General features: G+C 70.6%; 103 protein-coding genes and 4 pseudogenes (1 of these 107 only partly in view). 61 read left to right on the plus strand and 46 right to left on the minus strand.

All coding sequences use genetic code 11. From position 1 onward, the window contains the following. Positions 1–175 precede the first annotated feature (175 nt). On the plus strand, positions 176–1030 hold the full coding sequence (locus ACIBL4_RS32495; protein ID WP_399415340.1) for a hypothetical protein: 855 nt from the start codon (positions 176–178) through the stop codon (positions 1028–1030). A 46-nt stretch (positions 1031–1076) separates the two neighbouring features. Here the strand turns inward: ACIBL4_RS32495 and ACIBL4_RS32500 are convergent, their stop codons facing one another. The 3 genes from ACIBL4_RS32500 to ACIBL4_RS32510 form a co-directional block, all read right to left on the minus strand. Next, positions 1077–3470: an HAD-IC family P-type ATPase gene (locus ACIBL4_RS32500; RefSeq protein WP_399415341.1), complete on the minus strand. Its 2394-nt coding sequence runs from the start codon at positions 3468–3470 to the stop codon at positions 1077–1079. 143 nt (positions 3471–3613) lie between these two features. After that, positions 3614–4426, minus strand: coding sequence for a class I SAM-dependent methyltransferase (locus ACIBL4_RS32505; protein WP_399415342.1), 813 nt, complete (start codon positions 4424–4426; stop codon positions 3614–3616). 118 nt (positions 4427–4544) lie between these two features. Further along, on the minus strand, positions 4545–4871 hold the full coding sequence (locus ACIBL4_RS32510; RefSeq protein ID WP_399415343.1) for a DUF2530 domain-containing protein: 327 nt from the start codon (positions 4869–4871) through the stop codon (positions 4545–4547). Between the two features lie 117 nt (positions 4872–4988). On the opposite strand from ACIBL4_RS32510, the gene ACIBL4_RS32515 reads away from it, so the two are divergent. Continuing rightward, entirely contained in the window at positions 4989–6440 is a 1452-nt protein-coding gene (locus tag ACIBL4_RS32515; protein WP_399415344.1) for an NCS2 family permease, read from the plus strand. Here the strand turns inward: ACIBL4_RS32515 and ACIBL4_RS32520 are convergent. Continuing rightward, on the minus strand, positions 6410–6643 hold the full coding sequence (locus ACIBL4_RS32520; RefSeq protein ID WP_399415345.1) for a ribbon-helix-helix protein, CopG family: 234 nt from the start codon (positions 6641–6643) through the stop codon (positions 6410–6412). The two genes, ACIBL4_RS32515 and ACIBL4_RS32520, sit on opposite strands and share 31 nt — an antisense overlap. Positions 6644–6798: 155 nt before the next feature. Here ACIBL4_RS32520 and ACIBL4_RS32525 point away from each other — a divergent pair, with 155 nt between their 5' ends. Beyond that, positions 6799–7236: a MarR family winged helix-turn-helix transcriptional regulator gene (locus ACIBL4_RS32525; RefSeq protein ID WP_399415346.1), complete on the plus strand. Its 438-nt coding sequence runs from the start codon at positions 6799–6801 to the stop codon at positions 7234–7236. A 27-nt stretch (positions 7237–7263) separates the two neighbouring features. Then, positions 7264–8649, plus strand: coding sequence for an MFS transporter (locus tag ACIBL4_RS32530; protein ID WP_399415347.1), 1386 nt, complete (start codon positions 7264–7266; stop codon positions 8647–8649). Positions 8650–8679: 30 nt separating this feature from the next. On the opposite strand, the gene ACIBL4_RS32535 is transcribed toward ACIBL4_RS32530, so the two are convergent. Then, positions 8680–9201 carry a GNAT family N-acetyltransferase gene (locus ACIBL4_RS32535; protein WP_399415348.1) on the minus strand — a complete coding sequence of 174 codons (522 nt, stop codon included), beginning with the start codon at positions 9199–9201 and terminating at the stop codon, positions 8680–8682. A gap of 25 nt (positions 9202–9226) precedes the next feature. Between ACIBL4_RS32535 and thpR the strand changes: the two genes are divergently transcribed. After that, the gene (thpR, locus tag ACIBL4_RS32540) at positions 9227–9799 is read left to right on the plus strand and encodes an RNA 2',3'-cyclic phosphodiesterase (RefSeq protein WP_399415349.1); all 573 of its coding nucleotides are present in this window, start codon (positions 9227–9229) and stop codon (positions 9797–9799) included. Between the two features lie 190 nt (positions 9800–9989). Here the strand turns inward: thpR and ACIBL4_RS32545 are convergent, their stop codons facing one another. The 3 genes and pseudogenes from ACIBL4_RS32545 to ACIBL4_RS32555 form a co-directional block, all read right to left on the minus strand. Then, a complete protein-coding gene (locus ACIBL4_RS32545; protein ID WP_399415350.1) occupies positions 9990–10982 on the minus strand; it encodes an aldo/keto reductase in 993 nt (330 codons plus the stop codon). 68 nt (positions 10983–11050) lie between these two features. After that, positions 11051–11281: pseudogene (locus ACIBL4_RS32550) on the minus strand (Uma2 family endonuclease); the annotation flags it as partial. A 75-nt stretch (positions 11282–11356) separates the two neighbouring features. Then, complete coding sequence (locus ACIBL4_RS32555; protein ID WP_399415351.1) at positions 11357–12031, minus strand: GDSL-type esterase/lipase family protein; 675 nt, start codon at positions 12029–12031, stop codon at positions 11357–11359. A 122-nt stretch (positions 12032–12153) separates the two neighbouring features. Here ACIBL4_RS32555 and ACIBL4_RS32560 point away from each other — a divergent pair, with 122 nt between their 5' ends. After that, positions 12154–12525 carry a VOC family protein gene (locus tag ACIBL4_RS32560; RefSeq protein WP_399415352.1) on the plus strand — a complete coding sequence of 124 codons (372 nt, stop codon included), beginning with the start codon at positions 12154–12156 and terminating at the stop codon, positions 12523–12525. 107 nt (positions 12526–12632) lie between these two features. Then, complete coding sequence (locus ACIBL4_RS32565; RefSeq protein ID WP_399415353.1) at positions 12633–13607, plus strand: WD40 repeat domain-containing protein; 975 nt, start codon at positions 12633–12635, stop codon at positions 13605–13607. Positions 13608–13625: 18 nt separating this feature from the next. Here the strand turns inward: ACIBL4_RS32565 and ACIBL4_RS32570 are convergent, their stop codons facing one another. After that, positions 13626–14438, minus strand: coding sequence for a TetR/AcrR family transcriptional regulator (locus tag ACIBL4_RS32570; protein ID WP_399415354.1), 813 nt, complete (start codon positions 14436–14438; stop codon positions 13626–13628). 111 nt (positions 14439–14549) lie between these two features. Here ACIBL4_RS32570 and ACIBL4_RS32575 point away from each other — a divergent pair, with 111 nt between their 5' ends. Beyond that, positions 14550–15509, plus strand: coding sequence for an ATP-binding cassette domain-containing protein (locus ACIBL4_RS32575; protein ID WP_399415355.1), 960 nt, complete (start codon positions 14550–14552; stop codon positions 15507–15509). Further along, a complete protein-coding gene (locus ACIBL4_RS32580; RefSeq protein ID WP_399415356.1) occupies positions 15506–16324 on the plus strand; it encodes an ABC transporter permease in 819 nt (272 codons plus the stop codon). Before ACIBL4_RS32575 ends, ACIBL4_RS32580 begins: the two co-directional genes overlap by 4 nt. A 261-nt stretch (positions 16325–16585) precedes the next feature. Here ACIBL4_RS32580 and ACIBL4_RS32585 read toward each other — a convergent pair whose 3' ends face one another. From ACIBL4_RS32585 to ACIBL4_RS32600, 4 genes are all read right to left on the minus strand, one after another. Further along, entirely contained in the window at positions 16586–17479 is an 894-nt protein-coding gene (locus ACIBL4_RS32585) for a glutaminyl-peptide cyclotransferase (RefSeq protein ID WP_399415357.1), read from the minus strand. A gap of 82 nt (positions 17480–17561) precedes the next feature. Then, the gene (locus ACIBL4_RS32590) at positions 17562–19094 is read right to left on the minus strand and encodes a polysaccharide biosynthesis tyrosine autokinase (RefSeq protein ID WP_399415358.1); all 1533 of its coding nucleotides are present in this window, start codon (positions 19092–19094) and stop codon (positions 17562–17564) included. Positions 19095–19215: 121 nt separating this feature from the next. Then, on the minus strand, positions 19216–21132 hold the full coding sequence (locus tag ACIBL4_RS32595) for a DUF4012 domain-containing protein (protein ID WP_399415360.1): 1917 nt from the start codon (positions 21130–21132) through the stop codon (positions 19216–19218). Positions 21133–21243: 111 nt separating this feature from the next. Continuing rightward, on the minus strand, positions 21244–21903 hold the full coding sequence (locus tag ACIBL4_RS32600; protein ID WP_399415361.1) for a sugar transferase: 660 nt from the start codon (positions 21901–21903) through the stop codon (positions 21244–21246). Positions 21904–22095: 192 nt separating this feature from the next. Here ACIBL4_RS32600 and ACIBL4_RS32605 point away from each other — a divergent pair, with 192 nt between their 5' ends. The 8 genes from ACIBL4_RS32605 (at position 22096) to ACIBL4_RS32640 (ending at position 30656) form a co-directional block, all read left to right on the plus strand. Next, positions 22096–23094, plus strand: coding sequence for a UDP-glucuronic acid decarboxylase family protein (locus ACIBL4_RS32605; RefSeq protein WP_399415362.1), 999 nt, complete (start codon positions 22096–22098; stop codon positions 23092–23094). 23 nt (positions 23095–23117) lie between these two features. Continuing rightward, positions 23118–24038, plus strand: coding sequence for a WecB/TagA/CpsF family glycosyltransferase (locus tag ACIBL4_RS32610; protein WP_399415363.1), 921 nt, complete (start codon positions 23118–23120; stop codon positions 24036–24038). Continuing rightward, positions 24035–25237, plus strand: a complete 1203-nt coding sequence (locus tag ACIBL4_RS32615) for a glycosyltransferase family 4 protein (RefSeq protein ID WP_399415364.1) — start codon at positions 24035–24037, stop codon at positions 25235–25237. The genes ACIBL4_RS32610 and ACIBL4_RS32615 overlap by 4 nt, the downstream gene beginning before the upstream one ends. Beyond that, positions 25234–26049, plus strand: a complete 816-nt coding sequence (locus tag ACIBL4_RS32620) for a hypothetical protein (protein ID WP_399415365.1) — start codon at positions 25234–25236, stop codon at positions 26047–26049. Before ACIBL4_RS32615 ends, ACIBL4_RS32620 begins: the two co-directional genes overlap by 4 nt. A gap of 23 nt (positions 26050–26072) precedes the next feature. Beyond that, positions 26073–26966 carry a glycosyltransferase family 2 protein gene (locus ACIBL4_RS32625; RefSeq protein ID WP_399415366.1) on the plus strand — a complete coding sequence of 298 codons (894 nt, stop codon included), beginning with the start codon at positions 26073–26075 and terminating at the stop codon, positions 26964–26966. Between the two features lie 150 nt (positions 26967–27116). Further along, positions 27117–27908: a class I SAM-dependent methyltransferase gene (locus ACIBL4_RS32630; protein ID WP_399415368.1), complete on the plus strand. Its 792-nt coding sequence runs from the start codon at positions 27117–27119 to the stop codon at positions 27906–27908. 70 nt (positions 27909–27978) lie between these two features. Further along, the gene (locus ACIBL4_RS32635) at positions 27979–29493 is read left to right on the plus strand and encodes a lipopolysaccharide biosynthesis protein (protein WP_399415369.1); all 1515 of its coding nucleotides are present in this window, start codon (positions 27979–27981) and stop codon (positions 29491–29493) included. After that, entirely contained in the window at positions 29484–30656 is a 1173-nt protein-coding gene (locus ACIBL4_RS32640; RefSeq protein ID WP_399415370.1) for a glycosyltransferase family 4 protein, read from the plus strand. Before ACIBL4_RS32635 ends, ACIBL4_RS32640 begins: the two co-directional genes overlap by 10 nt. A gap of 86 nt (positions 30657–30742) precedes the next feature. Here ACIBL4_RS32640 and ACIBL4_RS32645 read toward each other — a convergent pair whose 3' ends face one another. The 5 genes from ACIBL4_RS32645 to ACIBL4_RS32665 form a co-directional block, all read right to left on the minus strand. After that, positions 30743–31546 carry a TylF/MycF/NovP-related O-methyltransferase gene (locus ACIBL4_RS32645; RefSeq protein WP_399415371.1) on the minus strand — a complete coding sequence of 268 codons (804 nt, stop codon included), beginning with the start codon at positions 31544–31546 and terminating at the stop codon, positions 30743–30745. Between the two features lie 9 nt (positions 31547–31555). Beyond that, positions 31556–32389, minus strand: coding sequence for an FkbM family methyltransferase (locus ACIBL4_RS32650; RefSeq protein WP_399415372.1), 834 nt, complete (start codon positions 32387–32389; stop codon positions 31556–31558). Beyond that, positions 32386–33792: an O-antigen ligase family protein gene (locus tag ACIBL4_RS32655; RefSeq protein WP_399415373.1), complete on the minus strand. Its 1407-nt coding sequence runs from the start codon at positions 33790–33792 to the stop codon at positions 32386–32388. The genes ACIBL4_RS32650 and ACIBL4_RS32655 overlap by 4 nt, the downstream gene beginning before the upstream one ends. 109 nt (positions 33793–33901) lie before the next feature. Beyond that, positions 33902–34933 carry a GDP-mannose 4,6-dehydratase gene (gene gmd, locus ACIBL4_RS32660; RefSeq protein ID WP_399415374.1) on the minus strand — a complete coding sequence of 344 codons (1032 nt, stop codon included), beginning with the start codon at positions 34931–34933 and terminating at the stop codon, positions 33902–33904. 71 nt (positions 34934–35004) lie between these two features. Continuing rightward, complete coding sequence (locus ACIBL4_RS32665) at positions 35005–35658, minus strand: SAM-dependent methyltransferase (RefSeq protein ID WP_399415375.1); 654 nt, start codon at positions 35656–35658, stop codon at positions 35005–35007. Positions 35659–35859: 201 nt separating this feature from the next. Here ACIBL4_RS32665 and ACIBL4_RS32670 point away from each other — a divergent pair, with 201 nt between their 5' ends. After that, the gene (locus ACIBL4_RS32670) at positions 35860–36900 is read left to right on the plus strand and encodes a GDP-L-fucose synthase family protein (protein ID WP_399415376.1); all 1041 of its coding nucleotides are present in this window, start codon (positions 35860–35862) and stop codon (positions 36898–36900) included. A gap of 315 nt (positions 36901–37215) precedes the next feature. Here ACIBL4_RS32670 and ACIBL4_RS32675 read toward each other — a convergent pair whose 3' ends face one another. Continuing rightward, positions 37216–37719, minus strand: coding sequence for a hypothetical protein (locus ACIBL4_RS32675; RefSeq protein ID WP_399415377.1), 504 nt, complete (start codon positions 37717–37719; stop codon positions 37216–37218). A 345-nt stretch (positions 37720–38064) separates the two neighbouring features. Between ACIBL4_RS32675 and ACIBL4_RS32680 the strand changes: the two genes are divergently transcribed. The 3 genes and pseudogenes from ACIBL4_RS32680 to ACIBL4_RS32690 all read left to right on the plus strand — a co-directional run bounded on the left by ACIBL4_RS32680 (position 38065) and on the right by ACIBL4_RS32690 (position 42125). After that, a complete protein-coding gene (locus ACIBL4_RS32680; RefSeq protein ID WP_399415378.1) occupies positions 38065–38673 on the plus strand; it encodes a low molecular weight phosphatase family protein in 609 nt (202 codons plus the stop codon). A gap of 114 nt (positions 38674–38787) precedes the next feature. After that, a pseudogene (locus tag ACIBL4_RS32685) lies at positions 38788–40316 on the plus strand (cellulase family glycosylhydrolase). 210 nt (positions 40317–40526) lie between these two features. Beyond that, a complete protein-coding gene (locus ACIBL4_RS32690; RefSeq protein WP_399415379.1) occupies positions 40527–42125 on the plus strand; it encodes an alpha/beta hydrolase in 1599 nt (532 codons plus the stop codon). Between the two features lie 124 nt (positions 42126–42249). Here ACIBL4_RS32690 and ACIBL4_RS32695 read toward each other — a convergent pair whose 3' ends face one another. From ACIBL4_RS32695 to serC, 4 genes are all read right to left on the minus strand, one after another. Then, positions 42250–44310 carry a hypothetical protein gene (locus tag ACIBL4_RS32695; RefSeq protein WP_399415380.1) on the minus strand — a complete coding sequence of 687 codons (2061 nt, stop codon included), beginning with the start codon at positions 44308–44310 and terminating at the stop codon, positions 42250–42252. Positions 44311–44438: 128 nt separating this feature from the next. Beyond that, positions 44439–45122, minus strand: a complete 684-nt coding sequence (locus ACIBL4_RS32700; protein WP_399415382.1) for an ABC transporter ATP-binding protein — start codon at positions 45120–45122, stop codon at positions 44439–44441. 83 nt (positions 45123–45205) lie between these two features. Continuing rightward, positions 45206–45580: a hypothetical protein gene (locus ACIBL4_RS32705; RefSeq protein WP_399415383.1), complete on the minus strand. Its 375-nt coding sequence runs from the start codon at positions 45578–45580 to the stop codon at positions 45206–45208. Between the two features lie 264 nt (positions 45581–45844). After that, a complete protein-coding gene (serC, locus tag ACIBL4_RS32710) occupies positions 45845–46963 on the minus strand; it encodes a phosphoserine transaminase (RefSeq protein ID WP_399415384.1) in 1119 nt (372 codons plus the stop codon). A gap of 94 nt (positions 46964–47057) precedes the next feature. Here serC and ACIBL4_RS32715 point away from each other — a divergent pair, with 94 nt between their 5' ends. From ACIBL4_RS32715 to ACIBL4_RS32725, 3 genes are all read left to right on the plus strand, one after another. Continuing rightward, on the plus strand, positions 47058–49946 hold the full coding sequence (locus tag ACIBL4_RS32715; protein WP_399415385.1) for an FAD-binding and (Fe-S)-binding domain-containing protein: 2889 nt from the start codon (positions 47058–47060) through the stop codon (positions 49944–49946). A gap of 136 nt (positions 49947–50082) precedes the next feature. After that, on the plus strand, positions 50083–51219 hold the full coding sequence (locus ACIBL4_RS32720; protein ID WP_399415386.1) for a lipid II:glycine glycyltransferase FemX: 1137 nt from the start codon (positions 50083–50085) through the stop codon (positions 51217–51219). Positions 51220–51360: 141 nt separating this feature from the next. Beyond that, a complete protein-coding gene (locus ACIBL4_RS32725; RefSeq protein ID WP_399415387.1) occupies positions 51361–52341 on the plus strand; it encodes an EamA family transporter in 981 nt (326 codons plus the stop codon). A 15-nt stretch (positions 52342–52356) separates the two neighbouring features. Here ACIBL4_RS32725 and ACIBL4_RS32730 read toward each other — a convergent pair whose 3' ends face one another. Then, complete coding sequence (locus tag ACIBL4_RS32730) at positions 52357–53040, minus strand: formylglycine-generating enzyme family protein (protein ID WP_399415388.1); 684 nt, start codon at positions 53038–53040, stop codon at positions 52357–52359. A 70-nt stretch (positions 53041–53110) separates the two neighbouring features. Between ACIBL4_RS32730 and ACIBL4_RS32735 the strand changes: the two genes are divergently transcribed. The 3 genes and pseudogenes from ACIBL4_RS32735 to ACIBL4_RS32745 form a co-directional block, all read left to right on the plus strand. Next, a complete protein-coding gene (locus ACIBL4_RS32735; protein WP_399415390.1) occupies positions 53111–53569 on the plus strand; it encodes a pyridoxamine 5'-phosphate oxidase family protein in 459 nt (152 codons plus the stop codon). Between the two features lie 57 nt (positions 53570–53626). Then, entirely contained in the window at positions 53627–54580 is a 954-nt protein-coding gene (locus ACIBL4_RS32740) for a MerR family transcriptional regulator (RefSeq protein ID WP_399415391.1), read from the plus strand. Between the two features lie 4 nt (positions 54581–54584). After that, positions 54585–54746 (plus strand): annotated as a pseudogene (locus tag ACIBL4_RS32745) (SDR family oxidoreductase); the annotation flags it as partial. 24 nt (positions 54747–54770) lie between these two features. On the opposite strand, the gene ACIBL4_RS32750 reads toward ACIBL4_RS32745, so the two are convergent. Then, entirely contained in the window at positions 54771–55385 is a 615-nt protein-coding gene (locus ACIBL4_RS32750) for a hypothetical protein (protein WP_399415392.1), read from the minus strand. A 383-nt stretch (positions 55386–55768) separates the two neighbouring features. On the opposite strand from ACIBL4_RS32750, the gene ACIBL4_RS32755 reads away from it, so the two are divergent. From ACIBL4_RS32755 to ACIBL4_RS32790, 8 genes are read left to right on the plus strand one after another with little or no spacing between them, the layout of a single operon-like run. After that, positions 55769–56566, plus strand: a complete 798-nt coding sequence (locus ACIBL4_RS32755; RefSeq protein ID WP_399415393.1) for a TIGR03084 family metal-binding protein — start codon at positions 55769–55771, stop codon at positions 56564–56566. Then, the gene (locus ACIBL4_RS32760; protein WP_399415394.1) at positions 56563–58230 is read left to right on the plus strand and encodes an acyclic terpene utilization AtuA family protein; all 1668 of its coding nucleotides are present in this window, start codon (positions 56563–56565) and stop codon (positions 58228–58230) included. Before ACIBL4_RS32755 ends, ACIBL4_RS32760 begins: the two co-directional genes overlap by 4 nt. Beyond that, positions 58227–59825, plus strand: coding sequence for an acyl-CoA carboxylase subunit beta (locus ACIBL4_RS32765; protein WP_399415396.1), 1599 nt, complete (start codon positions 58227–58229; stop codon positions 59823–59825). The genes ACIBL4_RS32760 and ACIBL4_RS32765 overlap by 4 nt, the downstream gene beginning before the upstream one ends. Positions 59826–59836: 11 nt before the next feature. Next, positions 59837–61681, plus strand: a complete 1845-nt coding sequence (locus ACIBL4_RS32770; protein ID WP_399415397.1) for a biotin carboxylase N-terminal domain-containing protein — start codon at positions 59837–59839, stop codon at positions 61679–61681. Positions 61682–61737: 56 nt separating this feature from the next. After that, positions 61738–62865, plus strand: coding sequence for an acyl-CoA dehydrogenase family protein (locus ACIBL4_RS32775; RefSeq protein WP_399415398.1), 1128 nt, complete (start codon positions 61738–61740; stop codon positions 62863–62865). 25 nt (positions 62866–62890) lie between these two features. After that, entirely contained in the window at positions 62891–64462 is a 1572-nt protein-coding gene (locus ACIBL4_RS32780) for a 4-coumarate--CoA ligase family protein (protein ID WP_399415399.1), read from the plus strand. After that, positions 64459–65193, plus strand: coding sequence for an enoyl-CoA hydratase family protein (locus tag ACIBL4_RS32785; RefSeq protein WP_399415400.1), 735 nt, complete (start codon positions 64459–64461; stop codon positions 65191–65193). The genes ACIBL4_RS32780 and ACIBL4_RS32785 overlap by 4 nt, the downstream gene beginning before the upstream one ends. Positions 65194–65197: 4 nt before the next feature. Then, on the plus strand, positions 65198–65830 hold the full coding sequence (locus ACIBL4_RS32790; protein ID WP_399415401.1) for a TetR/AcrR family transcriptional regulator: 633 nt from the start codon (positions 65198–65200) through the stop codon (positions 65828–65830). Positions 65831–65855: 25 nt separating this feature from the next. Here ACIBL4_RS32790 and pdxH read toward each other — a convergent pair whose 3' ends face one another. Beyond that, positions 65856–66524, minus strand: coding sequence for a pyridoxamine 5'-phosphate oxidase (gene pdxH / locus ACIBL4_RS32795; protein ID WP_399415402.1), 669 nt, complete (start codon positions 66522–66524; stop codon positions 65856–65858). A gap of 285 nt (positions 66525–66809) precedes the next feature. Between pdxH and ACIBL4_RS32800 the strand changes: the two genes are divergently transcribed. After that, positions 66810–67910 carry a citrate synthase 2 gene (locus ACIBL4_RS32800; RefSeq protein WP_399415403.1) on the plus strand — a complete coding sequence of 367 codons (1101 nt, stop codon included), beginning with the start codon at positions 66810–66812 and terminating at the stop codon, positions 67908–67910. Positions 67911–67962: 52 nt separating this feature from the next. On the opposite strand, the gene ACIBL4_RS32805 is transcribed toward ACIBL4_RS32800, so the two are convergent. Then, the gene (locus tag ACIBL4_RS32805; protein ID WP_399415404.1) at positions 67963–68436 is read right to left on the minus strand and encodes a diadenosine tetraphosphate hydrolase; all 474 of its coding nucleotides are present in this window, start codon (positions 68434–68436) and stop codon (positions 67963–67965) included. Between the two features lie 291 nt (positions 68437–68727). On the opposite strand from ACIBL4_RS32805, the gene ACIBL4_RS32810 reads away from it, so the two are divergent. Both ACIBL4_RS32810 and ACIBL4_RS32815 read left to right on the plus strand, forming a co-directional pair. Further along, positions 68728–69141 (plus strand): RidA family protein, encoded by a 414-nt coding sequence (locus ACIBL4_RS32810; protein ID WP_399415405.1) that lies wholly within the window; start codon positions 68728–68730, stop codon positions 69139–69141. Positions 69142–69308: 167 nt separating this feature from the next. Continuing rightward, positions 69309–70706 carry a PAS domain-containing protein gene (locus tag ACIBL4_RS32815; RefSeq protein WP_399415406.1) on the plus strand — a complete coding sequence of 466 codons (1398 nt, stop codon included), beginning with the start codon at positions 69309–69311 and terminating at the stop codon, positions 70704–70706. 7 nt (positions 70707–70713) lie between these two features. Here the strand turns inward: ACIBL4_RS32815 and ACIBL4_RS32820 are convergent, their stop codons facing one another. After that, positions 70714–71469: an SIS domain-containing protein gene (locus ACIBL4_RS32820; protein WP_399415407.1), complete on the minus strand. Its 756-nt coding sequence runs from the start codon at positions 71467–71469 to the stop codon at positions 70714–70716. A 238-nt stretch (positions 71470–71707) separates the two neighbouring features. Between ACIBL4_RS32820 and ACIBL4_RS32825 the strand changes: the two genes are divergently transcribed. Together ACIBL4_RS32825 and ACIBL4_RS32830 are read left to right on the plus strand one after the other, a co-directional pair. Continuing rightward, positions 71708–72400, plus strand: a complete 693-nt coding sequence (locus ACIBL4_RS32825; RefSeq protein ID WP_053671441.1) for a metal-dependent transcriptional regulator — start codon at positions 71708–71710, stop codon at positions 72398–72400. Positions 72401–73076: 676 nt separating this feature from the next. Then, entirely contained in the window at positions 73077–73964 is an 888-nt protein-coding gene (locus ACIBL4_RS32830) for an alpha/beta fold hydrolase (RefSeq protein WP_399415408.1), read from the plus strand. A 20-nt stretch (positions 73965–73984) separates the two neighbouring features. Here the strand turns inward: ACIBL4_RS32830 and ACIBL4_RS32835 are convergent, their stop codons facing one another. From ACIBL4_RS32835 to ACIBL4_RS32845, 3 genes are all read right to left on the minus strand, one after another. Beyond that, a complete protein-coding gene (locus ACIBL4_RS32835; RefSeq protein WP_399415409.1) occupies positions 73985–75577 on the minus strand; it encodes a transporter in 1593 nt (530 codons plus the stop codon). Next, positions 75574–76365: an ABC transporter ATP-binding protein gene (locus ACIBL4_RS32840; RefSeq protein WP_399415410.1), complete on the minus strand. Its 792-nt coding sequence runs from the start codon at positions 76363–76365 to the stop codon at positions 75574–75576. Before ACIBL4_RS32840 ends, ACIBL4_RS32835 begins: the two co-directional genes overlap by 4 nt. Positions 76366–76496: 131 nt before the next feature. Then, a complete protein-coding gene (locus ACIBL4_RS32845; protein ID WP_399415411.1) occupies positions 76497–77159 on the minus strand; it encodes a bifunctional DNA primase/polymerase in 663 nt (220 codons plus the stop codon). Positions 77160–77465: 306 nt separating this feature from the next. On the opposite strand from ACIBL4_RS32845, the gene ACIBL4_RS32850 reads away from it, so the two are divergent. Continuing rightward, the gene (locus ACIBL4_RS32850; RefSeq protein ID WP_399415412.1) at positions 77466–78851 is read left to right on the plus strand and encodes a transcriptional regulator; all 1386 of its coding nucleotides are present in this window, start codon (positions 77466–77468) and stop codon (positions 78849–78851) included. Positions 78852–79747: 896 nt separating this feature from the next. Beyond that, positions 79748–81265: pseudogene (locus ACIBL4_RS32855) on the plus strand (hypothetical protein); the annotation flags it as partial. A gap of 47 nt (positions 81266–81312) precedes the next feature. On the opposite strand, the gene ACIBL4_RS32860 reads toward ACIBL4_RS32855, so the two are convergent. After that, the gene (locus tag ACIBL4_RS32860; protein ID WP_399415413.1) at positions 81313–82626 is read right to left on the minus strand and encodes an ABC transporter substrate-binding protein; all 1314 of its coding nucleotides are present in this window, start codon (positions 82624–82626) and stop codon (positions 81313–81315) included. 117 nt (positions 82627–82743) lie between these two features. On the opposite strand from ACIBL4_RS32860, the gene ACIBL4_RS32865 reads away from it, so the two are divergent. Then, positions 82744–83244: a hypothetical protein gene (locus ACIBL4_RS32865; RefSeq protein WP_391077532.1), complete on the plus strand. Its 501-nt coding sequence runs from the start codon at positions 82744–82746 to the stop codon at positions 83242–83244. 46 nt (positions 83245–83290) lie between these two features. Then, positions 83291–84172: a formyltetrahydrofolate deformylase gene (purU, locus tag ACIBL4_RS32870; protein ID WP_399415414.1), complete on the plus strand. Its 882-nt coding sequence runs from the start codon at positions 83291–83293 to the stop codon at positions 84170–84172. 78 nt (positions 84173–84250) lie between these two features. On the opposite strand, the gene ACIBL4_RS32875 is transcribed toward purU, so the two are convergent. After that, the gene (locus ACIBL4_RS32875; protein WP_399415415.1) at positions 84251–85522 is read right to left on the minus strand and encodes a zf-HC2 domain-containing protein; all 1272 of its coding nucleotides are present in this window, start codon (positions 85520–85522) and stop codon (positions 84251–84253) included. After that, positions 85519–86100, minus strand: coding sequence for a sigma-70 family RNA polymerase sigma factor (locus ACIBL4_RS32880; protein ID WP_399415416.1), 582 nt, complete (start codon positions 86098–86100; stop codon positions 85519–85521). The genes ACIBL4_RS32875 and ACIBL4_RS32880 overlap by 4 nt, the downstream gene beginning before the upstream one ends. 360 nt (positions 86101–86460) lie before the next feature. On the opposite strand from ACIBL4_RS32880, the gene ACIBL4_RS32885 reads away from it, so the two are divergent. Both ACIBL4_RS32885 and ACIBL4_RS32890 read left to right on the plus strand, forming a co-directional pair. Continuing rightward, entirely contained in the window at positions 86461–86841 is a 381-nt protein-coding gene (locus tag ACIBL4_RS32885; protein ID WP_020272191.1) for an STAS domain-containing protein, read from the plus strand. A 168-nt stretch (positions 86842–87009) separates the two neighbouring features. Then, a complete protein-coding gene (locus ACIBL4_RS32890) occupies positions 87010–87522 on the plus strand; it encodes an EF-hand domain-containing protein (protein WP_356926029.1) in 513 nt (170 codons plus the stop codon). Between the two features lie 19 nt (positions 87523–87541). On the opposite strand, the gene ACIBL4_RS32895 is transcribed toward ACIBL4_RS32890, so the two are convergent. Beyond that, the gene (locus ACIBL4_RS32895; protein ID WP_399415417.1) at positions 87542–89044 is read right to left on the minus strand and encodes a class I adenylate-forming enzyme family protein; all 1503 of its coding nucleotides are present in this window, start codon (positions 89042–89044) and stop codon (positions 87542–87544) included. A gap of 89 nt (positions 89045–89133) precedes the next feature. Here ACIBL4_RS32895 and ACIBL4_RS32900 point away from each other — a divergent pair, with 89 nt between their 5' ends. From ACIBL4_RS32900 to ACIBL4_RS32915, 4 genes are all read left to right on the plus strand, one after another. Next, positions 89134–90330 (plus strand): amidohydrolase family protein, encoded by a 1197-nt coding sequence (locus ACIBL4_RS32900; RefSeq protein ID WP_399415418.1) that lies wholly within the window; start codon positions 89134–89136, stop codon positions 90328–90330. After that, positions 90330–91463, plus strand: coding sequence for an acyl-CoA dehydrogenase family protein (locus tag ACIBL4_RS32905; protein ID WP_399415419.1), 1134 nt, complete (start codon positions 90330–90332; stop codon positions 91461–91463). Before ACIBL4_RS32900 ends, ACIBL4_RS32905 begins: the two co-directional genes overlap by 1 nt. A gap of 2 nt (positions 91464–91465) precedes the next feature. Beyond that, positions 91466–92347 carry an acyl-CoA dehydrogenase family protein gene (locus ACIBL4_RS32910; RefSeq protein WP_399415460.1) on the plus strand — a complete coding sequence of 294 codons (882 nt, stop codon included), beginning with the start codon at positions 91466–91468 and terminating at the stop codon, positions 92345–92347. A gap of 443 nt (positions 92348–92790) precedes the next feature. Beyond that, positions 92791–93270 carry an ATP-binding protein gene (locus ACIBL4_RS32915; RefSeq protein ID WP_399415461.1) on the plus strand — a complete coding sequence of 160 codons (480 nt, stop codon included), beginning with the start codon at positions 92791–92793 and terminating at the stop codon, positions 93268–93270. A gap of 464 nt (positions 93271–93734) precedes the next feature. Here ACIBL4_RS32915 and ACIBL4_RS32920 read toward each other — a convergent pair whose 3' ends face one another. Beyond that, a complete protein-coding gene (locus ACIBL4_RS32920; RefSeq protein WP_399415420.1) occupies positions 93735–94661 on the minus strand; it encodes a cyclase family protein in 927 nt (308 codons plus the stop codon). Positions 94662–94766: 105 nt separating this feature from the next. Between ACIBL4_RS32920 and ACIBL4_RS32925 the strand changes: the two genes are divergently transcribed. The 3 genes from ACIBL4_RS32925 to ACIBL4_RS32935 all read left to right on the plus strand — a co-directional run bounded on the left by ACIBL4_RS32925 (position 94767) and on the right by ACIBL4_RS32935 (position 98122). Further along, positions 94767–95684, plus strand: a complete 918-nt coding sequence (locus ACIBL4_RS32925; RefSeq protein ID WP_399415421.1) for an SDR family NAD(P)-dependent oxidoreductase — start codon at positions 94767–94769, stop codon at positions 95682–95684. A gap of 240 nt (positions 95685–95924) precedes the next feature. Next, positions 95925–97073, plus strand: coding sequence for an acyl-CoA dehydrogenase family protein (locus tag ACIBL4_RS32930; protein ID WP_399415422.1), 1149 nt, complete (start codon positions 95925–95927; stop codon positions 97071–97073). Next, positions 97073–98122 carry a Zn-dependent alcohol dehydrogenase gene (locus tag ACIBL4_RS32935; RefSeq protein WP_399415423.1) on the plus strand — a complete coding sequence of 350 codons (1050 nt, stop codon included), beginning with the start codon at positions 97073–97075 and terminating at the stop codon, positions 98120–98122. Before ACIBL4_RS32930 ends, ACIBL4_RS32935 begins: the two co-directional genes overlap by 1 nt. Here ACIBL4_RS32935 and ACIBL4_RS32940 read toward each other — a convergent pair. Further along, entirely contained in the window at positions 98112–99152 is a 1041-nt protein-coding gene (locus ACIBL4_RS32940) for a GlxA family transcriptional regulator (RefSeq protein ID WP_399415424.1), read from the minus strand. The genes ACIBL4_RS32935 and ACIBL4_RS32940 overlap by 11 nt on opposite strands. Positions 99153–99223: 71 nt before the next feature. Between ACIBL4_RS32940 and ACIBL4_RS32945 the strand changes: the two genes are divergently transcribed. Then, positions 99224–100546, plus strand: a complete 1323-nt coding sequence (locus ACIBL4_RS32945; RefSeq protein WP_399415425.1) for an MFS transporter — start codon at positions 99224–99226, stop codon at positions 100544–100546. 18 nt (positions 100547–100564) lie between these two features. Here the strand turns inward: ACIBL4_RS32945 and ACIBL4_RS32950 are convergent, their stop codons facing one another. Then, positions 100565–101455 carry a LysR family transcriptional regulator gene (locus tag ACIBL4_RS32950; RefSeq protein WP_399415426.1) on the minus strand — a complete coding sequence of 297 codons (891 nt, stop codon included), beginning with the start codon at positions 101453–101455 and terminating at the stop codon, positions 100565–100567. Between the two features lie 98 nt (positions 101456–101553). Between ACIBL4_RS32950 and ACIBL4_RS32955 the strand changes: the two genes are divergently transcribed. Continuing rightward, positions 101554–101919 carry a YybH family protein gene (locus ACIBL4_RS32955; RefSeq protein ID WP_399415427.1) on the plus strand — a complete coding sequence of 122 codons (366 nt, stop codon included), beginning with the start codon at positions 101554–101556 and terminating at the stop codon, positions 101917–101919. Between the two features lie 68 nt (positions 101920–101987). On the opposite strand, the gene ACIBL4_RS32960 is transcribed toward ACIBL4_RS32955, so the two are convergent. Further along, the gene (locus ACIBL4_RS32960) at positions 101988–102485 is read right to left on the minus strand and encodes an NUDIX hydrolase (RefSeq protein WP_399415428.1); all 498 of its coding nucleotides are present in this window, start codon (positions 102483–102485) and stop codon (positions 101988–101990) included. 62 nt (positions 102486–102547) lie between these two features. Between ACIBL4_RS32960 and ACIBL4_RS32965 the strand changes: the two genes are divergently transcribed. Next, positions 102548–102856, plus strand: a complete 309-nt coding sequence (locus ACIBL4_RS32965; protein WP_399415429.1) for a hypothetical protein — start codon at positions 102548–102550, stop codon at positions 102854–102856. Here ACIBL4_RS32965 and ACIBL4_RS32970 read toward each other — a convergent pair. The 3 genes from ACIBL4_RS32970 to ACIBL4_RS32980 all read right to left on the minus strand — a co-directional run bounded on the left by ACIBL4_RS32970 (position 102853) and on the right by ACIBL4_RS32980 (position 105388). After that, positions 102853–103365, minus strand: coding sequence for a GNAT family N-acetyltransferase (locus ACIBL4_RS32970; protein ID WP_399415430.1), 513 nt, complete (start codon positions 103363–103365; stop codon positions 102853–102855). The genes ACIBL4_RS32965 and ACIBL4_RS32970 overlap by 4 nt on opposite strands. Before the next feature lie 97 nt (positions 103366–103462). Beyond that, positions 103463–104044 (minus strand): hypothetical protein, encoded by a 582-nt coding sequence (locus tag ACIBL4_RS32975; protein ID WP_399415431.1) that lies wholly within the window; start codon positions 104042–104044, stop codon positions 103463–103465. Between the two features lie 93 nt (positions 104045–104137). Continuing rightward, positions 104138–105388: a helix-turn-helix domain-containing protein gene (locus ACIBL4_RS32980; protein WP_399415432.1), complete on the minus strand. Its 1251-nt coding sequence runs from the start codon at positions 105386–105388 to the stop codon at positions 104138–104140. A 97-nt stretch (positions 105389–105485) separates the two neighbouring features. Between ACIBL4_RS32980 and ACIBL4_RS32985 the strand changes: the two genes are divergently transcribed. Then, a complete protein-coding gene (locus ACIBL4_RS32985; RefSeq protein WP_399415433.1) occupies positions 105486–105638 on the plus strand; it encodes a hypothetical protein in 153 nt (50 codons plus the stop codon). Then, positions 105635–106177, plus strand: a complete 543-nt coding sequence (locus ACIBL4_RS32990; protein WP_399415434.1) for a flavoprotein — start codon at positions 105635–105637, stop codon at positions 106175–106177. The genes ACIBL4_RS32985 and ACIBL4_RS32990 overlap by 4 nt, the downstream gene beginning before the upstream one ends. A 74-nt stretch (positions 106178–106251) precedes the next feature. Here the strand turns inward: ACIBL4_RS32990 and ACIBL4_RS32995 are convergent, their stop codons facing one another. Continuing rightward, entirely contained in the window at positions 106252–106662 is a 411-nt protein-coding gene (locus tag ACIBL4_RS32995) for a winged helix-turn-helix transcriptional regulator (RefSeq protein WP_399415435.1), read from the minus strand. 99 nt (positions 106663–106761) lie between these two features. Here ACIBL4_RS32995 and ACIBL4_RS33000 point away from each other — a divergent pair, with 99 nt between their 5' ends. Beyond that, positions 106762–107616, plus strand: a complete 855-nt coding sequence (locus ACIBL4_RS33000) for an alpha/beta fold hydrolase (RefSeq protein WP_399415436.1) — start codon at positions 106762–106764, stop codon at positions 107614–107616. A 264-nt stretch (positions 107617–107880) separates the two neighbouring features. Beyond that, positions 107881–108996 (plus strand): methyltransferase, encoded by a 1116-nt coding sequence (locus tag ACIBL4_RS33005; RefSeq protein ID WP_399415437.1) that lies wholly within the window; start codon positions 107881–107883, stop codon positions 108994–108996. A gap of 15 nt (positions 108997–109011) precedes the next feature. Here the strand turns inward: ACIBL4_RS33005 and ACIBL4_RS33010 are convergent, their stop codons facing one another. Genes ACIBL4_RS33010 through ACIBL4_RS33020 form a run of 3 tightly spaced genes read right to left on the minus strand, consistent with a single transcriptional unit; the run spans position 109012 to position 112694 of the window. Beyond that, positions 109012–109617, minus strand: coding sequence for a flavin reductase family protein (locus tag ACIBL4_RS33010; protein ID WP_399415438.1), 606 nt, complete (start codon positions 109615–109617; stop codon positions 109012–109014). 57 nt (positions 109618–109674) lie between these two features. Beyond that, positions 109675–110469: an enoyl-CoA hydratase/isomerase family protein gene (locus tag ACIBL4_RS33015; RefSeq protein WP_399415439.1), complete on the minus strand. Its 795-nt coding sequence runs from the start codon at positions 110467–110469 to the stop codon at positions 109675–109677. Beyond that, positions 110466–112694: an acetate--CoA ligase family protein gene (locus ACIBL4_RS33020; protein ID WP_399415440.1), complete on the minus strand. Its 2229-nt coding sequence runs from the start codon at positions 112692–112694 to the stop codon at positions 110466–110468. The genes ACIBL4_RS33015 and ACIBL4_RS33020 overlap by 4 nt, the downstream gene beginning before the upstream one ends. Positions 112695–112857: 163 nt before the next feature. On the opposite strand from ACIBL4_RS33020, the gene ACIBL4_RS33025 reads away from it, so the two are divergent. Then, positions 112858–113083 carry the 5' portion of an endonuclease/exonuclease/phosphatase family protein gene (locus tag ACIBL4_RS33025; protein WP_399415441.1) on the plus strand. Its footprint extends 614 nt past the window's final position, so only the first 226 of its 840 coding nucleotides appear in the window; it begins with the start codon at positions 112858–112860; its stop codon lies beyond the right edge, outside the window.

A 113083-nucleotide genomic window follows, 5' to 3' on the forward strand; every position in this document is an offset into this window, starting at 1 on the left:
TCCGTTCCGGGACCGGCGGTTCCGTACGTCTCCCGTCCCTCAAGTCTCATGCTTAGGTCAAACATTGGGGATGCGGCGGCAAAAACGGAACCGGGCGTACAACTTGTTCCCGGGCTCGTGGATCTGATCATCCGAGTCAAGAGACTCCTAGATCACTTCTCCACCTGGGGAACACATGCGCATCCGAGCCACCGTGGCCGCCGTCACCGGCGCCCTGGCCCTCTCCGCCCTCGTCGTTCCGGCCGCGCAGGCCGCCGACGCGCCGTCCGGCAAGGCGGCCTTCAGCTCCGCCTCCGCCGACGCCGACTCGGGCACCACCGCGTCGACCCTCGACGTCACCTTCTCCGACGTCAAGGTCAACAGCGGCAAGAACATCGTCGTCGGCACCACCAACGTGGTCAGCTTCCCGGTCACCTACACCGTGACCCACGCCGCGGACCTCGACACCAGCTCGGACAACTTCGCCACCGGCCCGCTGATCTACCACGGCTCCTCGCTGGACACCGCGGACAACGTCTTCATCAGCGACGACCCGGCCACCTGCACCGCCGCCTCGTCGACCGTCCTCAACTGCAAGGGCGTGATCAACATCCGCCCGGCCGACGGCGACCTGTGGAACTCCGACGCCGGCACCTGGGGCGCCGGCGCCCTCGCCGTCACCAGCAACGGCGACCAGAAGGAGCAGGGCGGCCTGGGCACCACCAAGGTCCAGCGCTACTCCAAGCTGACCGTCAACGCCGGTCCCGAGCCCGTCTACAAGGGCAAGACCATCACGTCCACCGGCAAGCTGTCCCGGGCCAACTGGGAGGACAACGCCTACCACGGCTACACCAACCAGCCGGTCAAGCTCCAGTTCCGCAAGGCGGGCACCAGCACGTACACCACGATCAAGACGGTGTACTCCGACCAGTACGGCAACCTGAAGGCCACCGCCACCGCCCAGTACGACGGCTACTGGCGCTTCAGCTTCGCCGGCACGACGACCACCCCGGCGGTCAACGCCACGGGCGACTACGTCGACGTGAAGTAAAGAAACTCAAGGGGCGCGGGGAACCGCGCGCCCAGCCCCCACGGTGCTAAGCGGTAAAGCGGCGGTCCACCCACCTCCACAGGAGTTCCAGGGCGGCCGCCGCCACCACCGCGATGCCGACCGCCAGCCACGGCATGGTCATCCCGACCAGCTTCAGCGCGAAGAAGTGCTGGAGCCACGGCACCACCAGCACCAGCAGAAACGCCCCGGCCATCGCCGCCACCAGCGCGACACGCCACCAGGTATACGGGCGGGCGATGATCGCCAGGACCCACATCGAGATGAGGAACAGCGTGAGCGTCGCGGCACTGGTCTCCGCGTCCAGCGCGCCCGCGCCCGTGTAGCGCTCCCGGGCGATCAGATACGTCGCGAAGGTCGCCAGCGCGGCCACCGCCCCGCCCGGGATCGCGTACCGCATCACCCGCCGCACGAAGTTCGGCTTCGCGCGTTCCTTGTTGGGCGCGAGCGCGAGGAAGAAGGCCGGGACGCCGATCGTCAGGGTCGACAGCAGCGTCAGGTGACGCGGCAGGAACGGGTACTCGACCTGCGAGCAGACCACCAGGATCGCCAGCAGCACCGAGTAGACCGTCTTGACGAGGAACAGGGTCGCGACCCGCGTGATGTTGCCGATGACCCGGCGGCCCTCCGCCACCACCGACGGCAGCGTCGCGAAGCTGTTGTTCAGCAGCACGATCTGCGCGACCGCCCGGGTCGCCTCCGAGCCGGAGCCCATCGCGACGCCGATGTCGGCGTCCTTCAGGGCGAGGACGTCGTTCACCCCGTCGCCCGTCATCGCGACCGTGTGCCCGCGGGACTGCAGCGCGCCCACCATGTTCCGCTTCTGCTGCGGGGTGACCCGCCCGAAGACCGTGCCGTCGTCGAGGGCCTCGGCCATCCCCTCCTGCTCGGCGGGCAGCCGGCGCGCGTCCACCGTGGCGCCGGACAGCCCCAGCTTGGCCGCGACCGCGCCGACCGACACCGCGTTGTCGCCGGAGATGACCTTGGCGGCCACGTTCTGGTCGGCGAAGTAGCGCAGCGTGTCGGCCGCGTCCGGCCGCAGCCGCTGCTCCAGAACCACCAGCGCGACGGGCTTCGCTCCCTCGGCGACCTCCGGGTCGTCGAGGTCCCGGTCGACCCGGGCGAGCAGCAGGACCCGCAGGCCCTGCTCGTTCAGCCGCCCCGTCTCGGCGAGGGCCGGGTCCTCGTCGGGGAGCAGCACGTCCGGCGCCCCGAGCAGCCAGGTGCTGCTCTCCCCGTCGGCCTCGGCGAACGCGGCGCCGCTGTACTTGCGGGCGGAGGAGAACGGCAGCGCCTGGGTGCAGCGCCAGTCCTCGGTGGCCGGGTAGGTGTCGATGATCGCCTTGAGCGAGGCGTTCGGCCGGGGATCGGACTGGCCGAGAGCGCCGAGCACCCGGCGTACGTACGTCTCGTCGGCGCCCTGTAGGGGCCGCAGCTCGGTGACGTCCATGCCGCCCTCGGTGAGGGTGCCGGTCTTGTCGAGGCAGACCGTGTCGACCCGGGCCAGCCCCTCGATCGCGGGCAGCTCCTGGACGAGGCACTGCTTGCGGCCCAGGCGGATGACGCCGATGGCGAAGGCCACCGAGGTGAGCAGGACCAGCCCCTCGGGGACCATCGGGACGATGCCGCCGACCGTGCGGGCGACGGAGTCGTCGAAGGCGTTCTCCTTCACGAACAGCTGGCTGATGATCAGCCCGATCGCGGTCGGGACCATCATCCACGTGACGTACTTGAGGATCGTGGAGATGCCGGAGCGCAGTTCCGACTGGACGAGGGTGAACCGGGACGCCTCCTCCGCGAGCTGCGCGGCGTACGCCTCCCGGCCGACCTTCGTCGCCTGGAAGGCCCCGCCGCCCGCGACCACGAAGCTGCCGGACATCACCTGGTCGCCGGGGCGTTTGACGACCGGGTCCGCCTCGCCGGTGAGCAGCGACTCGTCGATCTCCAGCCCGTCGGCCTCGGCACAGACGCCGTCGACGACGACCTTGTCACCGGGCCCGATCTCGATCAGGTCGTCGAGGACGATCTCGGACGTGCTGACCTGCCCGGAGGTTCCGTCCCGGCGGACGGTGGGACGCACCTCGCCGATCAGCGCGAGCGAGTCCAGCGTCTTCTTCGCCCGCCACTCCTGGACGATCCCGATCCCGGTGTTGGCGAGGATCACGAAGCCGAACAGGCTGTCCTGGATCGGCGCGACGAACAGCATGATCAGCCACAGCACCCCGATGATCGCGTTGAAGCGGGTGAAGACGTTCGCGCGGACGATGTCGACGGTGGAGCGGCTGCTGCGCACCGGCACGTCGTTGACCTGGCCGCGCTCCACCCGCTCGGCGACCTGAGCCGAGGTCAGGCCGGTCTCGCGTGAGGTGACCGTCACCGGCCGGGCGGAGTCGGGCCGGGCACCCGCGTCGAGATGCGTCATGCATTCGACGGTACGTGCGGTTTTGCCGCTTCACCTGCCGAATGCGGAGAAGATCCGACCTGGGGACGACGGACGTCGTGCCCTGGTCGTACGGCAGTTGTACGCCCTCCGATCCCCGTCGGACCCCGGTGCCACCCGCGGGGTCAGTTCGCCCGGCGCGCGGTGAACAGCAGGTACTCCCACTCCAGGACGGTCCCGCCCCCGCCCGTGCTCAGATCGCTCTCACGGGCGAGGTCCGCCAGGTCGCGGTCCAGAGCGGCGGTGCGCTCGGGGTCGCCGGCGATGTTCTTGTAGACGGTGATCGTGGGGCCGTAGCGCTCCTTGAAGTAGTCGCGGAACGCCTCGGGTGTCTCCCGCACGTCCGTGATCCGGTCGCCGAAGAGGGCGCGCACATGGTCCTCGTCCCCCCACAGCGGGGGCGGCTGCGCGCCCGGCGGGGGCGGCGGCGCGTACGGCTTCAGGATGGCGAACATCCGGCCGATGAAGCCCTGCGGCGTCCAGCTCAGCAGGCCGATGGTGCCGCCCGGACGGCAGACCCGGACGAGTTCGCCGGCGGCCTGCTGGTGGTGCGGGGCGAACATCACCCCGACGCAGGACAGCACGGTGTCGAACTCCGCGTCACCGAAGGGCAGCGCCTCGGCGTCGGCCTCCTGCCAGCTCAGCTCCACGCCCTGTTTCCCGGCCGACTGTCGGCCGGCCTCGAAGAGCTCCGGGGTCAGGTCCGAGGCGACCACGTCCGCGCCGGCCAGGGCCGCCGGGATCGCGGCGTTGCCGCTGCCGGCGCCCACGTCCAGCACCCGCTGGCCGGAGCGCACCCCGCACGCCTCGACCAGCACCGCCCCGAGATCGGGGATGACTTCGGCGGCAAGGGACGGGTAGTCGCCCTGTGCCCACATCGCCCGGTGCTTGGCCTTCAGGGCCCGGTCGGCCTCTGCCGCGCTGTCCTGCGTCGTCATGGCTGCGCTCCTCACCGGCGGGGCGGTGGCCGCGACGATTTCGGGCGTTTCGCCGCCTCTCTCCGAGCGTAGGGAGGGGACGGCTGCGTGTCTCGCCGGGGAGCGGGCAGGAACGTGCCTACTCGGCCGGCGGAGTCGCCGTCCCTCCGGCCGGTGGAGTCGCCGTCCCTCCGGCCGGTGGAGTGGCCGTCACCTCGTGCTGGGCCGCCGCCCGCTTGATCGCGGCCTCGCGCCTGCGGACGTACCAGATGCCGATCAGGCCCAGACCGCCGCCGGCCAGGCAGGTCCACACCCACCACGTGTGGCCGTGGTCGTCGAACCAGCCGTAGAAGGGGAGCTGGACCAGGAAGAGGACGAACCAGAGGATCGTGCCGCCGGTGACGGTGGCGACCACGGGGCCCTCCAGGGGCTCCGGCGCCTCGTGTCTGGGGGTCCATTTCGCCATGGGGACAGCTTACGAGGCGATCAGGTCTACGCGCGCAGATGTGCGATCACGGCCTTATATGTTCATACTGAAACGGTTTGTGTCTGATCACTTCTCTTCGTAGGAAACACCAAACACATGTCCTCCTCGGCTCCCGCCAAGGTCCCCGCCCCTGAACAGCCGGGAGCCGGGCTCACGTACGGCGCACTCGACCGCTTCTTCCGGATCTCCGAGCGGGGCAGCACGCTGTCCCGCGAGGTCCGGGGCGGCCTCGCCACCTTCTTCGCGATGGCCTACATCATCGTGCTGAACCCGATCATCCTCGGCAGCGCCAAGGACATGTACGGTCACCAGCTCGACAACGGACAGCTGGTCACCGCGACGGCCCTCACGGCCGCGCTCACCACCCTCCTCATGGGCGTCATCGGTAACGTGCCGATCGCGCTCGCCGCCGGCCTCGGGGTGAACTCCGTCGTCGCCCTCCAGCTCGCCCCGCGCATGTCCTGGCCGGACGCGATGGGCATGGTGGTCCTCGCCGGGTTCGTGGTCATGCTGCTGGTCGCCACGGGTCTGCGCGAGCGCGTGATGAACGCCGTCCCCTACGGGCTGCGCAAGGCCATCTCCATCGGCATCGGGCTGTTCATCATGCTGATCGGTCTCGTCGACGCCGGTTTTGTCTCCCGTATCCCGGACGCCGCCCAGACCACCGTCCCGCTCCAGCTCGGCGGCGACGGCCACCTCGACGGCTGGCCGGTCCTGGTCTTCGTCCTGGGCGTGCTGCTCACGCTCGCCCTGATCGTGCGCAAGGTCTCCGGCGCGATCCTGATCTCGATCGTCGCCATGACGGTCGTGGCCGTGGTCATCGAGGCCGTGACCAAGGTGCCGAGCTGGGGTCTCACCACCCCGAAGTGGCCCGGCAACCCGGTCGCCAGTCCAGACTTCGGGCTGGTCGGTCAGGTCAGCCTGTTCGGCGGCTTCGAGAAGGTCGGGGTGCTGACCGGTGTGCTGTTCGTCTTCACCGTGCTGCTGTCGTGCTTCTTCGACGCGATGGGCACGATCATGGGCGTCTCGGACGAGGCGAAGCTGACCGATGCGCAGGGGCAGATGCCCGGCATCAACAAGGTGCTGTTCGTCGACGGTCTCGCGGTCGCCGCGGGCGGTGCCAGCTCCTCCTCGGCGACCACCGCCTTCGTCGAGTCCACGGCCGGTGTCGGCGAGGGCGCCCGGACCGGCCTCGCGAACGTCGTCACCGGCGGTCTCTTCGCCGCCGCCCTCTTCCTGACGCCGGTCGCCACGATGGTGCCGTCCCAGGCGGCCACCCCCGCCCTGCTCGCGGTCGGCTTCCTGATCCTGGCCGGCTCGGTCAAGGAGATCGACTGGGCGGACCACACGATCGCCATCCCGGCCTTCGTGACGATGCTGATGATGCCGTTCACGTACTCGATCACCAACGGCATCGGCATGGGCTTCGTCACCTTCGTGGTGCTGCGGCTGGCGGCCGGGCGGGGCAAGGAGGTGCCGACGGCGATGTACGCGGTGGCGGCGGTGTTCGCGTTCTACTACCTGATGCCGGCGCTGGGTCTGACCTGATCCTGGTCCTCGTCGCCCGGGTCGGGTGACCCGTAGAACCTCTCCGTCTCCTCGACGGCGGCCTGGAAACGCTGGTCGAAGTCATCGCGAATGAGCGTCCGGACGACATAGTCCTGGACGCTCATTCCCCTTTTCGCGGCTTGGTGCCGGAGCCGCTCAAGCAGCTCGTGGTCTATTCGCAGGCTGAGCACGGTGGTCCCCATGCCCATGAGGGTCGCGGCACCGTTCGGTCCGGTGTGTCCTCTTCCGCAGCCGGATCACCCATATGGGTGATGTCACGGTTCAGTGGCCAGGGTCACGGGCATTCACGCGCGCCCCGGGTGGTATTTAGCGAGAGTAATGAGTTACGCTAAAGAACATGCCGGACCTCAGCCATGGCGACGACGTAGCCGCCGTGAACTCCCTCCGATCCGCCGTGATGCGGCTGTCCCGTCGGCTCAAGCACCAGCGGGTCGACGAGTCGCTCAGCCCCACCGAGATGTCGGTGCTCGGCACCCTGTCCCTGTGCGGCAGGGCCACTCCGGGCGAGCTCGCCCGCAAGGAGCATGTCCAGCCGCCCTCGATGACCCGCATCGTGGCGCTGCTGGAGTCCAAGGGACTGGTCCGTCTGGAGCCGCACCCCGAGGACCGGCGCCAGAAGGTCGTGACGCGCACCGAGCAGGCCGAGGCGATGCTCGAGGAGAGCCGCCGCAAGCGGAACGCGTTCCTGGCCGCATTGGTGGAAAACCTCGACGAGGACGAGTGGGCGAAACTGCGCGCCGCCGCCCCCGTGCTGGAGAAACTCGCGCATCTGTAAGCCGTACGTCGCAAGGAGGCGAACCCTTTGAGTTCGGGACCCGGAGCAGCTTCCGCCCCCGCACCTGATCCCCACGACTCCCCGCCCACCTCCGACACCCGCCCCTGCGAGGCCACCCGGCCGGTCCGCAAGTCGTCGATGTTCTCCTCCCTGAAGGTCAGGAACTACCGCCTGTTCTTCATGGGACAGGTCGTCTCCAACATCGGCACCTGGATGCAGCGCATCGCCCAGGACTGGCTGGTCCTCAGCCTCACCGGCTCCTCCGCGGCCGTCGGCATAACGACGGCACTCCAGTTCCTGCCGATGCTGCTCTTCGGCCTCTACGGCGGTGTCCTCGTCGACCGGCTGCGCAAGCGCCCCACCCTGCTCGTCACCCAGTCGGCGATGGCCCTCACGGCCCTCGCCCTCGCCGCCGCCGTCCTCACCGGCCACGTCCAGGTGTGGCACGTGTACGTCGCCGCCTTCGCGGTCGGTCTCGCCACGGTGGTCGACAACCCGGCCCGGCAGTCCTTCGTCTCCGAGCTGGTCGGCCCGGGGCAGCTGCAGAACGCGGTCAGCCTGAACTCGGCGAACTTCCAGTCCGCCCGCCTGGTCGGCCCCGCCGTCGCGGGCATACTGATCACCGGCGTCGGCACCGGCTACGCGTTCCTCTTCAACGGCCTGTCCTTCATCGCGCCGCTCACCGGCCTGCTGCTGATGCGCGCCCGCGAACTGCACGCCGTCGAGCGCGCCCCGCGCGGCAAGGGGCAGCTGCGGGAAGGCGTGCGGTACGTCACCGGCCGTCCGGAGCTGATCTGGCCGATCGTCCTGGTCGGGTTCGTCGGCACCTTCGCCTTCAACTTCCCCGTCTACCTCTCGGCCTTCGCGGACGACGTGTTCCACGCGGGCGCGGGTGCCTACAGCATGTTCAACACGCTGATGGCGGTCGGCTCCGTCGCCGGCGCCCTGCTCGCCGCCCGGCGCGGCACGGCCCGGCTGCGGCTGCTGATCGCGGCGGCCATGGTCTTCGGCGCGCTGGAGATACTGGCGGCGACCACCCCCGCCCTGTGGATGTTCGCCCTGCTCATGGTCCCGCTGGGCCTGTTCGGCATGACGGTCAACGTCACGACGAACACCAGCATCCAGATGTCCACGGACCCGGCCATGCGCGGCCGTGTCATGGCCCTCTACATGATGGTCTTCCTCGGTGGCTCCCCGGTCGGCGCGCCGATCGTCGGCTGGATCACCGACACGTACGGCGCCCGGGTCGGCCTCGCGTCCGGCGGTGCCGTCGCGGCCGTCGCCGCGGCCGTGATCGGCCTGATCCTGGCCCGCGTCGGCAACCTCCGCCTGTCGGTCGGCTGGCACCACGGCCACCCACGGGTGGGGTTCGTTCCCCGGGAGCGGCAGGAGGAACTGGCTCCGGCGGCGTAGGGCGGCGTGGCGCGTGCCCGGCCGGGAGGCTCACACCCTCCTGGCCAGCAGCTGGCCCGGCCAGTTGTTCTCGCCGACCGTGAAGGCCTCGGTCCGGGTGAAGCCGTTGGCCTCGTAGTAGCGGACGAGCTTGCCGTCGTCGCCGGCGTAACAGTCGACCCGCAACAGGTCCACTCCTGCCCGCCGGGTCACCTCGGCGGCGTGCGTGAGGAGCGCGCTGCCCACGCCGTGGCCCTTGAAGCGGCGGTCGGAGGCGAGCCAGTGGATGTACCGCTCGGGCTCGCCGGGCCGCGCGAGGTGGGACAGGTAGGCGCCGGGCGAGTCGGTGAGGGTGAGGGTGGCGGCGGGGACGCCGTCGGCATCGGCCATGAACACGCTGCCCTCGTCCATGTACCGGCCGACCGACTCCACCGTCTTCGGGCTCTGGGACAGGGGTTTCGTCCCCCACTGCCCCGTGCGCCCCTGCGAGACCAGCCACTCCACACAGCTGTCGAGCATGCCGAGTATCGCGGGAATGTCGTCGGGACCGCCTTCTCTGATGGTGATCTCCATGGCCTCATGGTGCCAGGGTGGGACCATGAGACTCTTCGCCGCCGTGCTCCCCCCTGACGGGGTGATCCGCGAACTCGGTGCCGTGGTGGACGCCTTGCACAAGCTGCCCGGGGCGGACGGCCTGCGGTGGACCGGCCGCCCGGGCTGGCACTTCACCCTCGCCTTCTACGGCGAGGTCGACGACGGGCTCCTGCCGGAGCTGTCGGGCAGGCTGGAGCGTGCGGCCCGCCGTACCGATCCTTTCCCGCTCGCCGTGCGGGGCGGCGGTCAGTTCGGGCACGGGCGTGCCCTGTGGGCCGGGGCAGAGGGGGACCTGGCGACCCTGCGGCTGCTGGCCGAGCGGGCGGAGGCGGCGGCGCGCCGGGCGGGCGTGGTGATGGGGGAGCACCGGCGGTACAAGCCGCACCTCACGCTGGCGCGCAGCCGGGACGCGGTCGAGGTGCGGGCGTACCTCGAGGCGCTCGACGCGTTCGTGAGCCGGACCTGGACCGTGCGGGAGCTGGTACTGGTGCGGAGCAATCTGCCGACCTCGGGGGTCGCGGGGGAGCAGCCCCGCTACGAGGCGGTCGGCCGCTGGCCTCTCGGCGGCGCCGGTTAGGCTCGGGGCGTGGACCCGAAGACCCGCAACCGGATCATGGCCGGTGTGCTCGTGCTGATGTTTTGTGTTGTCGCCTTGGCTTCCGTGCTTGGGAAGTAGCGCGGTGGGGGAACTGCGGGCCGCCGTTTTTCGGCTGCGGGCCGGTGGGGGCTTGTCGCGCAGTTCCCCGCGCCCCTGAAAAGAAGGGCGTCTACCAGGCGAAGGCCTCCGGTGACGGCCCCGGGCCCGGGAAGATTTCGTCCAGGCCAGTCAGGAGTTCCTCGGAGAGGTCCAGCTCGGACGCGCGGACCGCGGAGGCGAGCTGCTCGGCCGTGCGGGGGCCGACGATCGGGCCGGTCACACCGGGGCGGGTGAGCAGCCAGGCCAGCGCGGCCTCGCCGGGCTCGATGCCGTGCTTGTCGAGCAGATCCTCGTAGGACTGGATCTGCGCGCGGGTGGCCGGGTCGTTGAGCGCGTCGGCCGCGCGGCCGGAGGCGCGGCGCTTGCCCTCGACCTCCTTCTTGAGGACACCGCCCAGCAGACCGCCGTGCAGCGGTGACCAGGGGATGACGCCGAGGCCGTAGTCCTGCGCGGCCGGGATGACCTCCATCTCGGCGCGCCGCTCCGCGAGGTTGTACAGGCACTGCTCGCTCACCAGCCCGATGGTCCCGCCCCGCCGGGCGGCGATCTCGTTGGCCTGGGCGATCTTGTAGCCGGGGAAGTTCGACGACCCGACGTAGAGAATCTTGCCCTGCTGGACCAGGACGTCGATCGCCTGCCAGATCTCCTCGAAGGGCGTGTTCCGGTCGATGTGGTGGAACTGGTAGACGTCGATGTAGTCGGTCTGTAGCCGCTTGAGGCTGGCGTCCACGGCCCGTCGGATGTTGAGCGCGGAGAGCTTGTCGTGGTTGGGCCAGGCCGGGCCGTCGGCGCCCATGTTGCCGTACACCTTCGTGGCGAGGACGACCTTGTCGCGCCGCCCCTCGCCCTTGGCGAACCAGGTGCCGATGATGCTCTCGGTACGGCCCTTGTTCTCACCCCAGCCGTAGACGTTGGCGGTGTCGAAGAAGTTGATGCCCGCGTCCAGCGCCGCGTCCATGATGGCGTGGCTGTCGGCCTCGTCGGTCTGCGGGCCGAAGTTCATGGTGCCGAGGACGAGCCGGCTGACCTTGAGTCCCGTGCGTCCGAGCTGCGTGTACTTCATGCTGCCCAAGCCAACGTGTTGAAGTGCGCTCCAAGCAAGCACGCGTTGAGCTCGAGGGGGCCCGGACGTCAGTCGCGGGGGAACTCGTCGGTCTTGAGGACGAGGTCGGCCACGGTGTCGGTGAGGTCGATGTCGGTGCCGAAGTCGACCTTGGTCCTCACGGCGTAGTCGCCGTCTTTGGGATGGGTGTAGATGTAGCACCGGCCCTGGTAAGGGTCGGCGATGAGGTAGACGGGCACTTCGGCGGTGGCGTAGGCGGCCTTCTTCGGGCCGGACGCGGCAGCCGCGTGGGCGCTCGACCGGCTCCCCGCCGGGCACCGGCACGCCCTCGCCCGCGTCCGGGCCGTCTACCTGACCCGGATGATCACCGAGAGTTACTCCTCGTAGGGCTCGCCCAGGTCCCAGGCCTGGTACATCGCCTCGGCGAAGGCCGCCGCGATCTTGTGCTCGCCGCTGTCGTTGGGGTGGGTGCCGTCGTAGGTGTCGGTGTCGATGTCGTACGACGATGGGGACGAGGCCAGGAGGACGGGCGAGCCGGGCTCGTCGAGGTCGGCGGCCGTCTTGGCCAGCAGTTCGTTGAAGCGGGCGACCTCGGCGGCGAAGGCCGGGTCGGACTGGGCCCGTACGTTCGGGGTCACCGGCAGCCACACCATCCGCACCCGCCGGTTCGCCGCGCGGGCCTCGGCGGCGAAGGCCCTCACGTTCTCGGCGGTCTGCTCGGCGTTGGTGTAGAAGCCCAGGTCGATCAGGCCGAGGGAGACCAGGAGGACATCCGCGCGGCACGACCGCACGGCCTCGCCGATCAACGGCGCCATGTGCAGCCACCCCTCGCCCCAGCCGGCCAGGTGGGCCCGCGGGAAGTCCGGGTCGGCGTACGCGTACGACGTCGCGGCGTCGGCCAACTTGTCGTGCAGCGTCTCGCGCGGACCGACGAGGGTGAAGGGCCCGCCGTAGGAACGGCGCAGGTGCTGCCACATCCGGTAGCGCCACGTGTGTTCGCCCGCGCTCCCGATGGTCATGGAGTCACCGACGGGCATGAACCTGAGCATCCGCTCATCATGAACGATCAGAACGCCGGACGGGGTGTGAGTCGGGCCACGCGCTGTGTGCTGGGGGCTGGTCATTCGGGCTCCGGCTGCTTCAGAACCAGGCCGGTGGCAGAGTGAGCCGGATGATCGGACGCCTGTACACCGTTGTCATCGACTGCCCCGACCCGGATGAACTCGCCGGTTTCTACGAGAAGTTGCTGTCGCTCTCACGGCAGGCGGACACCGGCGACTTCGTCGTGCTCCAGAACGCGGCGGGCACCCCGGTGGTCGCTTTCCAGCGGGTGGACGACTATCGCGCGCCGCGGTGGACGGACTCCGCGCGCCCCCCGCACATGCACCTCGACGTGATGGTCGCGAACCTCGATACGGCTGAGGTCCAAGTGCTCGCCCTCGGTGCGAGGCTGCTGGACGGTTCGGACAAGCCGATCGGTTACCGCGTCTACGAGGACCCCGTCGGCCATCCCTTCTGCCTGATCACTCCCGAGGGAGCCTGACCTTGCCAGGTGAGGCCCGGCGTCTTCTGAGAACCGGAACCCCAGCTGGTCTCCCCGTGATCCGTTACCGGCGATGAACCGCGGAGCGGGATGGCAGGCTTAAGGGCATGCGCCGACCGTTCGCCATCCTCGCCGCGGCCCTGCTCGTGGGCGCCTTCGCCGTGCCCGCCTCCGCCGCCGACGGCGACGAGGACTTCACGATCAAGGATCCGCGCATCACCGAGTCCAGCGGTCTGGCCGCGTCCCGGCTCCACCCCGGCATCTACTGGACGCACAACGACAGCGACGACGGCCCGTACATCTACGCCGTCGACAGCAGGACGGGCGAGACCGTCGCCCGTCTCACCCTCACCGGCGTCGGCACGCCCCGGGACGTCGAGGCCATCTCCGTCGGCCCGGGCAACCGGATCTACGTCGGCGACATCGGCGACAACCTCGGCGGCAGCTGGCCCCACGTGTGGATCTACGAGCTGCCCGAGCCGAAGACGCTGAAGGACCAGACGATCCGGGCCACGCAGTACGTCGTGAAGTACTCCGACGGGGCCCGCGACGCCGAGTCCCTCGTCGTGCACCCGAAGACCGGCCGGGTCTACATCGTCGACAAGAACGAGAAGGGCGGGCACCTGTACGAGGGGCCCGCCGAGCTCTCCGCGTCCGGCACGAACGTCTTCCGGCCCGTCGCCGCCGTGCCCGACCTGGAGGCCACCGACGCCACGCTCTCCCCGGACGGCGAACACCTCGTCGTACGCAGCTACTTCGGCGCGATCGCGTACGACTGGAACGGCGGGAAGATCAAGCGGAAGGAGCGGCTCGGCGTGCCGTTCCTCGGGCAGGGGGAGTCCGTCACCTACACCGCCGACGGGACGCGGCTCATGTACGGCGCCGAGGGGGCCGACAGCTCGGTGGAGGGACAGGACGCGCCCGGCGGCTCCGGATCCTCGTCCGGCAGCGGGAGCCCGGCCGCGGAGGGCGAAGACGGCAGCGGCGACGGGCTCGACGGCAACCTCAAGACCGGCGCCATCGCCGTGGCCGTGGCCTGCGCGGCCCTGCTCGGTCTGCGCGGGCTGAGGCGACGGAAGTAGCAGCCCCGAGGCGACGGCCTACGGGGCCGACCCGCCCCGGCGTCGCGCCACCAGTACCTCCAACCCGTCCAGGATCCGCTGGAGTCCGAACTCGAAGTGGTCGAAGTCGGAGCCGAAGGCGTCCTCGGAGAGTGATGCCATCACCGGGTAGCGGCCCGATGCCATGGCTTTCTCCAGCATCGGCACCTGCGCCTGCCAGAACTCCGCGTCCGTCAGGCCTGTCCGGCGCTCCGCCTCCTGCTCGTACAGCTGCGAGCGCGCGGCCCCGACGACGTATCCGTCGATCATGATGATCGCGGAGACGAGTTCGGGGTCGGTCAGCCCCATCGGGCGGATCAGGGTGAGGACTTTCTCCATGCCGTCCAGGGCGCTCGGGCCGAGGATCGGGCGGGACTGGTTGACCTGGAGCAGCCAGGGATGGCGGCGGTACAGGGCGAGGGTCTCGCGGCCCATGGCCTCCAGGGCGGCGCGCCAGCCGCCGTCGCCCAGGTCGGCCGGGTTCTTCGAGGGGCGCTGGACCCGGTCCAGCATCAGGTCGAGCAGCTCGCCCTTGCCGGGGACGTACCGGTAGAGCGACATGGTGCCGGTGCCGAGTTCCGCGGCGACGCGGCGCATGGAGAGCCCTTCCAGACCTTCCGTGTCCGCGACCTGGACGGCCGCTTCCACGATCCGGTCCAGGGTCAGGGTCGGCTTGGGCCCGCGGCTGGGACGCCGGCCGGTGTCCCACAGCAGTTCGAGGGTGCGGGCGATATCGCCGCTGCCGCTGGTCTCCGTACTGCCCGCACCACCCGTGTCGCCCGTGCCGCCAGTCCTGCCCGTGTCGCTCTCCATGGAGCCCAGCTTAGGTCCCCCGCAAAAAATTGGGTACGGTGTACGCGTAATCGGGTACGCTGTACTCAGTTTGGTGCCGGACACAGGGCACGAGCACACGGGAGGGGCGGTATGGACGGATACGCGGTGTGGGCCGAGGCGCTGGAGAAGCGGTACGGCGAGAAACGCGCCCTCGACGGCTTCGACCTGGCGGTACGCCAGGGCATGGTGCACGGCCTGCTCGGGCCGAACGGGGCGGGCAAGACCACCGCCGTCCGCATCCTGTCCACGCTGGTCCGGCTGGACGGGGGCAGGGCGACGGTCGCCGGCCTCGACGTGGCCCGGCAGCCGCGCGAGGTGCGGGCCCGGATCGGACTCACGGGGCAGTACGCGGCGGTGGACGAGGTGCTCACCGGCCGGCAGAACCTGGAGATGTTCGGCCGGCTGTTCCACCTGGGCGGCAGGCGGGCGAAGCTCAGGGCGACCGAACTGCTGGAGCAGTTCGACCTGACCGACGCCGGCGACCGGGGCGTCGGCAAGTACAGCGGCGGCATGCGGCGCCGCCTCGACCTCGCCGCGTCGATGACCCTCGCCCCGGCCGTCCTCTTCCTCGACGAGCCGACGACAGGCCTCGACCCCCGTAGCCGCGGGGAAGTGTGGGAATCCGTACGGGCGTTGGTGGCGGGCGGCACGACCGTGCTGCTGACCACGCAGTACCTGGAGGAGGCCGACAAGCTCGCCTCCCGCATCACCGTCATCGACCAGGGGCGGGCCATCGCCGACGACACCCCGGACGGGCTGAAGAACCTGGTCGGCGGCGACCGTATCGAGGTCGTGGTCGCCGAGCGGGCCGAGATCCCGCGGGTGGTGAAGGTGGTCGCCCGGGTCACGGACGGCGAACCCGAGGCGGACGAGACCGAGTTGCGGGTGCACGCCCCGGTCGCCGACCGGGTCACGGCGCTCACCGAGGTGGCGCGGACCCTCCAGGATGAGGGCGTCCGCGTCGAGGACATCGGGCTGCGCAGGCCCAGCCTCGACGACGTGTTCCTGACCCTGACCGGACACCGGACCGAGAAGGAGGCCGCAGCGTGAGTGCCGTCGACCTGAGCACCCCGAGCGCGCGGAGCGGTACGTACTGGCTGCTCGCCGACTGCTGGAACATCGTCCGGCGCGGCCTGACCCACTACCAGCGCCAGCCCGTCAACATCGCCTGGCAGCTGGGCTTCCCGATCCTGTCCGTGCTGCTCTACGGCTATGTCTTCGGCAGTGCCATGACGGTTCCGGGCGGCGGGGACTACAAGGACTTCCTGATGCCGGGCATGTTCGCGATGACCATGGCGTTCGGCTTCATCAACACGGCGACCGTCATGGTCTACGACTCCACCAAGGGCGTCATCGACCGCTTCCGCTCCATGCCGATGGCGTCCTCCGCCGTGGTGGCCGGGCGCGGCGTCACCGATCTGCTCGTCGCCTGCGCCGAGTTGGCGATCATGATGCTCACCGCGCTCGCCATGGGCTGGCGGCCGGACGGGGGCCTCGGCTTCCTGGCCGCGTTCGGGCTGCTGCTGTGGCTGCGGTTCGCGCTTACCTGGATCGGGGTGTGGCTCGGCCTGATCGTGCCCAACCCGGAGGCGGCGGGCGGCCTGTTCGCGGTCGCCTTCCCGCTGACGATGATCTCCAGCATCTTCGTCGCGCCGCAGGACATGCCCGACTGGCTGGGCTGGGTGGCCATGTGGAACCCGATCTCCTCCACGGCGGCGGCGACCCGCGAGCTGTTCGGCACGCCGGTCGGCGGCGACACCTGGGTCGAGCAGCATGCGCTGCTGATGGCGGGGGTGTGGCCGGTGATCCTGACGGCGATCTTCCTGCCGGTCGCGGTCCGGCGTTTCCGGAGGCTGAGCCGGTGAGTGCCGGGGGCGGTGCGGTGTGGTGAGCGCCGCTCCCGCCATCAGGTGAGCCTTCCCCGCCCGTGGACGACTCGTGCCGCCGGTCAGCGAGGCCCGTCCCGCCCACCGTCCGCAGACGCGGACCTGGCGAGCGGGACGTCTCCTTGGCCGACAGCGGGACGCCGCCCCCTTTGGCTGAGGCGGCCCGCGTCCAAGCACCCTGTACGGCCCGCGGCCCCCCGGCCCCCGCCGCGCGGCCCGGACGACCGGACGGGAACCGGATCACCTGGCGACGAAAGTCACCCGGAACATCTTCGGCCACCACTTGCCGGTGAGCAGGAACTCATCGGTGCCCGGGATGGCGGCGATGCCGTTCAGCACCTCGGCGGGCCGCTGCTCCTCCGGGGACAGCAGCCCCGAGGCATCGATCTGAGCGGTGACCGCGCCGGTGCCCGTGTCGACGCGCACGATCCGGTCGGAGGGCCAGACATTGGCGTAGACGCGGTCGCCCACGCATTCCAGCTCGTTGAGCCGCGGCACCGGACGGCCTCGGAGAGTGACGAGGAGTTCACCGGTCGGGGCCAGCGTGCGCGGGTCCCGGAAGGTCAGCCGGGCGGAACCGTCACTGGTGACCAGCCGCCCGTGCCCCGGCTGGTGGCATACCCCCCAGCCCTCCGCCGGGTAGGGGAGACGACGCAGCTCGGCCAGGGTTGTGGCGTCCCGCTCGATCGCGATGCGGTCCCGCCAGGTCAGCTGCCACAGCGTCGGTCCGAGGACGGTGACCCCCTCCCCGAACAGCGGTGCCGGCAGGTCGACGCGGACGGTGGGAAGCCGGCCGGGCGTGCCCCGGCGGATCGACGACTCGCCGGCCATGCCCGTCCCCTCGTAGAGGGTTCGCCCGGCCATCTCCAGGCCCTGCGTGTAGGCCTTCGGGTCGTGGGGCAGGACGTCGAGGACCCTGACCCCGAGTTGCTCGACCGGCCCCGTGGCAGGTCCGGCCGCGACCTGCGCTCGCGCTGGTGAGCGGTCGTCAGCCTGGCACGAGGTGAGCAGCGTCGCGCCTGCCAGGGCCGCGGCCGCGATGGCCGGTAGCGCCAGAAGCGCACGCGTCCGCGCGGACCGGGGCGTCGGCCGGGAGAGGCGAACCGCCGCGCCGGGTCCCCGGTGCCCGCGCACGCCGGGCCGGCGACGCGGCGCCTGCCCGCAGAGGCCCGGGCCGGTCGTACGGCCCGGGCAGGCCGCGGCGTCCCCCCTTCGCTCAGTGATGGTCTCCCCCCTCGTTCGCAGCCGCCGGGGTGGTGTCCTTCGCCGTCGGCACGGCCGGCGCGGGGAAGGTGTCGATCGTCGCGGGTTTCCCGCGGCGGCTGAGCCGGAGCCGTGGCCGGGGCGTGAGCCGGGCCAGGAGCCGGAGCCGGTTCCGGCGTCCGGAGGTCTTGGGCCGGTAGTCGTACCCGTAGCCGTACTGCTCGCTGTCGCGCTTCGCGGGCACCATGTTGAGGACGCTGCCGAGCACGGTGGCGCCGACGTCCTGCAGGGCGCGCACGGCGTCGGTGACTTGGCCCCGGGAGCTCTTCGCGTACCGGGCGGCCAGCAGGTAGCCATCGACCGCCGCGGACATCGCCGGGGTGTCCGCCACCGGGAGTACCGGCGCGGTGTCGATCACCACATGGTCGAACCTGTCGGCGAGCGAGCGCACCACGGCGCGGAACTGCGCCGAGCCCAGCATCTCCGCCGGGTTCGGCGGCAGCACCCCGCTGGCCAGCACCGAGAAGGAGCCCGCCGACTGCATCACGTCCTCGGCGTTCGCCTGGCCGATCATCACGGTGGTCAGACCGGCGTCCTGCACAAGGCCGAGCGCACCGGCCACGCGGGGGCGCCGCAGGTCCGCGTCGACCAGGCAGACCGAGGAGCCGAACTCGGCCAGGGAGGACGCCAGGTTGATCGAGATACTCGTCTTCCCCTCGGCGGGCACCGCGCTGGTCACCGCGATGACCTTGGGTGGAGCGTCGATGTCCACGAACCGGAGGTTGGTGCGCAGCCGTCTGAAGTCCTCCGCCCGCCGGCTGAACGCGTCGTCGTCCGTCGCCACCGCGTGCCGGGAGGCGCTCTGGTCGAGGACGACGCTGCCGAGTACGGCCGGTCCGCCGGTGTCGGCGAGACACCGGGCGAGGTCACCGCGGCTGCGTACCGAGGTGTCCAGCGACTCCCGTGCGACCGCCAGGCCGGTGCCGAGGCCCAGACCGGCCATGAGCCCGAGTGCGAGGTTGATCACCAGATTCGGGGAAGCCGGCTTCTTGGGCTTGCTGGCGTGCTCGGTGATGCTCAGCCGGACGGGCGAGTGCCGGGCGCCCTCCGGTTGTTCGATCCTGGCGATGACCTCGGCGAAGCGGTGGGCGACCGCGTCGCTGATCCGGGCCGCCCGGGACGGCTGGGTGTCCGTGACGGTGATCTTGAGGAGGACCGTTTCCAGCGGTACCTCCGTGGTGATCTTCCGGGCCAGTTGCGAGGGCGACATGTCCAGGCGCAGAAACTCGATGACCGGTTCGGTCACGCGGGGGCTGGTGGCCACTTCCGCGTAGGAGCGGACGCGAGCCTGGGCGAAGGTGTTGCCCTGATTGAGCTTGACCGTGTCGTCCCAGTCCTGCAGAGACACGAAGAGCGTCGAGGTGGCGCGGTACTGCGGTGTGATGGTGTGGGTGACGAACGCGCCGACCGCTGTTCCCAGCAGACCCAGTGCCACGATGGCGCGCCAGCGCCTGACCAGGAATCGAAGATAGTCGGACAGATCCATACCCATCCCAAGGTGTGCAGAGAGCGACAATAACGACATTTATTGGCTGAGTGATCGTATCCGTGATATGCGGTGGAAACGTGCATGAGTGACCGTCTTCCGCCGAGTCGGCCGGACCGGATCAGCCCCCGCACGGACCGCTCGGGAGCACCCTGGCGTGCAGGGGACGCACCAGTGGCTGACGCAGCACGAAGGGAGAACGGTCCTCAGAGCGCTCCAGCAAGTGGAGTACGAGGGTGCGTGTGGCGCCCGCGGGCAGCTCGACGCCGAGGGTGAAGACCGGGTGGCCCCGCTCGGCGCCGTGACTCAGCTGAGCGGGGCGGCCGTCCAGGGTGGCACCGGAGAGGGTGGCCTCCGAACTGGCGTAGTAGGACACCAGCAGGCGGTTGTCACCCGGCCGCGTGTCGTAGGGCGGGTCGTCCACCCGCTGGACGACGTACGGCGGGAGTCCCGACACCGGGGCCCGGTTGGTCAGGCGCACGGTCACGGTGACCTCGCGCCGGCCATCGACGCACCGGCCCGGTGCCCACACGAGTCGACGGTCGAGGTAGTAGTCGAGCTTCGTACCCGCCGCGTTGTTGACGACCAGCCCGGCCAGCGGAACGGATCTTCCGGGCAGCGCTCCGCCGAACGACCGCGCCAGGAGCTCGCGCTGCTCCGCCGAGTGCCCACTCCACACCTTGATCCGTCCCTCTTCCAACTGCCGGTGCAGTGCCGAGAAGAGGGCGGTCCGGCGTGCGGGTTCGGCCGAGGCGCCGAGCAGCCGGACGGCCACCGCACGCGCCACGTCGAGGAAGTACGCCTTTCGCTGCCTGAAGTTCGGGTGGCGCGCGTAGCTGGCGCGCTCGCTGAGATCCACGACGTTGTGGGCGGTGACGGCGCTTCCGTCGCGCGTCCGGGCAGGGCCGGAGGCGGCGAGCAGCCCGGAGACCGCACCTGGGTCCAGGCCGAAGGCGCCGTCGACGCGCTGGCCGCTGTGCCGCTGCCACGCCGCCGCCCAGATCCGCGCCGCGTACGGGAAGTGCGGGCTCATGTTGGAGTTCACCCAGGTCCGGGTCGGGGCGCTGGGGCCGTAGAGCCCGTGGAACTCCGCTCCCAGGTCCACGTCCGCGTACGCCTCGCTCAGTTCGGTGTCGTTCCCGAAGTGCTCGAAGCCGAGCCGGCCCCGGTCCGCCCTGAGCACCGCGAAGGCTCCGGGCAGCCCGCCCGTGCCACGAGCCTCGGCGGTGTTCTCGAACACCACCAGATACCGCCGCGGTCCGTCCCCACCGAGCATCGAGGGCATCAACCGGGCCGCCGCCGCGGCATCGTGGGTGAGAGGGGCGATCCGATCGAGCTGTCGTGCGAGTCGGGTGCGCGCCCGGTCGGTGGCCGGCAGCCAGGTGCCGTGCGGGAGGGCGTCGACATCGGTGCGTACCCCGGATGCGCTGCGCGAGGCCTGTCCGAGAAGGGGAGCCACACGACGCAGCGCGGAGAGGTTCAGGTGCCCTCCGTCGTCCGTCCCGGTGGATTCCAGCTCCGCGACGGCGCGCGCCAAGGGGGAAAGCACGTCGTGGGTCAGCCGGTCGGAGGCCTCCGCGATACCGCGTACGGTACGGACAGGGCCGCCGAGGAGGGGCAGCTGGGCCGCCGGGAACCAGGCGGGGCCGGTCGTGAGCCGATGCGCTCGGGCGGTGTGGCCGGCGGCGTCGCGTACCGCGTCCCGCGCTCTCGCGGTCGGCTTCGCCGGCGGGGCGGCCGCGGTGGCCGGGTCCGCTGCGGGCTGCGCGAGGTGCTGCCCGCGCAGTGCCTCCAGACTTCGCTGGGCGGCCAGCAGCTCATTACGGGCCAGTACTCCGGTGACCGCGATCCAGACGGCACCGGCCAGGAGCAGTCCGGCCGCGGCGTACAGCGGCATCCTGACGCGACGGTCGCGCAGTCGGCGGACGATGACGGCGGGCAGGGCCCACTCCTTGCACCGGCGTGGAATCCACCGGGCCCGCTCCGTACCGAGCGGGGGTTCCTGCCCCCACGGCGCACCCCGGCGAGTCCTGGACATCTGATGTCACTCCCTGGCTGATCTCGTTCGCTGGGGTCCGGGGCTCCGCAACGCCCTGCGGGGACACCGGATGTGGAGGTGAGTCGCACCGCGCGACGCGCGGGCGCCGGCTCAGTAGGCGCCGTCACCGCGCAGTACGGCGGGGAGGGTCCGGCAGAGGATCGCCAGGTCCAGCCTGATCGACCAGGTGTCGACGTACTCGAGATCCAGACGCAGGGCGTCCTCCCAGGAGAGGTCGGACCGTCCGCTCACCTGCCAGAGACCGGTGATCCCGGGCCGGACCAGCAGACGGCGGCGGGCCTCCCCGGTGAACGCCGAGTCCACGACCGGGAGCGGACGCGGACCCACCAGCGACATCTGCCCCCGCAGCACATTGACCAGCTGCGGCAGCTCGTCCAGGGAGTAACGGCGCAACCAGCGCCCGGCCGCGGTCACCCGCGGGTCCTCACGGATCTTGAAGAGGTGCCCGTCCGCCTCGTTGCGTCTCTCCATGGCGGTGCGCAGCCGCTCCGAACCGACGTGCATCGTCCTCAGCTTGAGGACATCGAACTCCTTGCCGCGCCAGCCGGTGCGGCGCTGGCGGAACAGCAGCGGGCCCGGACTGTCGAGCTTCACCGCGACGGCGGCGGCGAGCAGCACCGGCGCCACGCACAGGAGCAGGACGGCGGCCCCCACGCAGTCGATGAACCGCTTGGCCGCCCGGACTCCGCCGTGCGCCCGCCCACAGGGAGCCGGCCGGTGAGGAGCCGTCTTCTCAGCGGATACCGGCATCGCGCATCCCTTCGTCTTCTGCGGCAGAACGGGTGAAACGCGCCCTGGCTGGGGGCATTGGGACCCGCCTGACGTATCAAACGGTCTATTTCTGACCAATGAATAGAAACACGACATCGATCTGAGCTTCGGCAATGACACCGAAGCTCGCCCTCGTCCACCTGCTTGGACGGGGCGGCCGAGAGGACCTGCATGCGTGCAGTAGTGACGGGTGGGGCTGGGTTCCTCGGCTCCCATCTGTGCGAGCGGCTGCTTCAGGAGGACCACGAAGTCGTCTGCGTGGACAACTTCCTGACGTCCAGCCCCGAGAACATCGAGCACCTCATGGGCGACCCGCACTTCCGGTTCCGCCACCGGGACGTCACCCAGGGCGTGGACGAGCCCGGGCCGGTGGACGCCGTCTTCCACATGGCGTCACCAGCCTCGCCCGCCGACTACCTGAGACTGCCCCTGGAGACACTCCGGGTGGGCTCGGCCGGCACCTGGCACGCCTTGGACCTGGCCGCGGCCAAGGGCGCCCGCTTCCTGCTGGCCTCCACCTCCGAGTCGTACGGCGACCCGCTGGTCCATCCTCAGCCGGAGAGCTACTGGGGACATGTGAACCCCGTGGGCCCGCGCTCGGTGTACGACGAGGCGAAGCGCTTCGGTGAGGCACTGACGATGGCGTACCGCAGGAGCCGCGGTGTGGACGCCAAGATCGTGCGCATCTTCAACACCTTCGGGCCGAGGATGCGCCCGGACGACGGACGGGCGATCCCCACCTTCATGCGCCAGGCGCTGAGCGGGGAGCCGATCACGGTCACCGGTGACGGCAGCCAGACCAGGTCCCTGTGCTACGTCGACGACGTGGTCGAAGGCCTGTTGCTCATGATGGCCGGCGACCACGGCGGACCCGTCAACCTGGGCAATCCCCACGAAGTCACCATGCTGGAGCTGGCGCAGTGGATCGGCAAGCTCACCCGGTCGCGCTCCGAGATCACCCTCATCCCCCGTCCCCAGGACGACCCCGAGCGACGGCGTCCCGACATCACCCTGGCCCGCGAGCTGCTGAACTGGGAGCCCACGACTCCCCTGGAGCGTGGCCTGGGCGACACCGTCACGTACTTCCGCCGGCGTCTGTCCGTCGGGGAGTGCGCCGGGAGCGGCCCGCGGCCCGCCGGATCCACGCCGAGCTCCGCCGCCGCCTCATGACCGCCCCTCCGAGCAGTCGAACGATGCCGGTGACCGCTCCCGTGGTCGAGTGCCTCGGTGTGCCCATCACCGCGCACACCCGCGACAGCGCGGCCCGCCATGTCGTGCACCTGGCCGGCCGGATGCGCGAGGCACGGCAGGGACTCACCGACGAACCCGGCGCCTCCGGCGGCCGGCCTGGCAGTGACGTTCACCTGTCCAACGCCTACACGCTCGCCCTGGCCGACCGGGACCCCGAACTGCGCGGGATCCTCCGATCAGCCTCCCTCAACCTCCCTGACGGGCAACCGGTCGTGTGGGCCAACCGGCTGCTCTACCCGAGCACCGCCCTGCCGGGCACACGGGTCTACGGCCCCGACCTCCTCACGGACGTCTTCGCCCTGACCGAGCACACCGACCTGAACCACTACCTACTCGGCTCCACGCCCCAGGTCCTCGACGCACTCCACCGGGAGCTGCGGCGGCGCTATCCCGGGGCGCGGATCGTGGGCACCAGCTCCCCGCCCTTCCGTCCCCTGACCGCCCACGAACGGCGGGAGCAGGTGGAGCAGATCCGCTCCGCCGCGGCCGACATCGTCTGGGTCGGACTCGGCACCCCCAAGCAGGACCGCTGGGCCGCCGAACTGTGCGACGCACTGCCCGTGGTGGCCGTGGCCGTGGGCGCGGCCTTCGACTTCGTCGCCGGCAACAAGCCGCAGGCACCGCACTGGATGCGGCACAACGGACTGGAATGGCTGTTCCGGCTCGGCTGCGAACCCCGCCGCCTGTGGCGCCGGTACCTGTTCGGCAACGCGCGCTTCGTCCACGGGGTGGTGCGCCAGGCGACACAGCCGGTGCGAGCGGACAGCGGTGCGGTGATCGAGGCACCCGATCGCCTGAATTCGGGCCGCCTCGCCCGCCGCGGCCGAAAGACTCCCGCCAGGGTTCCCGAGGTGCGGTCATGACGATCACCCCGGTGAGCCCCCGAGACACCCGGCGGCGCGTCGTCGTGGTGCAGCCCTACGTCCCCGGTTATCGGACATCGTTCTTCAATCACCTGCAGGAACGGCTGAACTCCGAGGGTGTTGCCCTGGAAGTGCTGTACGGGCTCGTACCACCGCAGCAGGCGGCCCGGCGCGACGCCGCTCCCTGCGCCTGCGCGGTACAGGTACCTTCGCGACGGCTGCCCGCTCCCGGCGGACGGTCTCTTCTCTGGCGTCAGGTGACGGACCGGGCCGCTTCCGCCGATGTGGTGGTACTGGAGCAGGCACTGCGGAATCTGGAGGCCTACCCGCTGTTGTTGCGCCAGATGGTCCGACGGGCCGGGGGACACCCGCCGCGGATCGCGTTCTGGGGCCACGGGCGCACCTACACCAAGAAGACGAGCCGGCTCCAGGAGGTTGCCAAGGACGCCCTCACGAGGCAGGCCGCCTGGTTCTTCGCCTACACGGAAGGGGGAGCCTCGTACGTCAGCTCGCGGGGCTTCCCCCGCGAAAGGATCACCGTCCTGCGCAACTCCGTGGACACCACGGAGCTGACAGTCACGCGTGACCGGGCGGACATCCAGGGCACGCCCGAACATGCCGCAGTCGCGGCGCTGCGCGAACGCCACCGTCTCGAACCGGGACGAACGGCACTGTACGTGGGGGGACTTGACGCCCCCAAGCGAATCCCCTTCCTGCTGCAGTCCGCGCGGCGGGTCGCGGCCGGGCTGCCGAGTTTCAAGCTGCTGGTGGCGGGAGACGGTGTCGACCGGCCCCTGGTGGAAGCCGTGGCCTGCGCACCGGACAGCCCGGTGGTGGCTCTGGGCCACCGTGCCGGCCGGGACGTCGCACTGCTCGGAGCGGTATCGGACGTCATGCTGATGCCCGGGCGGGTGGGACTGTGCGCGGTGGACTCGTTCGCCCTCCGGACCCCCATCGTCACCACCGACTGGCCATGGCACGCGCCCGAGTTCGAATACCTGGAGCACGGACGAAACGCCGTTGTCAGCCGAGACGATCCGCAGGCCTACGCGGTGGCGGTGCAGCGGGTGCTGAACGACCGTTCCCACCTGGAATCTCTGCGCGAAGCGTGCCGCAAGGACGCCACCGCCTACACGGCGGACGGCATGGCGGAGCGCTTCTGTGGCGGGTTGCTGCATATTCTCGGGAGCAATGTGTGACCCGACTTGAGGAACTTCACGGACCGGCGAGCGAATCAATGAAGGGTGTCAGTGAAATGACGGTTCCGAGGTCGCCGGACAGATGGACGAATTCGCGCGCATACGGTGTCCTGCCCGTTGGGCTTCGGCGCTCGATCACCAAGCCTGTCCGCAGTATGCGGCCATGGCTCTACGGGCCATGGCCCGCCGCCCTCAACGGGCAGCGATTCCGTCAGGACCTGTTCCGCTCCCTGGTGCGCGAACTCCAGCCCCGGGCGGTCTTCGAATCCGGAACCTACTGCGGAGGGTCGACGCAGTTCCTGTGGCACCTGTCCGGTGCTCCCGTGTTCACCGTCGAGAAGAATCGCGGATTCGCGCGCTGCGCCGCGATGCGTTTCCGCGGAAATCCAGACGTCCGGGTGCTCAACGAGGACTCCCGGGATGCTCTGCGGACGCTGCGTGACTCCGCACGGTTTCCCCGGTCGCGCGTCCTGTTCTACCTGGACGCCCACTGGGAGAAGGATCTCCCCCTCCGGGAGGAAGTCGACATCATCACCAAGGCGTGGACGGATTCGGTCATCGTCATCGACGACTTCAAGGTCCCCGACGACGCCGGGTACGAATTCGACACCTACGGCGACCTGCAGCTGTCGATGGAGTATCTCGGGGACACCGCCGCGCCCTATGACACGTTCTGGCCGAACTGCCCGTCCGGCATGGAGAGCGGGCGCCGGCGCGGCTGCGTGGTGCTGGCCGCCCCGGGTGTCGCGCAGCAGGTGTCCGAGCTCCCTGAAGTGCGTCGCGCCGATGCCCTCGCAGTGCCCGAGCGGTGAGGCGCGGACCGGGAGGGGAGGCCATGGGGCGGTCGGCGGCACCCGTGACGCGGGTGGTCGTGCTGATCGCCTGTCACAACCGTCGCGAAACCACGGTCCGGTGCCTGCGGTCGCTGATCGGGCAGGGCGGACCCGAGGTCTCGGTGCGTGTCGTTCTCACCGACGACGGCAGCACCGACGGCACCGCACGCGCTGCCCGCGAGGCATGGCCAGGCATCCATGTGCTCCAGGGCAACGGCAGGCTGTTCTGGGCGAAGGCGATGGCACTCGCGGCGTCGGCCGCGGGCGACTACGACTTCCTCCTCTGGCTCAACGACGACGTGATCTTGGACCCCGGAGCGCTGTCGGACTTGCTCCGCACCCACGGGTCGCTCTCCGGTTCGGACAAGGGTGACCTGATCGTCGTGGGCGCTCTGCGTGATCCGCACTCCGACGCGGTGACGTACTCGGGTGTTCACCGGCGCAGCCGTCTGCGCCCGGTGCACTTCACCACGGTCGCTCCGGCCGAAAGGCCGGTTCGCGCCGAGACCATGAACGGGAACCTGGTACTGATCCCCCGCCCTGTGGCCGAACGTGTCGGGCAGATCGACGCCGGCTTCAGCCATGGGCTGGCCGACTTCGACTACGGTCTGCGCGCCGGGCGCCTCGGATGTGCCGTCTGGGTCGCAGCCGGAACGCTGGGCACCTGTGCGCGCAACCCCACAGCGGGGAGCTGGACCGATCCCGCTCTGACCGTCCGGCAGCGGATGCGTCTGGCGTGCGCCCCGAAGGGCCTTCCACCGGGCAGCTGGTTGCGGTTCACGCGGCGGCACGCCGGTCCCGTATGGCCGCTGTACTGGCTCTCACCGTACGCGCGGCTCCTCGCCGGTGCGGCTCTCGTCCGAATGCGCGGTGGAGCGCGGGTCCTTGGCAGGTAGTTCCGAAACAGCCCGGGAAAATCCGAACGCCATACGGCAGGAAATCCCGACTTCGTCCATGCGGCTCTGCGGCGCGTGCGACGGGTTCGTTCCATACAGCCATGGCAAACTGATCCGGCGTGGGCTGCCACGCGCGGCGGAGGAGGAACCGTGACAAGCGGAGTGGATATGCAGCGCGCCGCGACTGCGGATATCTGCGGCAACCGGGATGACTGGTCCTTCCATGTCACCAGCGATCCGCTGACTCGTTTCCTGCGCGATCGTCGTTTGCGGATCGCTCTGCACATGCTGCGCGGGCGGGGACTTCTTGATCCGGCAGGGCAGAGTGTTCTGATCGTGTGCGGTGGTGTGGGCGGGGAAGGCGTCTTCCTCAGCCGTTGCGGGTTCACTGACGTCACGGTCAGCGATCTGTCCGAAGAGGCACTCGGGGTCTGCCGCAGCCTTGATCCGAAAATTCGGACCATGCCTCTGAACGCGGAGAACATGGCCGAGATTCCCGACTCCAGTTACGACCTGGTACTGGTCCAGGACGGCCTGCACCATTTGCCGCGGCCGGTCCTGGGTTTCACGGAGATGCTTCGGGTGGCCCGGAAGGCCGTCGTCGTGATCGAGCCGCACGAGGGTCTGGTGGGCAGGATCATCGGCACCGAGTGGGAGCGGCAAGGGGAATTCGTCAACTATGTCTTCCGGTGGAATCGCTCGCTGGTGAACCAGGCCACCCGAAGTTATCTCCTGTGCCCGCAGGCCGTCGTGCTGCTCCGCAGGCTGTGGGACCACAACCTCGCCGTCGGCAAGGTGGCGGGCCGCTTCCCGGAGCGTTGGCGCCTGGCGGCGGCCAAGGCCGTCTACCAAGCGCTGCGGCCGGTGAACCGGCTCGGCAACATGATGGTCGCGGTGGTGGTGAAGGCGGACGGCGACCCGGCACACCGGAGCGGACGGTGAACCTCGCACACGAACCGGGCCCGGAACTGATTGCGATGTACGCGCCGGCCTGCCGGTCAGTTGTACCGCGATGATCCGAGGCGCGCCGCCCGAGAGGCCCACATCGAGGGCGACCAAAGGGCTGCGATGGACGCTTTTCGGGACGTTCGCAACGTTCGTGGCCCAGTTGGCGTACACCGCGGTGATGAGCCGGCTGCTCACACCGGGAGACTTCGGGTTGCTCGCGCTCGCCCTGTTCGTGCTCCGCTTCGTGAGCCACTTCGCGCAGGGAGGTCTGAGCTCGGCCATCGTGCAGCGTCCCGTACTGGAAGCACGTGACCTCCGGGCGACTTTCACCCTCAGTATCACAACCGGACTCGTCGCCTATGCGGTGCTCTGGCTGCTGGCGCCGTACGCCGTCACGATCCTGGGCGCTCCCCCGGCGCTGACATCCGTGTGCCGAGCGCTGGGGCTCACCTTGGTGATCTCCGCCGTGGGCTCGACCGCCACCGGGCTCCTCCGCAGATCCATGCGCTACCGGACCATCGCGCTGATCGAGCTCGGCTCCTATGTGGCCGGGTACTGCGGTATCGGCCTCATGTCCGCGCTGACGGGGAGTGGGATCTGGAGCCTGGTGTACGCAGCCATCGGCCAGTCCGCACTGATGACGCTCGGGAGTTACACGTTCGCGAGGCACGACCTTCGGCTGCTGGTCGCCGGCGTTCCGATGAGGAAGATGTCATCGTTCGGCGCGAAAGTGTCACTCGTGGGATTCCTTGAGTTCCTGACGATCGGCATCGACAACCTCCTTGTCGGCAGATATGCGGGCATTGAGGCGCTGGGGCAGTACAACCGGGCCATACTGATCGCCGTGCTGCCGTTGCAACAAATCGCCACGGCGGTCGGGAAGGTGCTCTTCCCGATCTTCAGCCGTATGCAACTCGACCATGAGCGGCTCAGGAGCGCCTACCTCGACAGTATGGCGCTGTCCACTCTTCTCTTTCTGCCGATGGCGGCCGCCATCGGTGCCGGCGCCAGCAGTTTCGTGCTCGTTCTGCTGGGTGAAGGCTGGCACTTGGCCGCCCAACTCGTTCCCGTTCTGGCGGCAGCAGCAGCGCTGCATGTCGTCGTGTATTTCCCGGCATCGATGGCGGAGGCGATCGGGAAAGTGCCGATGAAGGCGTTGATCGAATGTCTGCATCTGGCAACCCTGTTGCTGGGTGCCGGCCTCGTGGTGGTGTGCGATGGCGGACTCCTCGGCTTGGTCACCGCCGTGCTGGTGGGCCGCCTCCTTCAACACACCCTGTACCTGTTGTGGATGGACCGGGTGATTCCGAGGTCTCTGCGGCAGGTACTGAAGGTCTATGCGCAGTCCGTCGCTGTCGCAGTGGCCGTCGGGCTGGCCGTTGCCGGTGTCGGCCGTGCGATCGGGGAGTTCGCGCCCACGCTTGTGACGCTGATCGCCCAGGTCGCCACGATGGGACTCGCGGGCGTCTCGGTTGTCCTCTGGGGCGGTTGTCTCGACGGTATCCGGGTCGCGCGAGAGCGTGCACTGATCCCGACATCACTCGTGACGAAGACCAGGAAGGCTGCCGCATGCGAGTAGCGATCGCTGCACCCATCGACCTCCGGTACTTGTCGCGGATGCTCGACCCAGCCCTCGAAAGCAGTGTCCCCGAGGGGATGGTGGCGCCGGTGGCCACTTCCTTGGCTGTGGAGCTGTGCCGCAGCGACCACGAGATCACCGTCGTCACACTCAGTACTGACGTGACGGTCCCGGTGCAGCGGCGTATCGGGGCCGCGCAGGTCCTGGTCGGTCCTTATCGTGCGCGGCACCGCGCCAGGGACGCATTCCGGCACGAGCGGAACACCGTGCGGGAGCTGCTCGATTCAGTGGACACCGATCTGGTCCACGCCCACTGGACGTACGAGTTCGGATTGGGTGCGCTCGCGAGCAGGCACCCCTGCCTCATCAGCGTGCACGACTGGGCCCCGGCGATTCTGCGTCATCATCCTGATCCCTATCGGTTGGTCAGACTACTGATGCAGGTTCGTTGCCTGGGAAAGACGCGGGAACTCGCCGCGGTCTCGCCCTATATTCAAAACCGACTCCGGGGCATCGGCCGACGTTCTGCATATCTCCTACCCAATGGACTTCCCTCCAAGTTCTTTGCGAACAGCCCGCCGATGCGCGACGCGCCGGTACATCAAATCCTCTCGGTGAATTCGCATTTTTCTTCGCTGAAGAATGTGGGTGCTCTGCTTCAAGCTTTTCAGACGGTTCGAGAACAACTTGGTGATGTCGAACTGATTCTGGTGGGCCGGGATTTTGAAGCCGGCGGCCCGGCAGAGACCTGGGCACGCGCGCGTGGTCTTGCCGTCGGAACCGTATTCGCTGGTCCCATGCGGGCCGAGGACATCCTCACGGCCATGGATCGTGCTGATATCTTCGTGGCTCCCACGCTGGAGGAATCATTCGGCATGACGGTCCTCGAAGCCATGGCGCGAGGGTTGCCGATCGTGGCGGGCCACGCCTCAGGCGCGGTCCCGTGGCTGCTCGGGTTCGGCAGCGCGGGAGATCTGGTTGACGTCCGGCAACCGGATCAGATCGCTGCCGCGGTTGTCCGCATGGCTCGCGACCCTGAGCGCAGGATGCTGCTGAGCGGCCAAGCGCTACGCCGTGCCCAGCGTTTCGCTTGGCCCAGCCTGGTGCGCTCCTATGAAGCCCGGTACCGCCGTTTCGCCACGGCCAGCGGTGGGCACCGCTGATTCCCTCGGACACGGCCAGGTACCGGCCCTCACCGCTGAACAAGCCGACCGAGGCCCTGGGTCACCTCGGAGACACCACGTTCGGCCTACCGTCGTACCAGGGCGCAGAAGTGGCCCGCGCTCTCAGGGCCGACAACCAATTCGTAGCGATCGTCCTCGGCGAGAAAATCTCGGACGGCCTGTTCCGGGCCGGAGGAGAAGTATCGGTAGTCGTCGACCATCAGGACGGAGCCAGGCCGTGTCCTCGGCCCGAGGAGCCGTAGGCCCGTCAGGATGGGCTTGTACAAGTCGAAGTCGAGATATCCGAACGCCACGACCTCCGGCAGCTCCCGAACGTCTGGGGTGATGAAGCCGGCGACGATGTGGGTGCGCTCGGTGGGGAAACCCACCGAGGCGAGATGCTGCCGGACAAGCTGCTGTGGGAACGACATCGCGGACTCGTAGCTGTCCATCGATCCCCTGTTTTCGATGTCGTCGATGAGTCTGTCTTCGGCGGTGGGACGAGACAGGCCCTGAAACGAGTCATACAGCCACAAGTCCCGACCGTCATTCAGAATTTCGTTCGCCAGCAGCGCCGAGGTGGCGCCCTGCGCGACGCCCATCTCGACGACATCGCCTTCACCACTGTCCCGCGCGGACTGCAGCCAGTGCAGAAGGAACATCGCCTCACCGATCTCTGTCCCCACAAGCTTCGTCAGCAGTGGGAGTCGGCCTTCCCGCTCCCGCAGGTCAGGAAAGACGCGCTCGACGTAGACGTCATACAGGCTCTGCACCGCGCGGGCGTATCGCCTTCGGCCGGCCTCTTCCTCCCCCATCGTGATCACGCGAGCCCCGGCAACACCGAGGAAGCGGTCGAGAGTGGACCGTGTCACTGTCCTTACATTGGGCATGTAATGACTCTATCCATCAAAAATCGGGTGACCCAGTCTCCTGCTTGGCGAGTTGTGGGCCGAAGCCGACGCCTCCGCTGCATCCGCACGACCTGATTCCTGCTGAAGAGAATCATGAATTCTGTCGCGGAAGAACATGACATCGCATTGGAGCATCTGACCTGTTCTTCGATCTGCAAAGCCAGGCACCACACCCATCAGTGTCAGACCATATCGGCGTTGGGCAAGGTCAAGTGCCTCGGCCAACTGCAGACCACCTTCGTACAGAGGAACACAGGAGACCTCCATCTGGAGTCCTACGCAATCATGGATATGGTCTCCGGCCCCGCGCAGGACTGCCTCCTCGTATCCCTGCACATCGAGCTTGAGGAAGACACGGTCTCCCGGGCGCGTCACCTCGGGCCACAATGCCTCCAGACGACGCTGCGTGATCTCCTGCCGGTCCACATAGCCAGATTCCGGACAGGCATCGAGGTGTTTCGGGAGCATCGGCAGGATGGAACTGCTCGCCGCGTCATTTCCGGACACGTTGATGACGACAGTGGCATCCTCGTGGCCCAGCGCGTAGGGGAACACTGTCCACAGCGCATCCGTGGCCGCACGGCGGTGCAGGGCCTCCAGCGGTCTGCTCAGTGGTTCGAAAGAGACGATGCGCCCCCGGTACCCGAATCGACGGAGCATGGCCCCGTACTGTCCGCGGTTGGCCCCCACATCGATGACCACATCGATGTCGAAGTGGGACAGCAATTGCACAAGGCGGTTCTCGAGAGAACCCGCGGGGAACCGACTCACATCGATACCGAAGTGCTGAGCAATCGTACGGGCTCGTCGAAGAAGGGTCACCCCGACATTGTGGCTCTTCTCTCCGTAAGTCCGTGGAACGCGGGCTCGCGCGTCGCCAAGGCAGCCGGAGGCGCGGTGGAACATGAGCCGTCGGTCCCGGAGGCGGCCGGTGTGGACGACAAGGACGCCTTATCACCTGGCGGTCGATGTTCCTGGGCCGAGAGCAGGACGGCCCAGTTGAGAGCCAGGAGCATCAAGTTGCACGAGAGGCCGCCCAATCTCTCCATCGGAGACTCGGTAAGACAGCGGATCAGAATCATCACCTGGAGAGCGAGAAGCAACCCCCCAGTTTCTCGGGAGAGTCGCTTACTGTGCACCAGCATGACCGAAAGAAATGAAATGAGCCCGATAAAGCCAATGATTCCATAGGCCCCCAGCGTCTGGAGCGCTTGGTTGTGCGCTTGCCCTACCCAGAAGAGAGACGGGTCGCGCATGACCTCCATGCGGTATTCAATGGAGAAGAGAGTGGGGCCGTACCCGGTCAGCGGATTCTGTCGAAGTTCCGCCATGGCGTAGTTCCACGCCAGCGTGCGCCCGTTCAGCGTACCGATCTCGCCGTCACTCATTGCGTCAGCAAGGAGCATCTGCGTCCTTTCCATGAGAAGCGCTGCAGCGAGCAAGGAAACGCAACTCATGAACAACGCGAACTTGGGGATGCCATGTCGTCGACGCTGATGAACTCGCTGGAAGCACAGCAACGCAATGAGGCAGAGCCACGCTGTACGCGACTGGGTCAGAAGCAGAACGGCACCAGCAGCAAGTGCGTGAAAAATCCACCCGCGCCGCCGGAACAGGGAGTGCACCTCCAGGGCCAGGGAAACTGCAGCCACCGGCCCCAGGAAGTTCGGGTGCGTCGTAAATCCAATAAGCCTCCCCATGCCGAGCCCCAGATAATCTCTGAAGATCGCCAGGTCTGCCGCGGTTGTGAGTTGCTCAAAAGCCCATTCAGGAGCAACGATGACCGACAGCAGACTTCCCCACACATAGACGCGGGCGATACGACGGACGTCGGAAATTGTGCGCTTTATCGGTGGCGGCTGCCCCAGGCAGAATGCCGCGAGCACGAGCGGAGCTGTCAGGAGTTCTTGCCAGGAGCTGCTGAATGCATCAAGGGCTGCCGAGATGATCGGTCCTGCGAAAAACAGAAACCCAACGACCAGCAGAACTCCACGATTTCGGCTCAGAAAACCCTTCCGCCATGATGTGAGAATCGTGATGATCGACAATGCGACGAGCATTGCTGTGAGCGATTGCGCCACAGCCAATCGCCATCCGACATACGGATTCATCTCGGCAGTGATGTCCCGTGAGGCGTCACGCCGCACCAGGAGAGAATTTACCGCCGGTCCAATTCCTGCCAGATACAGCAGCATACGTTTGAAAATTGCGCCGACGCCGTCCAAAATTCCCTCCGTATGGTAGGAGCAGGTCAATGATGTGCGGCGCGGAATAATGAGACACATAACCCCGCATGCTGCTGGAACCGGACCGATGAGTGATCCGCAGAGCGTCCTACTGCTTGGCCAGCTCTCGGAACGAATGGCTCCGGCCCGACGCGTTCGGCAGCGGAAGGGCACTCAGCTCGGCGTCGACCATCAGCCGGGCCAGTTCCGGGGCTTGCACCGTCGGGCGCCACCCCAGGATCCGCTCGGCCTTCGATGCGTCTCCGACGAGGTCGTCCACCTCGGTCGGCCGCAGGTATCGCTCGTCGAACCGCACGTGGTCCCGCCAGTCGAGGCCGACATGGGCGAAACACTGCTCGACGAAGTCGCGCACGCTGTAGCTGACGCCGGTGGCGACCACGTAGTCGTCCGGTTCGTCCTGTTGCAGCATCCGCCACATCGCCTCGACGTATTCCGCCGCGTATCCCCAGTCCCGCCGAGCGTCGAGATTGCCCAGGTAGACCACGTCCTCCAGGCCGGCCTTGATGCGCGCGGCGGCCGTGGCCACCTTGCGGGTGACGAAGGTCGGGCCACGGCGAGGAGACTCGTGGTTGAACAGGATGCCGTTGACCGCGTACATCCCGTACGCCTCCCGGTAGTTGCGCGTCGCCCAGTACGCGTACACCTTGGCGACCCCGTACGGGGAGCGGGGGTGGAACGCGGTGCCCTCGTGCTGAGGCGGCGGGGAGGCACCGAACATCTCGGAGCTGGATGCCTGGTAGAACCGGCAGGGCAGGCCCGTCGTCCTGATCGCCTCCAGCAACCGCGTGGTACCCAGTCCGGTGGCGTCCCCGGTGAACTCGGGCTCGTCGAACGAGACCCGCACATGGGACTGGGCGGCCAGATGGTAGACCTCGTCGGGGCGCAGCCGCTCCAGCAGCCCCGCGATCCGGGTTCCGTCGGTCAGGTCGCCGTAGTGCAGGAAGAGACGCGCCCCGGGGTCGTGCGGATCCCGGTAGAGATGGTCGATGCGTTGCGTGTTGAAGGTCGAGGCGCGGCGGACGATTCCATGCACCACGTACCCCTTCTCCAGCAGCAGTTCTGCGAGGTAGGAGCCGTCCTGGCCGGTGATGCCGGTGATGAGCGCGGTCTTGTCCGTCACGCGGATTCCTTTGCTGGGCTGTGCTGGCTGGAAAGCGCACCTGAGCGGGGGCGGGAAGCGGCGGGCACGGCTCACTTCCTGGCGACCAGGGACTTGGGAAGTCCTGCGAAGCGTTCGAACCAGATGGTGGAAGCGGGGAAGTAGGACCTCATCTCGGCCGCGGACAGCAGCTCGACCTCCTGGACGTCGCGGGTGGCCTGCGCACGCCCCGCGCGTGGGACGTGCCCGTGCCCCCAGTGCCGGGAGACAGCGACGCGAGCCGGGAACGGGAGCCATTGAAGCCCTGGGAACAGCCAGTGGGGTTCGACGGGGAAGTAGCGGTAGGGGGTCTGCACCCAATGGTGGTCCGCGTGGCTGTGCACCGTGTCGGCGAACTGCTTCCGCCGGTGGTGCCCTCCCACGTGCTCCAGGACGGAGTTCGAGTACACCAGGTCGAATCGCCGGGTGACCATGTGCGTCGGCAGCGAGAGGCTGCACGCGTCCGCGATGACCGGCGTGATTCCGGACTCGGCATGCCGGGCCGTGCGCGGGTCGAGATTGACGGTCACCACGTGGGCCGGCCGAACGGGCACGCCGCGCCAGGCGGTCGGAGTGCCGCCGAGGTCGAGAACATGCATGTCGGACAGGTCGGGAAAGCATCGCAGCAGTTCGTCCCAGCGCTTGGCGCGAGCCGAGTGGGCAAGGGTCCCGGGCCTCGTGGGGTCGGCGATCTTCGTCTTCAGCATGCTGCTCCCTCTCGGCCCGAACTCCGGCACCTCTGGCACCCGGCAAGAATACGGAAATCGGCGCTATAGTCCGCTTCATAACGTTGTGTCGCGTTTTCAGTGGTTGTACCATTTCTATCCAGCTCGTGGACGTTCCGTCCTCAAAATGCGTGGAGTCGGCGGCTCTTGACACAGCGTCCGCGAAGGAGGGCAGCGAAGCCCATGACCGCCCTTACTGATACCGGTGCCACAGTTCCGGCCGCCTCGGGGGCGAACAGCCCCGCTCCGGTGGCGGACGGCAGGGTGCACCGCCCCCTCGACCGCTCGGCGCGCGTGTTCGTGGCCGGGGGCTCCGGGTTGGTCGGTTCGGCGGTGCGCAGGGAACTCCGTCATGAACGGTTCACCGATGTGGTCGCGCCCTGCTCGGCGGAGCTGGACCTGAGGGAGCGGCGGGCGGTGTTCGACTGGTTCGCGGCCAAGCGCCCGGACGTGGTGGTACTGGCCGCGGCGCGCGTGGGCGGGATCAAGGCGAACGCCACCCGGCCCGCCGAGTTCCTCTCCGACAACCTGCGCATCCAGGTGAACGTGCTGGACGCGGCTCTGGAGCACGGCGTGCAGCGGCTGCTGTTCCTGGGATCCAGCTGCATCTACCCGAAGTTCGCCGAGCAGCCGATCCGTGAGGAAGCGCTGCTGACGGGACCTCTGGAGCCGACCAACGACGCCTACGCCATCGCCAAGATCGCCGGCATCCTGCACGTGCAGGCGGTACGTCGCCAGTACGGGCTGCCCTGGATCTCCGCCATGCCGACCAACCTGTACGGGCCGGGTGACAACTTCCACCCCGAGCACTCCCACGTGCTGCCGTCCCTGATGCGGCGCTTCCACGAGGCGAAGAAGTCGGGTGCGCGACGGGTCGTGAACTGGGGCAGCGGCACGCCTCGTCGGGAGTTCCTCCATGTGGACGATCTGGCACGGGCGTGCCTGCACCTGATCGAGCACTACGACGCGGACAGTCCGGTCAACGTCGGCACCGGCACGGACCTGACCATCCGGGAGCTGGCGGAGCTGGTCGCGGACATCGCCGGATACCGGGGGAGCGTCGAGTGGGACACGAAGCAGCCGGACGGTACTCCCCGCAAACTCCTCGACGTGTCCCGGCTCACCGCGCTCGGCTGGGCCCCTCGTGTCGGCCTGCGGGAAGGCATCGCCCGGACGTACGCCTGGTACGTGGAAAGCCTCGAGTCCGGCACGCTGCGGAACTGACGGTCTCCGCGGCGGCCGGACCCGGAGCCGGGGGCGAATCGCCGGCGGCGCCGGTCCTCCTGCGGCGCACGGGTCGTCCTGGCCGGCGGGGGTGAGGGGGAGCGGCAGCAGGGCCGTCCGGCACGAACTCGGCGATGCCGCCCAGCCCTGGAGGATGAGAACGAGCGCCTTCCCGCAGAGCCCTGCTTCGGGCGGCCGGGGACCGCAACGGCCGACAGCGGGACTCCGGCGGCGACCTGAGTGGCAGCGCCGGAGGACCCGCTGTCGGCCGCCGGTATCGCACGGGCTTCGCTACGGTCGGATCGACAGGGGTGGTCAGTTGTGCTGGCGTCGCCGGACGGCCACCATCGTGCCGGCCCCGAGCGCCAGCAGCGCCGCCGTTCCGCCCAGCATGACGAGCGAACGGTCCTCACCGGTGTCGGCGAGGTGAGGCTTGTGCGGGCGTACGAAGATCTTGGCCTTCAAGGACTTGTTCGATTCCAGGCCCTTGAGGCGGAAGATGTGCTTGCCCGGGTCCGTCCACTTGGGGATGGTGACGGTGCCCTCCACCGTGCCGTTCGCGTCGGCGGTGAAGCGGCCCAGCTTGACCGGCTTCGAGAACAGGACTGCGGTTACTCCCTCGTTCGGATCGAACCCGGTCCCCGTGAAGCCGAGGTCGTCTCCCGCGTCGACGGTGGTGGCGGTGAGGGTCAGGTCCGGAGGGCCGGGTGGATAGGGCTGGGCGTGGGCGGGTTGGGCCCCGATGACTGGAACTGCGGCCAGGACAGCGGAGGCTGCCGCGGTCGCGAAAGCGGCACGACACTTCGATGACGCCGTCATCGCATTCACGCTCCTCAAGTGGATATAGGCGACGGCATGGTCCGACCCCGAGTACGGTATGTGCATAGTTAGCCCTTGATGTGGCTTGTTAAGCGACTTAGGAGGGTATGACGCCTTTTGGCGTAGGTGGATCACCGGACTGGCCGCCAGTCCCCGGATTCGAGGACCCGATTTGCTCGATGTGTGCTATTCGGTTGGTCGGCCCCTGGCGGCCGCCCCGACCGGCGAGGCCGTGATTCGACACGTGTCGCGCTTTCGGGGGCGCTGATGTCGCCCGGCGGAGACGCCGATGACGGAACCGCGCCACATGTCCTGGTCTCCTCTTCTTCTCTTCCTGGAGGGTGCGTGCCCCCGTTCCGCGTACTTGTGGTGTGCACCGGCAACGTCTTCCGCTCCCCGCTTGCCGAGTGCCTGCTCGGGCACCGGTTGCTCGAACATCGGCAAGAAATCCGAGTGAGCAGTGCCGGCACCCGGGCCGTCGTGGGTGTGCCGATGGCGGCCGCTGTCGCCTCCTTCCTCGTCGCACGGGGGGTGGCGCCCTGCGAGGTGGGCGCCCGCCGACTGACCAAGGACATGGTCGAGAATGCGGACTTGGTGCTGGGCGCTGCGCGGGAGCATCGTGAGGCCGCTGTGCGGCTCTCTCCTGTGCGTGCGTTGTCCCGTGCGTTCACCTTCCTTGAGTTCGCCCGGCTGGTGCGGTCGGAAGACGCCGCAGGCGCGGTGGATCCGGCCGCACGGTTTGCCGCCCTCGTGCAGGGCGCCGCCGCTCGCCGTGGTGCCGTATCGGCGCGTAGGGGTGGCGTGGATGTGAAAGACCCTCTTGGGGCGCCCCCGTCGCAAGTGCACGAGTGCCTGGTTCAGATCGAGGAGACCGTGGAGCGGATCGCGGCACCCATGCGGACCGGATGGCATTCGTCCTCGTCGGCTGTGGGCCGGGCCGAGTCTGAGATGTGAACGCGCACCTCCTTGACGTGCTCATGGTGCCTCAGTTTCCTGGTAGGTGCGCGGCGCACATGGGAGCGCTCCCATATCAGTTCCGGGGCCGCGCCTCCCCGAGAGGAAGCAGCCATGTTCCGCACTCTGCGAAGAGCGCTGTGCGTCGCCGCGGCGCTCCTGTTACCCCTGGCCGGTACCCAGTCGGCCCGGGCCGACGCCGATGTCGACGCGCAGGCCGGCGCCGGCTACTGGCACACCAGCGGTCGGCAGATCCTGGACGCGGCCGGGCAGCCGGTCCGTATCGCCGGCGTCAACTGGTTCGGCTTCGAAACCGACATCCACGTCGTCCACGGCCTGTGGGCCCGCGACTACAAGAGCATGATCGACCAGATGAAGTCGCTGGGCTACAACACCATCCGGATGCCCTACAGCGACGACATCCTCAAGCCCGGCACCATGCCCGAGAGCATCAACTACGACGGCAAGAACACCGACCTGCGGGGCCTGACGTCGCTTCAGGTCCTGGACCGGATCGTGGCGTACGCGGGTCAGGCCGGCCTCAAGATCGTCCTGGACCGGCACCGCCCGGACGCTGCGGGCCAGTCGGCGCTCTGGTACACGGCGTCGGTCCCCGAGTCGACCTGGATCGCGGGCCTCAAGTCCCTCGCGGCGCGCTACAAGGGCAACCCCACCGTCGTCGGCATCGACCTGCACAACGAGCCCCACGACCCCGCCTGCTGGGGCTGCGGCGACACGGCCCGGGACTGGCGGCTGGCCGCCCAGCGCGCGGGCAACGCGGTGCTGTCGGTCAACCCCGAGCTGCTGATCATGGTGGAGGGCGTGCAGTCGCACAACGGCGTCAACGGCTGGTGGGGCGGCAACCTCATGGGCGTCGCCCAGTACCCGGTCCAGCTGGATGTCCCGAACCGGCTGGTGTACTCGGCCCACGACTACGCCACGTCCGTGGCCCAGCAGTCGTGGTTCAGCGACCCGTCCTTCCCCGCCAACATGCCGGGGATCTGGGACAAGTACTGGGGCTACGTCTTCAAGCAGAACATCGCGCCGTGTGGCTCGGCGAGTTCGGTACGACGCTCCAGCCGGCGGTGGACCAGAAGTGGCTGGCCGAGCTGGTCAAGTACCTGCGCTCGACGTCGGCGTACGGTGCCGACAGCTTCCACTGGACGTTCTGGTCCTGGAACCCCAACTCCGGTGACACGGGCGGCATCCTGAAGGACGACTGGCAGACCGTGGACACCGCGAAGGACGGATACCTGGCGGCCGTCAAGGCGCCGGGCTTCGAGGGCGGCGGTTCCGGACCCGGCCCGGGCGGACCGGGCGAACCGGGCGACCCCGGCGGTACGGCCGCCTGCTCCGCCGCCTACACCGTCAGCAGCGACTGGGGCGGCGGTTTCAACGCCGAGGTGAAGGTGACCAACACGGGCACCGTGCCGCTCAAGTCCTGGAAGGTGAGCTGGACATGGAGCGGATCCCAGAAGGTCACCAGCATGTGGAACGCCTCGCACACCCAGAACGGCGCGACCGTCACGGCGGTGAACGCCGCGCACAACGGCAGCGTGCCCGCAGGAGGTTCGGCGAGCTTCGGCCTGGGCGGTGCGCCCGGGGGCGGAAGCGTGCCGAGCGTGAGCTGTACGGCGACCTGACCGCGGAGTGAGGTGAGAGGTGAGAGGCGAGGGGCGTTCCGGAAATCGCCGGAACGCCCCTGTTTCTGAAGGCACTTGAACAGATGCCATGACTCGATTCGGTCAAGTCTTGGTCGAAAACGTACGTGCATGGCGCGCTCTTCCGAAACGATGCGGGACGGACCGTGGGACCCGCGGTCCTGACCCCCCTCACCGTTCTGAGAGAACTCCATGAGAAGAAGCGCAGCCGTCCTGTGCGGCGCGACCGTCGTCCTGGCCGGGACGCTCACCGCCGTCCCCGCCAGCGCCAGCGCGCCGCACTCCGCGAACACCGCCCAGGCCGCGAAGGTCACGTGGAAGAAGTGCGCCACGGAGGACTACCCGACGCTCCAGTGCGCGTCGGTGAAGGTGCCGCTCGACTACGCCAAGCCGCAGGGGAAGCAGATCACGCTGGCGCTGTCCCGCGTGCCGCACACCGCAAAGACGTACCAGGGCCCGCTGCTGGTCAACCCCGGCGGCCCCGGCGGCAGCGGCCTGTCGCTGGCCGGGTTCGTCGCGTCCTCCCTGCCGACGGAGGTCGCCGCCCAGTACGACGTCATCGGGTTCGACCCGCGCGGCGTGGGCAAGAGCCAGCCCGCCCTGGACTGCAAGCCGGGCCACTTCGACCCGGTGCGCCCCGACTCCGTGCCCAGCACGCCCGCGCTGGAGAAGGCCAACCTCGACCGCGCCAAGTCCTTCGCCCAGGCCTGCGGCAAGAAGTACGCCGACGTCCTGCCGTACATCAACACGGTCAGCGCCGTGAAGGACATGGACTCGATCCGCAAGGCCCTCGGCGCCAAGAAGATCAACTACTTCGGCTACTCGTACGGCACCTACCTCGGCTCGGTCTACGCCAAGCTGTTCCCCGAGCGCGTGCGGCGCCTGGTGCTGGACTCGATCGTCGACCCGACCGGCGTCTGGTACGACGACAACATCCAGCAGGACTACGCCTTCGACAAGCGCCACAAGGCGCTCATGGCGTGGATCGCCAAGTACGACTCGACGTACAAGCTCGGCACCGACCCGAAGAAGGTCGAGGCCAAGTGGTACGCGATGCGGGCGGCCCTGGCCAAGAAGCCGGCGGGCGGCAAGGTGGGCGCCTCCGAGCTGGAGGACATCTTCATACCCGGCGGCTACAACAACGCCTACTGGCCCACCCTCGCCCAGACGTTCGCGGCGTACGTCAACAAGAAGGACACCGCCGCGCTGGTGAAGGCGTACGACAACATCGCCGCCATCGACGCCTCCGGCGACAACGGCTACAGCGTCTACACCTCGGTGCAGTGCCGTGACGCGTCCTGGCCGCGCGACTGGAAGCAGTGGCGCAAGGACAACTGGGCGGTGTACGAGAAGGCGCCGTTCATGACCTGGAACAACGCCTGGTACAACGCGCCGTGCGCGTTCTGGCCGACGAAGTCGCTGAAGCCGGTGAACGTGGCCAACGCCAAGCTCCCGCCGGTGCTGCTGTTCCAGGCGACGGACGACGCGGCCACCCCGTACCAGGGCGGTGTCACCATGCACCGGCTGCTGAAGGGCTCCAGCCTGGTGGTGGAGCAGGGCGGCGGCAACCACGGCATCTCGCTGAGCGGCAACGCCTGCCTCGACAAGTACCTGGCGACGTACCTCACCAGCGGCAAGGTGCCGCACGGCAGCGGCGTGGCCGACGCGGTCTGCAAGAAGCTGCCCGACCCGAAGCCGCAGGCCACGGCGGGGAAGACGCCGAGCACGGGCCAGTCGGCCGTCGCGACGGTCGGCGACACCCTGCGCGGGATCCTGGGCTCCGGGGTCTGAGCGCGCTCGCGTGAGCATCGCCTGACATGACGTGAGGGGCGCCCGGAACATCCCGGGCGCCCCTCATCGTCCGCCAAGATCAGAGCTTCTCGATCACGTAGAACTCATGCGTCCAGGAGGCCGATCAGTCAGCGCCCGGTCTCCAATTTCTGGCCCGGGCGATCACTCCCTGGCCTCCCACGAGGCCAACACAGATCGCCAGCATCGTGCTACCCACGACAGTCACGGCAGTGAGCTCCGGAGCCCAGCGGGCCCCGCCAGTGGTCACCATCGGGTATCCGAGGACGGTGGACACGACGGCGCCTGCAAAACCGGCTACGCCGATCGGGACGGACAAGTACCACAGTGCGGTGGACCGGAACACGTGTGTGTCTCCCGCCAGGACGCCTACGGGAGCGAGTCGGCTTCCGAAGACCTGGAACTCCGCCAAGGCGCTGAAGGCGGCGGCAAGTGCAGCCATGAGCATGCCCCCCAGCCCGAGCAGAGTCACCCAGTCCGCGATGGTCTCGTCCAGCAAGGCGCCACCGAGCTGCACACCTGCAAGGACGTTGACCAGGGGCGCCGTCCCCAGATGGCGATACGCGGCTTCCCGGACCGTGCTACCGGCTGACGCGTCACCTGGGTCAGAGATCACAACGAGTTTGACCTCTGCGCCACCACCGGGCTTCCCCGTCGTGGGTAGGTCGCCGGTAGCGATGCGCAGGTCCGGTGTCCCTGTTTCCCAGCGCCCCAGCTCGCTCAGTCGCCGATCGTCTTCGCGAAGGACGGTGGACCGAGCGGGTGGACAGGGTAGTTGAACAGCCTTCCAGCTCGCGCAGGGACCTGTGAGTACGGCCGGCTCACGCCGATCTTGGAGCAGAGCGAACAGAGCGCGTCCCTGTCCCAGATCCTCTTCGAACGCCTTGATCCGCGGGGTCGGCTGGACACGGCTTCTGATGATCAGGACGCTGTCCCCCAGGGCGTCGAACGTCTTCCTGGCCTCGGTCGCCGCTACCGTGGTTCGGCTCACCCACAGCTGCACCTGACTGACCAACCCCAGACCCACCACGACTGCCACAACGAGACGCGCGATGACTCCCGGATACGCGTGCAGCCAACGGCCCGCGATGAGCCCGCCCGAATACTGCTTCGTGATCGACCGACCGGCCAGCCGTCGCCCGAGGACCGTCATCACCCAGGCGATCAACGTAGGCAGAGTCGCGAGTGTCAGGACGATGCCGATCGCGTACTGCACGATACTGACGCGGTAATCCGGAGCCAGCGGCCCGAGATCGACCGGCATGGCCATCCCGAGGCCGAGCGCGCACAGCAGCGCGTAACGCCGCTTCACCCGGCCCCTGGTCAGCGTGCGTGGGGAACGACCGTCTCCCTTCTTTCGATGCAGCAACACCGAGGAGACAAGCACTCCCGCGGCCGCACCGGCCGCGCCGAGGAGGACAGCCGGCAGCCAGGCACGAACGGCCGCCGCCGGGAGCGTGTAGTCGGTGAGCGGAATGGCGATGTCGGTGTACGCCGCCGCCAGGAGCGGCGCCGTGCCGATCAAGGCGCCTGCCACCACCGGCCACAGCGCTTCGCCCATGCAGACAAGGGCCCGGTGCCGCCAAGTGCCGCCGAGTGCGTCGAGCAACGCCGTACGACGGTCACGTGAAGCCGAACCGCAGCGCAAGGCCACCACGGTCAGGACAGCGGCCGGAAGGCCCAGAAAGCCGATCACAGCCGCCATGAACGCGTCAGCATCGACCACGCTGATCGAGTCTCCGAACGGCGTGGGATCAGGGTCGCCGAAGCCAGAGATCCGCATCGTCTCGTCCCACTCAGGGGACTTGGTGGCCGTCGGTCTGACATAGGCCAACCGCTCCGAGGGAGACGTGAGGCCTTCAGCGGAGATTCTCCCCGCGTCCCGTCCGTAACGGTCGGAAATGCCCTCACGCTGCCCTGCCGCCGCAAGCGCTGGAGAGAGTACGGCCTCCCCCGGCCGCGGCCATTCGGTCAGGCCTGGGGGCGGCGAGGCGCTGGGAGTCAGCGGCTCGATGAAGATGACACTGTGCTGAAGTCCGCCGACCGTGTCACCGCTCTCCCGCCAGTGGGCGACAGCACGCTCTCCTGGGAACTTTCCGGTGAATCGAGGTGCTCTTGCCTGGGCGTGGCTCTGCTGCGCACTGTCTGCCGCCACGGTGATGATCACTGTGCCGACGGCACAGCAGAGGAACGCGGTGGCCAGTGCGAGCGCGAGACTCCGCAGCCGGTGTCCTGGACCGCCCTTGGAGGCCCGTAGGCCCACAGCCATCAGCTGCCGCGTCAAGCCGCGCCCGCTCAGACGCTCCACGTCTGAGCCCCCATGCTGATCTGCCCGTCCGTGATCCGTGCGACGCGCTCAGCGCCGACCGCCACGTCTTGATCATGCGTGACGAGCAGAAGCCCGCAGCCCCATCGGGAGGGCAGCGAATACAACAGTTGACTGACGCGGTCGCGGTTGTCGTCATCGAGTGCGCCGGTGGGTTCGTCGGCAAGAATCAATGACGGCCGGTTGACCAGTGCCCGAGCGATCGCCACCCGCTGGCGCTCCCCACCCGACAGCGATCCCGTGGACACCGAGGTATCAGAGATACCGAGGTCGCGAAGGAGTTCTTCAGCAGCGCTCCGTCCGCGGGAGCGTCGCACACCGCCCAGCATGGCAGCGAGCATCACGTTCTCCAGAGCTGTCAGCTCGGGGAGCAGTTCACCGAACTGGAAGACCATGCCGATATGGCGTGACCGGTGTCGTGCCCTCGCGCCGGCCCGTAGTGACGTGACGTTCGCACCCGCCACCTCGATGGTTCCGCTGTCCGGGCTCATGAGCCCCAGGACACACGAGAGCAGCGAGCTCTTTCCGCTGCCACTGGGCCCCATCAACGCGACGGACTCGCCCTCCGCGACAGTGAGATCTACGCCGTTGAGAAGCACACGGTCAGCCAGCTGGAGCCGGACGTCATGCAGTTGGAGGACGGGATTCCGCACCAAAAGTCCCTTGCGAGGAAGGCAGTGGTTGAACACGAGAACGCGCCCGTCACCTCGACGGCAACGGGCGCACCGCAGTCGCTCTAGATCCGGTATGCCCAGGAGCCGCACGCATCCGGCTTGGCGAATTGCTGCTCACAGACTCGGACCTTGTTGAGGACGGCACCCTCGCCGCTTCCCACGCAGTTGTCCGGACCAGCGCCGTTCTTGTCCCAGAGGTGGCTCGAACTGTTGTCGTAGACGCGGAAGTACTCGCCCTCTACCGCGTTCGTGTCGCTCTCCATGTCACAGACTCGGAGACGGCGATCACTGTCGTAACCCTTGGCAGTGTCGTCACCCTGCCAGGCCTGGATGTAGGCCCACGCCGGAGCGCTGCCGATGCTCAGCCCGAGGGCGAGAGTGGCGCCGGCCACCGTGACGGCGAGGCGCCCAGACCTGCCAAGTATTCGACTCTTCATCCGTTCCGTCCCTCCCCCAGAGGATCGATTCCTCCAGGACTTCACCTGTACTGCAGCCCCAGGCGCTCGCCCGGAGCCAAAAGATCATGACAGGTCCTCCTTGAGGCGTCCACTTGATACTTGCAACGTCCCCACGCCGCCCGCGACTTGGATCGACCGCCAGCCACTCGGGGCACCGCCACATGCGCCGCCGGGTAGCCCGCGGCTGTACGCGAGAGGGCGCCCCGCACAGGCGGGGCGCCCTCGGTCACGTATGCGAGAAGGTCAGAGCTTCTCGATCACATAGTCGACGCACTTCGTCAGGGCCTCGATGTCCGCCGGGTCGATCGCCGGGAACATCGCGACGCGCAGCTGGTTGCGGCCGAGCTTGCGGTAGGGCTCGGTGTCGACGATGCCGTTGGCGCGCAGGACCTTGGCGACGGCGGCGGCGTCGACCTCGTCCGTGAAGTCGATCGTGCCGATGACCTGGGAGCGCTTGGCCGGGTCGGTGACGAACGGGTTCGCGAACTTGACGTCCTCGGCCCAGCCGTACAGCGTCCGCGCGGACGTGGCGGTGCGGCGGACCGACCAGTCCAGACCGCCCTGGCCGTTGATCCACTCCAGCTGCTCGTTGAGGAGGAACAGCGTGGCGAGGGCCGGGGTGTTGTACGTCTGGTTCTTGCGGGAGTTGTCGATCGCCGTCGGGAGCGAGAAGAACTCCGGGACGTGGCGGCCGCTCGCGTGGATCCGCTCGGCGCGCTCGATCGCGGCCGGGGAGAAGACGCCGATCCACAGGCCGCCGTCGGAGGCGAAGGACTTCTGCGGGGCGAAGTAGTAGACGTCCGTCTCGGCGATGTCGACGGGGAGGCCGCCGGCCCCGGAGGTGGCGTCGACGAGCACCAGGGCGCCCTCGTCCGCGCCGGCCACGCGCTTGATCGGCATGGCGACACCGGTGGAGGTCTCGTTGTGGGTGAAGGCGTACACGTCGACGCCCGCCTCGGCGACCGGCTCGGGGTGCGTGCCCGGGTCGCTGGAGATGACGTCCGGCTCGGCCAGCCAGGGCGCGAGCTTGGCGGCCTTGGCGAACTTGGAGGAGAACTCGCCGAAGCTGAGGTGCTGCGACTTGTTCTCGATCAGGCCGTGCGTCGCGATGTCCCAGAACGCGGTGGAGCCGCCGTTGCCGAGGACCACCTCATACCCGTCGGGGAGCTGGAACAGCTCACGGATGCCCTCACGCACCTTGCCGACCAGGTTCTTGACAGGGGCCTGGCGGTGGGAGGTGCCGAGCAGGGACGTACCGGTGGCGGCCAGGGCGTCCAGCGCCTCCACCCGCACCTTGGAGGGGCCCGCGCCGAATCGACCGTCGGCGGGCTTGATGTCAGCAGGAATCTGGATCTCAGCCACGCTCTGGAGGTTAGCCGGTGAGGAAACCTGGGCGAAACGCGTTCCGTCGGGTGAGACGGGGTTCGTGTCGACGTGAGGCTGGTTTGCTGGACGTATGACGGATCTTGAGGCCGAGCTGCGCAAGGTCGTCCGGGGCGATGTGGGCTTCGACGTCACCTCCCGGGCACTGGTCACCATGGACGCCTCCAACTACCGCCGGGTCCCGCTCGGCGTCGTCGCCCCGCGCGACGCCGACGACGTGGCCGGCGTGCTGGAGGTGTGCCGGGCCCACGGCGTGCCGGTGGTGCCCCGGGGCGGGGGCACGTCCATCGCGGGGCAGGCCACCGGGACGGGTGTCGTCCTGGACTTCACCCGGCACATGAACCGGCTGGTCACCCTGGATCCCGAGGCGCGTACGGCCGTCGTGCAGCCGGGGCTGGTGCTCGACCGGCTCCAGGAGGCGGCGGCCCCGCACGGGCTGCGGTTCGGGCCCGACCCCTCCACCCACAGCCGCTGCACGCTCGGCGGCATGATCGGCAACAACTCGTGCGGCTCGCACTCGGTGGCCTGGGGGACGACCGCCGACAGTGTGCGCGAGCTGGACGTGATCACCGCGCGCGGGCGGCGGCTGCGGCTCGGGCAGGAGTGGGCCGGGGCGCCGGACGGCCTGCGGGAGCTGGTGGACGGCGAACTGGCCCGGCTGCGCACGGGCTTCCCGGAGCTGCCCCGCCGCATCTCCGGGTACGCGCTGGACGCCCTGCTGCCCGAGCGGGGCGCCGACGTGACCCGCTCCTTCTGCGGTTCCGAGGGCACGCTGGGCGTGCTGACGGAAGCGGTCGTACGACTCGTCGAGGCACCACGCGCGCGTGCGCTGGCCGTGCTGGGTTACGCCGACGAGAGCGCGGCGGCGGAGGCCGCTGCGGGGCTGCTGCCGTTCGGCCCGCTGACGGTGGAGGGCATGGCGGCGGACCTGGTGCCGTCCCCGGCCGCGCTGCCGCGGGGCGCGGCCTGGCTGTTCGTGGAGACCGGTGGGGAGTCGGCCGGGGAGGCACGCGCGCGTGCGGAGGCGATCGTGCGGGCGGCCGATGTCGTGGACGCCCTGGTGGTGACCGACCCGGCGGTGCAGCGTGCGCTGTGGCGGATCCGGGAGGACGCGAGCGGTACGGCGACCCGGATGCCGGACGGGACGGAGGCCTGGCCCGGCTGGGAGGACTGCGCGGTGCCGCCCGCCCGGCTCGGGCCGTATCTGCGGGACTTCCGGGCGCTGCTGGCCGCCCACGGCCTGCGCGGCACGCCGTACGGGCACTTCGGGGACGGCTGCATCCACGTCCGGATCGACTTCGACCTGCTCACGGAGCCCGGCATCGCCCGGTTCCGCCGCTTCTCCGAGGAGCTCGCGGAGCTGGTGGTGACCCACGGCGGCTCGCTGTCCGGGGAGCACGGCGACGGGCAGGCGCGGGCGGAACTGCTGCCCAGGATGTACGGGCCGGAGATGGTCGGCCTGTTCGAGCGGGCGAAGGGGGTGTGGGACCCCGACGACCTCCTCAACCCCGGCATGCTGGTGCGCCCCGCGCCCCTGGACGCCGGCCTGCGCTTCTCCGTCCTCCCCCGCGAGCCCGTCGACGTCGCCTTCGGCTATCCCTCCGACGGCGGTGACTTCTCGGCGGCGGTGCGTCGCTGCGTGGGCGTCGCCAAGTGCCGTACGACGTCGGTGTCCGGCTCCGCCGTCATGTGCCCGTCCTTCCGGGTGACCGGCGAGGAGCAGCACTCCACGCGCGGGCGGGCCCGGCTGCTGCACGAGATGCTCGCCGGTGAGGTGGTGACCGACGGCTGGCGCTCCACGGAGGTGCGGGACGCCCTGGACCTGTGCCTGTCCTGCAAGGGCTGCCGGTCGGACTGCCCGGTGGAGGTGGACATGGCCACGTACAAGGCGGAGTTCCTCCACCACCACTACGCCGGCCGGCGCCGCCCGGCCGCGCACTACGCCATGGGCCGGCTGCCGGTGTGGCTGCGCGCCGTGTCCCGTACGCGCACGGCGCGGCTGGTCAACGCCCTGGCCCGGCTGCGGCCCTGCGCCCGGGCGGCGAAACGGCTGGGCGGCATCGCCCCGGAGCGGGAGATCCCCCGGGTGGCGACCCGGACGTTCAGCCGGTGGTGGGAGCGGCGCCGGGCCTCCGTGCAGGGCGGCGACCTGGTCGTGCTGTGGCCCGACACCTTCACCGAGTACCTCTCGCCCTCCGTGGGACGGGCCGCCGTGCGGGTGCTGGAGGCGGCCGGGCTGCGGGTGGCGCTGCCGCCGACCGTGCGTCTGGAGAAACCGCCGGTGGGCGACGGCAGGACCGTCGCGCTCGACCCGCTGTCGCTGCTGCGGGGCCGGGGCCACGTCTGCTGCGGGCTGACGTACGTGTCGACGGGGCAGCTGGACCGCGCCCGAGCGGTCATGCGCCGCATGCTCGACCTGATGGAACCGGTGCTGGAGACCGACGCCCCGGTCGTGGTCCTGGAGCCGAGCTGCGCCGCGGCCCTGCGCACGGACGTCCCCGAGCTGCTGCACGACGACCCGCGCGCGGCCCGCCTCGCCGCCAAGGTCCGCACGTTCGCGGAGACGCTGGAACGCCACGCCCCCGACTGGACACCGCCGCGCGTCGACCGCCCGGTGGCCGGCCAGACCCACTGCCACCAGCACGCGGTGCTGGGCGACGCCGCCGACCGCCGGCTGCGCGGAGCCGCGCGGCTCACCGGCGAGCTGAGCGGCGGCTGCTGCGGCCTCGCGGGGAACTTCGGCTTCGAGAGGGGCCACTACGAGGTGTCCGCCGCATGCGCCGGGGAACAGCTCCTGCCGTCGGTACGGGACGCCCCCGACGGCACGGTCGTCCTCGCGGACGGCTTCTCCTGCCGCACGCAGCTGGAGCAGCTGGCGGGCGTGCGGGGCAGGCACCTGGCGGAGGTACTGGCGGGGGCGCTGGAGGAAGAAGAAGCGAACGCCCCGGAGGACGGGCGATGAATCTGGGGCGAGTGGTAGCCGCTGGACGCGCTTGAGGCGTTCGGGCCACGGGACGGCCGGACCCGAGTGTCTGAGCCGGGGGAGGGGCGGAGCCGCTCCTAGGCTCTCGGCACCAGCCACTCGAAGGAGCCCGTGCATGAGCGTCCGCGTCCAGCCGATCACCCGTGACGAGCACCTCGCGTTCGTCGCGGCCCGCCCCTCCGCCAGCCACACGCAGCTCCCCTCCTGGGGTGAGGTGAAGCCCGACTGGCGGTCGGAGAGCCTCGGCTGGTTCGACGGGGCCGGGCAGCTCGTCGGCGCCGGACTGGTGCTGCTGCGTCCGCTGCCCGGGCCGAGGCTGCCCGGACTGCCGCGGTACCTGGCGTACCTGCCCGAGGGCCCGCTCATCGACTGGCACGAGCCCGGCCTCGAACGTCTGCTGGAGCCGATGGTCGCCCACCTCGGCAGACAGGGCGCGTTCGCGGTGCGGATGGGCCCGCCGGTCGTGGTGCGCCGCTGGAGCGCCGAGGCGGTCAAGGCGGCGATCGCGGACCCGGCCGCCCGGCGCCTGCGCGACGTGCGGGCGACGTCGTTCGAACCGCGGGCCGGCCAGGTCGCGGACACCCTGCGCCGCATGGGCTGGCGGCAGACCGAACCCGGCGGCGAGGACGGCTTCGCTGCGGGACAGCCCCGGTACGTCTTCCAGGTGCCGCTGGCCGGACGGTCGCTGGAGGACATCCGCGGCGGCCTGAACCAGCAGTGGCGGCGCAACATCACCAAAGCGGAGAAGGCCGGCGTGAAGGTCGTACGCGGCGGCTACGACGATCTGCCGGCCTTCCACGAGCTGTACCGCGAGACCGCCGAGCGGGACCGCTTCATCCCGCGCCCGCTGCCCTACTTCCAGCGCATGTGGAGCGCGCTCACCGCCGAGCACCCGGACCGGATGCGGCTCTACCTCGCCTACCACGACGGCGAGGTGCTGGCCGGAGCGACGATGCTGACCGTCGGCGACCACGTCTGGTACTCCTACGGCGCCTCCACCAGCCGGCGGCGCGAGGTCCAGCCGAGCAGTGCCGTGCAGTGGCGCATGATGACGGACGCCCATGAACTCGGCGCCGCCGTCTACGACCTGCGCGGCATCACCGACACGCTGGAGGAGTCCAGCCACCTGCTGGGCCTGCTCCGGTTCAAGGTGGGCACGGGCGGCGAGGCCGTCGAGTACCTGGGCGAGTGGGACTTCCCGATCAACCGGCTGCTGTACAAGGCGCTGAGCCTGTACCTGGCCCGCCGCTGAGAGACCGGCCCCGGAGCATTCCGAGACAGTGGCATAAACGGTTTACGCGCCTGGCCGAGTCCATTACTCTGGACTTTGAAGTACATCTTGATGCACGTTAGCGTGTATGTAGATGTAGGTACGCCGAGCACAGGATCGCCCGTGACCCCTCCGGACACCGCCACCACGCCCCAGTCCGCGACGACCGCCACCGCCACCGCCGGCGCACCGGCCGCGGGGCCGGGCAGGCTGGGCTCCCTCGGGCCGGTGGGCCTGGTGTTCGCGGGCGGGGTCTCGGTGCAGTTCGGCGGCGCGCTGGCCGTGATGCTGATGCCGAGGGCGGGCGCCCTCGGGGTGGTGGCGCTGCGGCTGCTCGTGGCGGCCGCCGTCCTGCTGCTGGTCTGCCGGCCGCGCCTGCGCGGCCACTCGCGCACCGACTGGGGCACGGTCGTCGTCTTCGGCATCACCATGGCCGCGATGAACGGCCTCTTCTATCAGGCCGTCGCCCGCATCCCGCTGGGCCCCGCGGTCACCCTGGAGGTCCTCGGCCCTCTCGCCCTCTCGGTCCTGGCGTCCCGCCGCGCGATCAACGTCGTGTGGGCGGCCCTCGCCCTCGCCGGCGTCTTCCTCCTCGGCGGCGGAGGCTTCAGCGGCCTCGACCCCACAGGAGCGGCCTTCGCCCTGGGTGCCGGCGCCATGTGGGCGGCCTACATCATCTTCAGCGCCCGTACGGGCCGCCGCTTCCCGCAGGCGGACGGCCTGGCCCTGGCGATGGCCGTGGGGGCGGTGCTGTTCCTGCCGCTGGGCATCGCCGAGTCGGGCACGAAGCTGCTCGACCCGGTGACGCTGGGCCTGGGCGCTGCGGTGGCCCTGCTCTCCTCGGTCCTGCCCTACACCCTCGAACTCCTCGCCCTGCGCCGCCTGCCCGCCTCCACCTTCGCGATCCTCATGAGCCTGGAACCGGCCATCGCCGCGACGGCCGGCTTCCTCCTCCTCGACCAGGCCCTCACCGCCATGGAGGCCGCCGCGATCGCCCTCGTCATCGTGGCGAGCATGGGAGCGGTACGCACCCAGGTCGGGCGCGGACGCGGCAGCGACCGCCGGAAGACGGCGGCGCTGGAGGGTACGGGCCTGGAGGGCTAGAGCGACCGGACGCGTTCACTGCGGCCGGGACGCGCGCGCCACGCGAAACCCGACGTCGTCGATCCGGAACGTCGGATGACTGCGGCGCCGTACGGAGGCACGGCAACTCCAGTGCTCGTCGGCCCAGCCGCCGCCCCGCAGCACCCGGTAGGTGCCGTAGACCTCGGCGTCGTAGACGTCCCAGCACCACTCCCAGACATTGCCCAGCATGTCGTAGAGGCCCCACGCGTTGGGCCGCTTGCCGCCCACGGGGTGGATCCGCTCCTGTGAGGTGCCGCGATACCAGGCGATCTCGTCGAGCCGCCCGTACCGCGGCCCGCTGCCGCCGGCCCGGCAGGCGTGCTCCCACTCGGCCTCGGTCGGCAGCCGGTACCCGTCACCGGAGGCGTCCCGGCCGACCGACTCCGAGTCGTCACGCAGGCGGTACACCGGTGTCAGCCCCTCCGCCCGGGACAGCGCGTTGCAGAACCGGACCGCGTCCCACCACGACACGCCCTCGACGGGCAGCCGCTCACCGCGGGCGGCACTCGGCCGCTCGCCCGTGACCTGGGCGTACCAGGCCTGGGTGACCGGCACCGCCGACATCCGGAACGACGCGACGTCGACCGCCCAACTCCGCTGCGTCCGCCGGTCGGACAGCGTCACGCGCCCTGGCGGGACGCCCACCATCTCGATCCCCGTGTCCACGTCGGCGCCCATGCGAGCCACCCTAACGGCGGTGCGTTCGCCGTCGTGAAATTTCCGCGCGGCCACCGGAGTTGGCCTGGTCATGACTCAAGGCCCCGCACCCCGCCCGCTGTCCGAGGAAGCCCTCTCGGACCTGCTCGGCAAGCAGCAGTTCGGCACGCTCGCCACCGTCAAGCGCAACGGCCGGCCCCATCTGACCACCATGGTCTACGGCTGGGACCCCGAGGCCCGGATTGTGCGGTTCTCGACGACGGCCGACCGCGTCAAGGTCAGGCAGCTGCGGCACAATCCGCGCGCGGCGCTGCATGTGCAGGGCGGTGACGTGTGGTCGTTCGCCGTCGCGGAGGGCGAGGCGGAGGTGTCCGACGTCACGACGGTTCCCGGCGACGAGGTCGGGCGGGAGTTGCTCGGGATCATCCCGGAGGAGGCCAGGCCGCAGGACGAAGACACGTTCCTGGAGCAGTTGGTGGCCGAACGGCGGGTGGTCGTCCGCTTGCACGTGGACCGGCTGTACGGGACGGCGCTCGACATCGACGGCTGAGGTCTGCGGGGAGACTGGGCTTGAGTCTCCCGTAGGGGGAGGCACGAAGGTACAGGCATGGACGGCGACACCCTCTTCACGATCGGGGCCCTGGCCCGGCGGACCGGGCTGACGGTCAAGACCATTCGGTTCTACTCCGACACCGGAATCGTGCCGCCGACGGACCGCAGCCCGGCTGGCTACCGCCTCTATGACATCGGCGCACTGGCGCGTCTGGATCTGGTACGCACCCTGCGTGACCTGGGGCTCGACCTTGCTGTCATCCGGGAGGTGCTGGACCGGGAGGTCTCGGTGCCCGAGGTCGCGGCCGCACACGCCGACGCCCTGGACGTGCAGATCCGCACCCTCCGACTGCGGCGCGCGGTGCTGCGAGCGGTGGCCAAGAGGGGCTCCACGCCCGAGGAAATGGACCTCATGCACAAGCTTGCCAAGCTCTCCGACGACGAACGCCGACGCCTTGTCACCGACTTCATCGACGACACCTTCGGCAGGTTCGACGCCAACGCCGACTTCGTCGACATGATCCGCTCGGCCATGCCCGAACTGCCGGACGACCCCGAACCCCATCAGGTCGACGCCTGGGTGGAACTCGCCGAACTCATCCAGGACCCCGACTTCCGCGCCGCCGTCCGCCGCATGGCCGAGTACCAGGCGGCCGAGCGCGCCCAGGGCGACGTCACCGGCCTGCACCACGACCTCACCGAGACCGTCCGCGACAGCGTCGGCCGCGCGCTCGATGCCGGTATCGCCCCGGCCGCGGCCGCGGCCGCACCCGTCGTCGACGCCCTCACCGCCCGTTACGCGGAGACCTTCAGCCGTGCCGACGACGCCGGCTTGCGCCACTGGCTGCTGACGCGCCTGGAGATCGCCGGCGATCCCCGCGCGGAGCGCTACTGGCACCTGCTGGCCGTCATCAACGGATGGCCCGTCCCGCCCAGCCTGGCACCGGTGTTCAGGTGGCTCACAGAGGCCCTGCGCGCTCACACTCCGCAGCAGTCCCGCGTGCGGTAGTCAAGAAACGCCCGTCACCAAGGCACTGTTCAGCGCAGGTGTCCCGCTGGGCCGGATCGGACGCCCGGAGGAGGTCGCCGACGTGGTGGCGTTCCTCGCTTCCGAGCAGAGCGGCTTCATGCTCGGAGCCAACCTGTACGTCGACGGCGGCGAGAGCCAGGTCTGACTCCCTAGGGGGCGTCCGCGCCCTCTAGGGAGCCAGCACCCCCCGCACCGAGATCCCGTAATGCACCCGCAGCTCCCACAGCCCGACCGCGGTCACGGACAGCGGGGCCCCGAGCGCGAACACCGCCCGCACCGGCCCCGGCACGCCCGCGTACGCCCCGGTGAACACGTCGATCAGTGCCATGTCCCAGACCAGCGTCATGGCGAGCAGCGGCGGCATGGTCTGGTGGATGTCGACCGTGGCCGGGAAGACGAAGACCCCGGCGATGAGGGCCAGGATCGCGCCGAACGATTTCGCGGCCCGGCGCAGCAGGTCCCGGCGGGCCGACGGAGCCGTCAGGGCCGTCAGGACGCCCACGACCACCGGGAGCGTCACGGACAGCACCAGCACGCTGATCCACGACTGCGAGAATCGGTCGCTCGCCATGTCCTCGACGGAGTGGGCGATCTTGTAGGACACCGACACCCACACCACCGCGCCGAGCCCCACGAACGTGCGGATCCTCTGCATGCGCGCGATGAACGGATCCTCGACGAGGTCCGGCCGGGACGGCTTGAAGACCCGGCGCGCGGTGCGAATGGGGCCGATCCGCCGCCGCAGCCGCGTCAAGAGGCCGGGCGGTGGCGCCTGCGGTGGCATCGGAGGAGGTATAGGAGTGCGGCACATGGGGCGGATGCCACCGCCGATGCCCGGTGGCTGGTGCGGAGGCACATAGGGGCCGGGCTCAGGCTGCGGGTACGGCTGTCCGCCGTGCGGGCCGTACGGTGGCGGCTGCCCGCCCGGGTTCCAGTCGCTCATCCTTGTGTCTCCCCCGATGCGTGACCCGTGCGCGACCAAGTGAACGAGCGTGTCCCAGAGTGTATGGAGCGCGCCGCCGAAGCACACGCTTCCGGCCACCGGCACATTTACATGCAAGCACGCTTGATTGTTTCTGGCCCCGCTGCCATGCTCCTCAGCACGCCACACCACCAGCACCGCCCCGCACCACCCCCGCACACCGCCGTGCCCCGAGGGGAGCGCCCGTGTCCGATCCGACGACGTCCGTGATCGACGACCTGCGCGAGGAGAGCGAGGAACTCGACCGCCTCGTCGCCGGGTTGAGCGCACCGAGCTGGGCGCTCCCCACCCCCGCGCCCGGCTGGACCGTCGCCCACCAGATCGCCCACCTGGCCTGGACGGACCGTTCGGCCCTGCTCGCCGTCACGGACGCCGACGGCTTCCATGCCTTGGTCGAGAAGGCCCTCGCCGCACCGGGCTCCTTCGTCGACGAGGGCGCCGAGGAGGACGCCGGACTGCCGCCCGCCGACCTGCTCGCGCGGTGGCGCGACGGCCGTGCGGCGTTGGACGAGGCGCTGCGGGCCGCCCCGCCCAAGGCGCGCTTCCCCTGGTACGGCCCACCCATGTCGGCCGCCTCCATGGCGACGGCCCGTCTGATGGAGACCTGGGCCCACGGACAGGATGTGGCTGACGCCCTCGGTGTGGTGCGCCCACCCACCGACCGGCTGCGGCATGTGGCCCGGCTCGGGGTGCGGACCCGGGACTTCGCCTACGGCGTGCACGGGCTGACTCCGCCGGCCGATCCTTTCCGCGTCGAACTCCAGGCCCCCTCCGGCGACTTGTGGGCGTACGGCCCCGAGGACGCCCCGCAACGTGTCACCGGGCCCGCCCTAGACTTCTGCCTCCTGGTCACCCAGCGCGCCCACCGCGCCGATCTCGCCCTGCGCGCCGAGGGCCCCGACGCCGACCGCTGGCTGGACATCGCCCAGGCCTTCGCGGGCCCGCCCGGCACCGGCCGCACCCCGAAAGGGGAGGCGCGGTGACCCTCCGCATCGGCAACGCCTCCGGCTTCTACGGCGACCGCTTCGACGCCATGCGCGAGATGCTCACGGGCGGCGACCTGGACGTCCTCACCGGTGACTATCTCGCCGAGCTGACGATGCTCATCCTCGGCCGGGACCGGCTGAAGGACCCGGGCGCCGGATACGCCCGTACGTTCCCGCGGCAGTTGGAGGACTGCCTGGGGCTCGCCCACGAGCGGGGCGTGAAGATCGTCACCAACGCCGGCGGGCTCAACCCGGCCGGACTGGCCGACGCCGTACGGCACTTGGCCGACCGGCTCGGCATCCCCGTGCGCGTCGCACATGTGGAGGGCGACGACCTCACCGCCGCCCACCCCGGCAGCCTCGCCGCCCACGCCTACCTCGGCGGCTTCGGGATCGCGGCCTGTCTGCGGGCCGGTGCCGACGTCGTCGTCACCGGGCGGGTGACGGACGCGGCACTCGTGACCGGCCCGGCCGCCGCCCACTTCGGGTGGCAGGAGACGGACCACGACCGGCTGGCCGGGGCCGTCGTCGCCGGGCACGTGCTGGAGTGCGGGGCGCAGGCCACCGGCGGCAACTACGCCTTCTTCCGGGACGGCGACGTGCGCCGGCCCGGCTTCCCGCTCGCCGAGCTCCACGAGGACGGCTCTTGCGTCATCACCAAGCACCCCGGCACCGGCGGCTTCGTCGACGTCGGCACGGTCACCGCCCAGTTGCTGTACGAGACGGCCGGGGCCCGGTACGCGGGGCCGGACGTCACCGCCCGGCTGGACACCGTGCGGCTCGCCCAGGACGGGCCCGACCGGGTGCGGATCGAGGGTGTGCGAGGGGAGGCGCCGCCGCCCACCCTCAAGGTCGGGCTGAACGGGCTCGGCGGCTTCCGCAACGAGGTCGTCTTCGTGCTCACCGGCCTCGACATCGAGGCCAAGGCCGCCCTGGTGCGGGAGCAGATGGAACCGGCCCTCGGCAAGGCCGCCGACGTGCGCTGGGAGCTGGTCCGCACCGACCGGCCCGACGCCCCGAGCGAGGAGACGGCGAGCGCGCTGCTGCGGCTCGTCGTACGGGACCCCGACCAGGAGACGGTCGGGCGGGCCCTGAGCGGGGCCGCCGTGGAGCTGGCGCTCGCCAGTTACCCCGGCTTCCATGTGCTGGCACCACCCGAAAAGGGCTCGCCCTATGGGGTCTTCGAGGATGTGTACGTCCCCCATGGTGCCGTCGACCATGTGGCCGTCCTCCATGACGGGCGCCGGGTCTCCGTGCCGCCGGCCCCCGACACCGCCGTACTCGACGAGGTGCCGGAACCGCCCCTGCCGGAGCCGCTGCCGCCCGGGCCCGCCCGGCGCGCCCCCCTCGGCCTCGTCGCGGGCGCCCGCAGCGGTGACAAGGGCGGCAACGCCAACGTCGGGGTGTGGGCCCGCACGGACGACGCCTGGCGCTGGCTCGTGCACGCACTGACAACCGACCGGTTCCAGGAGCTGATCCCCGAGAGCCGGCCGCTGAACGTCACCCGGCACGTCCTGCCCAACCTCCGCGCCCTCAACTTCGTCGTCGAAGGCATCCTCGGCGCGGGCGTCGCCGACCGGCACCGCTTCGACCCGCAGGCCAAGGCCCTCGGCGAATGGCTGCGCTCCCGCCACCTGGACATACCGGAGGCTCTGCTGTGACCGTCCTGACCTCCGCGCTCGACCCGAGCGGCCCCGAGTACCGGGCCAACCGCGAGACCATGCTCGCCAAGCTCACCGAACTCGACGCCGAGCACGCCAAGGCTCTTGCGGGCGGCGGCGAGAAGTACGTCGAGCGGCACCGGCGGCGCGGCAAACTCCTCGCCCGTGAACGGATCGAGCTGCTCCTCGACCCCGACACGCCCTTCCTGGAGCTGTCCCCGCTGGCCGCCTGGGGCAGCGACCACACCGTGGGCGCCTCCCTCGTCACCGGCATCGGTGTCGTCGAGGGAGTGGAGTGCCTGATCACGGCCAACGACCCGACCGTGCGCGGGGGCGCGAGCAACCCGTGGTCGCTGAAGAAGGCCCTGCGCGCGAACGACATCGCGCTCACCAACCGGCTGCCCTGCATCAGTCTGGTGGAGTCCGGCGGCGCCGACCTGCCGTCGCAGAAGGAGATCTTCATCCCCGGGGGTGCCATCTTCCGGGACCTGACCCGGCTGTCCGCCGCCGGGATCCCCACCCTCGCGGTCGTCTTCGGCAACTCCACGGCCGGAGGCGCCTACATCCCCGGCATGTCCGACCACGTGATCATGGTCAAGGAGCGGGCGAAGGTGTTCCTCGGCGGTCCGCCGCTGGTGAAGATGGCCACGGGGGAGGAGAGCGACGACGAGTCCCTGGGCGGCGCCGGGATGCACGCGCGCGTGTCGGGCCTCGCCGACCACTTCGCCGTCGACGAGCAGGACGCGCTCCGGCAGGCCCGCCGTGTGGTCGCCCGCCTCAACCACCGCAAGGCGTACGGCGATCCGGGCCCGGCCGAGCCCCCCAAGTACGACGCCGACGAACTCCTCGGCATCGTCCCCGGCGATCTCAAGAGCCCCTTCGACCCGCGTGAGGTCATCGCCCGCATCGTCGACGCCTCCGACTTCGACGAGTTCAAACCGCTGTACGGGACCAGCCTGACCACCGGCTGGGCCACGCTCCACGGCTACCCGATCGGCATCCTGGCCAACGCCCAAGGGGTCCTCTTCAGCGAGGAGTCCCAGAAGGCCACCCAGTTCATCCAGCTCGCCAACCAGCGTGACATCCCACTGCTCTTCCTGCACAACACCACCGGCTACATGGTCGGCAGGGAATACGAGCAGGGCGGCATCATCAAACACGGCGCGATGATGATCAACGCGGTCAGCAACAGCCGCGTCCCGCACCTCTCCGTCCTCATGGGCGCCTCCTACGGCGCCGGCCACTACGGCATGTGCGGCCGGGCCTACGACCCGCGTTTCCTCTTCGCCTGGCCCAGCGCCAAGTCGGCCGTGATGGGCCCGCAGCAGCTCGCGGGCGTGCTGTCGATCGTCGCCCGCCAGTCGGCCGCGGCGAAGGGACAGCCGTACGACGAGGAGGCGGACGCGGCCCTGCGCGCCATGGTGGAGCAGCAGATCGAGTCCGAGTCGCTGCCGATGTTCCTGTCCGGGCGGCTGTACGACGACGGCGTCATCGACCCGCGTGACACCCGCACCGTCCTCGGCATGTGCCTCTCCGCCATCCACACCGCCCCCTACGAGGGCGCGCGCGGCGGCTTCGGCGTCTTCCGGATGTGAGGAAACCTTCCGTGATCACTTCTGTGCTCGTCGCCAACCGGGGCGAGATAGCCTGCCGCGTCTTCCGCACCTGCCGCGAGCTCGGCATCCGCACGGTCGCCGTGCACTCGGACGCCGACGAGAACGCCCTCCACGCGCGCGTGGCCGACACGGGCGTACGACTTCCGGGGGCCGCGCCCGCCGACACCTACCTGCGCGGCGACCTGATCGTGAAAGCCGCCGTCGCGGCCGGAGCGGACGCCGTGCACCCCGGCTACGGCTTCCTCTCCGAGAACGCCGGCTTCGCCCGGGCCGTCCTGGACGCGGGCCTGGTCTGGATCGGCCCGCCCCCGGACGCCATCGAGGCGATGGCGTCCAAGACCCGCGCCAAGCGGCTGATGGGGCTGAAGCCCCTCACCGACGTCACCGAGACCGACCTCCCGGTCCTGGTGAAGGCGGCGGCGGGCGGCGGCGGACGCGGCATGCGCGTCGTACGGCACCTGGCGGACCTGGACGCCGAACTGGCCGCCGCACGCGCCGAAGCGGAGAGCGCCTTCGGCGACGGCGAGGTCTTCGTCGAGCCGTACGTCGAGAACGGCCGCCACGTCGAGGTGCAGATCCTCGCCGACACCCACGGCACCGTCTGGCCGCTCGGCACCCGCGACTGCTCCCTCCAGCGCCGCCACCAGAAGGTCGTCGAGGAGGCCCCCGCCCCCGGCCTCTCCGAGGAACTCCAGGAGGAGCTGAGCGCCCTCGCCGTACGGGCCGCCCGAGCCGTCGACTACACGGGCGCCGGCACGGTCGAGTTCCTCGTCGCCGACGGCAGGGCCCACTTCCTGGAGATGAACACCCGTCTCCAAGTCGAACACCCCGTGACGGAAGCCGTGTTCGGCCTCGACCTGGTCGCCGAACAGATCCGCGTCGCCGAGGGCCACCCCCTCGACACCACCCCGCCTCGCGCGCGTGGCCACGCCGTGGAGGCCCGCCTCTACGCCGAGGACCCGTCCCGCGACTGGTCCCCCCAGACCGGCCGCCTGCACCGCCTCGCCCTGCCCGAGGGCATCCGCCTCGACACCGGCTACACCGACGGCGACGACATCGGCGTCCACTACGACCCCATGCTCGCCAAGGCCGTGGCCCACGCCCCCACGCGCACGGAGGCAGTCCGCAAGCTCGCCTCCGCGCTGGAACGGGCCGTGATCCACGGCCCCGTCACCAACCGCGACCTCCTGGTCCGCTCCCTGCGCCACCCGGAGTTCACCACGGCCCGCATGGACACCGGCTTCTACGACCGCCACCTGCCGCACCTGAGCGAGCCGTCCCCCGACCCGCACGCCCCCCTGGCCGCCGCCCTCGCCGACGCCCAGGGCCGCTCCCGCTTCGGCGGCTGGCGCAACGTCCCCTCACAACCGCAGACCAAGCGGTACGCCATGGCGGGGCAGGAACACGAGGTCCACTACCGGCACACGCGCACGGGCCTGGAGGCGGACGGCGTACGGGTGGTGCACGCCGACGCGCACCTCGTCGTCCTCGAAGTGGACGGAGTCCGGCGCAAGTTCGAGGTGAGGCACTACGGCGACCAGGTCTACGTCAACTCCACCGCCCTGACGACCCTGCCCCGCTTCCCCGGCCCGACGACCCAGCACGCCCCCGGCTCCCTCCTGGCCCCCATGCCGGGCACGGTCGTCCGAGTGGCCGACGGCCTCACCGCAGGAACACCCGTGAAGGCCGGAGACCCTCTCCTCTGGCTGGAGGCGATGAAGATGCAGCACAAGATCACGGCCCCGGTCACGGGAACGCTGAGTGAGTTGTGCGTCGTGGCAGGACAACAGGTCGAGCCGGGCGCGCTGTTGGCAGTGGTGACAGAAACCTTCTAGGGGCGCGGGGAACTGCGCGACAAGCCACATACGGCTCGCACCCGAAAGGACTCCCCATGGACACCGAAGACCACAAAGCCCTACGAGAGGCAGTCGCCGCACTCGGCAACCGCCACGGCCGCCCCCACGATCCCGCACAACTCTGGTCCGAAGCAGGAAAACTCGGCTACCTCGGCGTCAACCTCCCCGAGGGATACGGCGGCGGAGGCGGCGGCATCTCCGAACTCTCCATCGTCCTCGAAGAACTCGGCGCGGCCGGCTGCCCCCTCCTCATGATGATCGTGTCACCGGCGATCTGCGGCACAGTGATAGCCCGCTTCGGCACGGACGCCCAGAAACAACAGTGGCTCCCGGCCCTGGCGGACGGCTCCCGCCTCATGGCCTTCGGCATCACCGAACCCGACGCCGGCTCCAACAGCCACCGCATCACCACCACCGCACGCCGCGACCAGGACACCGGAGACTGGATCCTCAAAGGCCGCAAGGTCTTCATCTCCGGCGTCGACCTAGCGGACGCGACCCTCATCGTCGGCCGCACGGAGGACGCCCGCACCGGCCGCCTCAAGCCCTGCCTGTTCATCGTCCCGCGCGACGCCCCCGGCTTCACCCGCCGCCCCATCGACATGGAACTCACCGCCGCCGAGAAGCAGTTCGAGCTGACGCTGGACGACGTACGGCTGCCCGCCGACGCACTCGTCGGCGACGAGGACGCAGGTCTCCTCCAGCTCTTCGCCGGCCTCAACCCCGAGCGCATCATGACGGCCGCCTTCGCGATCGGCATGGGCCGCCACGCCCTCGCGAAAGCCGTCGAGTACGCCCGCGACCGGCAGGTCTGGGACACTCCCATCGGCGCCCACCAGGCCATCGCCCACCCCCTGGCCCAGGCGCACATCGACCTCGAACTCGCGCGCCTGATGATGCAGAAGGCGGCCCGGCTGTACGACGCCGGCGACGACATGGGCGCGGGCGAGGCCGCCAACATGGCGAAGTACGCGGCGGGGGAGGCCTGTGTGAAGGCCGTGGACCAGGCCGTGCACACCCTCGGCGGCAACGGCCTCACCCGAGAGTTCGGTCTCGCCTCGCTGATAACGGCCGCGCGCGTGGCTCGTATCGCCCCGGTGAGCCGGGAGATGATTCTCAACTACGTCTCCCACCAGACCCTGGGCCTGCCCAAGTCGTACTGAGACGCCCCGCGCGCGAGGAGGAACCATGTTCCGCAGCGAGTACGCAGACGTCCCGCCCGTCGACCTGCCCATCCACGACGCCGTCCTGGCCCGGGCCGCGGAGTTCGGCGACATCCCGGCGCTGATCGACGGCACCGACGGCACCACCCTCTCGTACGAGCAGGTGGACCGCTTCCACCGGCGCGTCGCCGCCGCCCTCGCCGAGGCCGGGGTCCGCAAGGGCGACGTCCTCGCCCTGCACAGCCCCAACACCATCGCCTTCCCGACCGCCTTCTACGCCGCCACGCGCGCGGGCGCCACCGTCACCACCGTGCACCCGCTCGCCACCGCCCAGGAGTTCGCCAAGCAGCTGACGGACTCGGCGGCCCGCTGGATCATCACCGTCTCACCGCTGCTGGACATCGCGCGCCGGGCCGCCGAACTCGCGGGCGGCGTACACGAGATCTTCGTGTGCGACAGCGCGACCGGACACCGCTCCCTGATCGACATGCTGGCCTGTTCCGCCCCCGAGCCGCAGGTCGCCATCGACCCCGCGCAGGACGTCGCCGCCCTGCCGTACTCCTCCGGGACCACCGGCACACCCAAGGGCGTGATGCTCACGCACCGGCAGATCGCCACCAACCTCGCCCAGCTCCACCCGGCGATACCCGCCGGCCCCGGAGACCGCGTTCTGGCGGTTCTGCCCTTCTTCCACATCTACGGCCTCACGGCCCTGATGAACGCGCCGCTGAGGCAGGGCGCCACCGTCGTCGTCCTGCCGCGCTTCGACCTGGAGCAGTTCCTCGCGGCCGTCCAGCACCACCGCATCACCGCCCTGTACGTGGCCCCGCCGATCGTGCTGGCCCTGGCCAAGCACCCGGCCGTCGCGCAGTACGACCTGTCGTCGCTGAAGTACGTCATCAGCGCCGCAGCACCCCTGGACGCCCGCCTCGCCGCCGCCTGCTCCGAGCGGCTGGGCCTGCCGCCCATCGGCCAGGCCTACGGTATGACGGAACTGTCGCCCGGCACGCACGTCGTCCCCCTGGACGCGATGAACGACGCGCCGCCCGGAACCGTCGGCAAGCTCATCGCGGGCACCGAGATGCGCATCGTCTCCCTCGACGATCCCGGCAAGGACCTGCCCGCCGGCGAGTCCGGCGAGATCCTCATCCGCGGCCCCCAGGTCATGAAGGGCTACCTCGGCCGCCCCGACGCCACCAGCGCGATGATCGACGCCGACGGCTGGCTGCACACCGGCGATGTCGGGCATGTGGACGGTGGGGGAGGCTGGTTGTACGTCGTCGACCGCGTCAAGGAACTCATCAAGTACAAGGGCTTCCAGGTGGCCCCCGCCGAGCTGGAGGCCCTGCTGCTCACCCACCCGGGCATCGCCGACGCGGCCGTCATCGGCGTGTACGACGACGACGGCAACGAGATCCCGCACGCGTACGTGGTCCGCCGGCCGGACCGCACCGACCTGTCCGAGGCGGAGATCATGATGTACGTCGCCGAGCGCGTGGCCCCCTACAAGCGGATCCGGCACGTCACCTTCATCGACGGCGTCCCCCGGGCGGCCTCCGGGAAGATCCTCCGCCGACAGCTCAGGGAGCGGGCATGACCCTGATAGGCAGGGCACGCGCGCGTGCCGTGGAAACCCTCACCCTCGACTCGCCCCACACCCGCAACGCCCTGTCGGCGGCCCTCGTCGGCGAACTGGCCGAGGCCCTCGCGGACGCCGGCCGGGACCCCGGCGTCCGCGCGGTCGTCCTCACCCACACCGGCAACACCTTCAGCGCCGGCGCGGACCTCAGGGACCCGCCGCCCCCCGAGGCGCTGGTCACCCTGCTCCGCCGCATCATCGACCTGCCCAAGCCGGTCGTCGCCCGGGTCACCGGCCACGTCCGCGCGGGCGGCCTCGGCCTGCTGGCCGCCTGCGACATCGCCGCCGCCTCCACCGAGACCACCTTCGCCTTCACGGAGGTCCGCATCGGCGTCGCCCCCGCGGTCATCTCCCTGCCGCTGCTGCCGCGCACCGACCCGCGCGCCCTGTCCCGCTACTACCTCACCGGCGAACGCTTCGGTGCCGCCGAGGCCACCGCGACCGGCCTGCTCACCACCCACGCCGACGACGTCGACACCGCACTGGCCCCCATCCTCGACGGCCTGCGCAGATCCGCCCCCGACGCCCTGGCCGAGACGAAACGGCTGCTCACGGCTAGGGTGCTGGAAGCCTTCGACCGGGACGCGGCCGTCCTGACCGCGCTCTCGGCCCGGCTGTTCTCCTCCCCGCAGGCCCGCGAGGGGATGACGGCCTTCCTCGAACGACGGGATCCGGCATGGGTGGTGTGAGGACATGGGCGGTGTGAGCACGGTCGACCGCGCGGACAGAGACCGTGCGGAGCGAGTCCCCAAGCAGGACCGCAGCCGGGCCACCCGGCAACGGCTCCTGGAAGCCGCCGTGTCCTGCCTCGCCGAACACGGCTGGGCCGGATCCACCGTCTCCGTCGTCGCCGAACGCGCCGGCGTCTCCCGCGGCGCCGCCCAGCACCACTTCCCGACCCGCGAGGACCTCTTCACGGCGGCCGTCGAGTACGTCGCCGAGGAACGCTCCACGGCCCTGCGCGCCCTGTTCCCCGAGGGCGCGGCCGGAGACCGGCACGCCGTCGTCGCGGCCCTGGTCGACCTCTACACCGGACCGCTGTTCCGCGCGGCCCTCCACCTCTGGGTGGCCGCCTCCAACGAGGACCAGCTCCGCGCCCGCGTCACCGAACTGGAATCCCGCGTGGGCCGCGAAACCCACCGCATAGCCGTCGACCTGCTGTCCGCCGACGAATCCGTCCCCGGCGTCCGCGAAACCGTCCAGGGCCTCCTCGACATGGCCCGCGGCCTGGGCCTGGCCAACCTCCTCACGGACGACACGGCCCGCCGGGAACGGGTGGTCGAGCAGTGGGCGGGGCTGCTGGAGGGGGCGCTGGGCAGCCGTTAGGGCGTACCCGCCCGGGGATGGCCGCTCAGGGACTGAGCCGCTCCACGCGCCAGCTCCCGTCGGCCCGCTCCACGTACCGCAACCGGTCGTGCAGCCGGTTCTCGCGGCCCTGCCAGAACTCCACCGTCTGCGGGGCCACCCGGAAACCGCCCCAGTGCGGCGGCACGGGCACCTGCTCGCCCTCGGGATAGCGGGCGGCCAGTTCGGCGTACGCCCCGTCGATGTCCGCGCGGGTGGCGATCACCGAGGACTGGGCGCTGGCCCACGCCCCGAGCTGCGATCCGTGCGGCCGGGTCCGGAAGTACGCCGCCGTCTCGTCCCGCCCGGTCCGCCGCGCCACCCCGGTCACGATGACCTGCCGGGCCATCGGATGCCAGGGGAACAGCAGCGAGACGTACGGGTTCTCCGCCAGGTCACGGGCCTTGCGGGAGTCGTAGTTCGTGTAGAAGACGAAGCCCTGCTCGTCGAAGTGCTTCAGCAGCACCGTGCGGGAGCTGGGCCGGCCCTCGGCGTCGGCCGTCGAGACGATCATGGCGTTGGGCTCGAACAGCCCGCCCTCCGTCGCGGCCTGCTTGAACCAGCGCGCGAACTGCTCGACGGGGGTGGCGGCCAGCTCGTTCACGGAGAGGCCCTCGGCCCGGTACTGCTTGCGCATCGAGGCCAGGTCGAAGGGGACGGCGTCGCGGTCGGTCACCCGGTCATCTTGCCGTATGGACGGTGTCCTTCGTCACTGCCTGGCACTCAGTGCCGTGAACCCTCCCCAACGGTGGCACTCGGGGATATCGTTTCCGTGCCGTTCCGGTTGGGTGACCGCCGGCCGCACGGGGCATCACAGGGGAGACCGTCCGGGACCGCGAGTCGCCGCACACGACCGTGGATCCTCAGGACGGCCGCCCGCTTCGCAAGCTGACTGACACATGGTTCGTTCGCCCCACCCCACATCACACCATCTGTCACTTACATCACGAGGAGCCGCCTGATGTCCGACTTCGTACCCGGGCTCGAGGGAATCGTCGCGTTCGAGACGGAGATCGCCGAGCCGGACAAGGAGGGCGGCGCCCTGCGTTATCGGGGCGTCGACATCGAGGACCTCGTCGGCCACGTCTCCTTCGGCAACGTCTGGGGCCTGCTCGTCGACGGCGCCTTCAACCCGGGCCTGCCGCCCGCCGAGCCGTTCCCCATCCCCGTCCACTCCGGCGACATCCGCGTCGACGTCCAGTCCGCGCTGGCCATGCTCGCGCCCGTCTGGGGCCTGAAACCCCTCCTGGACATCGACGCCGAGCAGGCCCGCGAGGACCTGGCCCGGGCGGCCGTCATGGCCCTGTCCTACGTCGCCCAGTCGGCCCGAGGCCAGGGCCTGCCGATGGTCCCGCAGCGCGAGATCGACAAGGCCCACTCCGTCGTCGAGCGCTTCATGATCCGCTGGCGGGGCGAGCCGGACCCCAAGCACGTGGCGGCGGTGGACGCGTACTGGACGAGTGCCGCGGAACACGGCATGAACGCGTCCACCTTCACGGCCCGCGTGATCGCCTCGACCGGCGCGGACGTCGCCGCGGCCCTGTCCGGAGCGGTCGGCGCGATGTCGGGCCCCCTCCACGGCGGCGCCCCCTCCCGAGTCCTCGGCATGATCGAGGAGATCGAACGCACGGGAGACGCCGAGGCCTACGTCAAGAACGCGCTCGACAAGGGCGAACGCCTCATGGGCTTCGGCCACCGCGTCTACCGCGCCGAGGACCCGAGGGCGAGGGTCCTGCGCCGCACCGCCCGCGAACTGGGCGCCCCCCGCTTCGAGGTCGCCGAGGCCCTGGAGAAGGCGGCCCTGGCGGAACTCCACGCCCGCCGCCCCGACCGGGTCCTGGCCACCAACGTCGAGTTCTGGGCCGCGATCGTCCTGGACTTCGCCGAGGTCCCCGCACACATGTTCACCTCGATGTTCACCTGCGCCCGCACGGCCGGCTGGTCCGCCCACATCCTGGAACAGAAGCGCACGGGCCGCCTGGTCCGCCCCTCGGCCCGCTACACGGGCCCCGGCTCCCGCAGCCCCCGCGAGATCGAGGGCTACGAGGACATCGCCCACTGACCCGTCCCACCCACGGCCTCACCCCGCTCGGGGTGAGGCCGTGGCGCACGTCTCACCCCGTGAGCCGGTCCAGCTCCTCCCCGATCGCCTCCCGCAACGGGCCGTGCCGCGCCCCGAGCGCATAGCGCTCCTCGCTCCACATCTCCCGCGGATAGAGCCACACGGGCAGCCGCACGAGATCCTCGGGCTCCCAGTCGTACCGCGGCCACACATGCGCGTGCAGGAACCCGTCGGCGTTCCCGAGAATCTCCAGATTGACCCGCCGGAACCCCGACTCCACCCGCCGGCAGGCCCGCTCGACGGCTTCCCCCAGCCGCTCCATGTCCCCCAGAAACGCCAGCCGCCTGCTCCGCGGCAGCTCCGACAGCCGCTCCACCAGGGGATCATCGGTCAGCAACACCGAGTAGCCAGGAAGAAACTGCACATCGCCGATCACCGCGAACCCGGCGTCCAGCCTCCGCATCACGGCCGGATTCTCACCCCGCAGGGCGCTGCCGATCCGGTCGTCGCGCCACTCACCCACCACCGTCGCCCCCTCGAAAACGCAGACGACCCGCGAGCCTGGTCCTCCAAAGGAGGGCCGGCCGGACGTACCGGCGGCTCGCGGGTCGGGTGACTGCTGGAGATTGGGCCGGCTGCACGCTTCTTTCACGTGCTGGTCCGGCACCGCACTGTGTGTGGTGTCGGGCCGCTAGCCCGCAGCCACCTCACGCGTCCGGTTCTCATACATCTGCCGAACCACCTCCCTTCTCGTGTACCTGGAACCCTAAGAAGCCATCGGGCCTCGGATCAACCGTTTTTTTGAGACCTTGACCCCATGACGCGACGACAGGCGATTCTCAGCGGTTCGGTGTTCGAGGAGCGGATCGGGTATGCCCGGGCCGTGGTGGACGGGGACTGGGTGCATGTGTCGGGGACGACCGGGTTCGACTACGCGGGCATGACCATCTCCGACGACGTCGTGGAGCAGGCCGAGCAGTGTTTGCGGAACATAGGGGACGCGCTGGAGAAGGCGGGGTGTTCGTTCGCGGACGTCGTACGGGTGCGGTACCTGCTGCCCGAGCGGGAGGACTTCGAACCGTGCTGGCCGGTGCTGCGGGCGTGCTTCGGCGAGGTGCGGCCGGCCGCGACGATGATGGTGTGCGGGCTGGCCGATCCCCGGATGAAGATCGAGATCGAGGTGTACGCGCGCCGCGGGAGTGGTACTGGGGGTGTGGCGTTGATCGACTGAGTCCGCGGCAGGCCGCCGTCAAGGCGTTGACGTGGGGATCGCCGCCGTACAACGATTCCTTCAATGTTGTGGGAACTTGGTGTGCGCTGGGTCACGTTCCAGTTGAATGATTGCAAGTAGCGAACCGACGTGACGTACGTGCGGACGCAAGCCTGCAGGGGGTCCAGGTGAGTGCTTCCCGGCGTAGTGGGACCACTGACGAGCTGGGGCCGGACGAGCCCGAGCGGGACGGTTCGGACGGCTCGGATCTGCTCGCCGCGCTGCTGGACGGCATGGACGCGGCGCTGTGCGCCTTCGACGCCGACGGGGTCGTGACGCACTGGAACCGCGAGGCCGAGCGGATTCTTGGCTGGAGCGCGGACGAGGCCGTGGGGCGACGGGGCCTGGCCGGGTGGGCCGTGCGCAGCGCGGACGCCGAGGAGGTCGAGGGGCGGCTGATGTCCGCCATGCACGCGCCGGGGCGCCAGGTCCACGAGTTCGCGCTGCTGACGAAGGACGGCGGGCGGGTCCTCGTACGGATGCAGTCGGCGGCCGTGCGGGGTACGGACGGAAAGCCCGCGGGTGTGTACTGCGCCTTCAGCGAGGTGCACACGCAGATCGATCTGGAGCGGTCGATCGCCCTCAGCGAGGCGCTGTTCGAGGACGCCAGCTGGGGTGTCGTGCTCGTGGACGTCGACCTGCGGCCCGCCGTGGTGAACGCGCACGCGGCCCGGGCGCTGGGCACGGGGCGTACGTCTGTGCTCGGGCGGCCGCTCGGGGAGCTGCTCACGCAGGGTGTGGAGGAGCTGGAGAGCGCGCTTCAGCATGTGCTGGCGGAAGGCGCGCCGCCCGCGCCCGCCGAGGTGTGGGTGACGGTGCGCGCGGCCGAGGGGGAGCGGCGGCGGTGCTGGCGCAGCGGTTTCCTGCGGCTGGCCTCGCCGCTCGCGGAGGAGCCGGTTCCGCTGGGTGTCGGCTGGCTGTTCCAGGACGTGACGGAGGCCAAGCAGAGCGAGCAGGAGGCGTCGCTGCTGCGGTTCCGCACGCAGCAGCTGCACCGGGCCTCGCGGGCCGCCGCCGAGTGCGAGGACCCGGCGGAGGCCGCGACGATCCACCTGGACTTCGCCCTGGCCGGTTTCGCCGACCACGCGCTGATCGACCGGGTGGCCGGCGGCGCGATCGGCGACGCGGAGACCGAGGGGCCGGTCCGGCTGGTGCGGGTCGCCGAGACGCCCTCCGGCGCGCCGGGGCCGAGCAAGCTCGCCGACCGCGCGGGTCTGCCCGTGCGGTACGCCGAGGGGCATCCGGCCCTGCAGTGCGTGGAACGCGTCGGCGCGCTGCGGGCGAGCGCGGGCACCGTCCCGCCCGAGCAGGCCCGGGAGTGGGCGCTGGCCCGCCAGTGGCCGCCGGACGCCGTGCACGCCCTGTGCGCGGTGCTGCGCAGCCGGGGGCGGACGCTGGGCGTCGTGACGTTCCTGCGGGGCGCGGGGCGCAGCGCCTTCGAGCGGTCCGACGCGATGTACGCGGAGGACGTGGCGGTCCGGATCGCCGCGTCGCTGGATCTCGCGGGGCTGTCGGACGAGGAGTGAGCGGCGGTCAGTGCCGGTAGAAGATCCGGTCCCGGTACTGCTCCATGACCCGGGCGTTCCAGTCGTGGCCTCCGTCGACGTTCCCGGAGCGCAGCAGGGGCGGTTCGACGCCGCGGTCGGCGAGGGTGGCGGCCGTCGTCGCCATGACGGCCTGGAGGAGGGCGGAGGTGACGACCGTGGAGGCGGGGGCGAAGGGGGCGGGGACGTTGTCGAGGGTGAGTTCGGCGTCGCCGACGGCGATCTTCGAGTCGAGGACGAGATCGCAGTGGTCCTTGAGGTACGTCCCCGAGGCGTGTCGCGACATCGTCTCGGAGGCGTACGCCACCGATGTCACGCCGATGACCCGCACGCCCAGGGCGCGCGCGTGCAGGGCCATCTCCACGGGAAGGGCGTTGCGCCCCGAGAGGGAGATGATGATCAGGGCGTCGCCCGCGCGGAGCGGGGAGCTGTCCAGGACGGCGCTCGCGAGGCCGTCGACGCGTTCCAGGGCGGAGCCGAGCGGCGCGGGCATGACGTCGACGCCGACGACACCCGGCACGGCCAGCAGGTTCATCAGGGCGAGACCGCCGGCGCGGTAGACGAGGTCCTGCGCGGCGAGGGAGGAGTGCCCGGCGCCGAAGGCGAAGAGACGGCCGCCGCTGACGACGGTGTCGGCGAGGAGCGTCCCGGCTGCCGCGATGCTGTCGGCCTCCTCGTCGCGGACCCGCCGCAGCAGGCCGATCGCGGCGTCGAGGAACTGGCCGGCCGGCGCGCGGTCGCTCATACGGGGTCCCTTCGGGCTGGGCTGGGGCCGAGTGTCGCGCATCACGGTGCGGTCTGGACCAGTGCGGTGTCAATACGGCCGTGAAAGGCTCCTCCGTACCCCGTCGCGGGCCCGGACTAACCTTCGCTTTCCCTCCCGCGGCACGGTTGTCGGTGGTATCCGGCAGAATTGAGTGCAGGGCCAGCGCACACGCCGGTGAGCCGTCCAGCCTCCGGCAGATCTCACTCGAGGGGCACGTATGTCCGGACTGATCGACACCACGGAGATGTATCTCCGCACCATCCTCGAGCTGGAGGAAGAGGGCGTGGTCCCCATGCGCGCCCGTATCGCCGAGCGGCTGGACCAGAGCGGGCCGACGGTCAGCCAGACCGTGGCACGGATGGAGCGCGACGGCCTGGTGTCCGTCGCCAGCGACCGGCACCTGGAGCTCACCGACGAGGGCCGTCGTCTCGCCACGCGCGTGATGCGCAAGCACCGTCTCGCCGAGTGTCTGCTCGTCGACGTGATCGGCCTGGAGTGGGAGCAGGTCCACGCCGAGGCGTGCCGCTGGGAGCATGTGATGAGCGAGGCCGTTGAGCGCCGCGTCCTGGAGCTGCTGCGGCACCCGACGGAGTCGCCGTACGGCAACCCGATCCCGGGTCTGGAGGAGCTCGGCGAGAAGGACGGCGCCGACCCGTTCCTGGACGAGGGCATGGTGTCGCTGGCCAGCCTCGACCCGGGCGCCGAGGGCAAGACGGTCGTGGTGCGCCGGATCGGCGAGCCGATCCAGACGGACGCGCAGCTGATGTACACGCTGCGGCGCGCGGGCGTGCAGCCCGGCTCGGTGGTGAGTGTGACGGAGTCGGCGGGCGGTGTGCTGGTCGGCAGCGGTGGCGAGGCGGCCGAGCTGGAGTCGGACATCGCCTCCCACGTGTTCGTCGCCAAGCCCTGAACCCGGCCCGGGACGCGGACCAGGACCCGGTCCAGGAACCGGCCCGGGAGGCGTTCCGGAACCCGGTCCCGGGGTCCTCGCCAACTCGCGTTGCCCGTGGGGTGGTTGTGGCGTTGGCGTGATCCCGTCGAATCCGGTATTCAGTCCGTCGAATGGCAGCGCCCGCTCGTTTCCCGTGCGACGCTGTCGCGTGAGGCATATGACCTGAGGGCTCTTGGCCGCGGCTCGACAGCGATGTCACCCGGCCGGGGAGGGGGCGCGAGGATGTGCCGTGGAGAAGCGGAGGGCCCCGGCGCCGTGTGGCGCCGGGGCCTGTCCTCCCCTGTGCTGACCCGGAGCCCCGAGCTCTCAGGGTCATTCCCCGCGGACCGGTTTCCCCGAGCGGTCCGCCCCCCGCTGAAGATCTCCCCTCGGCCGGGGCGATCAATCCTTGAGGGCGGTCACTCGAACGAGGGGTGTTGTCCGCGAGAACGGCATCTTCGAATGACCATTCGATAATCTGCGAGTGACGTACCGACCGGAACGTGCGCTACAGGGATGTGTGCTCCGGCAGGAACGGCAAGGAACCACAAGAACCACAAGGAACGGCAACAGGCACAGCAGGCAGAACACGGTTCACAGGACCGACCGGCCCGAGACGGCCGCGGTCCGCGCGAAGCTTGGGGGGTGCCAGGACATGGCGCGACGCATCGACGTGACCGGGACGGGCGGCGTACGCCTCGCGGCCTGGGAGTTCGGCGACCCGCCCAAGACCGATCCAGCCGGATCCGGGCCGGCGCGGGACGTGCCCGACGGCTCCCCGGGCGTGCTGTTACTGCACGGCCTCATGGGCCGCGCCTCGCATTGGGCGTCCACCGCCCGCTGGCTCTCCGGCCGGTACCGGGCGGTCGCCCTCGACCAGCGTGGCCACGGCCGCAGCGACAAGCCCCCGCAGGGCTCCTTCACGCGTGACGCCTACGTCGAGGACGCCGAGGCCGCCCTCGAACAGCTCGGCCTCGCCCCGGTCGTCCTCATCGGCCACGCCATGGGCGCGCTGACCGCCTGGCAGCTCGCCGCCAAGCGCCCCGATCTGGTCCGTGGCCTGATCATCTGCGACATGCGGGCCTCCGCGCTCGGCGCCGCCTCGCAGCGCGAGTGGGACCAGTGGTTCAAGTCCTGGCCGCTGCCGTTCGCCACGCTCGCCGACGTCCGCAAGTGGTTCGGCGAGGACGACCCCTGGGTGGAGCGGCCCAACCCGGCCCGCGGCGAGTTCTACGCCGAGGTGATGGCCGAGTCCCCGGACGGCTGGCGTCCGGTCTTCGACCCGGAGCAGATGCTCCGCTCCCGCGAGACGTGGGTGTACGACGCGCACTGGGAGGAGCTGGCCCAGGTCCGCTGCCCCGCCCTGGTGGTGCGCGGCCTCGACGGCGAACTGGGCCGGGCCGAGGCCCAGGAGATGGTCCGCGTCCTGCCCCGCGGCCAGTACGCGGAGGTGGCCGACGCCGGCCACCTGGTCCACTACGACCAGCCGGAGGCCTGGCGCGCGGCGATCGAACCGTTCCTGGACGCCCTCAGCGCCGACTGAGGCCCCCTCAGGCCCCGCGTTCACCCCTTGCTGACCGCCGTCAGGATCTCCGGCAGCCGCCGGGCCGTCTGCGGAGCGGCGAGCCGCAGCCCCGCCGCCGTGAGCGCCGCCGCGTAGCCGGTGCCCACCGGCAGCAGCAGCCACGCCCAGTCGTCGCCGTCGGCGCTCAGGTTCAGCCAGATCGTGAGCGCGATGACGGGCGCGCACAGCAGCGCGGCCGCGATCATCCCGCCGAAGATGGAGATCCAGGCGAGCCCGGTCTGCCCGGGGGCGACGTTCTTGTAGCCCTCCTGCGGGATGGAGTAGGGGAAGCGGGCCGATGTCCACGCCCCCGTCGCGAGCATCGCGCCGAGCAGCGCGAAGGACAGCCCCAACGCCTCGGGCAGCCGCCGCCAGTCGCCGAGCATGGCGGTCGTCACGACGGTGACGAGCGTGGCGTACGGCAGGGTGATCAGCAGCAGGGCCAGGGCGCGGGCGCGCAGCTCGACGTAGGCGTCGCGGGTCGACGAGATCGTCATCGCGACCATCCAGAACGCCGAGGTGTCCTGCCCGAACTGGTTGTACATCTGGATGCCGAGCATCCCGGCGGCGAAGCAGGCGAAGTACACGGACCCGGTGCCCTGCCAGGCGTTGAACACGGGCACGATCAGCCCGATGGCCAGCGAGGTCACCCAGGCCGCCTTGGTCTTGGGGTCGCGCCACACGTACCGCAGACTGCGCTCCATGACCGTCCCCGTACGGCCCGCCGGCAGCAGCCGCCCGAGCCCGGTCGACGTCCGCTCGCGGGCGGCCGACTCGGCGGCCGGCAGCGTCGACCCGTCGGGCGAGGTCATCAGCCGGGTCAGATGCCGCGACCACACGGCGAGCAGCGCGGCCAGCGCGCCCGCCGTCAGCGCCAGTTGCGCGAGGGCGCGACCGTACGCCCCCTCGCCCACCGCGTGCACGGCCCCGACGGCCGACGCGGGCGGCACCCACCGCAGCACGTCCGCCACCGGGTCGAGCTCACCCAGCCCCGACGCCCCGAGCCGCTGCGCACCGAAGTTGACGACCTGCGCCCCGATCGCGATGACGAGCCCGCTCAGCACCGCGAGGTCCCGCCCCTTGCGGCTGGCCAGCAGCCGTACGTTGGCGGCGGCCACCGCCCGCGCGAGAGCCACGCACACCAGCAGCGCCAGCCCGACGGCGACCACGCCCACCGCGAACGCCGCCCCGCCCCGGGCCACCGCGACCACGGAACCGACCAGCAGGCACAGCGTGAACAGCGGACCGATGCCGACCAGGGACGCCACGAGCAGCGCCCGCACCAGCGGCCGGGGCCGCAGCGGCAGCATCACCAGCCGGGTCGGATCCAGCGTCTCGTCACCGCTGGGGAAGAACAGCGGCATCACCGCCCAGCCGAGTCCCAGCACCGCCGCCGCCAGCACCACCAGCGACTCGACGTGCGCGTGCCCGCGCAGCGCGATCAGACCGATCAGCTGCAGCACGGCGAACAGCAGCGCACACACCGCCGACGCGATGTAGGCGGCCTTCCGTCCGCCGGACTGCCGCAGCCCGTTGCGCAGCAGCGACAGCTTCAGCCGTACGAAGACCGGGGTGATCGCGGCGTCGCTCACCGGGACCCGCCGCCCAGCCAGTCGAGATCGGACCCGGCGTCCCGGCTCTGCGCCCCGACGAGCTCCAGGAACGCCCGCTGCAACGAGGGCGCGTCACCCCGCACCTGAGCCAGCGTGCCGTGCGCGCGGATCCGCCCGGCGGCCATGACGGCCACCCAGTCGCACAGCGACTCGACGAGCTCCATGACGTGGGAAGAGAACACGACCGTGGCGCCGGAGGCGGTGTACCGCTCCAGGACGCCCCGGATGGTCTGGGCGGAGACGGGATCGACGCCCTCGAACGGCTCGTCCAGGAACAGCACTTCGGGATTGTGGAGGAGAGCCGCGGCGAGCCCGATCTTCTTGCGCATGCCGGTCGAGTAGTCGACGACGAGCTTGTGCTGCGCCCCCGCCAGATCGAGGACGTCGAGGAGCTGCGTGGCCCGCTTGTCGACCTCGGCACCGGGCAGTCCGCGCAACCGCCCGGTGTACGCCAGCAGTTCCCGCCCCGACAGCCGCTCGAACAGCCGTAGCCCCTCCGGCAGCACCCCGATCCGCGCCTTCACCTCGACGGGGTCCCGCCACACGTCGTGCCCGACCACCTCGACGGTCCCGTGGTCGGGCCTGAGCAGCCCGGTCACCATCGACAGCGTGGTGGTCTTCCCGGCCCCGTTCGGCCCGACAAGCCCGATGAACTTGCCCGCGGGCAACTCCAGATCGACCCCGGCAACAGCGACCTGCTGCCCGAACCGCTTCCAGAGCCCCTGCACACGCACAGCACTGGATCCCACCGCGTCTCCCTCCGTCACCTTGAACCCTACGGTGGTGTCTTTCAGGGGCGCGGGGCTCTGCCTGATATGCGGCTCCGCCGCGTGGTCGCGATCAACCACGAACGACCCGCAGCCGCTACACAACGGCAACAAGGCAGACGAACGGGCGCCTAACGATCCCTACCGCACGCATAAGCCAACGGCGAGATCAACTCCTCCGCATCCGGCAGCCACCGATTCGAAGGCGTAGGCCGGCAGGCCCACTGCACAGCCCCCCGAGACCCGAAGCGCGTGGGCGGCGCAGCCACGTACGCACCCTCACCCAGCACCGTCAGATCCAGCGACGACAACGACCACCCCAGCTTCCGCACCAGATCAGGCACCTTCACAGCGGCCCCCGGCAGCACGAAGAACTCCATCCGCCGATCCGGCGTGAGCGTCACCGGCCCCAGCGTCAGCTCCATCCGCTCCATCCGCGCCAGCGCGAGAAACCCGGCGGTCTCCGGCACGGAGATCGCGTCGAACGTACGCCCCGTCGGCAGCAGGATCGACGCCGTCGGCTGCTTCTGCCACATCCGCCGCGCGACGGTCGCACTGCCCGTCGCCTGCGACTCCCAGTCCGGGCGCGCCGGGTGCGATCCCGGGGCCGGACACGCGGCGTCACCGCAGGAGCAGCGCTGAGCGCCGTCGGTGGCTTCCAGCCAGGTGCCGGGGAAGACGTCCCAGTGGCGCTCCTCGGCGTAGCGGACAGCGGTCTCCAGCGGCGATTCCCCGCGCTGCTTCGGGATCTGAGCGGCTTCGGTGCCGGCGATGGTCTCTTCCACGATGAACACAACTCTGGTCGTCACCAGGGGTTACGCCTGCTCGCGTGCGCGGGGAGGAGCATCGCCCCTGGCGTCGGGGCGCATGGGTGCATGTGCGGGGGCGCGCAGGAGGATCCGTGGCCGGGGCCGGGTAGCCACGAGGGGGGCCGGCAACAGCCGTTACCCCGGCAATCCTCACATGCCTCGCATTTTCACCTGGTCGGCGGGGCATTGATCTTCACGGCCGGAACTCTTCGCTGGGACGCGGGGGCCCGGCCGCGGAAGACACGTCAACTCGGTGCGTGGGCAGGCACCGCAGCCACAGGGGGTTACGCCATGGCCGCAAGGCCGCTCGTCGCCAGGCAGCCGAACGAACGGCTCCAGGCGCTCATCCAGGAAGCCGGATGCTCCAACGCCGGCCTCGCCCGCCGGGTCAACATGTGCGGTGCGGAGCACGGCCTCGACCTGCGCTACGACAAGACGTCGGTGGCGCGCTGGCTGCGCGGGCAGCAGCCACGGGGACGGGCACCCGCGATCATCGCCGAGGCGCTCGGCCGCAAGCTCGGCCGTACGGTCACGATCGACGAGATCGGCATGGCCAACGGCAAGAACCTCGCCTCGGGCGTGGGCCTGCAGTTCTCGCCGACGGTACTGGGGGCCATCGAGCAGGTCTGCGAGCTGTGGCGCAGTGACGTGGGGCGGCGTGACTTCCTGTCCGGCTCCTCCGTCGCCGCGTCCGCGCTGGTCGAGCCCAGCCGCGACTGGCTGATCTCCGCACCCGACGGCCAGGTGGCGCGCTCCGCCGGGCCGCGGGTCGGGCAGTCCGACGTGCAGGCGGTGCGGGCCATGACGCAGGCGCTGGTGGATCTCGACCACCAGTACGGCAGCGGGCAGGTCCGGCCGGTCGTCGTGCACTACCTCAACAGCGTGGTCTCGGGGCTGCTGGCGGGGTCGTACCGGGAGGCGGTCGGGCGGGACCTGTTCGCCGCGGTGGCGCGGCTGACCGAACTCGCCGGATACATGGCCGTGGACACCGGGCAACCCGGTCTGGCCCAGCGCTACTACATCCAGGCGCTGCGGCTGGCCCAGGCGGCCGGGGACCGGGGCTACGGCGGGTACGTGCTCGCCGCCTCCATGAGCCATCTCGCCGCGCAGCTCGGAAACCCGCGGGAGATCGCGCAGTTGGCACGGGCGGCGCAAGAGGGGGCGCGGGGGCGCGTGACGCCGCGCGCGGAGTCGATGTTCCACGCGGCGGAGGCGCGCGGGCACGCCCTGCTGGGCGACGCGCGCGCCGCCCAGTCCAGCGCCGGGCGCGCGGTGAGCGCCCTGGAGGCGGCCGACCCGGACACCGGGGACGACCCGGCGTGGATCGCGCACTTCGACGAGGCCTACCTCGCCGACGAGTTGGCCCACTGCCACCGGGATCTGGGGCAGGCCGAGGCGGCGGCGCGGTGCGCGCAGGAGTCGCTGGCCGGGCATCCCGAGACGCGGGCGCGCCGCCGGGCCATCGGTTATGTGCTGTTGGCCACGGCGCAGGTGCAGCAGCGCGAGATCGAAGAGGCGTGCACCACGGGCATGAAGGCCGTCGAACTGCTCGAGGGACTGCGCTCCAACCGGGGTGCCGAGTATCTGGAGGACTTCCAGCAGCGACTGGAGCCGTACCGGGAGGAAGCGGTGGTCAGGGAGTTCGGGGCGCGGCTCGACCTTCAGACGGCGGCGTGAACACAGGGGCTGCGGATGCGTGAACGTACGGGAACGGCCGCTTGACGCGAAGGAGGTGACGGGGGCGGCGTGCCGTGACCCGGTTTTGTTACCGCGCTCACAGGGCAGGAGGTCGCGTCCTGTGCTGCGTGGCACGGGGCTCAGGGGACCCGGTAGCGTGACCCGACGATTCACAAGGTCCCCCATTAGTAGGAGTCCCGGTGACGCAGAGTGGACAGGGCGAGGAGCCCTCGGCGCGCCCCGCGCGCGAAGGCATCGTGCTGCCCTCCGACGGTGGCGAGCCCCTGCTGCCGGGCATGACGGGCGGACCCGGTGACGCGCCCGCCGGCCGCCGGTCCGGCCCGCCCCCGACCGGCCAGGCCCCGGCCTCCGCCCCCGCCGAGGGGCAGACCTGGGGCCAGCCGTGGGGCCCCGACCAGCAGCCCCCGCCCGCGCAGCCGGGCCAGAGCTGGCAGTCCCCGCCGCCCCAGCCGTGGACGGAGTCACCGGCATGGGACGCCCAGCACCCCGCCCCCGGCACACCGGGCCCGGGCGAGCTGCCCCCAGAGGGCACCCAGCCTCCGAACCCGTACGCCGGCACCTACGGCCCGCCCGCGGGCGGAACCCCGCTCCCTCCGGAGGGCGCGTACGGCTCCGTCGGCACGGCTGGTTCACACCCGGGGAACTCCCATGCCGGGGCAGCGGGCCCCCAGGGGACCGCCGGGTACGGCACCGGCCCTGCCGCGCAGCAGCCGCAGCAGGCTGACGCGTACGGATCCGGATCCTCCGGTGGGCAGTCGCCGCAGCAGGCTGACGCGTACGGGTCCGGGTCTGCCGGTGGGCAGTCGCCTCAGCAGTCCGGTGCGTACGGATCCGGATCCTCCGGTGGGCAGTCGCCGCAGCAGGCTGACGCGTACGGGACCGGGTCTGCCGGTGGGCAGTCGCCGCAGCAGGCTGACGCGTACGGGTCCGGATCCTCCGGTGGGCAGTCGCCGCAGCAGGCTGACGCGTACGGGACCGGGTCTGCCGGTGGGCAGTCGCCTCAGCAGTCCGGCGCGTACGGGTCCGCAGGTGGGCAGCAGCCGCAGCAGGCTGATGCCTACGGGCGCGGCCCCGCGGGCGGGCAGCAGCCGCAGCAGTCCGGTGCCTACGGGTCCGGATCCCCTGAGGGACACCAGCCGCAGCAGTCCGGCACGTACGGGTCCGCCGCTGGGCAGTCGCCGCAGCAGGCCGATGCGTACGGGGCTCCGGCCGGGGGTGCCCTGCCCCCGGCCTCCGGTGCGTACGGGTCTGCCGGTGGGCAGTTGCCGCAGCAGAATGATGCCTACGGGCCTGCCGGGGGGCAGTCGCCGCAGCGGAACGACGCGTACGGGGCCGCTGCCGGGCGTGCCCCTCTGCCCCCGGCCGTCGACGAGGGGGCGACCCAGTATCTGCCGCCCGTCGCCGCCGGCCCCGCCGATGAAGGGGCGACGCAGTACATACCCCCGGTGGGCCCGGGCGCGCTGCCACCCGAGATGCCCGCCGAGCAGGACTCCGAGGCGACGCGGTTCCTGGGGACCGGGCCGTTGCCGCCCGCCTCCAACGGGCCCGCCTCCAACCCGGACGCCGAGGCTACGCAGTACATCGCGCCGGTGCCCGGCGGGGGCCAGCAGCCGCCCGCCGGGTTCGAGAACCTCTTCCGCAGCGAGTCCGGCGCCGAGAGCTCGGCCGCGGCCACCCAGCAGATACCCCGCTTCGAGCAGCCGGAGCCCCAGCCTTCCTACGCCCCGCCCGGCGGCGGACGGCCCGGCCGGGGTGGCCGGACCGGCTCGCGCGTGCCCGTCATCGCGGCCGTCGGCATCGGCATCGCCGTCCTCGGCATCGGCGCCGGCGCGCTCCTCGCCGGCGGCGGAGGCGGTGACGACGACGGCGGCGACAACAACAAGACCGTGGCCGCCTCGGCGCCCGCGACGGACGGTTCCGCCTCGCCGTCCGCCGACCCGGCCCGCGCGCAGGCGGTCGAGCTGGACAAGCTGCTCGCCGACAGCGGCAACAGCCGCAGCACGGTGATCAACGCGGTGGCCGACGTCAAGGGCTGCGACAACCTCGCCCAGGCCGCCAAGGACCTGCGCGACGCGGCCAAGCAGCGCAACCAGCTGGTCACCCGGCTCTCCGGCGTCACGGTCGACAAGCTGCCCGACCACGCCGCGCTGACCACCGCCCTCACCAAGGCGTGGCGGGCCTCCGCATCGGCCGACAACCACTACGCGGCCTGGGCCGACCAGACCGCGGGCAAGAAGGGCTGCAAGAAGGGCCAGGCTCGCGTCACCGGCCAGACGCAGGCCGGCAACCGGGCCAGCGGTGTCGCGAGCACCGAGAAGACCAAGGCGGCCCGGCTGTGGAACGGCATCGCGAAGACGTACGGCCTGACCGAGCGCCAGCCCACGCAGCTGTGAGGCGACCGGAACCCAGCAGGTGACCCAGTAGTGACCCGGTAGGTGACTCAGTAGTTCACGTCGGCGTTCTGAAGGGTCCTCGTCGTGTCGACGAAGCCCTTCCGCGCCGACACCAGCCGTCCCTCCCGCACCACCTGAAGGGTCACGTTCGCATTGACCAGGCGCGGGAAGCCGGCGGCGGCGAGCTTGTCCTGGAACCGCCACTGGAGCGTCGGCGTGAGCCCGCCCGTGTCGATCCGGAGGCCGTCGTCGAGGGCCTCCGTGACCGTGTCGGCGGTCACCTCACCGCCGCCGAGCGACTCGACGACCTTGTGGAACGCGGTGTAGGCGATCCAGGTGGTCTGCACTCCGGCGTCCGCGGGGTCGATGCGGTTGTCGTCGAAGGCCTCCTCCTTGATCACCCGCTTCATCGCGTCCCAGCGGGGATCGCTCGCCACCGGGTACCAGCCGGTGATGTACGAGCCCTCGTACGGCCCCGACGCCCCGCCGGTCGCGTCGATCACCGTCTGGTCGACGCTGCCGAGCACGGTGGCCGTCCGTACGTCGGGATAGTCCTCGCGGGCCCGGCGGAAGGAGTCCATGAAGGTGCCGTTGCGGTCCCCGAGCGCGGGCACCACACACCCCGCGCTCCCCGGGTCCGCGGTCGTGGTGCGCAGTGCGAGGTCGGCCTGGCCGTCGTACTCGGTGGCGTCCTCCGCCGCCCGCTGGTCCCGCGCGGGCTTGTGCCCGCCCGCCGTCAGGCCGGAGTCCAGCAGCGGGGGCAGCTGGTCGCCCGTGATGGTGTCGGGCCGGATCAGCGTCACGGGCCCGCAGTCACCGGCGAGCGCGCTGCCGAGCCCCGCGAGCAGCGCCGGCTGGCCGCCGTTGACGGGGTAGGACAGCGGGCTGGTGAACTCGGCGTTGGTGATGCCGTAGCCGCCTATGTACGGGATGCCCGCGCCCTCCAGCGACGGGAAGAACGAGTCGGCGTACTGGCTGTAGGATCCTACGACCGCGACGGCGTTCTCCTTGACGGCCCGTCGGGCGCACTTGGCGGCGGCCACGCTGTCGTTGTGATCGTTGCAGGTCAGCACGTTGAGCTTGCGGCCGTCGATCCCGCCGTGGGCGTTGACCCAGCGGGCGTAGGCGCGGGCGAAGGCGGGCATGCCGGGCTTGTTGGTGGCTTTGGTGTCCTGTGGCGCCCAGGTCATGACGGTGATCGGGTCGTCCCCGGCATCCCCCGTGGTGCCGGGCACGACTCCGCAGCCGGCGAGGAGCGAGGCGCACGCGACCGCCGTGCCCGCGGAGAGGACGCCGGATCTGGCGTGACGGGTGAAGAGGCCGGGGAGGAATGTGCTGCGCTTGCGTCGCCTGCCGGTCATGACTCCGCACGATTCCGCCACATGACTAACCCGTGAGTGACCTCCGGTCAACGATCGGTGACACGCAGGTGAATTGCAGGGGTCGGTGTGACCGATGTGAAGGGGAACGTACGATCGATGACCGTGCAAGCTTCGGAGAACTCTTCCCGTCGTGGCCGTCGCTCATCCACCATGGGCGGCATGCCTGTCAACGACATGCCGTGGTGGCGCTGGCGCAGCAACGTGCGCTCGGCGCTGCACATGCTCTCCGATCCCGTGTTCCAGCGGGACGTCTGGCTGGCCGGCGTGGACGGCTACGGCGACGTGACCGACGCGGTGTACCGGCTGGTCGAGGACACCTGGCTGGACCACTGGTCCGCCGAGAAGTACGTCGGCACGATCTTCCGCGACTCGCAGGAGGCGGCCCTCGTCGACACCGCCGTGCTGCGTGTGCTGCGGATCATGCACCAGGTGGGGCCGGACGCGCCGGTCGCCGCGTACCTCGAGCACCAGGCGTGGCCCGACGCGGTCCAGGCGGCCCGGGACGCGCATGTCCGGCTGGCCGTGAGCGACGGCGACGAGCCGGACGCGCCGCCGCGCAGCCTGGAGGTGCTGCGGATCATGACGAGGTCCGCGTAGCGGGACGATTGCCGGTGGTCTCGCACCTTGTGGGACCCTGTCCTGCATGAACGAGCAGTCCACCAGCGCCGCCGCCCCGGCCGACCAGTACGTCCTCACCCTCTCCTGTCCGGACAGGAAGGGCATCGTGCACGCCGTGTCGAGCTATCTGTTCATGACCGGCTGCAACATCGAGGACAGCCAGCAGTTCGGCGACCACGACACGGGACTGTTCTTCATGCGGGTCCACTTCTCGGCCGAGGCGCCGGTGAGCCTGGACAAGCTGCGGGCCAGCTTCGCGGCGATCGGTGACTCCTTCCAGATGGACTGGCAGCTCAACCGGGCCGACGAGAAGATGCGCATCCTGCTGATGGTCAGCAAGTTCGGGCACTGCCTGAACGACCTGCTGTTCCGGGCGCGGACCGGGGCGCTGCCGGTGGAGATCGCCGGTGTGGTGTCCAACCACACGGACTTTGCGGAGCTGGTGGGCTCGTACAACATTCCCTTCCACCACATTCCGGTGACGAAGGACACGAAGCCGGAGGCAGAGGCCCGGCTGCTCGACATCGTGCGGGAGGAGGGTGTCGAGCTGGTCGTGCTCGCGCGGTACATGCAGGTGCTGTCGGACGACCTGTGCAAGGCGCTCGCCGGGGGGATCATCAACATCCACCACTCGTTCCTGCCGAGCTTCAAGGGCGCGAAGCCGTATCACCAGGCTCACGCCCGGGGTGTGAAGCTGATCGGGGCGACTGCTCACTATGTGACCGCTGATCTCGATGAGGGGCCGATCATCGAGCAGGAGGTCGAGCGGGTTCGGCATGACGTGACGCCGGAGGGGCTGGTCGCGATCGGGCGGGACGTGGAGTGCCGGGCGTTGGCCCGGGCCGTGAAGTGGCATGCCGAGCGGAGGATTCTGCTCAATGGGCGGCGGACTGTGATTTTCGCCTAGGAGCTCGGGCGTTCCGGTTGTGTGGCGGGTGCGGGTGGGTTGTGGCTTGTCGCGCAGTTCCCCGCGCCCCTGAAAACCTCACATCCTGCTCAGTGAAGCCGCCGCGAACAGGACATCCCTGATCGCCTCGATGTCTCCCACCTGGCCCGCTGCCGCCTCCTGCGGGGGTACGTGGCCCGCTGCCAGGCGGCAGAACTCGACGCCGTCCAGGGCCACGTGGGCGACCTCGTGCTCGGCGGAGCCCTTCGCGGCGGGGGAGTCGAGGGGGATCAGCCACTCGCCGCCGCCCGAGCCCTCGATCTCCAGGCGGAGGCTGCGGCCCGGTTCGCCCGCTGCCACGAGATGGCGGTGGTGGGAGGGTGCGGCCAGACCGCCCCGGCGGCGGTCGGCCAGGGCGTTCGGCAGCATGCGGGCGGCCAGGTCGATCATGCGGTGCAGATGGCGCGGTGAGGGCGGGTCGTACGGGTAGTCGACCGCGTCCGCGATGTCCTCCGCGTGCACCCAGCACTCGAAGGCCCGGTCGAGCATCGCGTCGTGCAGGGGCAGCTCGAAGTCGCCGTACGGCACCGGCAGCCCGCCGACGCCGCTGCCCGTGAAGGACACCGTGCGGACGAGGTTGTGGCTCTGCTCCCGCCAGGGCGCCCGCACGGCACGGGTGGGCGGGAAGTGGGAGGCGCTCCAGTACGCCTCGGTGCGGGCCGCCGGGGTGGGCCGCCGAGACATGACGTCGCCCAGCGGGTCGTCGAGGCCCAGCGCGACCGCGACCAGCCCGTCCACGCTGAGCAGATGCGCGATGACGCCGGCGACGGTGGTACGGCGGCTCGTGGCCTCGTCGCCCCGGAACCAGCGCAGCCGTACCGGCGCGTGCCACTCGGCGTCGCCGAAGTCCTGGAGCAGGGCGTCCAGGCGCGCGGTCTCGGTGTCGTACGCGGCGGCCCAGTCCGGCACCGGGATGCGCGGCGGGCGGCGCTCCAGGCAGGACTCCAGGACCCGGGTGCGCAGGCCCGGGTCCAGGTCGAGGCTGTCGGGGCGTTGCAGCAGCCCGACCGCCTCGCGCAGCCGCCTGGCCTCGTCGGCGCACGCGCCGCACTCGCCGAGGTGTTCCTCGACGGCCGTGGCCTCCTCCGCCGAGCACGCGGCCAGTGCCCAGGCGCCGAGCAGGGCCTTCAGCACGGGGTGCTCGAACACGGGCCGTGCGAGCGGCGGCTGTGCGGACTCACCGGGATCCTCCAGCGCGGGCAGCGGCAGCCCGGTGTCCTCGACGGAGGCCCGGGGCGTGGGGATCCGCGGCGGGCGCACCGGTTCCTCGTCATCGCCGTCGTACGCCTCGAACCGGTCCGGCCCGTTCACCCCGCACCCCCGTGTCCGGGCGGTGCGCCGGGTGCCTCGGAGTCGTGGGCGGTGGCCAGGAGTTGCAGGCCCAGGCGGAGGCGGCGGCGGGCCTCGTCCTCGGTGATGCCGAGGTCGGTGGCGGTCTGGCGGTAGTCGCGGCGCTGGAAGTAGGCCCGCTCCAGGGCCGAGCGCAGCGGGACCGGCATGGACTGGACGATGTAGTCGGCGCGGGCGGCGACCGAGGCCCGGCGCACGGTGTGCTCCAGTTCCTCCGCGGTGCCGGAGCCCTCGCGGGCGAGCGCGGCGGTCTCGGTGGCGCGCAGGCGCTGGACGGCCAGGCGGTGGGTCAGCGTGGCGACCCAGGTGCGCAGAGGGCCCTGTTTCGGGTCATAGGTGTCCGGATGCTCCCAGACGTGGATGAAGACCTCGCGTGTGATGCCGTCGGCGGCGCGCTCGTCGCCGAGGACGCGGTGGGCGAGGCCGTGCACGAGGGAGGCGAACCGGTCGTAGAGCTCGCCGAGGGCGGCGGCCTCCCCGCGGGCGAGCCGCTGCTGCATCTTGCGGTCCCAGCGAGGCGGTACGTCCTTTTTCGCCATGCGGCCCCCTCACCCCCTGCTCGTGTCCCGCGCCCGTGCCCTGTCCAGCCTGTGTCCGACGTCTCCCCGAATGTAGTCGGCACGTCCGGTAGCGCACGCCCCTTTGTGGCAATGTGCGCCCCCTGACCGGCCGCAGGTGGTAGGGGGCCGCCGGGGCTCGCGCCGAGTGCCGTCGGGTCGCGCCTACCCAGCCCTCCACTGATCAGACCTGACTGAAGAGGATCGAACAGGAACGAAGTCGACTAAAACAAGCCTCTTCTGCGAGGGATCCGTTTTTCGGGTTGTGTTTCAGGGAACGGCCGCTGGGCAGCCGCGCTCAAGGAAGCGTAGGGACTGCTTCCGTTTTGGCGATCGAAGGGCGTGGTGGTGACCTTCAAAGTGACCGGCGGCGAGCAGGGCGAATGGGCCGTGCTCCAGGTGTCGGGCGAGCTGGATCTGGTGACGTCGCCGGTGCTGCGTCAGCGTGTGCACGACGCGGTGGCCGAGGGACACCACTGTCTTGTCCTCGACTTGTCCGAGGTGTTCTTCTGCGATTCCAGCGGCGTCGGCGTGCTCATCGCCGCCCGCCGGCTGATCCGTTCCTGCCAGGGCCGGCTGCGGCTGGTGCTGCCCGCCCGGGGCGCGGCCGACGGGTCGCATGTCAACCGAGTCCTCGGCGCGCTGGGCGTCCGCAGGCTGTTCGACGTGTACGGCGATGTGGACGCGGCCCTGGGCGACGAGGGCGAACCCCTGTCCGCGTGAGGAGCCGGTGACGCACGGTAGGGCGAGTGTTGCCGTTCCGACACGCCGTTGTCCCGGAATTCCCCCGGTCTTGGCACAAGTGACGTTTTCCCGCGCCCGAACGGCCCCCTCCGTCGTACGCTCCGAGCGAGAAGCACCCCACCCGACGTAAGGCGGCCCGAAAGAGACATGGTCAGCAGCGAGTACGAGCGCAGGATCGCCGCCCGGTTCGCCACCTTCGACCAGGACGGCAACGGCTACATCGACCGCGAGGACTTCTACGGCGCGGCCAAGGCGCTGCTCGCGGAGTTCGCCGTGGCGGCCCGGTCCGACAAGGGCCAGGCGCTGTACGGCGGCGCCGAGGGCTTCTGGCAGGGCATGGCCGGGATAGCGGACCGCGACGGCGACCAGCGCATCACGCGCGAGGAGTTCGTCAACGGCGCGGTCAAGCGCCTGCGCGACAACCCCGACCGCTTCGCCGAGATCGCCCGTCCCTTCCTGCACGCGGCCCTGGACGTCGCCGACACCGACGGTGACGGCGCGGCGACGGTCGAGGAGGCCGCCCGCGTCCTGAAGTGCCTCGGCGTCCCCGAGGACGTCGCCGGTCCTGCCGCCGCCACCCTCGACACGGACGGTGACGGCAAGGTCGGTGAGGCCGAGGTCGTGTCCGCCTTCGCCCGCTACTTCACCGTGCCCGAGTAGCCGCCCCGCTCGCCGGGCGTCACGTGCCCGCATAGCGCTCGCGCAGCTTGTACTTCAGCACCTTCCGCAGGGTCTCGCCCCGCGGAAGGGCGTCCACCACCTCCAGCCGCTCGGGCAGCTTGTGCACGGACAGTCCCTCCGCGCGCAGGAAGGCGGTCACGGACGCGAGCGTCAACACCTCGGCCCCCGGGGGCCGTTCCACCACCGCGCACACCAGCTCCCCGCGTGCCGCGTCCGGCAGCCCGATCACCGCCACGTCCCCGACCGCCGGATGCCGGTGCAGCAGGTCCTCGATCTCCTGGGCCGAGATGTTCTCGCCCTTGCGGATGATCACGTCCTTCAGCCGGCCGGTGAGGACCAGGTGCCCGGTCTCCGTCAGCCGCCCGAGGTCGCCGGTGCGCAGGAACCCCTCCTGGTCGAAGGCCTCGGCCGTCTGCCCCGGGTCCAGATACCCCCGGCACACCGCCTCCCCGCGCAACCGCACCTCCCCGTCCACGATCCGTATCTGCATCCCCTCCGGCGGCCGCCCCTCGGTCGTCGCCAGCAGCTCGGGGGTGTCGTCCGGCGACCCCATGGTGATCATCGGCACCTCGGTCATGCCGTAGCCGTGGGTGAGTTGCACGCCCATCTCACTGATTACGGCGTAATAGAGGTCCGGCGGCTTCGGCGCCCCGCCCCCCGCCAGCAGCCGCAGCGAGGGGACGACCGGAACCCCCGGCTGCTTCCGCTGCTCCGCCAGGAACATCGAGTAGAACGCCGTCGAGCCGCCCGCCATCGTCACCCCGTGCGCGCGGTACGCCGCCAGCGCCTCCGGCAGCGCGAACTGCTCGAACAGCACGGCCGGGAAGCCGTACAGCAGCAGCATCACCGTGTAGTCGGGCCCGCCTATGTGGGCGTACGGGAAGGCGATCGACCCCACGTCGTCCACCGAGGGGCGCAGCGCGTGGGCGAGGCAGGAGCCGCCCGCGAGCAGGGAACGGTCCGTGTGCAGCACGCCCTTGGGGGCGGAGGTGGTGCCGGACGTCCAGTAGATCCAGCGGACGGCGGTGCCGTCGGAGGGCGGGGGAGGCAGCACGGACGGGTCGCCGTCGGGCAGGTCGTCGTACGCCTCGAAGACGCCCCTCGCGCCGAGCCGCCGGGCCATCTCCGTGTGGTCGAAGCCCCGCCACACGCCCGGCACCGCGAAGAAGTCCGCCTTCGACTCGCGCAGCGCGAAGCCGACCTCGCGGTCCCGGTAGAAGGGGATCACCGGGGTCTGCACGGCGCCCAGGCGGGCCAGCGCGAAGGAGAGCAGGGCCGTCTCGATGCGGGTGGGCAACTGCCAGGCGACCACCGTGCCGGGGCGTACGCCCATGCCGTACAGGCCGGCCGCGACCCGCTCGGCACGCGCGTGCAGGTCGCCGAAGGTGAGCGCGCGGTCGTCCTGGAGGAAGAGCGGGCGGCCGGGGGTGAGGGCGGCGCGGCGGGCGACCAGCTCCCACAGGGTGCGGGAGGAGCTCAGGGTGTGCGGGGTCTCGGTCACGGCTGCCCCCTGCTGCTTGGCTGACGGGTCGTCAGGTGGGATGCTATCTGACGCTGCATCAGATAAGTACCGTCCGGCGGAGGGGACCCATGGCGACCGAACTGCCCCGCATCATCAGCGTCGACGACCACGTGATCGAGCCCGCCCACCTCTTCGACACCTGGCTGCCGGCCAAGTACCGCGACCGCGGGCCGAAGCCGCTGACCGCCGGCATCGGTGAACTCGCCTACGTCGGCGGCAAGTACCGCATCACGATGGACCCGGACGGCCCGCCCACCGACTGGTGGATCTACGAGGACCTGAAGTTCCCGTACAAGCGCAACATCGCCGCCGTCGGCTTCGACCGGGACCAGATGACCCTGGAGGGCATCACCCGCGAGGAGATGCGGCCCGGCTGCTGGGACCCCAAGGAGCGCCTGAAGGACATGGACCTCAACCACGTCGAGGCCAGCCTCTGCTTCCCCTCCTTCCCCCGTTTCTGCGGCCAGACCTTCGCCGAGGCGCACGACAAGGAGGTCGCCCTGGCCTGCGTGCGCGCCTACAACGACTGGATGGTCCAGGAGTGGTGCGGGGACAGCGGCGGGCGGCTCATCCCGCTGTGCCTGATCCCGCTGTGGGACGTCGGCCTGGCGGTCGCCGAGATCCGGCGCAACGCCGCGCGCGGGGTGAAGGCGGTGACCTTCTCCGAGATCCCCACCCACCTCGGGCTGCCGTCCATCCACTCCGGCTACTGGGACCCGTTCTTCGCGGTCTGCCAGGAGACCGGGACGGTCGTCAACATGCACATCGGGTCCTCGTCCCAGATGCCGGCCGCCTCCCCGGACGCCCCGCCCGCCGTCCAGGCCTCGCTCAGCTTCAACAACGCGATGGCCTCCATGATGGACTTCCTCTTCAGTGGGGTCCTGGTGCGCTTCCCGGGCCTCAAACTCGCCTACTCCGAAGGGCAGATGGGCTGGGTGCCGTACGCCCTGGAGCGCGCCGACGACGTCTGGGAGGAGCACCGCGCCTGGGGCGGCGTCCGCGACACGATCCCCGAGCCGCCGTCGACGTACTACTACCGGCAGATCTTCTGCTGCTTCTTCCGCGACAAGCACGGAGTGGCCTCGATCGACGTCGTCGGCCGCGACAACGCCACCTTCGAGACCGACTACCCGCACGTCGACTCGACCTTCCCGCACACCAAGGAGGTCGCCCTCGACCATGTGAAGGGCCTCGACGACGAGACGGTCTACAAACTGATGCGGGGCAACGCCATCCGGATGCTGGACCTGGACCTCGACCGCTGATGGACCTGTCGGACACGCCCGAGGAAGAGGAGTTCCGCGCCCGGCTGCGGGAGTGGCTCGCGAAGACGCTCCCCGGCATCCCGGCCGAGCCGTCCCCCGACGACTGGCCCGGGCGGCGGGCCTACGACCTCGGCTGGCAGCGCAGGCTCCACGACGCCGGATACGCCGACGTCCACTGGGACGCCTCCCCGGCCATCCGGCTGATCTTCCTCGAGGAGACCGAGAAGGCGGGCGCGCCCTACGTGGGCGCCAACTTCGTGGGGCTGCTGCACGCCGGTCCGACGATCGCCGCCGAGGGCACGGACGAGCAGCGGGCGCGCTGGCTGCCACCGATCCTGCGCGGCGAGGAGGTCTGGTGCCAGGGCTTCAGCGAACCGGACGCCGGCTCCGACCTCGCTGCCCTGCGCACGCGCGCGTGGCGCGACGACGACACCTACGTGGTGACCGGCTCCAAGATCTGGACCTCCCACGCGGAAGTCGCCGACTGGTGCGAGCTGTTGGTCCGCACCGACCCCGAGGCGCCCAAACACCGGGGCATCACCTGGCTGGCCATGCCCATGGACGCGCCCGGCATCACCGTACGGCCGCTGCGCACGCTCGCCGGCTCGGCCGAGTTCGCCGAGGTCTTCCTCGACGAGGTGCGGGTGCCGGTGGCGAACCGGGTCGGGGACGAGAACGACGGCTGGCGGGTGACCATGGTGACGCTGTCCTTCGAACGCGGCACGGCCTTCGCCGGCGAGGTCGTCGCCTGCCGCCGCGTCCTCGGCGAACTGGCCCTCGCGGCCCGCGAGAACGGCCGCTGGGACGACCCCGCGCTGCGGCGCCGGCTGGGCAGGCTGCACGCCGAGTTCCGGGCACTGTGGCGGCTGACGCAGTGGAACGTGAGCGCGGCGCAGGCGTCGGGCGGCGTGCCGGGCGTCGTCGGCTCGGTCTTCAAGCTGCGGTACTCGCACGCCCGCCAGGAGCTCTACGACGCCGCCGCCGAGGTCCTGGGCGCCGACTGCCTCGACCTGGACCGCCCCTGGACGCCGGCCCGCCTCTCCTCCCTGTCGTACACCATCGCGGCCGGCACCTCGCAGATCCAGCACAGCATCATCGCCGAGCGAATCCTCGGCCTGCCGAAGGGACGGTGACCGTGCGCTTCCGGCTGACGGACGACCAGCGGGCCCTGCGGGACGCGATGCGGCACCTGCTGGAGCGGCACTTCGACGGGGCGGCGCTGCGGTCCGCCGCGCAGGGTCCCGCCCGGCTCGACCGGGAGCTGTGGCGGGCCCTCGGCGACGCCGGGTTCTTCGCGCTGCGGTTGCCTCAGGCGCAGGGCGGGGTGGGACTCGGGCTGCCGGAGGCGGTGTTGGTGTTCGAGGAGGCGGGGCGGGTGCTGGTGCCCGGGCCGTTGGCCGCCACCCATCTCGCGGCGGGTGTGGTGCCGGGAGCCGCCACCGGGGAGACGGTCGTCACGGCCGTGGACGGCGGGCTCCTGGAGTGGCCGGCCCAGGCCGACGTCGTATGGGGTGACGCCGCCGGAGCCGTGCCGGTGCGCTCCCTCGACCCGCTGACGCCGCTGCACCGCGTGCCCGGCGCCGCGGCGGCGGAACCGGACCCCGTCGCCGTCCTCCTCACCGCCGCCGAGCAACTGGGCACGGCCGCCCGTGTCGGCGAACTGGCGGTGCAACACGCCCGGGCGCGCGAACAGTTCGGACGGCCCGTCGGGAGCTTCCAGGCGGTGGCACACCTGTGCGCCGGGATGCTGGTCCGGTCGGAGACGGCCCGCGTGGCGGTGTACGCGGCGGCCGTCACCGCCGACCCGGCCGACATCGCCGCCGCCCGTCTGCTCGCCGACGACGCCGCCGTGCGCGGCGCCCGCGACTGTCTCCAGGTGCACGGCGGCATGGGCTTCACCTGGGAGTCCGAGGTCCATCTCCATCTGAAACGCGCATGGGTTCGAACCCACCGTGCGGGCGGTGTCACGGAGAGTGAGGAGATTCTCGCGGCCGCTCTGGCGGCCGGAGCGGCCTGACAGGCCCTCTGGCTGCGGCGTCGCCGAATATGCCCGTGGAGATGTCGCGGATCGTGGCATCGCATGATCACGGAGCGTTGATACCGGCTTGTGTCCCCGGAGCGACTCGTCACGGCCCGGAGTCGACTGCGGGCTCCGGTACCTTGTGTGAGATGCGAGTGGTTCTGAGTGCGGTACGACCCAGTTGGGCCGCCTGTTCGACTCCCCGCAGCGAGCGTCGCACAGTATGCCGCACGGGTACTCCTTCGCGCTGGAATATGCCCGAAGCGCTTGTCGGGGTGACTGTACGTCAACCATGCTGTCCCACAAGGGATTCACGTTCCGTGATCCTTGTCCCGGCCGTTGTTCTGGCCATGCAGAAAATGGCTACGATCGTGGCCCTCGTGAGGCGCGAGCCTAAGTGTCCGCCGGTTCGGATGGTGTGAGCGGTGCAGGTGCTTCAAGTGCAGCTGGAGATCCGGCCCGACCCCGCAGAAGTGGGGCGGGCCCGGCGGTGGGCCCGCTCCCGCCTGGCCGGGTCGGGCATACAGGCCGACGAGCCGCTCGCCGAGACCCTGATCCTGCTCGTCTCGGAGCTGGTCACCAACGCCGTGGTGCACACCGGCCGGCCCGCCGTGCTGCGGCTGTCCCTGCCGCACGCGGTGACGGAGGAGCTCACCGTCCGCCTGGAGGTCGCCGACCGCAGCGGCCGGGCCCCCGTGCCCCGGTGTGCGGACGACGACGCGACCGGCGGCCGGGGTCTCGCCCTCGTCGACGGCCTCGCCGACCGCTGGGGCTGGAGCGTCGAGAGCACCGGCAAGCGCATCTGGTGCGAACTGGACCGGTGTTCGAAGTCCCCCGGGGTCACGGCGGCGTGCGGAGGCGGCGCGGCGGCCTACGGCGGTGGGGCGTCCTTCGAGGGGCTGGCGTACGAGGCGGTGTGAGGCCGGGGCTGTTCGCGTGTCCCGTCCGTGACCTGCCGGGCGTGTGGCGGACGCGGTGTGGTGTACGGCGGCCCATGCCGCGCGGTGTTGCGGCGAAGCCGGGGCACGGTCGCACGGCAGGACCGCCGTTTTCGTCATGGCATGCGGCGATGCGCCGGGATGTGCTTCCGTGCGCGCCCATGGAGAAAGCCGCATAAGCTACAAATCCCCGAACGGGTGTTGACGCCTCGTGACCGTTTGCTCACGCTTGTGGGCAGCGATTCGCCGTGAGGGGACGGCGAGGGCCGGCGACGGCGGCCCTCGGCGAGTGTGAGTCGTGATTCGGCGTCGGCTCCCTGTCAGGGCCACGGGAGCCGGGGCGGGAGCGCCGGAGTCGGGTGGCGGCGCGCGCTGCCGTGCTCGGGGCGAGCAGCGCGGCGCCGCCATCCAGCTTCCCGGGGTGGGGTGGCGGCCTGGCGTGCCGGCTACAGGACGGCGACCGGGGCCACCGGCGAGCCGGTCGCTCCCGTGAACGGCTCGGGTGTCGCCGCCAGCAAGAACGTGTAGCGGCCTGTTTCTCCACAGGCTGTGGACAACTTTTCGAGATCCCAGTTCTGGCCCTGCGGCATCCCCATCTCCACGAGATGCAGGGCGTGCACCGGCAGCCACAGGTCCTCCACCTCGGGCGGGAACACCTCGAAGGTGAGGGTGTCGTTGGCGACCGCCGCTACGTCGCGCGCGTGGAACCACTCCGGTGTCCGGATCGACAGCCCCGGCGACGGATACGCGTACCCGTGCCGGTCCCCGGCCAGGCAGAGCCGGACCTGACCCGTCCGTACGAGCACGATGTCGCCGGCCCGCACGCGCGTACCGGCCAGGTCCTCGGCGGCGTCCAGGTCCTCGGGCGTGACGGCGTGCCCGCCGTCGAGCCGGTCCGTGCCCCGGGCCCGGGCGACGTCGAGCAGCACTCCGCGCGAGACGAGGTGCCGGACCTTGTCGATGCCGCTGAACTCGGCGCCGTCGTGCGGGGTGATGGAGTGCGCGGAGCGGCCGTTGTAGAGCCTGCCGGAGTGCGAGACGTGCGGCAGCGCGTCCCAGTGGGTGGCCGCCTGGAGCCCCATGGTCACGGCGTCGTCGCTGCACGCGACGGTGCCCGGGCCGAAGAGCTCCTGGTTGATCTGCACCATGACGTGCAGCGGGTCGATCCGCCCCGGGATCATCCCCGTCTGGACGCCGTCGCGCCGGAGGGGGAGGGCGAGCGGGATCCGGCGACCGGTGCGGACCGTCGCCGCCGCCTGACGGACGACCTCGTCGGTGATCAGGTTCAGCATGCCGAGCTCGTCGGTGTCTCCCCAACGCCCCCAGTTGTTCACACGCTTGGCGATGTCGTGGAACGCGTCCGGCAGCGACATGAGTCCTCCCCGGGGCTTGTGTTCCCGTATCTGACGGGTCGTAGAATCTGGAGTCCGCGAAATCTAACGGTCCGTCAGAAACCGTGGGACGGGAAGGGGCCGGGCGTGGGGAACTTCTTGGCAGGCAAGGTCGTCGCCGTCACGGGCGCCGGGCGGGGTATCGGCCGGGCGGTCGCGCTCGCGGCGGCGGCGGAGGGGGCGAAGGTCGTCGTCAACGACTACGGCGTGGCGGTCGACGGCGCCTCCCCGACCAGTGAGGTCGCCGAGGCCGTGGTCAAGGAGATCGAGGCGGCGGGCGGGGACGCGGTCGCCGTCGCCGACGACATCTCCACGATGGCGGGCGGGCAGCGGGTCGTCGACGTGGCGCTGTCGTCGTACGGGCGGCTCGACGGGGTGGTCTGCGTGGCCGGGATCCTCCGGGAACGGATGCTGTTCAACATGACCGAGGAGGAGTGGGACCCGGTCGTCGCGACGCACCTGAAGGGCACGTTCACGGTGTTCCGGGCCGCCTCGGCGGTGATGCGGAAGCAGCGCGCCGGCACGCTGATCGGCTTCACCAGCGGCAACCACCAGGGGTCGGTGTCGCAGGCCAACTACAGCGCGGCCAAGGGCGGGATCATCTCGCTCGTGCGGAGCGCGGCGCTGGGCTTGCACAAGTACGGGGTGACCGCGAACGCGGTGGCTCCGGTCGCGCGGACGCGGATGTCGGCGGGGGTTCCGGTGGAACTGGCGGAGATCGGGGAGCCGGAGGATGTCGCCGCGCTGGTGGTGTATCTGCTGTCCGACGAGGCCTCCCGGCAGGGGATCACGGGGCAGGTGTACACCGCCGCCGGGGCGAAGATCGCCGTGTGGGCGCAGCCGCGGGAGTTGCGGGCCATGTACGCCGAGGGCGGTGCGTGGACGCCGGAGCGGATCGCGGAGGTGTTGCCCGGGTCGGTGGGGGTGGATCCGATGCCGATGCTGGAGCGGGTGCGGGAGATGGAGCGGGCGGCGCGGGAAGGGGAGCGGCCGAACGCCCAGTAGCTCGGGGGGTGCGTGTCGTGTGGCGGCTGCGGGTGGGTTGTGGCTGGTCGCGCAGTTCCCCGCGCCCCTTGGGGGCGTCTGTCCGCGGGCAGTCGTGCCTCCCCCAGTGCCTTAAGGGCCTGGGAGGTGCCCCCAAGGCGGCACGTGTGGGCGCGGGCGGCACCCCCGTAGCGCCGGGTTGCGCCACCCACCCGGCATCAGCCTCATCGCAGCAGTCACTTTGGACGAGGGGCGGCAATCGTGGATTTCGGGTTCGCGCAGGACGACGAGGATTTTCGGGGCGAGGTCAGGGACTGGCTCGCCGCGCACGCCGAAGGGGCGAGTGACCGTCGTTCCTGGGAGCGCACGCTCGGGGCAGCCGGGTGGATCGGGATCGGGTGGGGGGCGGGCGGGTACGGCAATCGCACCGCCACGCTCACCCAACAGGTCCTCTGGGCCGAGGAGTACGCCCGGTCGGGCGCGCCCCCGCGCTCCGGGCACATCGGCGAGAATCTCCTGGCTCCCACGCTCCTTGCGCACGGCACCGAGGAGCAGAAGTCCCGCTTCCTGCCCCCGATCGCCGCCGGTGAGGAACTCTGGTGCCAGGGCTACAGCGAACCCGGCGCCGGCTCGGACCTGGCCGGTGTCCGTACCGCGGCCGTGCGCGAGGCGGACGGCCGTAGCTACCGGGTCACCGGGCAGAAGATCTGGACGTCACTCGCGCACGAGGCCGACTGGTGCTTCGTGCTGGCCCGCACCGAGCCCGGCTCGCGGCGGCACCACGGACTGTCCTTCCTCCTCGTCCCCATGGACCAGCCGGGCCGGATCGAGGTCCGCCCCATCCGGCAGCTGACGGGCACCAGCGACTTCAACGAGGTCTTCTTCGACGGGGCCCGTGCGGAGCACGTCGTCGGCGGCGAGGGCGACGGCTGGCGCGTCGCCATGAGCCTGCTCGGCTTCGAGCGGGGCGTGTCCACGCTGGCGCAGCAGATCGGGTTCGCCGAGGAACTGGGCAGCGTGGTGCGGGCGGCGGTGGAGTCGGGCGCGGTCGGGGATCCCGTCGTACGGGAACGGCTCGTGCGGCAGTGGGCCGAGCTGCGCACCATGCGCTGGAACGCCCTGCGGACCCTGGGCGGTTCGGGCGACGCGGGGGCTCCGAGCGTGGCGAAGCTGCTGTGGGCCGGCTGGCATCAGCGGCTCGGGGAGCTGGCGGTGCTGGTGCGGGGCGCGGCGGCGAGTGTCGGTCCGGCGGACTGGTCGGTGGCGTCGCCGTACGAACTGGACGCTGCACAGCACCTGTTCCTCTTCTCCCGGGCCGACACCATCTACGGCGGCTCGGACCAGATCCAGCGCACGATCATCGCCGAGCGGGTGCTCGGCCTGCCCAGGGAGTCCAAGGGGGCCGCGTGATGCGAGGCGTGATCTTCGACGGGAAACAGGTCCGGGTCGTCACGGACCTTCAGGTGCGGGAGCCGGGGCCGGGTGAGGTGCGGGTCGCGATCTCGGCGGCGGGGCTGTGTCACAGCGATCTGTCGGTGGTGGACGGGACCATACCCTTCCCGGTTCCCGTGGTGCTGGGACACGAGGGAGCGGGTGTGGTGGAGGCGGTGGGGGAGGGCGTCACGCATGTCGCGCCCGGGGACCACGTGTCCCTGTCCACGCTCGCGAACTGCGGTACGTGCGCGGAGTGCGACCGGGGGCGCCCGACGATGTGCCGGCAGGCGATCGGGCGTCCGGGCCGGCCGTTCCGCCACGACGGCCTGCCGGTCCACCAGTTCGCCGCGAACTCGGCGTTCGCGGAGCGCACGGTCGTGAAGGCCGTGCAGGCGGTCCGTATCCCGAGGGACATTCCCCTGGCGTCGGCGGCGCTCATCGGGTGCGGTGTGCTGACGGGGGTGGGCGCCGTGCTGAACCGGGCGCGGGTGGACCGCGGCGACAGCGTCCTGGTGATCGGGACGGGCGGCATCGGACTGAACGTGTTGCAGGGGGCGCGGCTCGCGGGTGCCCTGCGGATCGTGGCCGTCGACGCCAACCCGGCGAAGGAGGACATGGCTCGCCGCTTCGGCGCGACGGACTTCCTCACTTCGACGGAGGGCGTGCGGGACGTCCTGCCCACGGGCGCGGACCACGCCTTCGAGTGCGTCGGGCGGGTGGAGCTGATCCGGCAGGCGATCGACGCACTGGACCGGCACGGCCAGGCGATCCTCCTCGGGGTGCCGCCGGCCACGGCCGAGGCGTCCTTCCGCGTCTCGTCGATGTACCTCGACAAGTCCATCCTGGGCTGCCGCTACGGCTCCTCCCGCCCCCAGCGGGACATCGCCCTGTACGCGGAGCTGTACCGCCAGGGCAGGCTGCTGCTCGACGAACTCGTCACCCGGACCTACCCGGTCGAGGACTTCGAGAAGGCGGCGGCGGACGCGGAGGCGGGGCGGGTGGCGCGCGGGGTGCTCACGTTCTGACGGCCCCCGTGTCTCTGGCGGTCCGGAAGGTGCGCCGGTAGGCGGTGGGCGTGACGCCGAGCGCCGCCTGGAGGTGCTGGCGCATCGACTGGGCCGTACCGAAGCCGGCGTCGCGAGCCACCTGGTCGACGGACCGGTCGGTGGTCTCCAGCAGGTGCCGGGCCCGTTCCACGCGCTGCTGGGTGAGCCACTGCCCCGGGCTGACGCCGGTCTCCTCGCGGAAGCGGCGGGTGAACGTGCGGACCGACATGGACTCCTGGGCGGCCATGTCGCGCAACTGGATCGGCTCGTGGAGACGGCCCAGGGCCCAGGCGCGGGCGGTGGTGGTGGAGGCCTGCTGCGGATCGGGCACGGGTCGCTCGATGTACTGCGCCTGACCGCCGTCGCGGTGCGGCGGTACGACCGTACGGCGGGCCACGTCGTTGGCGACGGCGGCGCCGTGGTCCCGGCGGACGATGTGCAGGCACAGGTCGATGCCGGCGGCGACGCCCGCGGAGGTCAGCACGTCGCCGTCGTCGATGAACAGCACGTCCGGGTCGACCCGGACCTTGGGGAAGAGCCGCTGGAGGCGCGCGGCGTCGGCCCAGTGGGTGGTGGCGGGGCGGCCGTCGAGGAGGCCGGCGGCGGCGAGGACGTAGACGCCGGTGCAGATGGAGGCCAGCCGGGTGCCGGGCCGCAGGAGGGCGAGGGCGGCGGCCAGTTCGCCGGTCAGCATGCCCTCGTCGTAGACCGGCCCGAGTTCGTACGACGCCGGGACGATCACCGTGTCGGCGTCGGCCAGGGCCTCCGGGCCGTGCTCGACGTGGACGGCGAAGTCGGCGTCCGTCTCGACCGGGCCCGGCGGGCGGACCGAGCAGGTCACGACCTCGTACAGGCGCCGCCCCAGGGCGTCCTTGGGACGGCCGAAGATGCGGTGCGGGATGCCCAGTTCGAAGGGGAGCAGCCCGTCGAGGGCGAGGACGACCACGCGGTGGGGACGGAAGCCGGCGGCCGGGTCCGCGGCCGGACTGGAGTGGCTGGCCGATGTCATGGCCCGATCCTAGCGAATGCTGTCCTCCGGGCCACTCGATGGAGCCTGTCGCGGACCGGAAGCTCTATGTCGTGACCCAGACAAGCGAAGCCGCAGCAGTCGCACAGCAGCCGCCGAAGCCGGGCCGTGGCAGCCGTATGCGTGTGCACCGGGCCTGGTTCGTCGCCGCCGTCACCTTCGTGACCATCATCGGGGCGGCCGCCTTCCGTTCCGTACCGGGCCTGCTCATCGACCCGTTGCACGACGAGTTCGACTGGTCACGCGGCACGATCAGCGCCGCCGTCTCGGTCAATCTCGCGCTGTACGGCCTGACGGCCCCGTTCGCGGCGGCCCTGATGGACCGCTTCGGCATCCGCCGGGTCGTCGCGGTCGCCCTGACGGTCATCGCGCTGGGCTCGGGCCTCACGGTGTGGATGACGGCGGCCTGGCAACTGATGCTGTGCTGGGGTCTGCTGGTCGGCCTCGGCTCCGGCTCCATGGCGCTGGCGTTCGCGGCGACCGTCACCAACCGCTGGTTCACCGAGCGGCGCGGCCTGGTCAGCGGCATCCTCACCGCCGCGTCCGCCTCCGGCCAGCTGATCTTCCTGCCCCTGCTGTCCTGGATCGTCGAACGGCACGACTGGCGCCCGGCGGCCGTGACGGTCGCGCTCGCCGCCCTCGCGGTCGTCCCGTTCGTCTGGCTCCTGCTGCGCGACCACCCCGCGGACGTGGGCCAGAAGCCTTACGGCGCCACCGAGTTCGTGCCGAAGCCCGCACCGGTCCCCGGCGCCGCCCGCCGGGCCGTGACCGTCCTGTTCTCGGCCGCGCGCACCGGCCCCTTCTGGCTGCTCGCCGGCACCTTCGCGATCTGCGGCGCCTCGACCAACGGCCTGATCCAGACCCATTTCGTGCCCGCCGCGCACGACCACGACATGCCCCTGACGACCGCCGCCTCGCTGCTCGCGGTCATCGGCGTCTTCGACGTCGTCGGCACGATCGCCTCCGGCTGGTTCACCGACCGCTTCGAAGCCCGGCGCCTGCTCGCCGTCTACTACTCCCTGCGGGGCGTCTCCCTCCTCTTCCTCCCCCTGCTCCTGGTCACACCCAGCGTCCAGCCCCCGATGATCTTCTTCATCGTCTTCTACGGCCTCGACTGGGTCGCCACCGTCCCGCCCACCCTCGCCCTGTGCCGCGAGCAGTACGGCGAGGACAGCGCGATCGTCTTCGGCTGGGTCCTCGCCTCCCACCAGGTCGGCGCGGCGCTGGTCGCCTTCCTCGGCGGCGTCGCGCGTGACGCGTTCGGCTCGTACGACGTGGTCTGGTACGCGTCGGGGGCGTTGTGCGCGGTGGCTGCGCTGATGGCGTTGGTGATCCGGCGGCGGCCGACGGCGGTGGGGGTGGAGGCCGTGGCCTGAGAGCGGGCTGTTGGGCTTTCAGGCGGGGTCGGGCTCGGTGAATGCTCGTCGGCTGTGCAGGAGCAGTTCGCGCAGGGCGGGGCTGTGCGGGCTCTTCCAGACCAGGGCGAGCAACGCTGGTATGTCGACATCGTCGATGGGGCGGGCGGTGAGCCGGTTGCGGTGGTGCGCGGCCATCGACTCGCTGAGGACGGCGACGCCGAGTCCGCGGGCGGCGAGGTCGGCGATGGCATCCGCGGAGCTGGCTTGCAGGGTGATCGCGGGCTGCAGGCTCTGGGCGGCGCAGGCACGGTCGAACACGGTGCGCAGGCCCGTGCCGGGTGGCATGCACACGACGGGGTGGGCGGTCAGGTCGCGCAGAGTGACCCGCCGCCGTTTCGCCAGGGGATGGTCGGCCGAAACCACTGTGACGAGCCGCTCGCTGATGATGGTCAGCGCGTCCAGCCCGTCGGGAGGGGCGGTTGCGGTCCCGATGAGCGCCAGGTCGATGGCGCCGGCGCGTACGCCCTCGACGAGCCGGTCGGAGTTGTCCTCCAGCAGGGAGATCTCCACGCCCGGATGCGCCCGGTGGAATGCGGCGAGGGCGTCGAACAGCGGCGTGACGGTGCAGCCGATGACCATCCCGACCGTGAGCCGGCCCCGGATCAGGTCGGTGACCTCACCCACCGCCTGCCCGACCGCCTCGGCTGCGGCGAGCGCGGCGCGGGCGTGTTCGAGCGCGGCCTTGCCCGCGACAGTGAGGGTTGCGGTGCGCGCCGACCGGTGAAACAGCTCGGCGCCGAGTTCGCGTTCCAGTTGGCGGATCTGGGCGCTGACACCGGATTGGCTGATGTGTACGCGCTCGGCCGCCCGCGTGAAGTTCTGCTCTTCGGCGACGGCGACGAAGTATTGCAACTGCCTCATTTCCATGACTGGCAATTCTAGTTTCCAGAAGAACCATCTGTTGGACTTCTGGCTTCCGGACGACGAGTCTGGAAAGTACCGAAGCCCGACGTCAGGAGGTACCCGTGCCGGAATACGAGAAGGCCATGCGGCCCGAAGACATCACCCGCTTGTTCGTCGAACGCTCCAACGCCGGTGACGCGGCCGGGGTCGCCGCACTGTACGAAGAGGACGCGGTGCTGGCCTACCCGCCCGGTGAACGGACGGTGGGCCGGGAGGCGATCCGTGCGCTGTGGGAGAAGGTGCTGGCGGGCCGCCCCCGCTTCGAGCCGGAAGAACCGTTGCCGACGCTGGTCAGCGGCGACATCGCCCTCACCTCGACTCCGCCGAAGGACGGGACCGGCGCCCGCGCCCAGGTCGTCCGGCGCCAGCCCGACGGAAGCTGGCTGCGCCTGCTCGACCAGCCCGAGTTCGTCCGGCCCGACCGCTGAGTTCCTCCAACTCCTCCCGGCAGGCGGAGAATGGCGCGTCCACGTCCGTCGTACTGCTTACTTTCCGTTCAGAGGCCGAGCGGCACAGGAGCGGCTGGAACGCCGGAGGCGATCAACGCGGTCAGGGGAGTCGCGAGGTCGCGAGGGGAAAACAGGTCCGGACCGTCGTAACCGGCGACTTCCTGCGGGTGCCACCACTTCAGCCCGCTGATATTCTCCGCGGCGAGCTCGTCGTCGGACAGCGACCCGCGCGGGTCGAAGGCCGCGGTGCGCACGAGGAAGTAGTCGTTGACGACGCCGTCGTAGCCCACTGCGTGCCCGGCAGCCACCACTTCCTGATGCCACACGTGCGGCGGATCGGTCCCCCTGATCTCGAGGCCCACCTCTTCCCACAGCTCACGACGCAATGCGGCAAGGGGCGTCTCGCCCTGTTCGATTCCTCCGCCCGGAGCGGCCCACACCACCGTTCCCGCCGGCTCTGGAATCGCGAACCGGCAGAGGAGGATGCGGTCGTCCTCATCGAGGATGATCGCGCGTACTGAGTGACGCAGGTGCACGGACGGCATCCGGACACGCTAGCTGCCGCCTGGGCTCCGCGTCCCTGCACGACCACTTGGGAGGTATCTCAATGATCGAGTCCGGCAGCTCCGAGAGGCTTCGGGGGTTCAACCCCGCCCAGTACATCGCCCCCTACCTGCTACTCATCACCGGCAACGCCGGAGTGCAGAAGGCGCCGGCCAGCGAACGGCCCGTGCTGTTCTGGGTGTTCATGGCCATCGCCGCGCTCGGCGCCGTTCTCACCGTCTTACAGCTGCGGCGCATGTGGAACACGCACCGGCACCGCGCCCTGCCCGCGTGGACACGGTTCCTCGGTGTGCTCCTGGCGTTGTACGGGCTGTACGTCGCCTACTGCGTGGTCGAGGGCTTCGCCGGTTAGGGAGCGGGAGCCGCGTAGCAGATGGCCTCGATCTGCTGCCCGGCTCCGTACTGGTGCTCGGCCAGGCCGGTCCTGAGCCAGCCGAGGCGGTCGTAGAGGCGGATGGCGGCTGTGTCCTTGACCATGACGTCCAGTACGAGGCGGCGGTTGTGGCGCAGGCCGTACGTCATCGCCGTCCGGACCAGCCGCTCGCCCAGGGCCCGCCTCCGTGCCCGGCGGACGACGAAGAGGCGGGCCAGTACGCCGATGTGGAGCTCTTCAGCCCCGCTCCGTTCGGTCCAAAGGGCCACGGCAGCCTCGCCGTTGGGTCGCATCACGGCGACATGGCCGACGATCTCTCCTTCCGCCGCCGCAACCCAGGAAGCCAGCACGTCGTCCGAACGCAGCCACTCCTCCGGGCGGGCGACGCCTTCGACCGGATAGCCGTCGGTGGCGTGAACATCCGTCAGTGCGGCGACCGCCCCGGGGAGGTCCGTGTGCTCGAAGGGGCGGATGACGGTGCTCTCCATGCCGGTCTCCTCGTGGGGTTCGACCTGTCGGGGCCTGGAGCGGGAGCGTTGGGGCCGGACGACTGTTCCGGCGTGTTGTAGCGGTCTGCGGGGGCGGTCACTCGTCCGGCTCCTGAGGCATACAGTGCCGGCCGGCGGCGATAAGCCGGGCGACCTTCAGGGGCCTGCACAGTGTTGCGGCCGTGTGCATCGGCACCGACCAGTAGGTGGCGCGAGCACGGGTGTATTCGACTGCGTCCGCTCTCGGGACTCCCAGGTAGCTGCCGTGGCCGAGGCAGTCCACGTCCAGCGACCTCCAGTCGTCGACGGCCTGACTCCACGTACGCGGCATGCTCGCGGGCACCAAGGCGTAGTACCGGAGGTGATGCGGATCGCAGATGACCGGGCCGCCGTCGAGGGCGTGGCACATGAACTCGTCGAGTTCGGATGTGCTGGTGCTGCCCGTGAGGGCGACCAGGAGGCGACCCGGGATCCGTACAGCGGAGAACAGCGTGCCGAGCGGGAGCAGCGCCACCTCGTGCTGCTGCCATTCCAGCCGGGCCCGGTCGCGGCCCGGTGGCGGCAGCGTCGCCAGCAGCCAGTGTTCCGCCGCTAACCGTCGGTCCGCGGTGGGGTGCACGAGCACGCCAGGTTCAGCAACGACGGGCCGTAGGGCTGGGTGGCTGTAGTTGCTCGGCATGCTCGGGCCTCCCCGGTCACGTGTGGTTTCTTTCACGCACGTGACCGTAGAGGCGGTCGTGTGGCGGTAGGGGCACAGTTTGTACCACCGTGCTTAGGCGGCGAGAAGACCGAGCCTTACCGCGAGCCCTGAAGCGCGGCGCCTGCGCGCTGGAGACTTCGCCTCGGTCTCCTCCAGGATGATGCGCTTGGCGTACCCGTTGTACTTGATGGTCTCCGGTGCGGCTTCGTAGGCCTGGCTGAGCGTCGCGAGAGCCACGTCCGGCTGCCCGTCGAGCTGGTAGCCGCGAGCTGCCTCGATGCGATGGCGCGCTCGTCGCGGCCGCGACGGGATGGTGGCTGCGTCCGCGGCCGCCGCCTGCCGTACGGACTCCCCGCCGGCGTGCAGCTCGACGGCGATGGTGACAGCGTGCGCCCCCATGATGGCGCGCGAGAACGACGTGACCGGGTGGTAGTAGCTGGTGGGCAGACGGTCGGCCATGTCCTTGGCCTGATCCCAGTACCGCCAGGCTGTACCTGTCTCACCCCGGCGGGCGGCGGTGTATCCGGCTTCGAAGGTGAGAGCACCTGTGATCGCGAGGACATCGTCGCTCGCGTTCGGCAGCAGCGGTTCGAGGTACCCCAAGGTCTCCAGATTCACGGCATCGGCAGCGTCGAAGTGGGAGGGCCCACTGTCGCGGTGAGCCTGCGCGGCGAGCCACGCCGCGACACCGATCGCGTGCGGGTCCTCGGACTCCTGCGCCGCGATCAGAGCACGGTCGGACACGCGCCACAGCAGCGCCGAGTCGGGCTGGTAGGCGCAGAAGAACTGCGCGAGGGAGTACACCTCTGCGAGCACGGCCTGGGCTGCGCGCCGTTCGGGTCCGGTTTTGGCCTGCCGGGCCGTGGCCTGAGCGTCACTGATCAGATCCGGCAGCAGTTCGCCGATGACCTCGCGGTGATTGGGGGCCGAGTGACGGGCGGCCCATGCACGAGCGAGGCGGGCGCGGAGGTGCTCGGCGGGGGGTGCCTGACGCCGGTTGGTGAGAGGGAACGCATCGACAGCCGCCTTTACCTCAGGGAGACGCGGGTGGCCCGGGCCGGTGAAGAGAGCGACGTGCACGGACTGGTCTCCCGTGAGGTCGGAGAGGTCCCGTACACGGAGGATCTCGGCGATGTGGAGGATGACTTCGAGCTTGGGGGTCTTGAGACGACCCGATTCGATGCCCTTGACCCAGGAACCGGAGCGGCCGACGAGGCCTCCGAGTTGTTCGCGGGTGAGGCCCTTGCGGGTGCGCAGGATCTGGAGCCGTTGTCCGAAGACCAGCGGGTCGGCGTAGGGGTCCGGGGAAGCATCAGATGGCATGGTCTCGCCCCTTCTCTGTTCAGCGTCCACTGCCAGGGTATTGGGCCCGACCAAGGCTCTGCGTGACGAAGGGCTGACGCGGCGCAAGGACCATGCCGTGAAGGAACTCGTGAAGGCCGACAGGCTGGCGCCTGAGGAAGTGCGTGGCCGGCCGGACACGGTGAACCTTGTCAAGGACATCGTCGGCGCAGTCCCCAATCCCGGGAGCGAGTTGCGTGCGCTGGCCGAGCGCTGTGGACTCCGTGCATGACCAAGCCGGTTCTGTACCTGATCGCCTGCGCCGCAGGCCCTACCCAGTACATCGATGATGGCGTGCGTGCAGCCCACGATGACGGGTGGGAGGTGTGCCTCGTTCTCACCCCATCCGCGGCGAGTTGGTGGGAGCCGCGCATGCAGGAACTCGTGGCCCTGACCGGGCACCCAGTCCGGGTGCGGTACAAGCTGCCCTGGGAGAAAGACGTGTTACCGAAGGCGGACGCCATGCTGGTGGCGCCGATGTCGTGCACGACGCTTAACAAGTGGGGCGCGGGAATCGCGGACACCGTCGCGATCGGCATCCCGTCGGAGGCGGTGCACATGGGCGTACCTGTGGCGGCGATGCCGTACTTCAACCAGGCTCAGGGCGCACAGCCGGCGGTCGCGCGCTCGATCGCGGTGCTGCGCGAGCAGGGCGTCCTCGTTCTCGACGGTCCGGACGGGTACGAGTCGCACCCTCCGAGGCAGGGGAATCCGGAGGCGTATCCGTGGAGGAAGGCGCTCGCTGCTGTTCGGAGGCAGATCGGCGCCTGATCGGCGACCCCAAGCCTCCGGGCCCATGAAGCCGCGGTAGTGGGCGATCCCCTGCGGGCGCGGAACCGGCCTGCCTATCCCTCATCGGCCTCCTGATCGGCGACTTCGTTGGCGCGGTCGATCTCGGCCATGTGCTCCTCCGCCCAGGTCCGCAGCCCCGCAAGCGCGACTTCCAGGGACAGCCCGAGTGCGGTGAGCCGGTAGAAAACCCGCGGCGGCACGGTCGGTTCCACCCGGCGCGACACCAGCCCGTCGCGGGTCAGGCTTCGCAGCGTCACGGACAGCATCTTCTGCGAGACGCCGGGCATCCGGCGTCTGAGCTCCGCGAAGCGCACCTCGTCCGGTGCGGCGTCGGCGAGCGTCTTGACGGCCATGGACGTCCACTTCGTACCGATGCGGTCCAGCAACTGCCGCGTCGGGCAATAGGGATCGAACAGATCGCCGCGCACCCCGCGACCGGCGGGCCGGGCCCCTCGGGTGGTCACCTGTGGCTCACCACCTTCCCTGAAAGTGCCGTCTGGGCAGCGGTCTGCCGGTTACCTATCGTTCTGTGGTCACCAATGGTAACCATCCGGAGAGACGTCATGCCTGCCACCACCGCCCACCAACTGCGCCGCATCACGACGAACGGCGTCCAACTCAACGTCGCGACCGCCGGGGAGGGAGCTGCGGTTCTCCTGCTGCACGGCTTCCCGCACACCTGGCAACTCTGGAGCGGCATCATGGGCCGACTGGCCGGGCAGTACCGGGTCATCGCGCCGGACCTACGAGGCTTCGGGGCCAGTGCACGTGCCGACGAGGGCTACGACGCGGGCACCCTCGCCGCCGACGCCGAAGGGCTGCTCGACGAACTCGGCGAGCGCTCCGCAGCCGTGGTCGGCATCGACGCGGGCACCGCTCCCGCCGTCCTGCTCGCGCTGCGCCGGCCCGGCCTCGTCCGGCGCCTGGTCGTGATGGAGGCACTGCTCGGGCGCCTGCCCGGAGCAGAACAGGTCTTCGCGGGCGGCGCCCCGTGGTGGTTCGGCTTCCACGCCGTCCCCGGCCTCGCCGAGACCGTCCTGGCCGGCAACGAGGCCCCGTACATTGACTGGTTCCTCGACTCGGGGACGCTCGGGCGCGGAGTACCCGACGACATCCGTGCGGCCTTCGTCCACGCGTTCACCGGGAGCGACGCCCTGCGCTGCGCGTTCTCCTATTACCGTGCCCTGCCCACCAGCGCGCGGCAGCTCGAGGACGCCGTCGCGACGGCTCGGCTGACCATGCCCACCATGGCCGTCGGCTCCCATCCCGTCGGCACCGGGCTCGAACGCCAACTCCGTCCTATCGCCGACGACCTGGTCGGACACCATCTCCAGGACTGCGGCCACATCATCCCCCTGGACCGCCCCGACGAGTTGTTCGCACTCCTTGCTCCCTTCCTCGCCGCCGATCTGCCGTGACCTGGGGCGATGTTCCCGTCCACGACATGAAGGAACTGTCCAGGCCGCCCGCTTCATGGTCAGTGTCGTGCTCCCACGGCCTGCCTCAAGGGCGCTGCGCGTCGCCTTCGGCGATCGGTCGGTGGATTCCGGGGCTGGGCCTATCCTGAGGCCAGTCCGTTCGCCTCTTGGAAGGTCCGTTGATGACACTCGGCATGGTCCTCGGTGACGTGGTCGTCGTGACGTCGCAGGTTCGTTCACGTTCGGCCTTCCGAGGAGTTTGCCGTGTCCACGATCCACTGGGTCGAGGCTCAACCCCTTTCCGCCCGCTGGCATTCTGAGTCCGGGCTGCCCCTGCCCCGTCGGGTCGTCGTCGCCGACGACCGGATGAGGGCCGCCGTCGCCCACCGGCTGGCCTGTGAGGGCACCGCGTTGTTGTGGCGCGGGGATTTCCAGAACGCGCGGCAGTTGTTGCGCGCCATTGACCGTCGTGTCCGTGGTGCCGCGCCCGGTGCGGCGGGGACGCCCGCCGAGATCTTCCAGCTGTACCGGCGGTTTCGTGCTCACCGTGCGCGCGTGCTGGGGAAGTTGCTCGTCCTGCTGGAGGAGGGCCACAACCTGGCGCTGCGCCGGGCGCCCGATGTGAGCCGGGCGTGTGTCGAGGCGTACGGGCCGTCCGATGGTCCTGTGGCCGTCGCCCTGACCGAGCTGCTGGGCGTGATCAGTGCCCGGGAATGGCGGGAGAACGGCGTGCACGTACCGGCGCTGGACGCCCGGATCCACCCGCACTACGGGGTGTTCGCACCGACGAGGAGTGAGTACGTCGACCTGGTCGCGCGGGCGCCGTTGCCAGGCCCTGGCATGCGTACCGCGTTCGACCTCGGTACGGGCACCGGTGTGCTCGCCGCCGTGCTCGCCCGGCGGGGTGTCCGGCAGGTCGTGGCCACGGATGTCAGCGCCCGGGCGCGGGCGTGTGCCCGGGGCAACGTGGAGCGGTTGGGGCTCGGGGCGGCGGTCCGCGTCACCGGGCCCGAGCTGTATCCCGAGGGGCGCGCCGGCCTGGTGGTGTGCAACCCGCCCTGGATCCCCGCCCGCCCCGCCTCCGACCTCGACCTCGGCGTCTACGACGCGGGCGGCGGCATGCTCCGAGGGTTCCTCGACGGGCTCGCCGGTCGGCTGGAGCCGGGCGGCGAGGGCTGGCTCGTGCTGTCCGATCTGGCGGAACGGCTCGGGCTGCGCGACCGAAGCGCGTTGCTGGACGCCATCGAGACGGCGGGACTGCGGGTGGTCGGGCGGATCGAGGCCCGCCCTCGCCACTCGCGCGTGCGGGACACGGATGATCCGTTGCATGCCGTACGGGTCGCCGAGGTCACCTCGCTGTGGCGGCTGGCCGTCGCCTGACCCGTACCTGCCCGGTCAGTCCGACAGCCGCGTGAAGCGCCCTCGGTGGAAGAGCAGCGGTCCGTCCGGGTCGTCGGCTGCCGTGCCGAGGGCGTCCACCCGGCCCACCACGATGAGGTGGTCGCCGCCGGTGTGGACCGCGTGGATCGCGCAGTCGATCCAGGCGACGGCACCCGACAGACGCGGCGAGCCGGACACCGGCGCCGCGTCGTACGCCACCCCCGCGAACTTGTCCGCGCCGCTCACCGCGAAGGCGCGGCACAGCTCGCTCTGGTGGGCTCCGAGGACGTTCACGCAGAACACCCCGGCCCGGGCGATACGCGGCCAGGTCGTCGATCCGCGGCCGACCATGAAGGCGACCAGCGGCGGGTCGAGGGAGAGGGAGGTGAAGGACTGGCAGGCGAAGCCGGCGGGGGAGGTGCCGGAGGTGGTGGCGGAGGGTGCCGTGATGACGGCCACGCCTGTCGGGAAGTTCCCCAGGACGCGGCGGAATTCCGCCGGGTCGACGGGAGCGCGTTCGTCCTCGCCGACGCACCGCAGCTCGGGGCGCGGCAGCACTTCGACGGGCTCCGGCGCGGCGGTGCGGACCGACCGGAGGTAGCGGACGGCGGCTTCGGCCATTCCTGCTTGTCCCATCACACACGACATTCAAGCTGACGCAGTGTCAGATAGGAAGGGTCAGTGGCCCTTGTACAGCGGGCTGCGCCGCTCCACGAAGCTGCGTACGCCCTCCGGCGCGTCCGCCGTCGTCATGTTGATCTCCTGCGCGGCGGCCTCCGCGGCGAAGGCGGTGGCTCGGTCGGTGTCGAGGGAGGCGTTGACGAGCTGCTTGGTCAGGGCGAGGGCGCGGGTCGGGCCGGTGGCGAGGCGTTCGGCCCAGGCGCGGGACGTCTTCTCCAGGTCGGCGTCCGGGACGACCCGGTTGACCAGCCCCATCCGCTCCGCGTCGGTCGCCGTGAGCGCGTCGCCGAAGAACATCAGCTCCTTGGCGCGCTGCGGGCCGATGAGCCGGGGGAGGAGGTAGGCGCCGCCGGCGTCGGGGACCAGGCCGCGCCGTACGAACACCTCGATGAAGCGGGCGGATTCGGCCGCCAGGACCAGGTCGCAGGCGAACGCCAGGTGCGCGCCGAGGCCCGCCGCCGTGCCGTTGACCGCCGCGATCACCGGCTTCTCGCAGTCCAGGACGGCGGCGATCAGGCGCTGGGCGCCGGTGCGGAGGGTGCGGGCGACATCTCCGGGGACGCGTTCGCCGGTCGTGGCGGCGGTGTTCCGGAGGTCCGCGCCGGCGCAGAAGCCACGGCCCGTTCCGGTGAGTACGACGGCTCGTACTTCAGGCGCCCCGGACGCCTCCGACAGCAGCCGCACGATCTCGTCCCGATCGTTGGGCGTGAGGGCGTTGAGGGTCTCGGGCCGGTCGAGGGTGATGGACAGGACGTGGTCGCCCGTCGTGTGCAGAACGGCGGGTTCCGTCATCGGCTGCACACCGCCAGGGCGTCCAGCGCCACCGCGCCTTGCCCCCGGGGCAGGACCATGAGCGGGTTGATGTCCAACTCGGCCAGCTGGTCCCCGAGTTCCAGTGCCATGCGCTGTGCGCGCAGGACGACCTCGACGAGGGCGTCCAGATCCGCCGGCGGCCGGCCCCGGACCCCGTCGAGCAGTGCCCGCCCCCGCAGCCCGGCGAGCATGTCGCGCGCCTGCTCCTCACCGAACGGCGGCACCCCTACGGCGGTGTCGCGCAGGACCTCGACGAGGACCCCGCCGAGCCCGACCGTCACCGTCGGCCCGAACAGGTCGTCGTGCGTGACTCCGACGACCATCTCGACGCCGTGCTCGACCATCTGGCAGACCAGTACGCCGTCCAGCGGGACGTCCTCGTAGCGGGCGATGTCGGTCAGCTCCCGGTAGGCGTCGCGGACCTGGCTCGCCGAGGTGAGCCCGATCTTCACGAGGCCCAGTTCGGTCTTATGGGCGATCCGGGCGCCCGAGGCCTTCATCACCACCGGGTAGCCCACCAGCCCCGCCGCCCGTACGGCCGCCGCCGCGCTGGTCACCAGCTGCTCGCGCGGCACGCGGATGCCGTACGCCCGAAGCAACTGCTTCGCCGCGTGCTCGCTGAGCTGCTCGCCGGGCCGCATCAGCGCCTGGGCCTTGCGGTAGGAGGGGGAGGGGGTGCGGGGCGCGTCGTCGAAGGGGGAGCGGTAGCCGGTCGTGAAGCGGTGGTGGGCGAGGTGGGCGCGGACGGCGGTGAGGCAGTTGCCGACCGTGCGGAAGGTGGCCACGCGGGAGGAGCCGAGCAGGACCTCGCGGTAGGCCGGCTCGGTGCCGACCGGTGAGCCCCAGATCACGCACACCAGCTTGTCGGTCTGTTCCGCCGCGTCGACCAGGTCTTGGACGAGCCGGTCGCTGAGCGGGGGGAACGGCCCGGTGATCGGGCAGATGAGCACGCCCACCTCGGGGTCGTCGAGGATCGCGTCGATGATCTTCCGGCCGCGCCGGTCGCCGACCGGGTGACCGCCGTTGTCGACGGGGTTGGCGACGCTCAGGTACTCGGGTATCCACTGGTGCAGCTCGGCCTGTTTCGCCTCCGACAGGACCGGCAGCCGCAGGCCCGCCTCCGTCGCCAGGTCGGCGACGTGCGCGCCCGTGCCGCCGGAGATCGAGTAGACGACGGCCCCGTCGGCGCGCGGCGGGCGGGCCCGGGCCAACAGGGCGGCGATGTCCTGGAGTTCGTCGAGCCCGTCGACGCGGATCACGCCGTACTGCCGCAGCGCCGCGTCCACCACGGCGTCGGCGCCGGTCAGTTTGCCGGTGTGGGAGGCGGCCGTGCGGGCGCCGGTCTCGGTGCGGCCCACCTTGACGGCGACGACCGGCACGCCGCGCCGGGCGGCCCGGTCGGCGGCGAGCAGGAAGGAGCGGCCGTCCTTCAGCCCTTCCAGGTAGCAGGCGATGGCGCCGACCTCGGGCTGCTCGGCGAAGTAGGAGAGGAAGTCGGCGCTCTCCAGGTCGGCCTCGTTGCCGGTGGGCGCCCAGTGGGAGAGCCGGATGCCGAGTTCCTGGAGCGCGAAGAGGGGGCGGCCCTGGTGGCCGGACTGGGTGATCAGGGCGATCGCAGGCCCCGCCAGGTCGTCGCGGAACCGCTCGAAGGCGTTGAGGTTGGTGTTGGGGCCCAGCAGCCGCATCCCGGACCGCTCGACGGCGGCGGCCAGTCGCCGCTGGGCGGCCTCGCCCTCCGGCCCGGTCTCCGCGAACCCGGAGGCGAAGACGACCGCGAACCGGGCCTTGGCCTCGGCCAGTTCCTCGACCACGGGGAGGGGGTCGCCGACCAGCACCACGGCCAAATCGACCTGCTCGGGCAGGCCCGCGACGGAAGGACAGCAGGCCATGCCGAAGACGGATGGCCGGATCGGATGCACCGGATACAGCCGGGCCCCGACCCGTTCCGCCCAGTCGGCCAGTTGCCGTGTGATGCCGGTGTTCGGGCGTCCCTCGGCATCGGACGCGCCGATCACGGCGACGGACTGCGGGCGGAAGAAGCGGTCCAGGTCGGGTACGTCCGCGTGCAGCGGGCGCCCGCTGACATCGAGGTCTCCCGTCTGGGCCGGCCTGCCGTGCACGACGGGCCCGGACCGCTCGCCACAGGCGAGAGCCCGGGTCCGGCGGGAGTCGGTGGTGAGGGTGCCGTGGGTCGATCCAAGCATCGTTTCCGCCCGCTCCTGTGAGACAGCCGCTAACTGACGCTCTGTCAGGTTATCCGAACTGACGTGATGTCAGGAACGGTTGAGCGCGGGTGAAGTTCCCGCCGGGTGTACGTCCGTACTCCTGCCGGGTGTACGTCCGTACGCCGTGTGCCACGCTGAACCCATGAGTGAGGCCGCCTCCGGTATCCGGCTGATGACCATGAACGTGCTGGCACCGCGGTACGCCGACGGCGCGCGCCGGCGGGCGGTCCTGGCCCGCGAGATCGAGCGCCAGGACCCGGACGTGCTCGCGCTGCAGGAAGTCACCCCCGAGGACGTGGCGGCGCTCGTCGACGCCGGCTGGCATGTCGCCGAGCACCCTCGCCGGTCTCCCGACGGTGTGGGAGCCG

This window comes from Streptomyces sp. NPDC050416 (assembly GCF_044458845.1).
Classification (GTDB): domain Bacteria; phylum Actinomycetota; class Actinomycetes; order Streptomycetales; family Streptomycetaceae; genus Streptomyces.

What these genes read in the sequence shown, in the direction of transcription:
- ACIBL4_RS32510 (WP_399415343.1), bottom strand. Translation starts at nt 4,871, where the DNA reads ATGGCGAAATGGACCCCCAGACACGAGGCGCCGGAGCCCCTGGAGGGC.
- ACIBL4_RS32940 (WP_399415424.1), bottom strand. Translation starts at nt 99,152, where the DNA reads ATGACATCGGCCAGCCACTCCAGTCCGGCCGCGGACCCGGCCGCCGGC.
- ACIBL4_RS32785 (WP_399415400.1), top strand. Translation starts at nt 64,459, where the DNA reads ATGACCCTGATAGGCAGGGCACGCGCGCGTGCCGTGGAAACCCTCACC.
- ACIBL4_RS33015 (WP_399415439.1), bottom strand. Translation starts at nt 110,469, where the DNA reads ATGACGGAACCCGCCGTTCTGCACACGACGGGCGACCACGTCCTGTCC.
- ACIBL4_RS32950 (WP_399415426.1), bottom strand. Translation starts at nt 101,455, where the DNA reads ATGGAAATGAGGCAGTTGCAATACTTCGTCGCCGTCGCCGAAGAGCAG.
- purU (WP_399415414.1), top strand. Translation starts at nt 83,291, where the DNA reads ATGAACGAGCAGTCCACCAGCGCCGCCGCCCCGGCCGACCAGTACGTC.
- ACIBL4_RS32705 (WP_399415383.1), bottom strand. Translation starts at nt 45,580, where the DNA reads ATGAAGAGTCGAATACTTGGCAGGTCTGGGCGCCTCGCCGTCACGGTG.
- ACIBL4_RS32860 (WP_399415413.1), bottom strand. Translation starts at nt 82,626, where the DNA reads ATGACCGGCAGGCGACGCAAGCGCAGCACATTCCTCCCCGGCCTCTTC.
- ACIBL4_RS32820 (WP_399415407.1), bottom strand. Translation starts at nt 71,469, where the DNA reads ATGAGCGACCGCGCGCCGGCCGGCCAGTTCCTCGACGCCGCGATCGGC.
- ACIBL4_RS32545 (WP_399415350.1), bottom strand. Translation starts at nt 10,982, where the DNA reads ATGAAGTACACGCAGCTCGGACGCACGGGACTCAAGGTCAGCCGGCTC.
- ACIBL4_RS32775 (WP_399415398.1), top strand. Translation starts at nt 61,738, where the DNA reads ATGGACACCGAAGACCACAAAGCCCTACGAGAGGCAGTCGCCGCACTC.
- ACIBL4_RS32715 (WP_399415385.1), top strand. Translation starts at nt 47,058, where the DNA reads ATGACGGATCTTGAGGCCGAGCTGCGCAAGGTCGTCCGGGGCGATGTG.
- ACIBL4_RS32575 (WP_399415355.1), top strand. Translation starts at nt 14,550, where the DNA reads ATGGACGGATACGCGGTGTGGGCCGAGGCGCTGGAGAAGCGGTACGGC.
- ACIBL4_RS32865 (WP_391077532.1), top strand. Translation starts at nt 82,744, where the DNA reads ATGACCGTGCAAGCTTCGGAGAACTCTTCCCGTCGTGGCCGTCGCTCA.
- ACIBL4_RS32670 (WP_399415376.1), top strand. Translation starts at nt 35,860, where the DNA reads ATGACCGCCCTTACTGATACCGGTGCCACAGTTCCGGCCGCCTCGGGG.
- ACIBL4_RS32560 (WP_399415352.1), top strand. Translation starts at nt 12,154, where the DNA reads ATGATCGGACGCCTGTACACCGTTGTCATCGACTGCCCCGACCCGGAT.
- ACIBL4_RS32600 (WP_399415361.1), bottom strand. Translation starts at nt 21,903, where the DNA reads ATGCCGGTATCCGCTGAGAAGACGGCTCCTCACCGGCCGGCTCCCTGT.
- ACIBL4_RS32525 (WP_399415346.1), top strand. Translation starts at nt 6,799, where the DNA reads ATGCCGGACCTCAGCCATGGCGACGACGTAGCCGCCGTGAACTCCCTC.
- ACIBL4_RS32635 (WP_399415369.1), top strand. Translation starts at nt 27,979, where the DNA reads ATGATCCGAGGCGCGCCGCCCGAGAGGCCCACATCGAGGGCGACCAAA.
- ACIBL4_RS32500 (WP_399415341.1), bottom strand. Translation starts at nt 3,470, where the DNA reads ATGACGCATCTCGACGCGGGTGCCCGGCCCGACTCCGCCCGGCCGGTG.
- ACIBL4_RS32505 (WP_399415342.1), bottom strand. Translation starts at nt 4,426, where the DNA reads ATGACGACGCAGGACAGCGCGGCAGAGGCCGACCGGGCCCTGAAGGCC.
- ACIBL4_RS32610 (WP_399415363.1), top strand. Translation starts at nt 23,118, where the DNA reads ATGCCGGTGACCGCTCCCGTGGTCGAGTGCCTCGGTGTGCCCATCACC.
- ACIBL4_RS32625 (WP_399415366.1), top strand. Translation starts at nt 26,073, where the DNA reads ATGGGGCGGTCGGCGGCACCCGTGACGCGGGTGGTCGTGCTGATCGCC.
- ACIBL4_RS32890 (WP_356926029.1), top strand. Translation starts at nt 87,010, where the DNA reads ATGGTCAGCAGCGAGTACGAGCGCAGGATCGCCGCCCGGTTCGCCACC.
- ACIBL4_RS32520 (WP_399415345.1), bottom strand. Translation starts at nt 6,643, where the DNA reads ATGGGGACCACCGTGCTCAGCCTGCGAATAGACCACGAGCTGCTTGAG.
- ACIBL4_RS32640 (WP_399415370.1), top strand. Translation starts at nt 29,484, where the DNA reads ATGCGAGTAGCGATCGCTGCACCCATCGACCTCCGGTACTTGTCGCGG.
- ACIBL4_RS32900 (WP_399415418.1), top strand. Translation starts at nt 89,134, where the DNA reads ATGGCGACCGAACTGCCCCGCATCATCAGCGTCGACGACCACGTGATC.
- ACIBL4_RS32850 (WP_399415412.1), top strand. Translation starts at nt 77,466, where the DNA reads ATGGCCGCAAGGCCGCTCGTCGCCAGGCAGCCGAACGAACGGCTCCAG.
- ACIBL4_RS32830 (WP_399415408.1), top strand. Translation starts at nt 73,077, where the DNA reads ATGGCGCGACGCATCGACGTGACCGGGACGGGCGGCGTACGCCTCGCG.
- ACIBL4_RS32810 (WP_399415405.1), top strand. Translation starts at nt 68,728, where the DNA reads ATGACGCGACGACAGGCGATTCTCAGCGGTTCGGTGTTCGAGGAGCGG.
- ACIBL4_RS32740 (WP_399415391.1), top strand. Translation starts at nt 53,627, where the DNA reads ATGGACGGCGACACCCTCTTCACGATCGGGGCCCTGGCCCGGCGGACC.
- ACIBL4_RS32555 (WP_399415351.1), bottom strand. Translation starts at nt 12,031, where the DNA reads ATGCTCAGGTTCATGCCCGTCGGTGACTCCATGACCATCGGGAGCGCG.
- ACIBL4_RS32605 (WP_399415362.1), top strand. Translation starts at nt 22,096, where the DNA reads ATGCGTGCAGTAGTGACGGGTGGGGCTGGGTTCCTCGGCTCCCATCTG.
- ACIBL4_RS32595 (WP_399415360.1), bottom strand. Translation starts at nt 21,132, where the DNA reads ATGTCCAGGACTCGCCGGGGTGCGCCGTGGGGGCAGGAACCCCCGCTC.
- ACIBL4_RS32780 (WP_399415399.1), top strand. Translation starts at nt 62,891, where the DNA reads ATGTTCCGCAGCGAGTACGCAGACGTCCCGCCCGTCGACCTGCCCATC.
- ACIBL4_RS32920 (WP_399415420.1), bottom strand. Translation starts at nt 94,661, where the DNA reads ATGTCGCTGCCGGACGCGTTCCACGACATCGCCAAGCGTGTGAACAAC.
- ACIBL4_RS32535 (WP_399415348.1), bottom strand. Translation starts at nt 9,201, where the DNA reads ATGGAGATCACCATCAGAGAAGGCGGTCCCGACGACATTCCCGCGATA.
- ACIBL4_RS33010 (WP_399415438.1), bottom strand. Translation starts at nt 109,617, where the DNA reads ATGGCCGAAGCCGCCGTCCGCTACCTCCGGTCGGTCCGCACCGCCGCG.
- thpR (WP_399415349.1), top strand. Translation starts at nt 9,227, where the DNA reads ATGAGACTCTTCGCCGCCGTGCTCCCCCCTGACGGGGTGATCCGCGAA.
- ACIBL4_RS32880 (WP_399415416.1), bottom strand. Translation starts at nt 86,100, where the DNA reads ATGGCGAAAAAGGACGTACCGCCTCGCTGGGACCGCAAGATGCAGCAG.
- ACIBL4_RS32735 (WP_399415390.1), top strand. Translation starts at nt 53,111, where the DNA reads ATGACTCAAGGCCCCGCACCCCGCCCGCTGTCCGAGGAAGCCCTCTCG.
- ACIBL4_RS32975 (WP_399415431.1), bottom strand. Translation starts at nt 104,044, where the DNA reads ATGCCGAGCAACTACAGCCACCCAGCCCTACGGCCCGTCGTTGCTGAA.
- ACIBL4_RS32665 (WP_399415375.1), bottom strand. Translation starts at nt 35,658, where the DNA reads ATGCTGAAGACGAAGATCGCCGACCCCACGAGGCCCGGGACCCTTGCC.
- ACIBL4_RS32720 (WP_399415386.1), top strand. Translation starts at nt 50,083, where the DNA reads ATGAGCGTCCGCGTCCAGCCGATCACCCGTGACGAGCACCTCGCGTTC.
- ACIBL4_RS32935 (WP_399415423.1), top strand. Translation starts at nt 97,073, where the DNA reads ATGCGAGGCGTGATCTTCGACGGGAAACAGGTCCGGGTCGTCACGGAC.
- ACIBL4_RS32800 (WP_399415403.1), top strand. Translation starts at nt 66,810, where the DNA reads ATGTCCGACTTCGTACCCGGGCTCGAGGGAATCGTCGCGTTCGAGACG.
- ACIBL4_RS32790 (WP_399415401.1), top strand. Translation starts at nt 65,198, where the DNA reads ATGGGCGGTGTGAGCACGGTCGACCGCGCGGACAGAGACCGTGCGGAG.
- ACIBL4_RS32825 (WP_053671441.1), top strand. Translation starts at nt 71,708, where the DNA reads ATGTCCGGACTGATCGACACCACGGAGATGTATCTCCGCACCATCCTC.
- ACIBL4_RS32645 (WP_399415371.1), bottom strand. Translation starts at nt 31,546, where the DNA reads ATGCCCAATGTAAGGACAGTGACACGGTCCACTCTCGACCGCTTCCTC.
- ACIBL4_RS32730 (WP_399415388.1), bottom strand. Translation starts at nt 53,040, where the DNA reads ATGGGCGCCGACGTGGACACGGGGATCGAGATGGTGGGCGTCCCGCCA.
- ACIBL4_RS32570 (WP_399415354.1), bottom strand. Translation starts at nt 14,438, where the DNA reads ATGGAGAGCGACACGGGCAGGACTGGCGGCACGGGCGACACGGGTGGT.
- ACIBL4_RS32905 (WP_399415419.1), top strand. Translation starts at nt 90,330, where the DNA reads ATGGACCTGTCGGACACGCCCGAGGAAGAGGAGTTCCGCGCCCGGCTG.
- ACIBL4_RS32970 (WP_399415430.1), bottom strand. Translation starts at nt 103,365, where the DNA reads ATGGAGAGCACCGTCATCCGCCCCTTCGAGCACACGGACCTCCCCGGG.
- ACIBL4_RS33020 (WP_399415440.1), bottom strand. Translation starts at nt 112,694, where the DNA reads ATGCTTGGATCGACCCACGGCACCCTCACCACCGACTCCCGCCGGACC.
- ACIBL4_RS32750 (WP_399415392.1), bottom strand. Translation starts at nt 55,385, where the DNA reads ATGCCACCGCAGGCGCCACCGCCCGGCCTCTTGACGCGGCTGCGGCGG.
- ACIBL4_RS32990 (WP_399415434.1), top strand. Translation starts at nt 105,635, where the DNA reads ATGACCAAGCCGGTTCTGTACCTGATCGCCTGCGCCGCAGGCCCTACC.
- ACIBL4_RS32965 (WP_399415429.1), top strand. Translation starts at nt 102,548, where the DNA reads ATGATCGAGTCCGGCAGCTCCGAGAGGCTTCGGGGGTTCAACCCCGCC.
- ACIBL4_RS32675 (WP_399415377.1), bottom strand. Translation starts at nt 37,719, where the DNA reads ATGACGGCGTCATCGAAGTGTCGTGCCGCTTTCGCGACCGCGGCAGCC.
- ACIBL4_RS32615 (WP_399415364.1), top strand. Translation starts at nt 24,035, where the DNA reads ATGACGATCACCCCGGTGAGCCCCCGAGACACCCGGCGGCGCGTCGTC.
- ACIBL4_RS33000 (WP_399415436.1), top strand. Translation starts at nt 106,762, where the DNA reads ATGCCTGCCACCACCGCCCACCAACTGCGCCGCATCACGACGAACGGC.
- ACIBL4_RS32565 (WP_399415353.1), top strand. Translation starts at nt 12,633, where the DNA reads ATGCGCCGACCGTTCGCCATCCTCGCCGCGGCCCTGCTCGTGGGCGCC.
- ACIBL4_RS32960 (WP_399415428.1), bottom strand. Translation starts at nt 102,485, where the DNA reads ATGCCGTCCGTGCACCTGCGTCACTCAGTACGCGCGATCATCCTCGAT.
- ACIBL4_RS32590 (WP_399415358.1), bottom strand. Translation starts at nt 19,094, where the DNA reads ATGGATCTGTCCGACTATCTTCGATTCCTGGTCAGGCGCTGGCGCGCC.
- ACIBL4_RS32690 (WP_399415379.1), top strand. Translation starts at nt 40,527, where the DNA reads ATGAGAAGAAGCGCAGCCGTCCTGTGCGGCGCGACCGTCGTCCTGGCC.
- ACIBL4_RS32495 (WP_399415340.1), top strand. Translation starts at nt 176, where the DNA reads ATGCGCATCCGAGCCACCGTGGCCGCCGTCACCGGCGCCCTGGCCCTC.
- ACIBL4_RS32515 (WP_399415344.1), top strand. Translation starts at nt 4,989, where the DNA reads ATGTCCTCCTCGGCTCCCGCCAAGGTCCCCGCCCCTGAACAGCCGGGA.
- ACIBL4_RS32980 (WP_399415432.1), bottom strand. Translation starts at nt 105,388, where the DNA reads ATGCCATCTGATGCTTCCCCGGACCCCTACGCCGACCCGCTGGTCTTC.